Here is a 115343-nt window from a genome sequence, read left to right as displayed (position 1 = left end):
CAATCAATACCTCTTTTTGAATTTCCTCCCCACTTATATCTAACTGCTTTCCAATCTTTGTAGAAGTGTCTTAGTTGTGAGTTGGTATTTATGAGAGTCTTTTCAAGTGAAGCACTAGGAAATGGTAAGTTATCAAGTTCTTTATAACTATTTACAAAATTTAATGATTTAGTTTTATTTGAGCAAGCTGTTGTAAATATTAAAACTGTAAAAACTAGCAGTATGGTTTTAATCATTTTTAAATTGTTTCCCTTTATGTTATATTTGTTTATATTAATAAAAAAATAATAGGATGTCAATTAATTGCCCAAAAGATGGTATAATTCGCCTTTAAAGAAAGGATTTTAAATGAAAATGGTATTACTAATAGTAATAAGTGCATTTATTTTTAATGCTTGTACTTCTACTAAATATGCAAATAATTTGAATAATATAGAAAAATTAAATACCGAAAAAAGACTTTTAACTATAAGTTACTGTACAAACAATGCGTATATTAAATCAATAAATGATGAAAACTATGGAAAGTTATTTGTTGAGTATATATGGCTAGATAACTCATGTACTTGGAATGGCTTATCAAGAGGTTTTTTTGAGTATCAATTAAAAAAAGATTTAAAAGTTTCATCTATGAAAATAGTTGAAAGATTAGAGTATTCTAACTATGAGTTTACTAGTTATTTAATTGATAATAAATATTATGTAGACTTAATTTATAAATACTCAAATAATGAAGATTTGTTTATCTTGGATTATAAGGGATTGTATTTTCAAGAACAAATACAAAAGTTTAAAAAAGATTTTAAAAGTAAATCTTTAGGAAAAAAAAGATTGACAAAAGAGTATTTTAAAAGTCTAGTAAGAATGAATATAGTTGAAAATTATTTCGAAAAGGTTTATATAAGAGATGAAAGATAGATGAAGAAAATAGATTTATTTATTGTGGTTTATTGTATTGTGATTGTTTTATCTGTGATGTATGCAACTCAACCCTTACAACCACTTTTAGCAAAAGAGTTTAATATTTCAGTTATAAAAGCTTCTCAATTTACAGCAATTATAATGCTTTTTTTAGCTATTTCTCCTATTGTATATGGATATATTTTAGAAAAAGTATGTGCTAAAAAAATGCTTATGTATTCATCTTCTATTTTACTTATTACAAATATCTTTTTAGGTTTAAGTAATAGTTATGAAACATTTTTATTTTTTAGATTTTGTGAAGCTTTAGTTGTTCCTGCTATTTTAACAGCACTTATGAGTATATTAGCAAATATAGATAAAGAAAATATCAAATACAATATGGCAATTTACGTAGCTGCAACAGTTTTAGGTGGAATGATAGGTCGGATTTTTTCAGGTGCTATTGCTACAAGTTTTTCTTATGAATATGTTTTTTACTCTTTATCTTTAGCAATTTTTATTTCACTATTTTTTGTTAAAAAATTAAAATATGAAGGTGATGCAACACTATCTAAACCAAGTTTTAGTGATATTACAAATATTTTAAAAGATAGAAGATTTGTTTTAGTATATTTATTAATGTTCTGTGTATTTTTCGTATTTGCAGGAGTATTAAATGTACTTCCATTTAGATTAAAAGATATAAGTAGTTCTATAAATGAGTTTCAAATAAGTCTTTTATATTTAGGTTATGGAATGGGAATTTTAGTTTCGTTATTATCTAAAAAAATAGTAAGATTTTTTAAAACAGAACTAAATACTATTTTAGTAGGTCTATTAATTTTTACAGTAGTTAACTTTTTTTTAGTAAGTGATGATGTTTTATTTTTATTTGTAATGTTATTTGTTTTTTGTATTGGTATGTTTACAGTACATACAATGAGTACAGGTTTAGCAAATTCTATGAAAAGTGAACAAAAGTCATTAACTTCAGGAATGTACCTTACTTTTTATTATCTTGGTGGAGCTATGGGTTCATTTTTACCTTCTATAATATATGAACATTTTGGATGGAATATAATGATTTATTCTTTTATATTTATTCTTTTATGTATGATTATATTAGTTTATAAAAATAGATTATTATTTAAATAAAAGGAAATTTTATGTCAAATTTTAGTAGTAAATCAATTTATGTTTTAGGAATATGTCTTATTTTAGGGCTAAGTTCTTTAGGATATTTTTTAGTAGAAGGTGTTAAAACCTATAAGCAGTTTGATAGAAGTGTAACGGTAAAGGGCTTATCTCAAAAAGAGTTTAATGCAAATATTGTTTTATGGCCAATAAAATTCACAGTTGCTAGCAATGATCTAAATGACTTAAATAAACAGATTGAAACAAATACAAAAATTATAATAGATTTTTTAAAAGATAATGAAATTATGGAAGATGAATGGACAATACCAGCACCTTCAATAAATGATAAGTTAGCAAACAGTTACTCAAATGAAAATGTAAGATTTAGGTATAGTGCAAATCAAACAATCAATGTGTACTCTAAAAATGTCGATTTAGTTAGAAGTGTAATTTTAAATATTTCATCTTTAAATAAAAAAGGTATTTTATTTAGAATGAATGATTATGATTCAAAAGCTCAGTACTTTTTTACAAAACTAAATGAAGTAAAACCTATTATGATAGAAGAAGCTACAAGAAAAGCTAGAGAAGTTGCTTTGAAGTTCGCTAAAGATTCAAATAGTAAATTAGGAAAAATTAAAAAAGCAAGACAAGGACAATTCTCTATTTCAAGTAGAGATCAAAATACACAACATATAAAAAGAGTTAGAGTTGTATCAACAGTTGAGTATTATTTAGACGATTAAGAGGATTAAAATCCTCTTAATGTAACTCCTAAGAATATAGCAATAATTCCTAGAATAATATTTAATGGAATAAAGTATTTAGCTATAGGTTCTAATTGTTTTTTAGCAGCAGGTAAATTCCCACTTTCAAAAGCTTTTGAAGCTTTGTTTCTTTTTATATAAATAGTTATGAAGATTATTGTCATTATTGTTAAAACAATTTCTTTTACCATCACTAAGTTATAAAGTGTTGATTCTTTTAAATTTAAAGCTACTATCATTATTGTTGCTGTTATTAAAATTAAAATAATAGCAGGAATAACCATATTAAAAAATCTTCTTAAAGACTCTAAAGTTCTTCCTAGTTTTATTTTTGGGTCTGTAATATCTTGCATTGAGTAGTGAACGGCAAATCTAATTGCTAACATTCCACCTACCCATAATACAGCAGAAATCACATGTAGAAAAACTATAATTGATGAATAATTATCAAATAGTTCAGTCACTTTTTAATCCTATAAATTTTCTTTTGCATACTCTAAAGCAGCTTTTTTTGCATCTTCAATTTTTGATACATCTTTACCACCAGCTTGGGCGAAGTCAGGTCTTCCACCACCTCCACCACCAACGATTGGAGCAATATTCTTAATCCAGTCACCAGCTTTTATATTTGTATTTTTACTTCCTGCAACTATCATTACTTTATCACCTTTTGCTTGTAACAATAATACTGCAAGTTTTTCATTAGCATTTTTTAAATCATCAACAATTTTTTTAATATCACCATTTTTAACAACATCAACAACAACTTTTGTATCAGCTATTGTTTCTTCACTAATAGGAGCTGAGCTTTGGCTTTGAGCTTCTTCAACTTCTTTCTTAAGTTCTTTAATTTGGTCTTTTAGTTTTTTGATACCAATAAGTGCATCTTGATTTTTAACTTCTGCTTGAACTTCTTGATATTTTTTCATAAATGATTTTGCATAAGAAATTGCTGACATTCCACATACTGCTTCAATTCTTCTAACACCTGCACTTACACCTGCTTCTTTAGTAATATAGAAAGAACCAATATCATGAGTATTTCTTACATGAGTTCCCCCACAAAATTCAACGGATACATCACCAAATTCTACTACTCTTACAACATCACCATATTTTTCACCAAACATAGCAATAGCACCTTTTTTCTTTGCATCTTCAATAGCTAATTCTTCTACACTTCCTGCAATTCCTCTTGAAATCATAGAGTTTACTAAATCTTCAACCTCTTCAATTTGGCTTTGAGTCATAGCTTTTGGATATGTAAAATCAAATCTTAATCTTGAAGAATCATTTAATGATCCAGCCTGAGATACAGTATCTCCTAAAACCATTTTTAAAGCACTTTGTAAAAGGTGTGTTGCACTATGATGTTTCGCAACTTCATATCTATTTACTACAACAGCTTCTACTTGCTCATTTTGGCTAATATCACTATTTTCTACTTTTACTTTTGAAAGGTTTAATCCATGGAATTTTTGAGTATCTTCAATAATCGCAATATGTTCATTATCTTCTAATGCGCCAATATCTCCACTTTGTCCACCAGAAGTTGCATAAAATGGAGTTTTATCTAACATAACCCAACCATTCTCACCTTTTTTTAATGAAGTAACTTCTTTAAAGTTTTCATCTAATAAGGCTACAATTGTACTTTTGTAATTTGTATTTTCATACCCTACAAATTCATTTTCACCATATTTTTCAAGTAAAGCTTTAAAATCACCACTAGTTGCAGCATCTCCACTACCTTTCCAAGCAGCTTTAGCTTTAGCTTTTTGTTCAGACATTAATTCATTAAACTTCTCAATATCTACTTTAAGATTTTTATCTCTTAACATATCTTCTGTTAAATCTAATGGGAATCCATAAGTGTCATAAAGTTTAAATGCTACATCTCCTGAAAATACTTCTTTTGTATTAGCTAGTTCTTCATTAAAGATGTTCATTCCTGTATCAATAGTTTTGATAAATCTCTCTTCTTCTAGTGTTAATTGCTCTTTTATATAATCTTTTTGTTCAATTAAGGCAGTATAGTGATTCCCCATAATTTCACATAAAGTATCATAAAGTTCAGCTAAAAATGGTTTTCTAAATCCAAGTAAATAACCATGTCTTACAGCTCTTCTCATAATTCTTCTATTTACATAAGGTCTTCCCTCATTTCCAAATAAAATACCCTGAGATAACATAAATGAGTTAGCTCTTAAATGATCGGCAATTACTCTATATGAACCAATCGTTTCAGAAGTAGCTTTCTTAGCTGATAATTCTTCAAGTTTTTTGATGATAGGTTGGAAGTTTGATGAATCAAAGTTATTTAAAACACCTTCTTTAATAGCAATAACTCTTTCTAGTCCCATTCCTGTATCAATTGATGGCTTTGGTAAAGATGTTCTTGTGATTTTTCCATTTTCATCTTTAGTTTGTTCATATTGCATAAATACTAAGTTCCAGATCTCTAAGAATCTATCACCTTCTCCACCTAAATAATCTTCATCAGATGAGAAGTGTTCTTCCCCTTGATCATAAAAAATTTCTGAACATGGTCCACATGGTCCTGTGTCACCCATAGACCAAAAGTTGTCTTTATCTCCAAATCTTTTGATTCTTGAAGCATCAATATGTTTTTGCCATAATTCATAAGCTTCATCATCATCATTATGAATAGTTACCCATAATTTATCTATAGGTAGTTCAAGATTAACTGTAATAAATTCCCATGCATAAGCTATTGCATCTTTTTTGAAATAGTCACCAAATGAGAAATTACCTAGCATCTCAAATAAAGTGTGGTGTCTTGCAGTATAACCAACATTTTCTAAGTCATTGTGCTTTCCACCAGCTCTTACACATAACTGACATGATGTAGCAGTAGGATTACTTGGTTTTGGAACTGCACCTGTGAAAATATCTTTAAATTGTACCATTCCAGCATTTGTAAACATTAATGTTGGATCATCTGGTACTAAAGGCATTGATGAAACAACTTCATGCCCTTTATTTTTAAAAAATTCTAAATACTCTTTTCTTATATCCATAAAACTATCCATTTTAATTAAAATAGAGTTATTTTATCCAAAAACAGATTTAAGCTAGATTAGTGTAATTAATGAATTCAATTTATACATAAAAGATAATTTAAGTTTAGCTAGGCTAGAATATAAGAGTTTAATTTATAAATTATTTTGATAAAGAGAACTAAAATATTAATAATAAGGAAATAAAAATGGGTAAATATATTGAATTAACTCCTGCAAATTTTGAAGAAGTTACAAAAAGTGGTGTTTCATTAGTTGATTTCTGGGCTCCATGGTGTGGACCTTGTAGAATGATTGCTCCAGTTATTGAAGAGTTAGCTGAAGAGTTTGAAGGAAAAGCAAATATTTGTAAAGTAAATACAGATGAAGAGCAAGATCTAGCTGTAAAATATGGAATTAGATCTATTCCTACAATTATCTTTATGAAAGATGGTGAAGTTGTTGATCAAATGGTTGGAGCTTCTTCTAAGCAAGCATTTGCTGATAAAATTAACTCATTATTATAATAAATAATAAAAATACAAACAATTATTAAGAAAGGTAAGACAAAATGGTCTTACCTTTTTTTATGCCCAATTTAAGCTAAATATTATTTATTAAATGATAAAATTTTTCCAATAAAACAAAAAGGATAAAAAATGAGTAAATATATAGAATTAAATAATAGTAATTTTGAAGAAACAACAAAAGAAGGTGTAGCTTTAGTTGACTTTTGGGCTCCATGGTGTGGACCTTGTAGAATGTTAAGTCCTGTTATTGATGAATTAGCAGCAGAGTTTGAAGGTAAAGCAAAAGTTTGTAAAGTAAATTCTGATGAAGAACAAGATTTAGCAGTTAAATTTGGAGTTAGATCTATTCCTACAATTATCTTCATGAAAGATGGTGAAGTTGTAGATACAATGATTGGGGCTTCTTCAAAACAAGCTTTCGCTGATAAACTTAACTCATTAATTTAATTAACAAAAAAAACTTATAAATACTAACAATTATTAAAACTAAGGATTTTCTCCTTAGTTACTTTCTTTTTTAATACTTAGTAAATGTCATACTAAGGTCATTTTACTTTTTTAAAATTTCAGTATAAGAAATAAAAAGGAGATGACATGCTTCAAAGTCAAACTTTTAAAATAGCATTACCGTTACTTGTTGCAATACTTATTGCAATAATGCCAACGCCAGAAGGTTTAAGTGTAAATGCGCAATACTTTTTCGCAGTATTTTTAGGGGTAATTGTAGCTTTAATTTTAGAGCCAATCCCAGCAGCACTTATAGGTTTAACAGGAGTTGCATTTAGTGCAGCATTTGGTTTAGTAGGTGAAACAGCAAAAGCCAATAGAGATTGGGCTTTAAGTGGTTTTTCAAATGGAGTGATTTGGTTAATTTTTGCAGCATTTATGTTTGCATTAGGTTATAAAAAATCAGGACTTGGTAAAAGAATAGCTTTACTTTTAGTAAAAGCTTTAGGTAAAACATCACTAGGTTTAGGATATGCAGTTGCTTTTGCTGATGGTATTTTATCGCCATTTATGCCATCAAACACAGCAAGAAGTGCAGGAACAATTTTCCCAATTGCTATTAATATTCCTCAGATGTTTAATTCAACTCCTGAAAATGAACCAAGAAAATTAGGTGCATATATTTCATGGGTAGCAATTGCAGCAACTTGTGTTACAAGTTCAATGTTTTTAACAGCTTTAGCACCAAATTTATTAGCTGTATCATTAGTTGAAAAAAATGCAGGTATTTTAATCTCTTGGGGAGAGTGGTTTAGTACATTAGCTTTAATTATGATACCACTATTTTTACTTGTTCCTTATATTACTTATTTAGTATATCCACCTGAGCAAAAAACTTCACCAGAAGCTCCTGCATGGGCAGCTAGTGAACTTGAAAAAATGGGACCTGTAACTAAAAAAGAGTTAATTATGTTAGGACTTGGCTTATTAGCTTTAGTTATGTGGATTTTTGGAAAAACAATTGGTATAAATGGTACAGTAGCTGCACTAGTTGTTTTATGTTTACTTGTTTTAACAAAAGTTATTGATTGGGAAGATGTTATTACAAATAAAGCAGCAATCAATGTATTTATTTGGTTCGCAACTTTAGTTGCAATGGCAAGTGGTCTTAAAAAAGTTGGTTATTTAAAATGGGCAGCAGGTTTAATCTCAAGCTGGTTAGCTGGTGTTGATCCTGTAAATGTTGTGATAATACTTGTAGTGTTATTCTTCTTATTCCACTATTTATTTGCAAGTGTTACAGCTCATGTAGTTGCACTTTTACCATTATTCCTAGGAATTGGAATGAATTTAATTCCAGCAGAAATGGTGCCATCACTAGCAATACTATTAGTTGGATCACTAGGACTTATGGGAATTATTACTCCTTATGCAACAGGACCTTCACCTATTTGGTATGGGGCAGGGTATATTTCACAAGCAACATGGTGGAAATTAGGAGCAATATTTGGAGCATTATTCTTAGCTTCATTAGTTCTTTTAGGCTTCATTATTCTTTAGCAAAAATAGCACCAATAAAGGTGCTATTTTTATAAATCTTACTATAATAAATTTATGAAAAAAACTTTATTACTACTATTAATTCTTTCAAGCTTTCTTTTTTCAAATGATTCAAATAAAAATATATTGATTATAAACTCTTATCATAAAGGTTATAAATGGAGTGATGATGTAATAAAAGGAATAGAAAAAGTTTTTTATAATCATTCTAATATAAATTTAAATATTTTATATATGGACTCCAAAAGAATAACATCACAAGAGTATAATGAAAATTTAAAAAATCTCTATAAAGTTCAGCTAAATCAGAGAAAATACGACTTAGTAATTACTGTTGATAGGTTTGCCTATGATTTTATCATTAATTCCTATAATGAACTTTTTTCTGATACAAAAATACTTACTGTTGGAATAGAAAATTTTTCAAATAAAAGGTTAGTTGAAAAGAATTTATTAAATAAAGTTTGGGTTTTATTAGAAAAAAGAGATTTACAAGGGAATTTAGATTTAATCAAAAAAATTATTCCAGGTATTAAAAATCTCTATATAATTAATGATAAAAGTTTAAATGCTCAACATACTGAACCACTTATTAAAAACTTGTTTAAAAACTTTGATGGAAGATATAATCTTATATATATTAAAGAAGATAATATCGAAGCTTTGAAAAATCGTTTTAATTTTTATGAAAATAATAGTGCAATTTTATTTATAAGATTTTATAAAAATAGTGATGGAAAATTAAATAAAAATTATGAAATTTCAAAATTTATAGAAGAATCAAAAGTGCCAGTTTTTATTACTGATTCTGTTTTTAAAAGTAAAGGTGCAATTGGTGGTAAAATAATTGATTTGATAAAGTTTGGTGAAAAGTCAGGAGTTTTAGCATTAGATATTATAAATGGAAAAGAAATAAGAAAAGTAAATGTATTTAGGGATTTTACTTATGTTTTTGATGCTAAAAAATTAGATGAATTTACTATTGCTATAGCTCAAGTTACGAATGATTATGAGCTGGTAAATAAAAGAATTACTTTTTTTGATAAACATAGAGGTTTTATAAATTTTGTCTTTACAATTTCACCTATTTTTATTTTTCTTATTTTAGGATTAATTCATAATATTTATATGAGAATAAATACTCAAAATAAATTAAAACAAAGAATTGTTTTTGATGAAGTGTTATTAAATGCAATAGAAAGTCCTATTTTTTGGCAAGATGAGAAGGGAAAAATAATTGATTCAAATATGATGTTTTGTAATATTTTAGATATAAAAAAAGAATCAATTTATAATAAAAAATTAGATGATTTTTTAGATAATAAAAATATTGAAATATTAAAAAAGGCATTATTACGATATCAGAAAAATTCAAAGAAGAATTCTATTTTTAAACTTAAAACAACAACTATTCATGAAAAAATATATTTTATAAAACAAGCAATTTATTGTGATAGTAAAACAAAAAAGACAGGAATTGTTACAATTTTAACTGACATAACAAAAGAAAAGAAAATTGAAAATGAACGGCAAAAAAATCAACAGTTTATTATTCAACAATCAAAATTAGCAGAAATAGGAGAAATATTTTCATCAATTGCACACCAGTGGAAAGCTCCATTAGTTGAAATCACAACTATAGCGCAAGAGAGTTTTTATAATTCTCAAACAAATAAAAGTGAGAATGAATCTTATGTAAAAGATATTATGACACAAGTTGAATATATGAACAAAACTATAAATGATTTTCAAAATTTTATTATTCCTTCAAATAAAAAAACAATCTTTAATGTAAAAGAAGCAATTGAAGAATTACTAAAAGTTGTAAATCATAATATAAAATACAACTATATTGATATAAACTTATATTGTGAAAATAATTTAAATTTAACTGTATGTGGATATAGAAATGAATTTATGCAATCAATATTGAATATTATAAATAATGCAAAAGATGAATTAATAAAAAAAGATTTAAATGATAGAAAGATAGATATTAATATTTTAAATTTAGAAAATTTTGTAAAAATACAAATAATAGATAATGCAGGTGGAATAAAAGAAGCAAATTTAAAAAAGATTTTTAAAGCTTATTTTTCTACAAAAAAAGAAGGACATGGTATAGGTTTATATATGGCAAAAATGATTATAGAAGATAAAATGAATGGTAAATTAAATGTAAAAAATACCAATGAAGGTGCTTTATTTGAAATTGTTTTGGAGTATAAGAAGTGAAAATTTTAGTTTTAGAAGATAATGAAAGATTACTAAATTTAATAAAAGTATCATTAGAGAAAGAAAATTATCAAGTGGATACCTTTACAGATGGGCAAGAAGCTTTAGATAATTTAGAAAATGGTTACTCATGTTTTATTTTAGATATAAATGTACCCAATATTGATGGTATATCACTTTTAGAATTATTAAGAATGAATCATAAAGATAGTCCAGCTGTTATAATTAGCTCAAATCATGATTTTGAAAGAATCCAGAAATCTTATGATTTAGGTTGTGATGATTACATAAAAAAACCATTTTACATATTTGAATTAGTTGAAAAAATAAAAAAGCTTTGTAAAATTGAAAAAAAATATTTACAATTTAATGAGAGTTTTAAGTATGATTTTAAAAATAGAATTATGTATGAAAATGAAAATGAATTAGAATTAACAAAAAAAGAAATTCTTTTTTTAGAATTATTTTCTAAAAATTTGCATCATATAGCAAGTTATGATGAAATTTATGAATATGTTTGGGAAGGTGAAGATACAAACTTAACAAATGTAAGAGCTATGATTAAAAGATTAAGAAGAAAACTTTTTAATGATGCTATATTAAGTGTGAAAGGCTTAGGATATAGTTTAAGTAAAAGTACTAAGTTAGTATAAAAGCTTAAGCTTTTATACTATTTATTTTTAAAATATCTATTTGTTTCTGTTGTAACAACTTTAGAAAGAATTAAAAGACCTATTAGGTTAGGTATTGCCATTAAACCATTTGCTAAGTCAGAAAAATTCCAAACTAATTTTAGTTGAGATACACATCCTACATAAATTATACAGATAAAAAATACTCTGTAAAAATATATTTTTTTATCTCCTAAGATATATTCAAAAGCTCGCTCTCCATAGTATGACCATCCAAGAATTGTAGAATATCCAAAAAGAATTGTTGCAAAAACAATTACTAAAGCTCCCCAATCACCTAAAAAGAATTCAAAACTTTTTAGTGTTAACTCACCTGCATTTCCACCTTGTGTCCAAATAGGTGCCATTAAAATAATTAATGCTGTCATTGTACAAACAATTAAAGTATCTATAAATGTTTGAGTCATTGAAATTAAAGCTTGTTTTACAGGATCACTTGTTTTTGCAGCAGCAGCTGCAATTGGCGCAGAACCTAAACCTGATTCATTTGAGAAAACTCCTCTTGCTATACCATATCTAATTGCAGCAGCTATTGCAGCACCTGCAAACCCACCTGTAGCTGCCATAGGATTAAAAGCATAATAAAAAATCATTCCAAAAGCATCACTAACTTTATCAATATTAGTAAAAATAATAATAAATGCAGTAACTAAATATATAGCAATCATAAATGGAATTAAATAAGTGGTTACCTTTCCAATAGTTTTAATACCACCTAAAACTACAATAGCAGTAATTGTAAGTAAAACAACACCTGTCATCTCATAAGAAATATTAAATTGAGAATTTAAAGCATTAGCAACAGCATTTGCTTGTGCCATATTTCCTATTCCAAAAGAAGCAATAACAGTAAATATAGCAAAAGCCATAGCTAGCATTGGCATATTAGCACCTTTGTAAATATAATACATAGGTCCACCTTTGTAACCATTTAAACCTTTTTCTCTATACTTAACTGCTAGAATTGCTTCTGAATATTTTGTTGCCATTCCAACTAAACCTGTAACCCACATCCAAAAAACAGCACCAGGGCCTCCCATGTTTATAGCAGTAGCAACACCTACAATATTTCCTATTCCAACAGTAGCTGCAAGAGCAGTCATTAGTGCTGCAAAGTTAGATATATCACCTTTTGCATCATCTTCTTTTTTAAAAATTAATTTAAAAGCATGACCTAATGCCCAAAACTGCATACCTTTTAATCTTATTGTTAAATAAAGACCTGTCCCAACTAGCAGTATTAACATTGGTGGTCCCCAAACAAAAGATGCGATTGATGAGATAATTGTGTTTAAATTTTCCATATATTTCCTTTTAGTTATGAAATAATAGCATAAAAATTTTAAACAAAAAATCAATTCTTTAAGTTGATATTTAATATTAAATGATAAAATTTATCCAATAAAGTTTTGTTTTGATTAAACTATAACTTACATAGTTTTTAGTATTATACTGTTTTGATAAATACTATAAATTATAATAAAAATAAATGATATAAATAAAAGGATACTAATATGTTAGATTTAGCAATTATTGGTGGAGGACCTGCTGGGTTAACTGCTGGGCTTTATGCTACAAGAGGTGGTTTAAATAATGTTGTTATGTTTGAGATGGGAATGCCTGGTGGACAAATCACTGGTTCATCTGAAATTGAGAATTATCCAGGTCAAGGTGAAGTAATGACTGGAATGGAATTAATGCAAAATTGGCCTGAACAATGTCAAAAATTTGGATTAAAACATGAAATGAACCAAATTACTAATGTAGTAAAAGAAAATGATATCTTTAAATTGACAGGTGTTGATGGAAAAGAGTATGAAGCTAAAACTGTTTTAATGGCAACAGGTTCTGTTCCAAGAAGAGCTGGATTTGCTGGTGAAGATAAATTCTTTGGTCAAGGTATCTCAACTTGTGCAACTTGTGATGGATTCTTCTACAAAGGTAAAGAAGTTGCAGTTGTTGGTGGTGGTGATACAGCACTAGAAGAAGCAGTTTATTTAGCAAAACTTTGTTCAAAAGTTTATTTAGTTCATAGAAGAGATACTTATAGAGCAGCTCCATCTACAATTGAACATATGAAAAACACTGAAAATATTGAAGAAGTTACAAATGTTACTGTTGAAGAAGTATTCGGAGATAACACTGGTGTTCTTGGATTAAAAGTAAAATCTAAAGAAACAGGTGAAATTAGAGATTTACCAACTCCAGGTGTTTTTGTATTTGTTGGTAGAGATGTTTTAAATGACCCAATTAAACAAGAAGATGGGTCTTTCCTTTGTGATGTAAATGAGCAAGGTGAAGTTATCGTAAACCTTAAGATGGAAACATCAACACCAGGTTTATATGCTGCTGGTGATATTAGAATTGATGCAGCAAAACAAGTTGTATGTGCCTCAGGAGATGGAGCAACTGCAGCAGTTAATATTATTGAATATATAGGATAAGGAAGCTAGAAAAAATGATTAAAGTAGGTATTTTAGGAAGTACAGGTAGAGTTGGATCATTGTTAATTGATGATTTAGAAAATGATGAGCATGCAAGAGTAGGTGCAGTACATGTTTTTGATAAACTAAAGAAACAAGTACCAGAAGATACAGTAGTTACAAATGATTTAGCAGTTTTATTTGAAAACTCAGATGTAGTTATTGATTTTTCAGCTCCTGCTGCAACAGAAGCTTTACTTACAGAAGTAGTAGAAAATGGTGCTAGAAAGCCATTAGTTATTGCTACGACTGGATTTAATAAGCATCAACAAAATTTATTGTTAGAAGCTAGTAAATTAGTACCAGTATTATATGCTACAAATATGAGTTTAGGTGTTGCTGTTTTAAATAAACTTGTACACTTAGCTTCAAAAACATTAGCTAATTTTGATATTGAAATTGTTGAACAACATCATAGACATAAAGTTGATTCTCCCTCAGGTACAGCTCTTACACTTGCAGAGCATGCTGCAGATGCAAGAGGTTTAGATTTAGATGATGTAAGAATCTCTGGAAGAGATGGACAAATAGGTGCTAGAACAAAAGATGAAATCGCTGTTATGGCATTAAGAGGGGGAGATATTGTAGGAAGACATACTGTTGGACTATATAATGATGGAGAATTTTTAGAGTTAAATCATACTGCAACAGCAAGAAACACATTTTCACAAGGTGCTATTAAAGTTGCAAAATGGATTATTGGAAAAGATGCAAAACTTTACTCAATTAATGACGCTTTAGGTCTATAAAACTAATAACAAATTAAATATAAAAATACTAAGAGGAAAAGATATTTTACTCTATAAGTTTTTTACTTATAGGTGCGCATCAAGTTCACTTCTTCCTCTTTTAAAAGGTTAAATAAATGTGTGCAATAGTTGGAATTTACGGAAATGATAATGCAGCAAGGTTAGCTTCTTTAGCTTTATTTTCTATGCAGCATAGAGGTCAAGAAGCAACAGGTATTTCTTCTTCTTGTAGTGGTAAAATTTATACAAAAAAAGATAGAGGTTTAGTATCAGAAGTATTCACAGATGAGGCTTTACAATATTTAAAAGGTAATATGGCAATTGGTCATAATAGATACTCAACAGCAGGTGGGGATTCAATTTTAGATGCACAGCCAGTTTTTGCTAAGTATAAATTAGGTGAGATATCAATAGTTCATAATGGTAACTTAATTAATAAACAAGAAGTAAGACAAGACTTAATTGACAAAGGTGCTATTTTCCAAACTGGAATGGACACAGAAAACCTAATTCATTTAATTGCTAAAAATACAAAAGATAGATTAAGAGATAGAATAAAAGAGGCTTTAACTAAGACTATAGGAGCTTATTGTTTTATTGTTCAGTCAAGATCAAAACAGTTTGTAATTAGAGATAGATATGGTATTAGACCATTATCTTTAGGAAAATTAAAGTCAGGTGGATATATTGTTGCATCAGAAACTTGTGCATTTGATTTAGTAGATGCCGAGTTTATAAGAGATGTTAATCCAGGAGAAATGTTAATCTTTAGTGAAGATAAAGATGAACCAGAATCAATTCAATTATTTGAATCTCAGTATAGACCTTGTGCTTTTGAGTTTGTATATTTTGCTAGACCTGATTCAGTTATAGATGGCAAAAATGTATATAGAACTAGAGAAAATATGGGAAGAGCACTTGCTAGAAACGATGAAGATTCTGAAATAAATGTAGATATGGTTGTACCTGTACCAGATTCAGGAGTTCCAGCTGCACTTGGTTATGCTGCACAAAGTGGAGTACCTTTTGAGTATGGGATTATTAGAAATCACTATGTTGGAAGAACCTTTATTGAACCAACACAAGAGATGAGAAACTTAAAAGTAAGAATGAAACTAAGTCCTATGAAATCACTTATTGCTGGAAAATCACTACTTGTTATTGATGACTCAGTTGTAAGAGGTACTACATCTAAAAGAATAGTAAAAATGCTAAAAGATGCAGGAGCTAAAGAAGTTCATTTTAGAGTTGCTTCTCCTGAAATAAAATTCCCTTGTTACTATGGTATTGATACACCAAATAAAGAAGAGTTAATTTCAAACAATATGTCAGTTGATGAAGTATGTGAATATATTCAAGCTGATTCATTAAAATATCTTTCAGTTGATGATTTAACAGGTGCAATTGGAAATGATAGAAATTATGCTTTAGAGAGTTTCAATGGGGATTACTTCGTAAAAGAGTAAAATGAGTAATTTAAAAGACGTTTTAACAATAGGTAGGTATTTTAAAAATAAATTTGGAGAAAAAGTTTATAAAGTTCCTATTTCAATATCTGGATTTACTTGTCCAAATATTGATGGAACTAAAGCAAAAGGAGGGTGTTCATTTTGTGAAAATGACTCCTTCTCTCCTAATTTAAAAGAGAAAAGAACTAAGTTTAAATTAAATCCTAAAATTAATGAAAACCCATATTTAGATAATCAATTAAAACAACTTGAAATGCAATTTGTTGCCACAAGAGATAGGCTACAAAATAAATTTGGAGTTGGAAAATTTATAGTTTATTTCCAATCTTTTACAAATACTTATGCTCCTTTTTCAACACTTAAAGCTTTATATGAAAAAGCCCTATCTTTTGATAATGTAATAGGACTTAGTATAGGTACAAGAACAGATTGTGTTACTGATGAGATTTTAGACTATTTAGTAAATCTATCAAAAGATAAAGAGATTTGGGTTGAGTATGGTATTCAATCTTTTTATGATGAAACGCTAGATACTATTAACAGAGGTGATAGTGTTGAAAATATGAAGTATTGGATTAAAAGAAGTAAAGAAAAAGGTTTAAATGTTTGTGGACATTTAATCTATGGACTTCCAGGTGAAAATCAAGAAATGATGTTAGAATCATTTAAGCAAACAGTTGATTTAAATGTTGATTCTATAAAATTTCATCCTTTGTATGTAGTAAAAAACACTCTTTTAACAAATGAGTTTAGAAAAGGAAGATTTACACCAATTACTGAGGATTTATATATTGATACAGTTGTGAAATCTATAGTTGATTTACCTGAAAATATTTCAATTCAAAGAATTACTGCTGGAATTGATGATGATACTTTACTTTCACCACAATGGTGTAGAGATAAACATACTCAAATGAAAAAAATAAGATTAGCTTTGGAAAAAGAGGGGCTTAATTATTAAAATAAGTATTAGAGTTCTAATACTTATTTCATTTTTAGAAGATAGTCAACTACATTGTCTATAAAAGCATCATGTTTTCTATCTTTTCTATATGCAATATATAATTTTCTAACCATTTTTTGATTATTAATTCTTGATTCATATAAAGCACCAGATTTTAAAAGTGATTCAATGGCATTTCTTGAAACAATTGAAACAGTTGGTGTTGCATTTTTATCTGAGTGTAAAACAGTTTGTACAATTGTTGTGGCACTTGTAACTTCACTAGTTACATCAAAAGTATCACAGTCAGGATAATTAGCTTTATCAAGATTTTCTTTAAAAATAGCTCTTGTATGAGAATCAGGGTTTCTACATACCCATTTATAAGATAACAGATCTTCTGCTTTTGCTCTTGTTGGAAGCTTCTGATTTGAAAATATTACAATTTCATCTTCCATCCATTCTCTATATACAATATCGTCGTTTGGAACATAGTTTTCAACTAAAGCCATATCAATTTTTTTATCAAGTAAGTCTTGAATCGCTTCATGAGAAACAGAAACATTGATTGATACTTCATTGTTAATATTTTCTTTAAGATTATTTAAAAATCTAGGTAAAATATAGTTTCCAATAATAAATGATGCTCCAAAAACAAAAGTAACATCTTTATTCATAATTTTTAGTAGTTCTTTTTCGCCATTTGCAACACATTTTTCGATCTTTAAAGCGATTGAATAAAGCATTTGACCTTCTTTTGTAAGTCTAATACCATTTTTCTTTCTATCAACTACTTGTACATCTAAGTAATCTTCAATATATCTCATTTGTTGTGTTACAGCAGGTTGAGAAATACCAAGTTTTGCTGAAGCTTTAGAAAAAGACTTTTCTCTAACAACTGTTAAGAATGTCTCTAGTTTAGCAAAATCTGTTAGCATTATAACCTCCGTAAAATAAATTATGATTATAATAACATTTATTTATATATAGAATAATTAAGAGAAATAGTGAATTTAATTTTTATGTGGTATAATTATATATTATTGGGAGAAGAAATGTCAGAAAATCTATTATCATTATTAAACGATTCACAAAAAGATGCCGCACAACATATTGATGGTTCACTGTTAATTTTAGCAGGTGCAGGGTCTGGAAAAACAAAAACTATTACAACTAGACTAGCATATTTGATTTCAATAGGAATTGACCCAAGTTCAATTTTAACACTTACATTTACAAATAAAGCAGCAGCTGAGATGAGAGAAAGAGCTTTCTCTATGATAGACCCAGCTATGATAAATACTCCACCATTATTATGTACATTTCATAAATTTGGTTTACTATTTTTAAAGTTTCACATGACGCAACTTGATAGAAAAAACAATTTCATAATAATAGATACAGATGATAAAAAAAGAATACTAAAATCAATAGAAAAAGATATAACAACTTCACTTTTAGTTAGTGAAATATCAAAGTATAAAAACACTTTAATTACACCTGACGAGGCAAAAGCAGCAGCACAATTAAAGCTTTATCAGCAAATTGCTGATGTATATGAAAAATATGAAGCATATTTAGAAAAAAATAATCTTGTAGATTTTGATGATTTAATTTTACTTCCATACTTAATACTAAAAAATAATGAAAGATTAGCACAAGAAATAAGTCAAAAATATCAATATATAATGGTTGATGAGTATCAAGATACAAATGAACTTCAATATAAACTTTTAAAGATGTTATGTTCTTCACATAATAATCTTTGTGTTGTTGGTGATGATGACCAAAGTATTTATGGTTGGAGAGGTGCTACTATTAAAAATATTCTTAATTTTAGTGAGCATTTTGAAAATACAAAAGTTGTGAAACTTGAAGAAAACTATAGATCGACTGATACTATTTTAGACCATGCAAATCAACTTATTGAACACAATAGAGATAGGCTTGGTAAAAAACTTGTAGGAACAAGAAAAAAAGGTGATTCTATTAGAATATATGAATCACATGATGAAAATGAAGAAACAAGAAAAATCATTGATGATATTAAAAAACTTTTAGATAGTGGTGTTAGTGCAAAAGATGTAGCTATTTTATTTAGAGTTAATGCCTTATCAAGATCACTAGAAGAAGGTTTTAACAGAGCAGGATTAAATTATAAATTAGTTGGTGGTATGAAGTTCTATGAAAGAGCAGAAATTAAAGATTTAATAGCTTATTTTAGAGTTCTTACTAATTCTCATGATAATTTTTCCTTAAAAAGAATTGTAAATAAACCTAAGCGTGGGATTGGGAAAACTACAATTGAAAAACTTGATGCAAAATCGGCGCAGTTACAAAAACCGATTTTTGAACTTATTCAAAGTTTTAATGCTGAAGAATTAACAGCAGTTGTTGGTAAAAAGAACTCAAGAACATTAAAAGTATTTGAAGCTTCAATTATGGATTTAAAAGAACAGTTAAAAGAATCAAAAATGAAGTTTTTAGATTCATTTGAAGAGGCTTTTGATTATAGAGCTTCTTATGATACTGTTCCAGATGGATTTGATAGACAGGCTAATATTGATGAATTTTATGGATATATAAGAGATTTCTTTATTCAAAATCCTCACTTAGATTTAAAAGATTTTTTAAATGAAATTGCACTAGAAAGTGAAAATGATGGACTTTATAATGAAGCTGTTTCGATGATGAGTATTCATGCTTCAAAAGGTTTAGAGTTTAAACATCTTTTTATTATCGGTTTTGAAGAAGGTTTTTTTCCTATAACAGGTGATGGTAGTGATATAGAAGAAGAAAGAAGATTAGGTTATGTTGCTATTACAAGAGCTATGGATAATCTAACTCTATCGTTTGCTCACTCAAGATTTTATAAAGGGAAAAGAGCTGTTTTAAATAAATCAAGGTTTTTGAGTGAATCAGGACTTATAAAAGGTTGTTTAACGATTGAGAAACATTCATCTTTCAAAAAAGGTGATTTGGTTCAACATAAAATATTTGGTATGGGTAGAGTTCAAAAAGCAAATAAAGCTGGTAAAGATTATAAACTAACAATTAATTTTGGTGGACAAAGAAGAGATATTCTATCTTCATTTGTAGAAAAAATATAAGAGGTTTTCTTTGCAAAAGAAATTATATAATAAAGAACCCTTAAATAAATTGCTTGTTGTAAAAAAACCAATATTTAAAAGTTCAAACTCTTATTTAAATGAAATAAAAAGAAAATATAAAAATAAAAAAGCAGGTTTTAGTGGAACTTTAGATCCCTTTGCTTGTGGATGTTTAATTGTAGCTTTTGGACAGTATTCAAAACTATTTAATTATATGAGTAAAACACCTAAAACTTATAGGGCAGTTATTTGGTTGGGAGCTCAATCTGAATCATTAGATATTGAAAATATGATTAGTATTGAAAATGAAGAAAAGCTTGAGTTAGAAGTTATTGAAAAAGAAGTGAAGAATCTTATTGGTGTTCATGAATATTATCCTCCTAAATTTTCTGCAAAGAAAATAAATGGTAAAAGAGCTTATGATTTAGCCAGAGAAGGTAAAGATGTGCAAATGAAAAAGTCATCTATGAGAGTTTATAATACTAAATTAATATCATATAATCATCCTTTTATTACTTTTGAAAGTTCAGTAAGTGAAGGTTCATATATTAGAAGTCTAGCTCAAATATTGCTAAGTAAACTTTTAAGAAAAGGAACTTTATCATATCTTGAAAGAATTAATGAAGGTAAGTTTTTCTATGAAAATGAAAAAGATTTAAATCCACTTGATTATTTAGACTTACCAAAAAATAAATACTTTGGAACAAAAGAATGGCTTGATACGGGAAGAAAAATATCAATAGAGTATTTAGAAAATAAAAATGATGGAAAATATCTAATAGTATTTGATGAGTTTTTTAGTATAATCCAAATTGAAAATAAAGAAGTAAAATATCTATTAAATAAGGTTTCTTTATAATGTACGCAAAATCTTATGCAAAAGTAAATATCTTTTTAAAAATTTCAGGAAAAAGAGATACATACCATGAACTTGTATCTAGGTTTGTTCGAGTTCATAATATGTATGACGAATTCTCTTTTGTTAAAACGAATAGGAAAGCATTTAATATTATAGGGAATTTTGGGTGTAAACTAGAATCAAACACTGTATATAAAGCATACAATTTGATAAAAAACTTGAAGAATGTTGAAGAATTTTTTAAAGAATACAGTGTAAAAATAGAGAAAAATATTCCTGAATTTGCTGGATTGGGAGGTGGTAGTTCTAATGCTGCAACTTTTTTAATAATGGCTAATAAATATTGTAATTTAGATTTAACAAAAGATGAACTATGTGAAATAGCAGTGAAAATTGGTGCAGATGTTCCATTTTTTGTATACGAATATGAAAGTGCAAATGTTACTGGTATTGGAGAAATTGTAGAAAAATTTGAGGAAGAGCCTTTAAATATAAAAACAATAACACCAAATATAAAATGTGACACAGGAAAAATCTTTTCATTTTTTAGAGAATATTTTTATAAAGAAATAAATAAAGAAGAAAGAGCAAAGCTATTAAGTATGAAATCAATTGACATTTTAAATGAGCTTAATATAAAAGAAGCAAATGATTTATATGAACCTGCAATTATGGCTAAGCCAGAATTGGAAGAATACTCAAAAGAAAAATGGTATTTTAGTGGAAGTGGAAGTTCGTTTTTTACTATAAATGAGGAAAAGTAAATGGCAAAAAAAGAAAAAGAAAAGAGCTTAGTTTTTAAAAATAAAAAAGCATGGCATGATTATCATATATTAGATACTTATGAAGCTGGAATTTCTCTTCAAGGTAGTGAGGTAAAAGCTATTAGAGAAGGTAGAGTTAATTTAAAAGATACTCACATTAGAATCATAAAAGATGAAGTATTTTTACTAAATATGCATATTTCTCATTTAAGTACAGCACATACAACTTTTAGACCTAATGAAAGAAGAGATAGAAAACTTTTACTTCATCGAAAAGAAATTGAAAAATTACATACAAAAGTTACTAAAGATGGAATTACAATTGTTGCATTAAAACTTTACTTTAATAAAAAAAATATAGTGAAAGTACAAATCGCAACAGCTCAAGGTAAAAAACTTCATGATAAAAGAGAAGATATGAAGAGAAAAACCATGCAAAGAGAGACTCAGCAAACACTAAAAAATTGGAAGTGATAAAACTTCCAAGTTAATAATAAAATTTACTAAATAACTATTATTAATTGCTAATTATGTAATTTGACTGAAAAATCATTCATATTAAGCTTTTATTCTACTTTAAAATAATCATATTTAAAGAAAAATAAAATATTAGATTTATAAAAATTTAACTTTTTAAAACTAAAAGCAATAACAAAAGCCTATAATAAGGCCTTTTAAAATATATATTTATCCAATAGGTTCAATAAAAACATAAGTTTAGATTATATAAAACTGTAAATAAGAAAAATAACATTAAAATAGCAAAACAGATAATTATTATCATTATAGAGTTGTTATTTAATTGTTAAATATTTGTTAATAAAATACTTAAATACTACTAAAATTAAGTAAAACTTTAGAGGCATTTAGCTAATATTTAGCATAAGTGACGATTTGTGACTTGTATATAAAATTAGTAGGAGGAGATTGATGCAAAACGGTGCAAAAATTGAGTACGATTACTCAGTTGCAAAAGCCTTTACATTTGCAACAATTTTGTTTGGTATCATTGGTATGACAATTGGTGTTATATTAGCGTTTCAACTAGCTTTCCCAGGTTTAAATAACTTAGCAGGGGAATATGGTACTTTCAGTAGATTAAGACCTTTACACACTAATGGTGTTGCTTTTGGTTTTGCTCTAAGTGGTATCTTTGCAGGATGGTATTACCTTTCTCAAAGAGTATTAAAAGTTTCTTTAAAAGAATCGCCATTTTTAATGGCTATTGCAAAATTACATTTTGCTTTATATTTTATCACAATTCTTTTAGCTGTTGTTACTCTATTTATGGGTATTACAACTTCAAAAGAGTATGCTGAATTAGAGTGGCCACTAGACATTTTAGTTGTTGTATGGTGGGTTTTATGGGGAATTTCAATTTTTGGTTTAATTGGAATTAGAAGAGAAAGAACTTTATATATTTCAATTTGGTATATGATTGCTACATTTATTGCTGTTGCAATGTTATACTTATTTAATAATATGGAAGTTCCTACTGCAATGGTATCTGGTTATGGATCGTGGATTCACTCTGTTTCTATGTATGCAGGTACAAATGACGCATTAGTACAATGGTGGTATGGACACAATGCTGTTGCATTCGTTTTTACAACACCAATTATTGCTTTAATTTATTACTTTTTACCTAAAGAATCTGGTCAAAATGTTTATTCATATAAATTATCGATCTTAGCATTCTGGGGATTATTATTTGTTTACTTATGGGCTGGTGGTCACCACCTTATTTATTCAACTGTTCCAGATTGGATGCAAACTATGGGTTCTGTAATGTCTGTTGTATTAATTTTACCATCATGGGGATCAGCTATTAATATGCTTTTAACAATGAAGGGTGAATGGCAACAATTACAAACAAATACACTAATTAAATTTATGGTATTGGCTTCAACTTTCTATATGTTATCAACAATTGAAGGGCCAATTCAAGCTATTAAATCTGTAAATGCAATTGCACACTTTACTGACTGGATTCCTGGTCACGTACATGATGGTGTATTAGGTTGGGTTGTATTTATGATTATGGCTGCTTTATATCACATGGTTCCAAGAATGTACAAAAGAGAATTATACTCTAAATCATTAATGGATACTCAATTCTGGTTACAAACAACAGGTATTGTTTTATACTTTACTTCTATGTGGATTGCAGGAATTACTCAAGGTATGATGTGGAGAGCTTATGATGAATATGGTTCATTAGTTTACTCATTTATTGATACAGTAGTTGTATTAAAACCATACTATACTATTAGAGCAGTTGGTGGATTATTATACTTAATTGGATTCTTTATGTTTGCTTACAACATTTACAAAACTGTTAAATGTGGTAGAATACTTGACAAAGAACCAGCTAATGCTACACCAGTAGCTGCGTAAGAAGGAGGGGAAATTATGTTTCATTGGTTTGAACAAAGACCGTTTTTCTTTGCGGTATTAGTATTTATTTTTGTTGCATTTGCAGGTATTGTTGAAGTAATTCCTGATTTTGCAAAACAGTCTAGACCAACAGTTGGTACTAAACCTTACACATTATTAGAGTTAGCAGGTAGACAAGTATATATTAAAGATTCTTGTAATGCGTGTCACTCACAATTAATTAGACCATTTAAATCAGAAACTGATAGATATGGTATGTATTCATTATCTGGTGAGTATGCTTATGATAGACCATTCTTATGGGGATCAAAGAGAACTGGTCCAGATTTATGGAGAGTAGGTAACTACAGAACTACTGACTGGCATGAAAATCACATGTTAGATCCAGAATCTGTTGTACCAGGTTCAATTATGCCAGCTTATCCTCACCAATTTGAGAATATTGCTGATTTAGAAACTGCTTATGCAGAAGCATATACAGTAAAAACAGTATTTAATACACCTTATGATGTAGATATCGATGGTGATGGTAATATTGATGTTCCATTAGGTGATTTTGAAACTGCTATTGCTAAAGCAAAAGCAGATGCTAAAGAAATTGCTGCTGATATGAAAAATCAAGCTGTAAAAGATGCTGTTGCAAACGGTCAGGTTCCTGAAATAGTTGCATTAATTGCATATTTAAATTCTTTAAAATAGAGGTTCTTAATGGATTATGAAACACTGCTTACTGTGCAAGGTTATGCTAAATTCTTTTTGATTTTAGCTGTATTTATTATTTTTTACTCTTATGCTTACTCTATATATAAAAGAGATAAAAAGGGTGAAAGAGATTTTGAAAAATATTCAAAATTAGTGCATGATGATGCAGATGTTTCGGTTCCTCTAGAAGATAGAAAAAAAGATAAAGATATAGATAATAAGGAGAAATAAGATGAAATCTATGGTAGTAGGTGGAATTGTTCTTATCATCGCTTTATTAGCAGGAACTTACTTTGCCGCAGGTGATGCTTTTAAAGGTGATGATTATATTAACAGCTTAACAATGTTAGGTGCTGTAGCAATTATTACAATTACAGTATTTGTAGCACTTAAATATGTTAATCAAATGAAAAATGATACAGCTAGTGGTGATTTAGCTGAAGAAAACTGGGATGGTATTGGTGAATATAAAAATCCTATTCCTTCTGGATGGGGTTTAGCATTTATCGGTGTTATTCTTTGGATGTTTTGGTACTTTACAGTTGGTTATCCAATTAATGGTTTTTCACAAATTGGTCAATGGAATGAAGAAACTATTGAATACAATAAAAAGTTTGAAGCTAAATGGGAAAATCCTTCACAAGAAACACTTGAAGCTATGGGTAGTTCATTATTCTTAGTACAATGTGCTCCTTGTCATGGTGTAGATGCTGAGGGTATTAATGGTAAAGCTCATAATTTAACAAAAAGATTTGCTAAAAATCAAGTTGTGGATGTGATTAAAAATGGTGCAAACAATTTAAAAACTGCATACCCAGCTGGAATGCCTCCAATGATGTTAACAGAAGAAAAAGATATCAATGAAGTTGCAGAGTACGTAGCTAATGGATTCCAAGGTGAACAACCAGCAGCTTATGGTGTTTGTGCTGGATGTCATGGTATGGATGGTAAAGGTATGGCTTACGTTGCACCAAATATTAGAGAATATGATGATGCAATTGTTATGGCTGTATTAAAAGATGGTAAAAAAGGAAATATTGGTGTAATGCCAAGTTTTGATGGAAGACTTAACGAAACTCAAGAAAAAGCATTAGCTACTTATATTAGAAGTTTAGGAGAGTAATATGGCTGGAAATACACAAATGAATGAAAATGAAAGAGGAATCTTTAAATTACATGGTATTACAGGGATGCTTATAGCAACTGCTTTATTACTTACAATCTTAGCAGTATTAACTGTTAATGGTATTAAGGTTCAACAAGACGAAGCTGACAATTACTATAAAATAAATCAAGATTTAAATGGTTTAAAAATGAATAGTAGTGATAACCACAAGCAATATGAGCTTGTTGGTAATGGTAAGTAAGGAGTAAAATATGGAAAAAATTATAGGTGTATTACTTTTAGTTTCTGCCGTAATGACAGCTTACTATGGGTTCTTTGACTCAACTAAAGTGTTCGTTGGATAAATGAAAAATTTAGTTAATTTTAAAATAGCAGTGGTTTTCTCACTGCTATTTTTTTTATCACAAAACTTATTAGCTCAAGGTTTTATTATCAATGATGATAATTTAATTGATAAAAGAGCAGAAGATAAAATCAATCAAATTGGAAATGAAGTAAAAACTAAACTAAATGTAAATGTTTATATTTATACAAAACAAACATTAGGTTTAGATGAAGAACTTCCTATGAAAAAGAAATTTCTTGCTATTAAAAATTTTGAAAATGAAATTTTGCCAGCACTTCAAAAGCCTTATGTTCTTTTAACAGCTTTTATTGAAGAAACTCATGTAAATCTTATTTATTCTAATGAAGAATTAAAGAAAAATATAGATAAAGATGATATTTTAGATGGATATGTTGTGCCTTTATTAGCTTCTAAAGATAAAAATACACTTTTTGCAAAAGTTAGTGCTTCTATGTTAAATGGATATGCAGCTATAGCTGATACTTTAGCTTCTAAAAAAGAAATTAAACTTGAATCTAGTATAGGAAATCAAGGAAAAGTTTCAAGTACTATTTGGCGTGTGTTTATGTATACAATGATTGTTCTTGGATTATTGGCTTATACTTATGCAGTTTTAAGAAAAAGGAAATCATAAATTTATGAAGAAAAGAAATTATTGGCCACTTTTTTTTATAGGAATATTTTCATTTGTATTTTCAATGATTATATGGACTATATATAGTACTTCTCAAGCTAACATTGATGAAGATCAAAGCTTTATGAAAAAATATCAAGATGTTGATGAAAATTATAATAATATTATAAATTCAAATAAAAAATTTAAAGAATTATATGATTTAAAACTTGTTTTAAATGATAAAACTTTTGATTTAAAAGTTGATGATATAAAATATTCACAAAGAGTATTAGAAAAAATATCTCGACATAAAGATATTATGTTACTAGGTCAAAATACAATAAAAGTATTTGCAATAGATAAAAAATCAAATACTAAAAAAGAAATAGACATTAATATTAAAGTTACTAAAAGTAGTACGGTTGATAAAGATATTATTTTAGATAATAGTCAATTTAAGATTAAAAATAATGAGTATTTAACACAATTTAAAATTGAAGAAGAGAATAATTGGAATATAACAGGTACTTTTACTATAGATGGTAATATTGGTTATATTTATATAAAAACAAATGCTAGAAAAAAATAGACTTTTCGTTTTCCCAACTTCAAGAGCGATTAGAACTTTTTTGAGTGATCAAAAAAATTCTAATACTCTTTTACCTTTTACTTTAACAATTGATGAGTTTTTTAAAAAATCTATAATTCTTAAGAATAAAAAATATTGTGATGAAGAACAAAGATTTTTATTTTTAAAAGAAGCTATTAAAGATTTAGATATTTCAAAACTTGGTATATCTGATAGTTTTACAAAATTTTTAAAACAAAATGAATACATATATAGATTTTTTACAGAGCTTTCAAGTGAAAAAATCTCAATTAATGATATTAAGACAGCTGATACCTATGATTACTATTATGAACATCTTGAAATATTATCAAAAATTTATGATAATTATGTAGATATCTTAGATAAAAATGATTTTGTTGATAGAGTTACTTATTTTAAATATTATGAATTAAATAAAAATTACTTAGATAAATTCAGTGAAATAAATCTTATTTTTGAAGGTTATTTTACAAAGATTGAATTTGATATTATAAAAGCAATATCTAAAAGAGTAAATTTAAATATAAAGTTTTTTTCAAATGAATATAATCAAAAGTCCTTAGAAGTTTTTAAAGATTTTATTTTAGATGATATTATAGATATAGATTTTGAATATATAATAAATATGAATGAAAAAAAAATCACTTATAAAAAAAAGTTAGAATCAAAAAATACAAATATTGAAATAAAAGGTTTTACTTCAAGAATAAACCAAATTGCATTTATAAAGTCATCAATTACAGAATGTATCAAAAAAGGTATAAATCCATCTAATATGGCTTTAGTATTACCTGATGAGAGTTTTGCTTCTACAGTGCAGTTATTTGATAATGAACGATACTTTAACTTTGCTATGGGGAAATCTATAGAAAATAGGAAGCTTTTTGAGGTTTCAAATGCAATATATAACTATCTTAATGAAAAAGAAATAGTGACTATAGAAAGACTAAGATATCTTAAAATAGATAAAAAGTTTGTTGATGATAATATTCAAAAAATTTATACAAAAATTTGTACTATTGAAAACTTTGGTTTTTTATGTGATTATATAAAAACATTTGAAACTAATAATGAAATATTACAAAAATTTGATGACTTAATTTACAAGTTAAAAAGACTACTATTTTCTTCTTCTAATTCATTATTAGTAAAAGATGTATATAAAATATTATTACAAAGAATAAATGAGATTAAATTAGATGATATTAATTCTGGGAAAATAACAGTTCTAGGATTACTTGAAACAAGAGCAAATATATTTGATGCAATTATTGTTTGTGATTTTAATGAACAATTTATTCCAAAAGCTTCTGTAAAAGATAAGTTTTTATCATCAAAGATTAAAGCAATGACAAATCTTCCAACATTAAGTGATAGAGAATTACTTCAAAAATATTATTATAAAAGATTGATTGATTCTTCAAAAGAAGTTTATATTTCTTATGTTAACTCTGATTCAAATCAAATTACAAGATTTGCAAATGAACTTTTTAAAGAAAAAGTTGATTATGGCGTTTATGATAATTCTTATAGACATATTTTATATAATAATCATACTTTAAAGCATTTTGATAAAGATATAATTGATAGAGTTGATTTAACAAAATTTTCTTGGTCAGCTAGTTCTTTGAAAACTTTTTTAGATTGTAAAAGAAAGTTTTATTTACAATATATTTTAAAAATTAAAGAGCATTATACTTCTTTGAAACCAAAGGCATTTGAACTTGGTGATATTGTTCATAAAATACTTGAAAGGTATTATACAGTTGATACTACATCATTCGAATTAGATTTTAGAAAAATTGAAAACCTATTTCATGAATATAGAAGTGAAAATCCACTTTTAGCACTTGATTTGGAAATATGGAAAAAGAAACTTTATGATTTTTATTTATATGATTCAAAAAGATTAGAGAATTCAAGAATATTAGGTTTAGAGAAAAGATTTGATATTAATTTTGAAGGAATAAATTTAAAAGGTATTGTTGATAGAATCGATTTTAATAATCAAACAAACAGATATGAAGTTATTGATTATAAAACATCATCTACTTTAAAGGTAGATACTTTAAAAAACTATGATAAATCTATTGATTTTCAATTAGAGTTTTATTATTTAGCTGTAAACGAATTATATAAAACAGATACAATTGATACTTTTTATTATGATTTAAATTCTACAAAATTAATAGAAGAAATTGCTCTTGATAAAAAATTAGAATTATTAAGTGAAAAGCTTAATGACTTAAAAGAACTTAGTAAGAATGATATAAATTTTGAGAAAACGCAACAAAAGTCCTCTTGTAATTTTTGTATATATAAAACTATTTGTAATAGGGAATAATTTTTGAAAATAAGTGCGAATTGATTCGCACTTTTAAATTGAATTTTAGTTTTATTTACTTGTAGCTATTAATACATCTTCAATAATCTTAGTAATATCTCCATCTAAAATAGCATCAACATTTGAATAACCAATATTACTTCTTGTATCTTTTACTTGTTGATAAGGTTGAAGTACATAAGATCTAATTTGATGACCCCATCCAATTTCACTTTTTTCAACACCATCTTTATCTGCTTTTTGTTTTTCAAGTTCTAATTCGTATAGCCTTGATTTAAGCATTTTCATAGCACTTGCTTTATTTTTATGTTGACTTCTGTCATTTTGACATTGTACTACAATACCTGACTCTATATGAGTGATTCTAATAGCTGATTCAGTTTTATTTACATGTTGACCACCAGCTCCACTTGCTCTATATGTATCTATTCTAATATCTTTATCTTCAATTTCAATATCAATATTATCATCAATTTCTGGACTTACCATAACAGAAGCAAAAGAAGTATGTCTTTTTGCATTTGAATCAAAAGGCGAGATTCTAACAAGTCTGTGAATACCATTTTCAGCTTTTAAATAGCCATAAGCATTTTCACCTTTTACTATAAAAGAAACATCTTTAATTCCAGCTTCTTCTCCTGGTTGATAATCAAGTAGTTCAATTTTGAAGTTTGATCTTTCCGCCCATCTTAAATACATTCTATAAAGCATAGAAGCCCAGTCTTGTGACTCTGTTCCACCTGCACCTGGGTGAATAGAAACTATAGCATTTGAAGCATCATCAGGGTTACTTAGCATTACAGATATCTCAGTTGATTTTATAAGCTCTTTTAGTTCTTGTGCTTCTTCATAAAGCATTTCAATAGTATCTTCATCTTTTTCTTCATTTGCTAATTCATAAAGTTCATTTGTCCCACTTAAGGCTTCATTTGCTTTGTTGAATTTACTAAGTTTTGAAAGTATTCTATTTTTTTCAATACCAATTTTTGTAGCTGTTTCTACATCATTCCAAAAGTCTTGTTGAGCTTCTAACTCTTCTATTTCTTTTAGTCTAGTATTTAATTCATCAGGTTTTAAAATACCTTTAATATTTTCAAGTTTAGTATTTAATGTTTTTAATAGTTCACTATATTCGTATGCATCCATATAATTCAATCCTTTGAATGGATTATACAAAAAAGTAGTATAAGAAGTGGTTAGAAGTAAAATAAATATCAATTAGAACCTAGTTAGGTTCTAATTTGGTTACTTACTTGTTGATAGAATCTAGATATGCTTTTATTTTCTTTATATCTTTTTTAGTTACACCATCAGCAACTGATTTCATAATAATATTATATGTATGACCATAATCTGAATTAAGTGAATATTGATTAATACTATAAATTAGTTCTTTTTCTGATAGATTTTTTATAGGTGTTCCTACATTATATGCAGCTTTTTCACCTTTTACACCATGACATGATTGACATTTATTTATATATAATTTTTTACCGTCTGAAATTAAACTTAGTTTTTTCTTGATTTCTTTTTCTTTTTTTTCTTTTTGTTCTTGAATCTTCATTTTTTTGATGATTCTTTTTTCTAATTCTTTTTCATTTAGTACAGTATTAAAACTAGAACCTGATGTCTCATTTTTCAAAATATATACAAAGCTATAGCTACCATTAGGATTATTAGAGATTTTAATATCATCTATTTTATAACCTTTAGCTTTCATTTCATTTAGTGTGTATTTACTTTTACACTCTCCTCCATCAAGTTTTGTTGATTCGATTGTTGACATAGAGTTGTGATTCTCTTTAAAACACATTGTTGTTTGTGCATAAGTTAAAGTTGTTGATAATAAAGCTAATGTAATTGAACTTAAAAGTTTCATTTGTATCCTTTTAATTTAAAAAAGATAGTTTATCATAATAAGACTTGTTAATATTTTAAGGATGATTTTATTTTAAATAAAAAAAGGCTAGAAGAAAACTTCTAGCCTTTAGTTAAGTTTAGTAATCTACAAATTAGATTAAAGAATTAGAAAGTATATTTAACTTCAATTCTTCCTCTATTAGATTCTAAAGTTCCATTTTCTAGTTCAGAATATCTAATGTAAGTATTTAAGTTTTTAGCTACTTTATAACTAACTTGACCTAAAGTTTCATTGATATCTGTGTTTGCAGAACCATGCTCACCATCAGCATAAGCAGCTCTTACAGAAATTTTGTCAGTTACTTTAACTGTAGCATCAATAGCATAAGCATCTAAGTCAGCAACACCAGCTGATCCCATTTGCCATAATAAGAATTCTGCAGGAGTTTCATCAGCAGCATCAATAGAACCTGAACCATTATCTCCAGTTGCAGCATAAGCTAAAGAAGCAGATACAATACCAATTTCACCAGCTACGTATGCTTTAAATGTAGAGTTGTCATCTTTTTGTGTTCTATTTAATGCAGCAGCTACAGTTGTGTTTTCAAATTCAATTTCTGAATATTCAATACCTGTTTTAATCATTCCAAATGTTGCATCAGCTTTAACATTGTAAGCATCTAATTGATCATCAGCAGTAACGTATTGACCTAATAAAGAAACAGGCCCTACATTACCCATTGCAATCACAGAATAGATACTTTCAGAAGTTAAATCTGCATTATAGAATGCAGCACCACCAACAGTGAATGCACCAGCATTATATAAAGCAACAAGACCAGAAGCTTCTTCAGAGTCAGTTAATCTTCCTGGAATATCTTGTGTACCTAATAATGCAGTTACTGCACCATCTGAGTATTGGAAGTAGTATTGATCTAATGTTCCAGATGAATCAGAAGCAGTTGCTCCTCCTTCTTGAGTGTCATCATCATAGTTTGCATTTGCAACAAATGTTACATTGTCAGTTACAGGAACTTTTACTTTTACATCAATATTTACATCTTGATCTTCTGCAGTATCTTGACCGTTTACTACTTTTTTATCTTCCATTCTGTATCTTACTTGACCAGAAATATCAACACCTTTGATTGCTTCTTCTAAAGATGCTGCTGATGAACTTGTAGATAAACCAGCTACTGCTACTGCAGCTACTAAACTTAATTTTGCGATTTTTTTCATTTGTTCTCCTAAAATTTCGAAATCTTTTATCAGTTTACCGGAGCGCGCGAACTCATTTAAAAACTAGTTTTAAAACTTTTCCGGCTTACCGTTACGGTCATTCTACAGCACTAAATTTTAAAGTTTTCTTAAAAGTTATCTTTTTCATGTTAATTGTGTGTTAATTTAAGGTTACTTTTAATTAACAGCTCATTAACCCTTGATTAATTACTTAGTGATACAATACAATCACTTAAAATATCTGGCTTTATTATTTCTATTTTTAAGTCATTTATTTTATACATTTTGTATAGCTTTGCCTCTATATAGGCGATAGCCTCTTCTAATAACTCAAATTTCTTCTTTTTCATCTGTTTTTTTAAATAATTTGATATCTCACTATAATCTATAAAGTAATCTTTTTTATATGTGTAATTAAATGAAATATTAATAATTACTCTTTGTTTTTCTTTTCTTTCAAAAGGAAGTATTCCTATTATACATTTAAATGTTAGTTGTTTTATGTTTATTGTTAGATTTTGCTTCATTTGTCTTTCCTTGTATTAAGTATTAAATTTTTAAAGTATTGTGAATAAATTTATCTTGTGATTTTGTATTGAGTATATTATATTAAAAATTAAGGATGATAGAGTTGTTATAAAAAAAGAGAAGTTAGTTTTGCTTAACTCTCTTTTTATTTGGAAAAAAACTTATGTTAGATAACTTTTTTTTCCTCTCCTTTTATTACTCTTACTATATTTGGGATATGTTTATAGTATATGATAAAAGCGATTAAGTACATTGGTACATTTGAGCCTATATTTAATCCATCATTCATAAGTGTTGCACTTATTATTACTGCTGTTAATCCTAAAAGTGAAGATACAGATGATATTTTAAGTACTTTTGCAGCTATTATCCAAGTAAGTGCTCCTATTAAAGTAGCAACTGGCACTAGCGCTATATATACACCAAGTCCTGTAGCAACTCCTTTTCCTCCTTCAAGTCCTAAATATATAGAGTAGCAGTGACCTAAAACAGCTAAAACTGCAATAGCCCAAAGTGTTTGTTCACTCATTCCCATACTCATTGCTATTAAAATAACTACTGTACCTTTTAGTGCATCAAGTATAACTGTTGCGATACCTAGTTTTTTTGCTAAGCTTGGATTTGTTTGCTTTACTACTCTTAGTACATTTGTTGCACCAATTGATTTACTTCCTTGGGATTTGATGTCAACTCCTGCGAAAGTTTTTGCAAGTAGTAGTCCAAAAGGAATAGAACCTATTAAATATGCAGCTAGATAAAATAGCATATTAGGGTTTGTTAAAAAATCCATTTATTACCTTTATTTATTGTCTGTAGTGAGTTTTCACCTTTTTAGTTAAAAGGATTATAACTAAAATTTAGTTATATTATCATTTAAATATGTTTTATTGAAGGTTTATTTTGAATTTAAAAGAAGAGATAATAAAGCTTAAAGAGGAGCTAGATGTAACACTTGTAGCTCACTTTTACCAAAGAGATGAAGTTTTTGAATTAGCAGATATTACAGGTGACTCTTTAGAACTAGCCAAAAAAGCAAAACTAACAAAATCAAAATTTATTGTATTTTGTGGTGTTGGTTTTATGGGAGAGAGTGTAAAAGTACTTGATCCACAAAAAAGAGTTTTAATGCCAAAAATTGCCTGTTGTGCAATGGCAAGAATGATTGATGAAGGTTATTACGAGCAAAATTTAAAACAGATAAATGATGCCGGAATTCCAAATGAAAATATTTTGCCTATTACATATATCAACTCAAGTGCAAGAGTAAAAGCAAGAGTTGGTGAAATGGGTGGAATGGTTTGTACTTCATCAAACGCCTATAAAATTATTGAAAAAGGTTTAAAGTCTGGTAAAAAAATATTTTTTGTTCCAGATAGATGTTTAGGACAAAATTTTGCAAAATCTTTAAATCTAAAATCAGCAGTTGTTGGTGATGGGACTGATTTAAAAGAGGCTGATATTATATGTTATAACGGCTTTTGTTCAGTACATCAGCAGTTTACTGTGGAAGATATAGAGTTTTATAGAAACAAATATCCAGATATCTTAATAGCAGTTCACCCAGAATGTGATCCTTCTATTTGTGATGAAGCTGATTTTGTAGGTTCAACTTCTCAATTAATTACTTATATTAAAGAGTTACCAGAAGATCAAAAAATTGCTGTAGGAACTGAGTTTAATATGGTAAATAGATTAAGAGAGAAAAATACTTATATTTTAAGCTCTACAAAACCTGAGTGTCCAACAATGAATGAAACAACACTTGAAGATGTTTACAATACTTTAAAATCTATTAAAGATGATAATATCTCAAAAGAGAATGAGATTTTTGTTGATGAAGAGACTGTAAAATATGCAAGAATAGCATTAGAAAGGATGTTTGAAGTATGATAAACATAAAAAAGTTTGTTAAAAATGCCATTATTGAAGATAATGGAAGAGGAGATTTATTTTTTGATGTGGCTCCAAAAGGTAGATTTACAGCAAGAGCAATTTCTAAATCAGATGGTATTGTTGCAGGAATTCAATATGCAAAGGTATTAGCAAGAACTGAAAAGTTTGATTGTAAATTTTTAAAAAGAGATGGTGATGAAATAAAAGCAGGTGAAGTTATCGCTGAACTTGAAGGTAAGGCTTCAATTTTACTTTCATCTGAGAGAACTTTTTTAAATATGCTTCAACATGCGAGTGGTATTGCTACTATGGCAAATAAATATGCAAAACTCTTAGAAGGTTATGATGTTGTTTTACTTGATACAAGAAAAACAAGACCTCAATTAAGAGATTTTGAAAAGTATGCAAGTAGAGTAGGTGGTTCTATAAACCATAGACTTGGACTTGATGATTGTTTAATGCTTAAAGATACGCACTTAAGAACTATTAAAAATTTAAAAGAATTTATTAAAAAAGCAAGAAAAAGAATTTCATGGGTTACAAAAATTGAGATAGAGTGTGAAACTTTTCCTCAAGTTGAAGAAGCAATGGAAGCGGGTGCTGATATTATTATGTGTGATAATATGACTCCTGAACAAATCAAAGAAGTAGTTAAGTATAGAGATGAAAAATATCCACATATTTTACTAGAAGCTAGTGGAAATATTAATCTTGATACTATTCAAACTTATGCAAAAACAGGTGTAGACGCTATAAGTAGTGGAAGTATTATTCATCAAGCTACATGGTTAGACTTTTCAATGAAATTTGACTAAGAGAAGTAAAATATTGTTAACTTTTTGTTAGTATAAGTTTAATAAAATTGAAATGCAGTTAAAGGAGAAGGGTTGAAAAAAGATTTTATTGTTAGTAATAAAATAGATATGGCTGATTATACAAAAGCCTTAAATCTAATAGAAAAGAGTAAATATATTTTAATTATTACTCATGTTAACCCAGACCCTGATTCTATTGGTTCAGCATTAGCACTTTCAAATTTATTTCATGAAAATAAAATTAAGCATAAGGTATTTAATATAAGTTCTGATTTACCTGAAAACTTAAATTTTATAGAAAGATTTGACAAAATCACAGATCAGTTACCTAAGTTTTTTGACTTAGCTATATCTGTGGATTGCGGAACATATAAAAGATTAGGATTTGAACTAGATTCTAATATTCCTTTGATAAACTTTGATCATCATAAATCAAATGATAGTTTTGGAACTATAAATATAGTAGATCCAATGAAAAGTTCAACAGCTGAGATTGTTTATGATTTTTTTAAACATAATGGATTATATATTACAAAGAATTCAGCAACTGCACTTTATGTAGGTATTTATGATGACTCTTTAGCTTTTTCTTTAGGAAGATGTGATGAATTAACTTTTGATAAAGTTAATTTTTTAGTTCAATGTGGAGCAAATCCTTCTTCAATAGCAAATAAGCTTTTAAGAAGAGACTCACTAGCTAAATATAGAATCATACCTAAGGTATTAAATAGTTTAGAACTTTATAAAGAAGGTGAAGTTGCTTCTATTTATGCAAAAGAAAAATGGTTTAAACAAACAGGTGCTCACAATAGAGATTGTGAAGATGCCTTAGATATGATTATGAGTATGGCAATAGTAAGAGTTGCTTTTTTCGTAAGAATAGTAAATGGAAGCACAAGGGTTTCTTTACGTTCAAAAGGAAAATTCGATGTTGCTAGAATTGCTTCACAATTTGATGGTGGAGGACACCTAAATGCTGCTGGTTGTACTATTGATACAATAGATGAACAAGAAGCAAAAAATTTAGTTATAAAGGAAATTTTTGAGTTTTATAAATAGAAAAAAGAGTAATAAAGTTAAAAATTTATTAATATATATTGTTGTTCTTTTAATAATAGCTGTTACAGCTTTTGTATTTTTTTCACCAACTTTTGAAAAGAATGCCCCTAAAGTTGTCTATACAGGAGATAAGTTTTGGAATTTTAAAAAACCGTTAAAATTAAAATTTACTGATGATAATGGAATTAAATCTTATAAAGTAGCATATTTAGATGGAGATAAATTAGTTAAGTTAGAAACAAAAATTCTAAATAATGATGCTAAAAATATAGTTGTAGAAATTATTCCGCCTAAATTTACTAGACTTAACACTCCTCCTAAACAAATAGTTTTAAAAACTCAAGTAGTTGATAACAGTAAATGGAATTTTTTTAATGGAAATATAACTAGTAAAGATTTTGTTATTGATATTGATAGAAAAAAACCTATAGCAAATGTAGTTAGTAATTCTTATTTAATAAGACAAGGTGGAAGTGCTACAGTTGTTGTTGAAGTAAAAGATGAAAATTTAAAAGATTTTTATATTTCATTTAATGAGGAAGAAAGGTTTGAACTTATTCCTTTTTATAAGAAGAATTTTTATATGGCGATTATTGCTTGGCCTGTTACAATAGAAGAGTTTAAAAGAGTAAATTTGATAGCTATTGATAAAGCGGGAAATAAAACTACTACTAAAGTACCTTATTATATAAAAGAGTTAAAAGTAAAAGTAGATAATATTAAAATTTCTAAAAGTTTTGTAGAAAAAGTAAGTAAAAATGTACTTTCTAAAAGTGGATTTGATATTCCAGAGGGAACTGCTGAGGCATTTGTTGCTACAAATAAAGACTTAAGATCTCAAAATGTGAAACTTTTAAAAGATGTTTCAAGACAGAATTTAGATTTTTCACAAGTTTCAAAATTTGATTTAGATGCTTTCAAACAATTAAGAGGTTCAAAGACTTTTTCTAGATATGCAGAGCGAAGACATTATTATTATAAAGGTGAAAAGATTGATGAAGCTTGGCATTTAGGTATGGATTGGGCAAGTATCAGAAATGCAAAAATTTATGTAACCAACCCTGGAAAAGTAATATTCAAAGATTATTTAGGAATTTATGGACATACTGCTATTATAGACCATGGATTTGGTTTAGCTACTTTATATGCACATACAAGTAAGTTAAATATTGAATTAAATGATTTTGTAAATGCTAAACAATATATAGCAAATACTGGTTCAACTGGGGCTGTATTTGGAGATCATTTACATTTTGGAGTTTTGGTTCAAGGTCTTGAAGTAAATCCATTAGAGTGGATGGATAAAAAATGGATAGATATAAATGTTAAAAAGATATTAAATCAAGCAAAGAAAGTGATAGATACTAAATGAAACAAAGAACAATAGCTAAGAGTGTAGAAATTGTTGGAGTAGGTTTACATAAAGGCGTTCCTGTAAAAATGAAATTAGAACCATTAGACTCTGACATGGGGATAGTTTTTTATAGAGTAGACGCTGGTGTAACTATTCCTTTGGCAATTGAAAATGTGGTTGATACGAAAATGGCTACAGTAATTGGAAAAGATGATGTTGTTGTTTCAACAATTGAGCACTTATTATCAGCTGTTTATGCTTATGGAATTGATAATTTAAGAGTTGTTATTGATAATGATGAAGTTCCTGTATTAGATGGAAGTTCATCAGGTTATTGTATGCTTATTGAAGAAGCAGGAATAAAAGAGTTAAATAAATCAAAAAAAGCAATAAAAGTTAAAAAAGAAGTTGAAGTTACAACTGCTGAGGGTAAAAGAGTTTGTTTAAAACCTTCAAATAGAATCATTTATGATTTTAAGATTGATTTTGATCACCCTTCTATTGGGGAGCAAAACTTTCATTTTGATTACTCTATTGCTGAATATAAAGAGAATATTAGTAGAGCAAGAACATTTGGTTTTTTACATGAAGTACAATATTTAAGAAGTATTGGTCTTGCTAAAGGTGGATCTATGGAAAATGCTATAGTTTTAGATCAATCTAAGGTTTTAAATCCAGAGGGCTTAAGATATAATGATGAGTTTGTAAGACATAAGATTCTTGATGCAATTGGTGATATGGCTTTACTTGGATATACTCTTGTAGGGGAATATGATGCAATTGCAGGAAGTCATCATTTAAATCATCTTTTAACAAAAGAGCTTTATAAAGATAAAGAAAATTATGAAATTATAGATTTAGAAGAAGCTAATGAAGAAGCAGAAGTGTTTGAATTAGCTTATTCAAGAGTTGAAGTTTAGGATAAAAATTTGACTGAAGTTTTAGTTATAAGTATTTCAAATCCTATTTTAATAGGTATTTATGAAAATGAAAATTTGATTAAAGAGTATAAGTTAGAGGGAAAAACTTCTGATTTACTTCCAAAACTTTTTGAAGAAATATTAAAAAAATATGAAATAAATAGATTAAATTATGTAAATACTCCAGGTTCTTACATGGCTATAAAAGTTTCTTATGTATTTTTAAAAACAATTAGTATTACTAAAAATATTCAATTAAGAGCTTGTAGTGGTTTTGAATTTAATAAAAACTCTCCAATAAAAGCTTTAGGTAAAAAATATTTTATTCAAGAAGAAAATGAAATTAAAGTAGACTTTTTAGAAAAAGATTGTATAATTCGCGACTTTGAATTACCTAAGAGTATAAATAAAATAAATTTTAATAAACAGACATTACCAATTTATAATTTACCTGCTGTTTAAGAAGGAAATAGATGAAAGTAAGCGTTCCAGCTACTAGTGCAAATTTAGGGCCTGGTTTTGATTCCCTAGGTCTTGCAATCACAATGAAAAATCAAGTTATAATTAGACCATCAAAATTTCATAGTGTGTCATTAAAAGGTGAGGGTGCAAATAATCCAGTACTAAAAGATAACAATATGTTTATCTCTATATTTAATGATTTTTACCATAATTTGTCTCATAAAAAAAGGCATTTTAGATTTGAATTTTTTAATGAAATTCCTTTATCAAGAGGTTTAGGAAGTTCTTCTGCTGTAATTGTATCAGCAATTGCTAGTGCTTATGCTATTGAGGGAATTAGACTTGATAAAAATAAGTTACTAAATTTAGCTTTAGCTTATGAAAATCATCCAGATAATATTACACCTGCTGTAATGGGTGGATTTAATGTTGCAACAGTACAAGAAAATGAAGTTAGATATATTAATAAATCAATACCAAAAGCTTTAAAAGCTGTAATTGTTGTACCTAATAGACCAATATCTACTCAATTATCAAGAAAAACTTTACCTTTTAAATACTCAAAAGATGATGTTATTTTTAATATTTCTCATTCATCTTTATTAACAGCAGCATTTATGAATGAAGATTGGAAGATGTTGAGAACTGCATCTTTAGATAAAGTTCATCAAAAATATAGAATGAAACAAATGCCAGAGTTATTTGATGTACAAAAAACTGCTCTTAGAAACGGAGCTTTAATGAGTACACTTTCAGGTTCTGGTTCAACACTATTTTCTATATGTTTTGCAGATGATGCAAAGAGAATTGAAAAGGCATTAAGAAATAGATTTTCACATTTTAAAGTATTTACAAGTGATTTTGATAATACTGGTGTAAAGATAGATTTATAAGTTTTTTGATAAATAAGTATATTTTAGGTATAATAATTGGCTAATTCGAAAAAAACCTTAAGAACTTGTATTTTTTGTAGAGGAAAATTTGAACAAAATGAGTTGTTAAGGTTAAAATGTGAAGAAAAAGAAATTGTACTATATAATAACAAAGGTAGAAGTTTTTATCTTTGTAATTCATGTATAAAAAAAGTACAAGAAGATAATAATCAAAAAGATTATAAAAGATTTGAAAACGCACTATGTAGAGAGTGTAAAAATAAAGATAAGTATGTTCTACAACTTAAGGAGATTTTAGCAGATGTCAGATAAAGTAAGAGTTTATGAAATTGCAGATGAGGCAGGAGCAAGTAGTCAAGAAGTAATAACGAAAGCAAAAGATTTAAATATTGAACTTAAATCGCCTCAAAGTGCAGTTTCTTATGAAGATGCAGAAGAAATTGCAAACTATATAATGACCGGTAAAAGTAAAAAGTTAGCAGCAAAAGCTACACCGGCACCAAAGAAAACTACGCCAAAAAAAGTTGAGACAGTAGTTGAAAAAGACTCAAAAAAAGAAGAAAAAAAAGAAGAAGCACCTAAAAAGGTTGAAGAAATTAAAACTGAGAAGAAAGAAGAAGCTATATCTAAACCTATTAAAAGTGTAGAAAAAAAAGAAGAAGCAAAAGTAGTAGAAGAAAAAGTAGAGAATAAACCTAAAAAGATTATTCCAAAAAGAAGAGGTCTTAAAATTATTAAGAAGAAAAAACCAAGACCTGAACCAAAAGAAGAAATAATAACTCATTCTCCTTCAACAGATAAAGCTAAAATGAAATCACTTAGTGAAATTTTAGGTGGTGAAAAAGAAGAGAAAAAAATTACTCCTCAAGCTAATGTAAATGAAGAAGCTGCAAAAAAAGCAAAAGCTAAAAAGAAAAAACAACCAGCAAAAACTCAAACTCATGGTAAAAAACTTGAAGTTCAAAGAGATAACAATGAATTCAATAATACTTCTACTGATTCACTTTTAGGTGAAGAAGTTGTTTTACTTGATATGGATTTATCTGATACTTCTAAACTTTTTGAAGAACAAAAAACAAATACTAATCCAAATAAGCAAGCAAGAGGTTCAAAACCAGCTGCATTTGGTAATAGACCACAAGGTTTAAAAAGAAGAAAAAGAAAGAAAAAAGTAAGAAAAGCAGAAGAGAATATTGAAATAAAAGAAGTTACAATTCCTGAAGATATTAGAGTATATGAATTTGCTGAAGCTTGTGGAAAATCTGCATCTGAAGTAATTAGTGTTCTATTTGGTTTAGGAATGATGGTTACTAAAAATGACTTCTTAAAACAAGATGAATTAGAGATTCTTGGAGAAGAGTTTGAAATTGAAGTAACAGTAAAAGATGCTTTAGAAGATGCTAACTATGTTGAAGAGTATAATGAAGAAGATATTGATGATTCAAACTTTGAGACTAGACCTCCTGTAGTTACAATTATGGGACACGTTGATCATGGTAAAACATCATTATTAGATAAAATTAGAGAATCTAAAATTGCAGCAGGAGAAGCTGGTGGAATTACACAACATATTTCATCTTATACTGTTGAAAAAAATGGTGAAAAAATCACTTTTGTTGATACACCAGGTCACGCCGCATTCTCTGCTATGAGAGCAAGAGGTGCTAGTGTAACTGATATTGTAATTATTGTTGTTGCAGCTGATGATGGTGTAAAACAACAAACTGAAGAAGTTATTTCTCATGCAAGAGCATCTGGCTGTCCTATTATTGTTGCTGTAAATAAAATAGATAAAGAGGCTGCTAATATTGATATGGTTAAATCTCAAATGGCAGAAAGAGATATGACTCCTGTAGATTGGGGTGGAGATATAGAATTTATTGGAGTATCAGCAAAAACTGGTGCTGGAATTGATGATTTATTAGAGAATATTTTACTTCAAGCTGAAATTTTAGAGCTTAAAGCTGATCCAACTGCTAAAGCAAAAGCTACAGTTGTTGAGTCTTTACTTGAAAAAGGTAGAGGACCTGTTGCTACAATTATTGTTGAAAATGGTACTTTAAGAGTTGGAGATAATATTGTTTGTGATACTACTTATGGTAGAGTTAAAGCAATTACTAATGATATGGGAAAACCAGTTAAAGAATTAGGTTTATCAGAAACTGGTTCTGTTTTAGGTTTAAATGAAGTTCCTGCTGCTGGTGCTATTATGGTTGCACAAGATTCTGATAAAGAAGCAAGAGATATAGCAACTAAGAGAGCTGAACATGAAAGAGCAAAAGAGTTATCTAAATCTACAAAAGTTTCATTAGAAGAAATGAGTGGTTTAATTGCAGAAGGTAAAATTAAACAACTTCCAGTAATTATTAAAACTGATGTTGGTGGTTCACTTGAAGCTATTAAAGGGTCATTAGAAAAAATTGCTAATGATGAAGTAAAAGTAAAAGTTATTCATGCTGCTGTAGGTGGTATTACTGAATCAGATTTAGTTCTTGCAAGTGCTTCAGAGGGTTGTATTATTCTTGGATTTAACGTAAGACCTACTGGTTCTGTTAAATCAAAAGCAAAAGCTGATGGTATTACTATTAATACATACTCAATTATTTATGACTTACTTGATGATGTTAAAGATACTTTATCTGGTATGATGAGTGGAGTAATTAGAGAAGAAAATACAGGACAAGCAGAAGTTAGAGATACATTTGTTGTTCCTAAAGTTGGAACAGTTGCAGGTTGTATTGTAACTGATGGTAAAGTAATTAGAGGTGGATTAGCAAGAATCATTAGAGATGGTGTTGTTACTTATACAGGTAAAATTTCATCACTTAAGAGATTTAAAGATGATGTTAAAGAAGTATCTAATGGTTACGAGTGTGGTGTAATGTTTGAAAAATTCAACGACATTCAAGTTGGTGATTTTGTTGAAACATTTATACAAATTGAAGAAAAAGTTTCTATTGACGATAAATAATGAAAAGTATTAATCTACAAAGAACAGAATCTTTATTGATGGAGCTAATTCCAGAAGCTCTATCAAGTATGGCAGATGAAAGAATAAGATCTTTACCTATTACAGGTGTGAATTGTAAAAATGGTAAATATGATGCAATTGTATATTTTGATGGAAGTGATTTTGATAAAAATCAAATTAATCAAATTATCTCACTGCTAAAAAAAGCTAATGGAAGAATGAAATCACATATTTTAGCAAGTACAGGTTGGTATAAATGTCCTAACTTTAAGTTTGTTAATGATACTTCATTAGAGCAGTCAAGAAATATAGAATCACTTTTTGCACAAATAAAAAAAGACAAAAAAGAAGAAGAGTAATGAGTTTAGAAGAATCAATTAAACTAGCTGTTGAGAGTTTAGATGCTCAACTTTATGATATTGTAACAACAAAAGAAAATGATAGAAATATTTATAGAGTTTATGTTACTGCAAAAGGTGGAATAACTTTAGATAAATGTGCTGAAATTTCAAGAATGATTTCTCCTATTTTAGATGTTGAAGAACCAATGAGTGGAGTTTATAATTTAGAAGTAAGCTCACCTGGAATTGAGAGAAAACTAAAAACTGTAGATCATTTTAAAGCTTCTATAGGAGATAAAGTAAAAATCAAAGATATTGCTACAGAAGTTTATAAAGGTGAACTTTTAGAAGCATCTGATGATAAAATACTTGTAAAAACTGAGTTTGGTAAAGAGAGCATTGAATATGATTCAATTCTTTCTGCATCAACATATTTTGAATGGTAATAGGTTTAAACCTATTACTATTTTCCTTATAAAAACTAACTTTTAATTTAGCCTTCTTTTAATATACTACTTTTCATAAATACAAATAATTATTATGGATTAAAAATGAAAATAAACGACAAATTTTTTATGAAATTAGCTATTGATGAAGCTTGGAAATATCAATTTTTAACTTACCCAAATCCAGCAGTAGGGTGTGTCATAGTAAAAGGTGATACAGAAATTTTAGCTATAGAAGCCCACAAAGAAGCTGGAGAAGCCCATGCAGAAGTAAATGCTTTAAAAGAGGCCTTTCTTAAATACTATCCAAATGACTTATTAAAAACGAAAATTAGTTCAAATGATATACATGAATATTTAATAAAAAACCATAAAGGTTTTTTTAATGATTGTAAAGTTTATGTAACATTAGAACCTTGTAATCATATAGGTAAAACACCTGCTTGTGCAAATTTATTAAAAGAATTAAAACCTAAAAAAGTTATAGTAGCACATGAAGATTTAAATAAAAAGGCTAGAGGTGGATGTGAGACATTAAAAACAGTTAATATCGATGTAAGTATTGGATGTATGAAAAAAGAAGCTTATGAGCTTTTATATCCTTTTTTAAAGTGGAATAGTGGTACATTTATATTTTATAAAATGGCTCAAACTTTAAATGGTTCTATTGATGGAGCAATTTCTTCAAATAATGCTAAGGCCTATGTACATACTTTAAGAGATAAAATTGATTTAATGCTTATTGGCGGAAATACTGTAAGAATTGATAAACCTACCTTAGATGCTAGGTATATTGCAGGTAAAGCACCAGATATAATGATATATAGTAAAAATAAAGTTTTTGATACAAATATCCCTTTATTTAAAATTCCAAATAGAAAAGTTCATATAAGTAACGATTTATTTAAATTACTTGATTATAATTTTGTCATGGTTGAAGGAACATATAATTTGTTAGATATTTTAAAAGATAGACTTGATTATATTGTTTTATTAGTAAACCCTAAAATTAGAAAAGGCCATAATGCTTTAAATGATATTGACATAGATTTCCAAATTGTTCATGAGAACTATATTGGGGAAGAAAAAATCATGTTTTTAAAAAGAAAATAAAAAATAGAGATTTGAATCTTTATAATATTTTATAAAGATTCAAATTGTATTAGTGTTTAAATTTTTTTTCATTTACATCTTCTAAAATTTTGGCTGCAATTGAAGATGTGTTATTTGCTACTAAATTACTTTGCATAGCCATTGAAGCATTTTCTTGTGTTTGTTTGTCAAGACTATTTATGGCATTATTGATTTGCTCAATACCTAGTAATTGTTCTTTTGAAGATGTTTCAATATCTTTTATTAAATCTATAGTTTTTCCTATTGATGTATTTAAGTCTCTATATCCTTCAATCATAGTATTTGAAATAGTTTTACCTTCACTAGTTTTTTGTGTTGCATTTTCGACTAAATCTTTAATTTCTTTTGCTGCTTCTGCACTTCTACTTGCTAGGTTTCTTACTTCTTGTGCAACTACTGCAAAACCTTTTCCTGCTTCACCTGCTGTTGCTGCTTCTACTGCTGCATTCAGTGATAAAATATTTGTTTGAAATGCAATTTGATCAATAACTGAAATAGCATCATTTATAGCAATTACTTGATTATTTATCTCTTCCATTGAAGTTGTAGTTTCAAGGGCAAGTTTTTCTCCTGAAGAAGATGAATCTTTTAAATCATTAGTATAAGATGACATTTGAATAATATTATTTGTATTTGATCTAATATTAGATGTAATTTCTTCTACTGCAGCTGATGTTTCTTCTAAAGATGAAGCCGCTTGTGTTGAAGAATGATTTAATTCTTGAACATATTGTGATAGTTGTGTTGATGAATCTTTTAGACTTAAACCATTTTTCTCATTATCTTGTAACATTGAATTAATTAGATTAATAACATTGTTAATAGCAATAGATATCTTACCAGTATTGTCATCAATTAATTGTGTAAAATTGTTCTTTGACAATCTATCTAAAGCTTCTAATATTAAATTTATATCTTTTCCTACATTATTTGATAATGAATTTAGCATTTCATTAAGGTTTAATCTTAATTCTTCTAAGTTTTCATCATCAACTTTTTCAGTAATTTTTTTGTTTAGATAACCTTGTTTAACATCTTTTACTGTATCTTGAACAATTTCAATAAAATGGCTATTTTTTTCTAAATTATTTTTAGCATTAATAATATTTTCATTTACTACTTTTGCCATTTTCCCTAACTCATCTTTACTATCATTTGTAAGTAATGTAACTTCTTTTGTTTCTTTATTTAAAAAACTAAAAAATGAAATAAGTCCATTTTCAAATGAATTAAATTCTCTTTTAATATACCTTGCAACAAAATATGAGATTATTAATAAAATTAAAATAGAAGTTATACTAATTGCAAGAGTTAAATATTCAATCATTCCATCTATACTTTTTACATTTGAATTATAACTTTGGTCAATTTTTTTATTCATATCTGTTAGATATATACCTGATATTATAATCCAATTCCATTGTTTAAATAGTTTTCCAATTGCTAATTTTTCATTAAGTTGTTTAGTTTTAGGATTATAAAAGACATAAGGCACATAAGTAATTCCATTTTTACTTTTTGCTAAAGTATCTATAATTTGCTTTCTATATGCTCTTCCTTTTTTATCTTTATGTGTTAAATCCCATTGTTTACCAAATCTTTTAAATTTTGATCCATCAACAACATACCATGCAGTATTATCATCTTTTAACTCTACACCATAAAAATATCCGTTCCCTAAGAACCTTAAATCTGATAATACTTTTGCAGCTTGTTTTTTATATTTATTTTCTACATCAGAAATATTTGCTTTTATATTTATAGTTATATTTAAAGCTTCTATATAAAATGAGGAAATATAAGATTTATTATTATTGCTTAGGGAGTTGATTATATTTTTTCCATTTTGAAAATAAATATCTTTTTCATTACTAATATATTTTTCTAAAATTGATATAATTTCAGTAGATGTATAATTATTCCTTTCAATATTTAATTCTTTTATAACATTAATTGCTTTATTTTTATCATCTTCAAGTTCATTGATAATTGAATTTTGAGTACTTTTATCTAAATAGTATTTAATAGAACTTTCTGCTAACTGAGAATAAGCATTTAGTTCTTCTTTTGCCGTATCATAGATTATTTTTGTAAAGTCATTTTTTTGGTTCTGTGCTAGATTTTTTGACTCAAGATTAATAATAATTAAAGAAATTAAAAAAGTTGAGATGATAGAAATAGCAACTATTGTAAGTATTTTATTTTTAATAGATAAGTTTTTCATTATAATCCTTTTGCGGATTATACCCAAAAGAAACTAAAACTAAAAAGTAATTAAATAATTTAAGTGTGATTTAATAATTAAGGTAGGTCTTTATTTCAAAACTTGAAATAAAGACCTAAAAGTTTTACTTAACTTTTTCTAAATATTCACCTGTTCTTGTGTCACATTTTATAATGTCACCTTCGATTAAGTGAAATGGAATTTGTACAACAGCACCTGATTCTAATGTTGCAGGTTTTCTACCACCTTGAGAATCACCTTTAAAGTTAGGTGGAGTTTCTACAATTTTTAATTCAACAGTCATTGGAGGTTCAACTGTAATTGCTTTACCATTGAAGAACATCATATCAACATTCATCCCATCAATAATCCATTTTTCAGCATCACCTACTTGCTCATAAGTTAAACCAATTTGTTCATACGTGTTAGTATCCATGAATTGAAGCATTTCACCATCATCATATAAAAACTGCATTTGATTTTGTTGTAAATCAGGAGTTTCACACTTATCACCTGCATGGAAAGTTTTTTCAATTACTTTACCATTTAAAAATGATTTGATTTTACATCTTACAAAAGCTGCACCTTTACCAGGTTTAACATGTTGATACTCAGTAATTTTATAAGGGATACCATCTAATTCAATTTTCATCCCTTTTTTTAATTCACTCATTCCAATTGCCATAACTACTCCTAAATTTCAGCATAAGAAACAGAAATAGCTGCTTCAAGCTCTTCAAGTTTACTTATTGTATTTGAACAAACTTTTTCATCAACTAAGATAACAGCTAAAGCGCCATCTTTACCTCTTGATAATCTAAAGTCTGCAATATTAATATTATTTTGTGCTAAGATTGAACCTACTTGTCCAATTACACCTGGTACATCATTATTTCTCATAATAATCATTTTACCTTTTGGTTCAATGTCTAATGAGAAGTTATTGATATCAATAATTCTTTGTACATCTTCATTAAATACAGTTCCACATATTGTTTGAACTCCATTTGAAGTTGTGATTTTTACTGATACTTTATTTTGGTATCCACTATGTGCAGAGAACTCAGAAGCTGTAAGTTCAATTCCTTTTTCTTCTGCTATAAAGTTTGCATTTACATAATTGATTTCATCACCAGATGATACTGATAACGCGCCAACAGTTGCAAAAGTTTGTAATGAATCTAAGTATTCTGAAATTTGTCCTTCAGCTGATACATTGATAGATCTAATTTCACTTTTATCATTTTGTGCAATTAAAAATGCCATTTTTTGAGTTAATTCAATATACGGTTTTACAAAAGTAGGAATTTTACTTTCATCAATAGGTAAATTTAAAGCATTTGGATATGCAATTCCTCTTGCTGATTCAATTGCATTTTCTGCTGCTTGAGTAGCAATTTTCTTTTGTGATTCTTTTGTATTTGCACCTAAATGTGCTGTTACAGTTACATTTGGTAAATCTAATAATGGATGGTCAGTTGCTGGCTCTTTGATGAATACATCAATTCCTGCCATAGCAATTTTCCCAGATTTTAAATTGTTGTAAAGTGCTTCTTCATTGTATAAACCACCTCTTGCACAGTTTATTAAAATAACACCATCTTTCATTTTAGCAATTTGCTCTTCACCAATCATATCAAGTGTTTCTTGATTTTTAGGTGTATGAATTGTAATTATGTCACAATCTAAAATATTATCAAAATTAGTTGTGTATGAAATACCTAAATCAGTTGCTTTTGTTGAAGGAATGTATGGGTCGTATGTTACTACGTCCATTTCAAATGATTTAGCTCTTAATGCAACTCTATGTCCAATGTTACCAAATCCAATAACACCAAGTTTTTTACCATAAAGTTCATTTCCATACCAATCTTCTCTTTTCCAGATTCTATCTTGTTTTAATTGGTTGTGAGCATAAGGGAATTTTCTCATACAAGATAACATGTGTGCCATTGTTAATTCAACAGCTGCTATTGTATTTGCAGTAGGAACATTCATTGCGATAATTCCTCTTTTACTACATCCTTCAATATCAACATTATCATACCCAACACCAGCTCTAATGATAGCTTTTAAGTTTTGTGCTGCATCTAAAAATTTTTCATCTACATCAGTAGATGATCTAGTGATCACTACTTCTGCGTCTTTTATTACATTTAAAAGTTCTGTTTTATCTACATCTGCTGCATATACATAGTTTACATCTTCTGTATTTTGTAAGATATTTAAACCATCTTCATGTATATGATCACAAACAACGATTGTGTGCTTACTCATTTTAAATAAATCCTAATTTTTGATTTGATCTTTTAGTAAATCACCTAAAGTCATAGTTGAATCATCATTAACTGCTTTTAGAACTTCTCTTTCTTGTTGTTGTTCTAATCTTTTAACAGATAATCTAACTCTATTTCTTTTAGTGTCTATATTTACTACTACTGCTTCGATTTCATCACCATTTTTTACATCTTCTGCATTTAATGGTCCAAAGTCTTCATTTCTAATAAGTCCATCTAAGTTATCATCTAATTTGATAAAAATACCAAAGTCTTTAGCATCTTTAACTGCACCTTTTACGATATCACCGATTTTATGTGCATTTTGGAATTTTTTAGCTGGAGATTCAGCAATTTCTTTAATTGATAATGAAATATTTTCTTTTTCTCTATCAATTTTAATGATTTTAACTTCTACTTCATCACCTTTTTTGAACATTGTTTTACATTTTGCATTTGACTCCCAAGAAGCCTCTTCATTATGTAATAAACCATCTACTTCACCAATTGTTACAAATGCACCAAAATCAGTTAATGTAGCAATGTTTCCAGTAATTACATCTCCAACTTTGTGTTCTTTAGTAAATTTAGTAAAAGGTTTTTCTTGTAAGTTCTTTAAAGATACTCTTAATCTTTTTTTATCAACGTCTAATTCAATAACTTCAACATTAACTTCTTCACCTAAAGTTAATAATTCTTTTGGATTTTTAACGTTTTTGTTCCATGAAATTTCAGAAATATGTAATAAACCTTCGATGTCGTTACCTAAATCAACGAATGCACCATAAGATTCAAAGTTAGAAACTGTTACAGTAATTGTATCACCAACTTCTAATTCGTCTTTAATTTCTTCCCATGGATTTGCTAATGCAGCTTTGATTGATAATGATAAGTGTTGTTTAGCTTTATCATAAGATAGTACAATAACAGTAACTTCGTCACCTTCATTGTAATAATTTGCAGGATTTACAGGACCTTTGTAAGAGATTTCATTGTAGTTTACTAAACCATCAATTCCACCTAAATCTACAAACATACCATAAGAAGTGATTTTTTTAATGATACCATTAATTGGTTCACCACTTTCTAAGATTTCAGCTACTTTTGTGTCTTTTTCAGCTTTTGCTTCTTCAATTAATTTTTTTCTAGAAACAATGATTGAGTTTTGTGCAGTATTAACTTTTAATACTTTTGCTTTAACTTTTTTACCAATTGCTCCATGAGCTTTTAAGTAAGATTGAGCCATTGGCATGAAGTATTCACAACCTTCTTCATCCTCAATGATAAATCCACCTCTGTTTTTAACAGAAATTACTTTACCTTCAATTGTTACATCTTCAACATTTTCACCATGTTTAGCTACAAATGCATCAAATTTTTCTTTTTGTAATACTTTTTTATGAGAGATATTTGGTCTTTCACCTCTATTTCCCATTAACATTACAGGGATTGTATCACCCTCTTTATATTTAACTTCGCCACCAATTGTAATGTCAGAAATATTTAACTGACCTTCAATTTTTTGACCAACATCAACAAGAACTCTCTCTCCAGAGATTTCAACAATTACACCATTTACTACAGAATTATTCTCAGCATTCTCGAAAGACTCGTTAAGCATTTGCTCAAAATCAAAGTCTTCACCTAAATCAATATCTTCGATACCCATTTTATTCCTTCATATTTACCGTTTTAATTAAATGGGACTATTATACAGAATTGATGCTTAAATTTTCTAGTTAAAATCCTCTATTTTATTTACTACTTCTTGTATAATCCAATCAGGAGTGCTAGCTCCTGCTGTTACTCCACATAGTTTTTTATTAATAAACCATTCTACTTTTATTTCTTGATGGTTTTCAATTAAGTAAGAATCTTCACAATTTTCTTTACAAATAGAGTGTAATTGTTTAGTATTTGAAGAGTTTTTTCCTCCAATTACTACCATTACATCAACTTCTTTTGATAAATCTCTTGCTGCATCTTGATTTTCAAAGGTTGCATCACAAATTGTATTAAAAACTCTAACTTCTTTGTTTCTTAAAATAAGGTAATTTACAATTTCTAAGTATTTTTCTTTTTTCTTTGTTGTTTGAGCTACAGTCGCAATTTTATTATTTTTGAACTTTAAATCTTTAATTTCATCTATTTCTAAAATAACATGAACATCGTCTTGATCTTCTCCATAAGATTTTACACCTTTTACTTCTGGATGTGATGAGTCTCCAAATATAAGAATTGAATAACCTTCTTTTGACATTTTTTTTACAATTTGCTGTGGCGTAGTTACAAATGGACATGTAGCATTTATTACTTTTGCTTTTTGTGCTTTTAAATCTTTTAAGTCATTTTTTGGGATACCATGGGTTCTAATAATTACAGTATCTTCATCTTTTACTTCTTTTAGATTTTGATATAAACCTACATTAAAATCATTTTTTAATCTATTGATTTCATCTTGGTTATGAATAAGTGGACCCATTGTTGCAGAATTTTCATAGGATTCTGCTATTTTGATAGCCCTTTTTACACCAAAACAAAAACCATAACTTGATGCTAATTTTACTTTCATTTTTATCCTTAAAAATAGCCTAGAATTAGACTATATTATTTACTATTTATTAAGAACTATGCCTAAAATAATATTCTTAATATAATGAGTCAAGTATCTCTTTAAAATTAGGGAATGAAGTTTCAATACAAGCTGTGTCATTGATTTGCATATCACATAAAGTTCCAGCAATTGCAAAACTCATTGCAATTCTATGGTCTCCATGTGAATCAATATTAGCAGCTTTTATTTCTCCACCAATTATTTCATATCCATCTTCATATTCAGTATAGTTAACACCACATTTTTCTAGGTTTGTTACTACTGATTTAATTCTATCTGATTCTTTTACTCTAAGTTCTTTTGCATTTTTTACTAATGATTTTCCATTTGCTACACTCATTGCTATTGAAAGTGCTGGAAGTTCATCTATTAACCAAGAGATATTTTCAGAAACTTCAACTCCATTTAATTGATTGTGTTTAATTTCAATATCTCCTATAGGTTCATAAATATTCTCTTTTTCAACAAAGTTTACCTCTGCACCCATTCTTTGAAGAACTTTATATGCTTCAACTCTTGTAGGGTTTAATGTAACATTTTTAATTATAACTGAACTATTTGGTGTAATTGCAGCTGCTACTGCAAAAAAGAATCCAGATGATGGATCCGTTGGAACAGTTATATTTAAAGGTTTTAAGTGTCCTTGTAAAGGATGAATATTTATAAACCCATCTTTATCATTTTCTAAAGTAGCTCCCATACCTTTTAACATTCTTTCTGTATGGTCACGTGTAAGTTCATTTTCTTTATATCTTGAAACTCCATTTGCTCTAAGAGCTGCTAATATCATGGCTGATTTAACTTGAGCTGAGTCAACTGGTGAGTGATATGTGAATGGTTTTAACTCTTTTACTCCTCTAATAAATAAAGGAGCTTTATTTCCATTTTCTCTACCATCTATATTTGCACCAATTGATCTTAATGGATCTGCAACTCTTTTCATTGGTCTTGCATGAAGATATTTATCACCTGTTAAAGTAAAAGCCCCATCTACAGATGCAAGTAAACCACAAAATAGTCTCATAGCAGTTCCAGAATTTCCACAGTCTAAAACATTTAATGGTTCACTTAAAGTATCTGTTGGTGTAATTTCTATACTTGAACCATCTCTTTTTATTTTTGCACCTAATTGTTCTACTATACTTAAAGTATTTAGTGTATCCTCAGCTGTTAAATAGTTTTTGATATATGAAGTTTCATTAGAAAAAAGTGAAAACATAGCACATCTGTGCGATATTGATTTATCACTTGCTATTGAGTCAATCTCTACATTAAATGGCTTATTTAATCTTTTTATATTAAATGTATTCACTTTTTTCCTTTTTGTTTTATCTAATTGTTATTGATAACTTCTCTTCAAGTGCTTTTAAAACACTATCCATAGATTTTGTAATATCTTCTTCTTCTAAAGTTTTTTCATCATTTTGTAATACAAATCTAATTGTTAAACTCTCATTTTCACCTAATTTTTCGTCATTATATATATCAATTAAGTTAAATTGTTTAATATTTTTATCATTTATAGAATTAATTACATCTTTAATTTCTCTATATTTTAAAGATTTTGGAGCAATAATGCTTAAATCTTTTTTAGATGTTTGGAATTTAGAATATGTATCAACTTTTATTAATTCATTTGCTATTTCATCAAAGTTAATTTCTGCAATAAATGTATCATTTAAATCATAATCTTCTGCAACACTTGGATGAAGTTTAGAAATGTATCCTACAATTTTACCATCAATAATAATGTTTGCATTTTGGTATGGATGAATAAAAGAATTTGAAATTTCTGTCATTTCTTCTAAATCAAATTTTCCAATAGTATTTAATATTTTTTTAGCAAAACTAAAGAAATCAATATTTGAAGGTTTTCCACTATTTGAAATATCTTCAAGCTCTTTTGCCCCTGTTTGAATAAAAGATATTTTTTTAGTTTCATTTCTTTGTTCATCAAATACTGTTCCAATTTCAAAAAATGCTGTTGATTTAGCTCCTGTTTTAAAGTTATTTGAACAAGCTTCAACTAGGTTAAGTAAAATAGTACTTCTAAAAGTATTTAATTCTTTTGCAATAGGATTTAAAATATCTAGTTTTTCATCAACTACTGGGAAGTTGTATTTTTCTAAATTTTCTCTTGAACTAAATACATAAGTTAATGTTTCAAAGAAACCATTTTCTATTGCTTTAAATCTAAGTTTATTTTTCTTTATTAAATCATTTGAAGTTTTATTTACTCTATTTACTTCATCAATTGCTAAAGGTTTAGATTTAATATTATCAATACCAATGATTCTTACAATTTCTTCTGTAATGTCCGCAATATTTTTAATATCATGTCTAAATAATGGAATTTTAACAGACAATATACCATTTGCACCATCTTTTACTTCAAATCCTAATGAATTTAGGATTCTTTCAATATCAAGTTTAGGAACTTCTTGTCCAATAATTGCATTTACTTTATTTACATCTACATCTAAAGTTATTTTTTCTTTATCTTCAATAAATGTTTCAGCACCTTTATAAATTAAAGCACCAAGTTTTGAAACTAATGTAGTAAAGTAATCTATTCCATATTGTACATCAGGCTCACTACCTCTTGATGATCTATAGTAAATGTCACCAGTTTTTATTTTTGTTTCAAAAACTTGTTTTGCTAAAAGTTCAGGATTTACATACGAAGCTTCAACAATAAAATTTAACTCATTTGGATCTATATCTTCATGGTTTATTGCAATTTTACTCAGTTGTTCTTTTCCATATACATTATCAAAACCTTTTTCATCTTTTTTGATATGTAAAACACTTAAATTATTTGTTGTATCAGCTTTATCTTTTGCATAAGCATTTAATATCACACCATTACAATGTGTTGTGTAAGAAAGTATATTTTGTATATCATTTTCTTCTTTATACTTTCCAATTGCTCCTACTCTTAGTTTTTGAACTAAAGGTAGTTTAAATTCAGCAAAATCTACAGCTTTATATATAAGTGAAGAATCAATACTACTATCACATTCTACTTCAAGTACTTGACCAATTCCTATTTCATTGTAATTTACATTTTTTTCAAATTCATTTAAAGGGATATTATAAAATGCTGATAATTCTCTTGCTACACCATTTATACTTAAACAGTCACCTTTATTTGCTGTTAATTCAATCTCTATAATTTCATCATTAATTAGTTTGTATTCGTTTAATTCTTTACCTAAAACTAATTCACCAATTGAATCATCAAGTACTAAAATACCATCATTAAGTTGTGGTAAACCAATTTCAGTAGAAGAACAAATCATACCATTTGACTCAACTCCTCTTAATTTTGCTTTTTTGATTTTAAAACCACCACCTAAGTTACAACCAACAGTTGCTACTGGTACATATTGTCCTGCATCTACATTTTTAGCACCACATACAATTTGAACTTGTTCATTTCCTAAATCAACTTGACAAATATTTAGTTTATCAGCATCTGGATGTTTCTCTTTTTGAGTTACTTTTCCAACAACAACTTTAGGAGCTATTAAAACTTTTTCTACACTATCAACTTCTAATCCAATTGAATTTAGTGTTTTACAAATATCATCAGTTGATATTTTTGATATATCTATAAATTCTTGTAACCAGTTTCTTGTAATAATCATTTAAATTGTCCTAATAATTTCATATCGCTTTCAAATAGTGATCTTAAATCCCCAATATTGTGAATTAACATTGCAAATCTTTCTACACCTAAACCAAAGGCATAACCTGATTTATTTTCATAACCAACAGCTTTAAATACGTTTTCATCAACAACTCCACAACCTAAAACTTCAAGCCATCCTGTGTGTGAACATACTCTACATCCATCACCTTTACAGAATACACATGAAATATCTACTTCTGCTGATGGTTCCGTAAATGGGAAGAAAGATGGTCTAAATCTAACATCAACATCACCAAACATGTGATGTAAAAATTCAACTAATACGTGTTTTAAGTTAGCAAATGATACTTTGTCTTCATCATCAACTACTAATGCTTCTATTTGATGAAACATTGGAGTATGAGTAATATCAAAGTCTCTTCTAAATACAGTTCCTGGCGCTATCATTCTAATAGGAGTATTTTGACTCAGCATTGTTCTGATTTGAACAGGAGAAGTATGAGTTCTTAATAGAGTGTAGTCTTTATTATAAAAAGTATCTTGCATATCTCTTGCTGGATGGTACTTTGGTAAGTTTAATGCTTCAAAGTTATGAAAATCATCTTCAACAAGTGGTCCCTCTTCAACTGCAAAGTTAAGATTTTGGAAGTATGTAATAATTCTATTCATTGTTTCAACTACTGGATGAGTTGCTCCAGATGATAATTCATTATTGAATTTTGTTACATCAATTTTTTCTGCTTCTAATTTTTTATTTAACGCCTCTTTTTCCAAGATAACTTTTTTAGCTTCAATAGCTTCTGTTACTTGTGCTTTTTGCTTATTTAAATTTTGAGCAAAGGCTTTTTTCTCTTCATTTGGAATAGTTTTCATTTTTGCAAACTCTAAAGTTAAAACACCTTTTTTACCAAGTGTTTCTACCCTTAGGTTTTCTAAGTCATCAAGACAGTTTGCATTTTCAATTTTTTCAATCCACTCTTTCACTTACGCACTCCCTAAGTTATTGTATATTTTAATTTACTTATCATTTCTATAAATTGGAGATTATACTTAAAAATTTATTAGAGTTTGGTTATAATAATTTTAACTATTTTATTAGAAGGAAATATAATGTGCATTTTTTGTAAGATTGTAAAAGGTGAAATACCAAATCAAACTATTTTAGAAGATGAAGATTTTTTAGCATTTAATGATATTAATCCAGCAAGAAAAGTTCATGTTTTAGTTATCCCAAAAGAGCATTATGATTCTTTTGATGTAATTCCTCCAAAAATAATGACTAAAATGACTGAGTTTATTCATAAAGTTGCTTCAAAGTTAAATATAAAAGAGAGTGGATATAGATTAATTACAAATATAGGTGAACATGGGGGACAAGAAGTTTCCCATTTACATTTTCATATTCTAGCAGGTGAATATGTGGGTAGATTAGTAGGTGAACAAGTAAAAAGCTAAGAAGTTTAACTTCTTTGCTTTATAATTATTGTTTAGTTTTCTTGGAAAGAACCAAGTGCCATAAGTTTTTCGTATTTTTTTTGATATCTTTGAGCAGGAGTCATTGTCTTTAGTTCATTAATTGAACTAATAACATACTCTTTTAAAGCTTGAATTGCTTGCTCTTTTTGTCTATGAGCTCCAATTAATGGTTCATTTATTACATCATCAACTAAATTTAGTTCTTTTAAGTTTTCAGCTGTAATTCTAAGTGCATTTGCAGCAGTTTCAACTTTTGCTGGATCATTCCATAAAATAGCACTACATCCTTCTGGAGAAATTACTGCATATACAGAATATCTCATCATGGCAAGTTTATCAGCAACTGATATAGCTAAAGCTCCACCTGAACCACCTTCTCCAATTACAATAGAGATAGTTGGAGTTGTTAAATCTGCAAATTCAAAAAGATTTTTTGCAATTGCTTCTGATTGGTTCCTTTCTTCTGCTCCTATTCCTGGATATGCACCTGGCGTATCAACTAACATAACAATTGGAATTTGAAATTTTTCAGCTAATTTAGCAGCTCTTAGCGCTTTTCTATATCCCTCAGGGCTTGGCATACCAAAATTTCTATGTAATTTATTTTTAGTACCTCTACCTTTTTGTTCTCCAATAACCATTACTTTTTGTTTATCAATATAACCTAAGTAACAAACAATTGCTTTATCATCTACATAGTGTCTATCTCCATGTATTTCATAAGCATCAGTTAATAATTCATTGATATAGTCCATTGCGTATGGTCTATCTGGATGTCTTGCTAATTGAAGTTTTTGATAATCACTTAAGTTTTTAAAAGTTTTTTCTACTTCTTTTTCAAGTTTTTTCTCTAAGATTTCTACTGCATGCTCATCTGCTTTTGTTTTAGCTACAATAATATCTTCTTCAATTTTTTTGATTTTTTCTTCAAATTCTAAATAGGCTGCCAAATTATTACTCCCTTTAAAAAAAAAGAGCTAGGGTTACTAGCTCTTTTTTTGATTAGATTAAATTTTATTTTTATTATGCTTCAAATTTTTTAAAAATAACAGTTCCATTTGTTCCACCAAATCCAAAGTTGTTACTCATTACTGTAGTTAATTCAACTTTTCTTGCTGTATTTGGAACATAATCTAATTTACACTCTTCATCTTGATTATCAAGGTTAATTGTTGGAGGAATTACACCTTCATTTAATGATTTAATTGCAAAAATAGCTTCAATTGCACCTGCTGCACCTAAACAATGTCCTACTTGACCTTTTGTTGAAGTTACAGGTGGACAATTTTCTTCTCCATTAAATAGTTCTAAAATTGCTTTAGATTCATTTACATCTCCAACTGGAGTTGAAGTACCATGAGAATTTATATAATCAATTTTTACATCTTCACCTGTATTAGCTTTAGCCATATCAAGTGCAGCTTTCATTGATCTTAAAGGACCATCCATAACTGGTGCTGTAATATGATTAGCATCACCTGATTCACCAAATCCAATAATTTCACAATAGATTTTAGCTCCTCTTGCTTGTGCTGATTCTAAACTTTCAACAACTAATGCTCCAGAACCTTCACCCATAACAAAACCATCTCTATCTTTATCAAAAGGTCTTGAAGCTCTTTTAGGTTCATCATTTCTTGATGATAATGCTTTCATTGAAGCAAAACCACCCATTCCTGCACCACAAATAGCTGATTCAGCACCAACTACTAAAACTCTATCAGCTCCATTTGTAGCAATAGTTTTAACAGCATCATTTAATGCATGAGTTGATGCTGCACAAGCAGTTACATGAGATAAAGAAGGACCTTTTAATCCATGTTCAATTGAAATAAATCCACTTAACATGTTTACTAATGAAGATGGAATAAAAAATGGAGAGATTCTTTTAGGGCCTCTATTTTCACAAACTACAGAGTTCTTTTGAATTGTTCCTAATCCACCAATACCAGAAGCAGAAATAATACCAAATCTAGCTGAGTCAGCTTCGTTCACTTTTTTATTTTCTTCTGTAGCAAAACCAGAATCAATCATAGCTTCTTTAGCAGCTTTTATTCCTAATTGAATAAATCTATCTGCTTTTTTAACCTCTTTTTTATCCATTACAGTAGTAGGGTCAAAATCTTTAACTTCACCTGCAATTTTTACAGGAAACTCACTTGCGTCAAATAATGTGATTGTATCAATTCCACATTCACCTGCAACTGCTGCGTTAAATGATTCTTCTACATTATGTCCAATAGAATTAATAGTACCTAAACCAGTTACAACAACTCTTTTCATTAAAAATGCTCCGTATTTATTATTTAAACTATTCAATCTTTTATGATATTAAAAAATTCAACAATTGAAATTATTGATTAAAACAGAAGACTAATATAATTAGTCTTCTATGAAACTTAAGCGTATAAATTACGCGTTATTTTCGATGTATTTAATAGCATCAGAAACAGTTAAGATTCCTTCAGCATCTTCATCAGGGATTTCGATATCGAATTTTTCTTCTAAAGCCATAACTAATTCAACTACATCTAGTGAATCTGCACCTAAATCTTCGATAAACTTTGAATCTTCTTTAATTTCAGCTGCATCACAATCTAATTGCTCTACTACTACTTCTTTTACATCATCTAATAATGCCATATTTATTTCCTTTTATAAAATTATCTACGTATTATAACTAAAAAGATTTTAAAAAGTCTTTTAAATTATAAAATTTTAGTTTAGATTAAATTTCTAAACGTATAAACCACCATTAACTTTTAAAATCTCTCCTGTGATATAAGAAGAGTGATCACTTAGTAAAAATGCAACAGCATCAGCTATTTCTTTTGGCTGTCCAAATCTTGATAAAGGAATATTTTTTTCATATTCTGCTTTAACTTCTTCTTTTAATTCATCTGTCATATCTGTTTGGATAAATCCTGGTGTAACAGCATTGTATCTAATACCTCTTGCAGCGGCTTCTTTTGCAAAAGATTTAGTCATTGCATTTAATCCACCTTTTGAAGCAGAGTAGTTTGTTTGTCCAGGGTTTCCCATTTCTCCAACAATTGAAGAAATATTTACAATTGAACCAAATCTTTTTTTACCCATCACTTTTAAAGATGCTTTACATCCAATAAATGCAGATGTTAAGTTAGCTGCAATTACATCATTGAAATCTTCAACTGACATTCTTAAGGCTAATTTATCTCTTGTAATACCTGCATTGTTAACTAAATAAGATAGTTCACCATCTGCATCAATTACAGTTTTTATAGCTGCTGTAAACTCTTCTTCATTTGTTACATCAGCTTTAACTATTGCAGCTTTACCACCAGCAGCTTCAATCTCTTCTTTGATTTTTTCAGCAGCATCAGCTCCACTTCTATAGTTAATCCAAACTTTTAAACCATAACTAGCTAATGTTTTCGCAATTTGAGCACCAATACCTCTGCTAGCTCCTGTAACTAATACATTTGAACCTGTAAAATTCATTTTTTTCCTTTTTCGTTTAATAAATTTCAAAAAATTTGCGTATTATATCGCATTTTTATATATAAAAAGATTATTGAGTTTTAAACGCCTCTTTTATTATTCCAAACTCTTATGTGTAATCTATCACAATATTTATAGCCATTTTGAATTGCCATGTTAATTACAGCTTCATCATTTTCATTTATAGTTATAGCATCATCACCCATTGGCATTAGGTAGACTTCACATTTAGGAATGTTTGAGAGTATAGTCTTAATTTCTTCTTGAGCTTTTTGCATAAAGTTTTTATTTATTACAAATTTTAAATAAGAATCTTTTGTATTAGTTAAAACCTTTGTTAAAGTTTCATAATTGACTCTTTTCTTTAAAGGTTCTAATGAGTTACTTAGTTTCACACTCATTGAAAATAGAATATTTTTTTGATACTCTTCTTCAAAGTTTAAATTTAAAGAAGCATTTGTTTCAATAGTTACTTGATGACCTTCTTCTACATAATATTTAAGTAGATTTTGAAATTCTTTTTTATTCCAATAAAGCAAAGGCTCACCACCTGTAATTACAATATCCATTTTATAGTCATAATTATAAATGTTTGTTAATTTATTTACTTCTTTTACTATTTCATCATAAGATTTGTATTTTGTCCATGACTCTTTAAAAGCTGGATCAACTGCATAATAAGTATCGCAAGCGCATTTTTTTATACCACTTGGTGTTTCATATTCTACATTGAAACCAATACATTTAAAATTACATTTTCCAAATCTAATAAAAACAGAAGGAGACCCTACTAATTTTCCTTCGCCTTGAATTGTAGGACCGAAAATCTCATTTATTTCAAGCATAAAAAGTACTCTTACTTTTAGGAGTTTCTAAAAATTCAACATGTGAGACTTTAACACCAAGTTTATCCATCTTTTTTTGAACTATTTTTAAGAACCATGCTGATAAATTTTCACTTGTTGGTACAAAATCTACTAAAACATAACCTTCATACAGTTCAGTTAAATAAGATTCTTCATCTTTAAATTTAGTTAAATCGACTAAATAGTATCCTTCATCAAATTTTATTAGTTCTTCTTTTTGCACATCTGATAAAAGTTTAGAGTATAAAGGATCATTTATATCTAATATAAATTTATGATCAAGCACATCATCTAAAAAAGCTTTAAACCAGTTTAGGTGTTTGAAGTCAGTTACCATACCATCTTTTAATTCTTCGGCTTCTAAGTAAATTAGAATTTTTCCTTGATGACCATGCAGATGTCTACACTTTAGACAAGCATCTAATGAAAATTCTGTATCTAGTTTTTGAGACCAAACTCTATGCCCATAACAAAAATCAAACTCTTTTGATATTTTCCATTTCATTTTAATCCTTATACGGTATAGGGTCTTTTACCTTAGCTACTTTAAACCCATTTAATCTTAATCTACAAGAATCACAAACTCCACAAGCTTTATCTTCTTCTTTATAACATGACCAAGTATGTTTTAATAGTACATTTAATTCTATAGCTTTTGAAACAATTTGTGCTTTACTTAAGTGAACAAGTGGAGTTTTAATTTCAATATTAGTTGATTCTTTTGTTCCTTGATTAATAGCTTTTGTAATATCTGCAATAAAAGTATCTGTACAATCTGGATATCCTGAACTATCTTCTTGAACTACACCAATATACATAGCTTGGGCTTCTTCTTTTTCAGCAATAGCTGCTGTAATTGATAAAAAAATACCATTTCTAAATGGTACATAAGTAATAGGAACACCAGCTTCAACTCCATCTACTGGAACATCAATATCTTTATCCGTTAGAGCACTTGCACCAATTTGTGTAAAAAAAGGAATATCTATTTCATACTTTTGTTTAATTTGTAAATCTTCACAAATATTCCTAAATGCTTCTAATTCTCTTTTTTCTGTTCTTTGTCCATAGTTAAAATGAACTGCAATAATTTCATAACCATCATTTTTTGCTATATATGAGCTAAGTGTAGAGTCCATACCTCCACTTAAAATACATATTGCTTTTTTATTTGATATGTTATTCATTTGTTAAAAAATCCTTTTTTTTATCTGTAAAAAATTTCCAATTAATAGGTAGAACTTTAACTTTTGTATATTTTTCTAAATAGTTTACTTTTTCACTTAGAGCTATCATTGCATTACATGAGGCTAAAACTGAAACCATTCCAGGACTTCTTTTTTGTGATGGTTTAAATTCTTGCCCATCAAAGAATCCAGGAATTAAAGTAATTCTTCCTGCTTTATTTTTTAGATTTTCTGATATTTTAGTTTCAATAAAATTAGGATAAATTTCACTTGAACCTAAAAGTTTTTGTATTATTAGTTTTCCAAACATTTCAAAAATCATTGCACTGGCTAATGGATTACCTGGTAGGTTTAATATATATGTATTTTTTATTTTTCCAAATACAGTTGGTTTTCCAGGTTTTATTATAATTCCATCAAATAGTGTTTGGAAGTTTAGTTCATTAAACGCAGCTTTTGTGAAATCAGCATCACCTACTGAAACTCCACCTGATGTGATAATTAAATCAGCATGTAAGGAGTTCTGAACAAGCTCTTTTATAGCTTCAATAGAATCTTTTGCCTGACCTATAAATGTTACTTCACATCCAAGCTCTTTTGCTTTAGCAATAAGCGTAGGTGTATTTGAATTATATATTTGATGTTCTTGTATTTTTTCATAGTGAAGTTTTAACTCTTCACCACTAGAAAATACAACAATTTTTGGTCTTTTATAAACTTTTATATGTGTAATACCTTGTGAAGATAATAGGGCAATATGAGAAAAATTTATTTCTATACCTTTTTTAATTAAAAGTTCATCTTTTTTTATATCTTCACCTATATATCTTATATGTTGGAATTCTTTTACATTCTTTATAATTTTAATTTTATTATCATTAATTTTTTGTGTATCTTCTTTTGGAACAATTGCTGTTGCATTTTTAGGAATTCTAGCTCCTGTCATGATCTTTATACAGCTATTTTTTTCTAAAAGTGTTTTATTATCGTCTCCTGCAAAAATAGTATCAATTATTTCTAATTCTTCATCTTTGTTTTCAAAGAATACTGCATATCCATCCATTGCTGAATTATTAAATTTAGGTAAATTATATGTTGCATATATATCTTGGGCACAAAGCCTATTTAAAGCACTTTCTATTGAGATAATTTCAAAATCTTGTTTTATATGAAGTTTTGAAATAATATTTATAGTATCTTCAACACTAATAGCCATTATTATTCCTTTTGATATTTAAAATAAAAAACTTATGACAAGTTAGATATAATAGCGAAATTTTTTAAAAGTGAGATAAACAAATATGGAATTAATGCAAAGTGCAATAGACACGCATGTATATACAATTTACTTTTTTTTAGCAGTAATGTTATTTAACCTTTATTCAGTTATTAGTGTAAAAGACTTTATGAAATTAGCAAAAAGATTAAAGTTTATGACGCCTTTATATCATTTAACAAATGCTATTATAATGTATACAGGAACAATAGTTGCTTTTTATGCACATGCAATGAGTTTTACTATTTTTATAATGATACCTACTTCAATTTTTCTTTTAGTTATTGAAATAAAAAGATATAAAAAAATGAGAGTTATTAAAAGTGTAGACCTTAATTTACAAGAAGAGTTTTATAAATATGCTAAAAAAATATATACAATTGAAATTATGGTGTTAGTTTCAATTTATATAATAAGTAAGGCATTTTAAAATGCAATTTTCTTATCATGAGAATGCAAGTGACTCAACTTTAAATATCAACAATGATACTTATAAATATTTAATAAAAGCTCGAAGACATAAAATTGATGATGAAATTTATTTTAGAAATTTAAAAGATGATTTTATATATTTATATAGGCTTGATACAATTGGAAGAAAAGATGCTTCTTTAACACTTATTGAGAAAGAAGAAAAAATTATTGAAAATGATAAAAAACTTCATCTTGCTTGGTGCATGGTTGATCCTAAAACAGTTGAAAAATATATAGCTTCATTAAATGAATTAGGAGTAGATAAAATTACATTTATTTATTGTGAATATTCACAAAAAAACTTTAAAATTAATATAGAGAAATTAAATAGAATTTTATACAATTCTTCTAGTCAATGTGGAAGGTCTTCTATTATAAAACTTGAAGTTTGTGATAGTTTAGAAGATTTTTTACAAAAAAATCCTGATTCATATTTTTTAGATTTTTCTAAAACTAATATTGAAACAAAAAAAGATGATATAAAGACTTTAATAATTGGTTGTGAAGGTGGCTTTTCTGATGATGAAAGAATTTCTTTTGATAAAGAAAAAGTAGTAGGCTTTACTTCTTCTTTAATTCTTAGAAGTGAAACAGCAATAGTTTCTGCTAGTTCTAAGATTTTACTTTAAGTTATTAACTTCTTTTAAAAATGACTTAACTAATTTAGTTGTTTCTTGATGTATAGTTTCTCTTTTTTTCTTTTTGCCATCTAAACATATAAATTGGGCATTTTCTTCTTCTAGTATAAAAGGTGCTTTATTAGTACATCTTTGTAGGAAGGAGAAATGTCCAGCATCTTTTATTTCATAGTATTTAATTGTTTTAGAGAAATGTTGCATTTTACTTTTTATAGCAGTTTCTACAGGTACACTATAATCTAATTGTGCTCCAATAATAAGTGTTGGTATATCTATTTTTCTCAGTGATTCATTTGTCATATTCTGTACAAAACCAGGAGCTAAAGCAATTGAAGCTTTTACTCTTTTATCTTTTAAGTCTTGACTTGCATTTTTTAAGTACTGGTTATTAATAATTGAGAAAGCTTCTTTAAAATATTTACAAGCTTCATCTTCATATTTTTTACAAAACTCTTCATATTTACTCATATCAAGTTTTGCTCCACTTAATGCCAATGAAGTATATCCTCCTAGTGAAAAACCTAATACATAGATTTTATTTTCATCTATATAATTTTTAAATTCAGATTCTAGTGCATAATCTATTAAATAAGATACATCTTTGGGTTGATTCCAAACTCTAAGTAAACTTTCTGGATTTGAGTTTTTTGATGTATAACCAGGATGATTAGCAGCAATAACTATATTGTTTTTTGCTAAATCATTTGCTAACCAAGATTGATTTTTTACATTGCCAGTTGAACCATGAACAAAAATAATTAAAGGATATTTCCCTTTTTTTATTTGTGCATTGGCTTTTGATTTAAAACCATAGAATAAAATATTTTGTGCAAAAGTTTCATTTTCTTTTTCTAAACTAGGATACCAAATAGCAGTTTCTAATTTTCTATCTTTATTATATGTTATTTCTTTTTTGAAACCTGTTTGTGCAAATAGACTTATTGAAAAAAAACATAAGAATATTGATATTTTATAGTTCATTTATATCCTTGCTAATAATCTAGAAATTGTAGTGAAAATTTATGAAATAAGAGATTAAATATATATGTAGATTTAATTGGTTTACTTAATAAAAGTAGAGCTTTGCTCTACTTTTAATTTACCAACTTCTTACGATTGAATGACATCTTGAACAGGCATTTAACATATCAGAATATGCATCAGCAGCACTTAAGTATGCTTTTTGATCTAAGTTTAATTCTAAAACATTAATATCTAAGCTTATTCTTTCACTACTTGCAGAAGCAACATTAACTAAATGTTTTTTATTTTCAGGTAAATATTTTTCTATTACTTTTTTGTCAGAGAAAAGTGCATTTCCTTCTTTAACTAAAGCAGAACCTTCTTTAATTAATTCAAGGTTATTATTTAAAAATCCTTTTTGGATTTGAGTCATTCCTTTTTCCATGATTGACATAGATTTTTGCATTACATCCTGAGCATTTACTACTGTTAATGCTAATGTACATGCTAAAGCTAATTTTGCTAATTTCATTATGTTGTCCTTTATTATTTGTTATTTTATATTACAATTGAATCATTTAAAATGCACTTAATTTTACTAGTCAATAATGAAATAATGGTATTTATTGCATAAATAAAAAAAGGGGAAAACAACTAAATGTGTTTTTCCCCTTTTTATTTTTTAATGTAAGATTTGTACTAATTAATATTAGTGAACTTCTCTCCACATTTTACTTTTCCATAAGAATGCAAAGATAGCAAAGATTACAAAGTAGATTAAGAACTTAGGTCCTAATTCTTCTCTTATTTCTTTTTTAGAATCTCCAATTTCTTCCATGTAAGAAATTACTTGTTTTTGAGAAGCTTCATTTAAACCAACTCTAGGCATTGCAGTACCTTCAAGGTGTTTTTGAGGGTTATTAATAAATGTTGTTAAATAACTCTCTCCTCTTGATCTAATGTATTGAGATAAATCAGGAGGTAATTTACCCATATATTTTTTGATATCAGCATCTGGTGTAAATGCAGACATAGTACCATTTTTCATATCAGCATATTTAATACCATGACATCTTTGACAAGCATCAGTAAATACTTCTTTATTTGTCATTTTATCTGGTGCAATAGATTGTAAGTATGCTACCATATCAGCAATTTCTTGAGGTTGCATCCAACCATAACCTGGCATTGGGTGAACTCTTCCATCTTCAAATTTATGCTCAACTATAGAAGCTTTTGCTGGATTTTTAATAAATGCTGCTAAATAATCAGCATTATAAAGTTTTCCTGCAGTACTTAAATCTGGTGGAACTACACCATAAGCAGCAGCAGAACTTGCATTATCCATAACTTGTGGGAAACCTTCTGCATTAATTGAGTGACAAGCTGTACAGTTAGCAGTAACTAATGTTTTACCATTAGTTGCATCACCAGTTAAAGCTTTAACGTCTTTAACATCTTCTTTTAAATCATTGAATTTAAAATCAGCTGGTTCAACATGAGGGTGCATTTGAGAGTGAGCAAATGGCTCAACTCCCCAGTAAGTTATTAGCGTTAAAGCTACAACTACTGCTAAAATCTTTAATTCTCTCATACATCACCCCTTTTTTTAGCATCTGATTTTGTAATAAATGGTAAAGCAAGGAATAGTAGAATAAATAATGTAGCAACTACAAATCCAACCCATGCATTGATACCTGTTGGAGGTAATTTACCATATACTGTTAATACAATTAAGTCAGCCATTAATATCCAGAACCAAATAAAGAATTTAGGTCTTTTATGTGCTGGTAAAATTTTTGGATCTCTATCTAACCATGGTAATACAAGGAAAATAACATTTGCGAATGCGAATGCAATTAATCCAATATCAAATGCTTTAACAGGTCCAACATCAAAGAAGAATCCTCTTAATACTTCATACGACCATAAGAAATACCATTCAGGGTAAATATGTGCAGGAGTAACCATATTATCAGCAGGATCGAAGTTAACTGGGTCCATTGCAAAGTTATAATGGAAGAATACTAAATAGAAGTAGAAAATTAAGAAAATACCTAATACAGCTAAATCTTTAGAAATAAATACAGGCCAGAAAGGAATAACTTTTGATTCTTTTTTATTACCAGCTAAGTACTTTTCAGCTTCTTCATCAAAATCAAATTCATCAGAGTTTTGATTATTTACGTGAGGAATTCTTAATGTGTAGAAGTGTAATCCAATAATACCCATAATAGTAATAGGTAATAAGAATACGTGTAACATAAAGAATCTAGTTAATGTAGCATCAGCAACGTTGAAGTCACCTCTAATCCATACAACTAAAGCATCACCAATAACTGGAACACCACCAAATAAGTTAGTAATAACCATTGCAGCCCAGTAAGACATTTGTCCCCATGGTAACATATATCCAGAGAATCCAGCAGCTGAGAATGTCATAAATAATAACATACCAGAAATCCAGATCATTTCTCTACCTTGTTTATAAGAACCATAATAGATTCCAGTAAACATGTGAATATAAATGATTAAGAATACAACAGAAGCGGCAACACCATGCATGTGTCTAAATAACCAACCAAACGCAACTTCTTGCATAATAGTGTAGTTTACTGAGTCAAATGCTAATGCAACATCAGGCTTGTAGTACATCATTAAGAATAAACCAGAAATTACTAAAATACCAAAAGTTGTAGCTAGTAATACACCCATTGCCCATAAGAAGTTAATATCTTTTGGAATCCAATACTCAGTCATTAATACTTTGTTTAATGCAGTAGTATTAAGTCTTTGATCTAACCATTCACCTACAGAGTTAGCTTTTTCAAATTTTGCCATAAACTACTCCTTATGCCGTTGCCATCGCAGCAGCGATTTTTTTGTATTCAGGACCTTCTTCACCTAGAGTGATTGATGTTCCTTGTACACTAAATGGAGGTAAGTCAAGAGGTCTTGGAGGAGGTCCAAAAACTTGCTCAGCAGAAGGGTTAAATTCCCCACCGTGACATGCACATTTCCATTTATCTTTTTTCCACGCTGGAATACAACCTAAGTGAGTACATAATCCAATTGCAACAGTAAATCTGTCTTCACCGATTACTAAGTCTCTTTCATTGTTTTTCATTTCAGCAGTTTTCTTAAGAAGAAAAATTGGTTTTCCTCTCCAAGTAATTGTAACAGGGTTTCCGGCTTTTAATTCACCAAGTTCTACTTTTGTAAAACCACCTGCTAATACGCTTGGAAGTGGATCCCATACTTGTTTCATACCAACAAGTGACGCAGCACCACCTACTGCAGCAACAGCAGCAAATGAATAACCAAGAAAATCTCGTCTATTAGTTTCATTAGACATATTTGGCTTCCTTTTATTTTAGTTTAAAATCCATATATTATATTGTTTTTATACTTAAAATGATTTGACTTTGGTCATAAATTGTTATGTTAATGCTATTTTTTGGGGAATTTTTACTCAGAATTTTATTTAGTGACACTATAGTGTCTAAAAAAGTGTTGATTAAGGTTATTATTAGAGAATCTTATGATTCTCTAATAAATTTTACAATTTCTTTCTCAATGTCATTCTTATCAATTACTATATCATGATTTACTTTTGCTGTAAATAAATCTTTTATACTTTGAGGTAAATTTGCTTTATATTTTTGTGAAATTTCTTCTAACGCTTCTTTATCAGAATATTTTCTATCATCTTGATTTAGGGCATTTAATACAGTTGGTGAGAATTTAGTCCATTCAGCTGTTGAATAAATTACTGTAGGGATACTCTCTTCTCTTAGTTCTTCATAAGCTTTGATACAAGTAGCTGTATGAGGGTCCATTAAATAACCATCATCTAAGAAAGATTTGATGATTTTTGAACCATATTCATCATCAGAATTTATAGCACTAAAGTATTCTTGAAGTTTAGCTGTTTCATCTTTACTCATTTTAAAGATTTTTTTCTCATTTAAATCATCAAAGAATTCTTTTGTTCTCTTTGCTCCATACAATGAATATATAACTCTTTCAATATTTGATGATTTTAGAATATCCATGGCAGGAGATTTTGTAAGTTTTAACTCTTTATCTCTAATATCATAAATACCTGTGTTAATCCATTCTGTTAAAATGTTGTTTTCATTTGAAGCAACAAGTAGTTTTTTGATAGGTACACCCATTTGTTTTGCGTAAAATCCACCCAATACATTTCCAAAGTTACCAGAAGGAACAACTAAATAAATCTCTTCTCCATATTCAACTTCACCTTGTTTTAGAAGTTCAAGGTATGAATGGAAGTGATAAATAATTTGGAAGATGATTCTACCAAAGTTAACTGAGTTTGCGGCTGATAATTTAATTCCATCATTTTCTAATTCTTTTTTAAAAGATTCAGAAGCTAAAAGATTTTTAAGTGCACTTTGTGCATCATCAAAATTTCCTTTGATTCCTAATACTTTTAAATTATCTCCATCTTCACATACCATTTGAAGTCTTTGAACATCAGAAGTCCCACCATCTGGATATAAACACGCAACTTGAATATTTTCTTTATTTTTAAAAGTATTAAGAGCAGCTGGACCTGTATCTCCTGATGTTGCAGCTAAGATAAGATATTTTTCATCTCTTTTTTTAGCAATTGAAGAAAGTATTGAACCAAAAGGTTGTAAAGCCATATCTTTAAAGGCTCTTGTTGGGCCATGGTATTGTTCATGAACAAATAAGTCGTCTTTTACTTTTCGTACAGGACAAGGGTCAGCAGCATCATCAAAATTATCATATAGGTTTAAAGCTTTTTGAATTTCTTCCTCATCAATATCAATTTCAAAGGCTTTTAAAATAGCATAGGCTAATTCTTTATAATCATCATTTATATGATTTAAAAGAAAATTCTCTTCAAGTTTTGGTAATTTTTTTGGAACATAAAGTCCCCCAAAAGATGCACTCGGATTTAAAATGGCATAAGAAAAATCTACTTCTTTTTCTTTTAATCCATCATTTCCTCTTGTTTCTATAAATTTCATTTATCTTCCTTAATTTTCATCATTTAAAAGTTTTTCCATATTAATACCATTGTTAGGGTTATCTTTTCTAACAAATTGTGTACCAATACCATCGCTTGTAAATAGTTCTAATAAAATTGAGTGTTCTACTCTACCATCAATGATGTGTGCTTTATTTACACCATTATAAATTGCATCAATACAAGAGTCAACTTTTGGTATCATCCCTCCTGCAATTGTTCCATCTTCTTTTAGATTTTTAACATCATTTTGATCTAAAGAGTTTAAAAGTTCACCGTCTTTATCTAAAACACCAACTGTATCAGTTAAGAATAATACTTTTTGTGCTCCAATTGCACTTGCTATTTTAGATGCAGCTACATCTGCATTTATATTAAAACCTGGATGATTAGGTTCTGCACTATCTGCTATAGGCGCTATTACAGGAATAAATCCTTCTTTGATAAGATTATTAATCATGGCACCATTTACTTTAGTTACTACACCTGTATATCCAAATTTTCCATCTTCTTTAGGAATAGCATTAATTATTGATGAGTCTTTTCCTGAAATACCTATTGCTTTTGCTCCATGATGGTTAAGCAAAGAAGTGATATTTTTATTTATTTCACCACTTAATACCATTTCAACAATTCTCATAGTTTCTTCTGATGTTACTCTGTGCCCATCAACAAATTCAGATTTAATTGATAGTTTTTCAAGAAGTTCAGATATTCTAGCTCCCCCTCCGTGTACAATCACAGGTTTAATCCCAACTAATGAAAGTAATACAATATCTTCTGCAAACTTTTCTTTTAATTCAGGACTTGTTTGCGCAGAACCACCATATTTTATTACAATAGTTTTTCCATAAAACTTTTTAATATGTGGTATTGCATCAAGTAGGGTTTGAACTTTTTGATGTTTCTTTTGCATAATATTTCCTAAGATGTTTTTTAAAGGCAAATATTATATCAAAAATTATCTTAATGAGAAAAATACTCTATTTATTATCTTCTAGCATCTCTTTTTTAAATAAAACAGTTTTATTTCTACCACTATTTTTTGCTTCATATAAAGCTATATCTGCATTTTTAATACACTCTTTTAGATCTTTGCTATCTTTAGGATAAATTGATGTTCCTATACTTAATGTTTTGTTTATTGTATTTGTTCCACCCACTGGAATATCTTTTTGCATAAATGCTACTCTTATTTTTTCAGCAACTTGCATAACTCCTTCTTCATCACAATTATGAAGTAAAACTATAAACTCTTCTCCTCCATATCTAATAACAATATCCGAGGCTCTTGTATTTTGTGTTAATGTTTGTGCAACTATTTGAATTGCTTTATCTCCAATGTCATGTCCATAAGTATCATTAACTTGTTTAAAAAAGTCAATATCAATCATTAAAACCCCATAAGAGATATTTGCTCTATTGCTTTGTGATTCTATTTTTGGTAATTGATCTTCAAGATGTTTTCTGTTGTAAAGATTTGTTAGGGCATCTGTTCTTGCATTTTTTTCAAGAATACACATTAATTTATTTGTAATAATTACTGATTTTGCAGCATCTACATAATCATTTATAAAAGGAATATTTCTTTTAACTTTTTCTAGTTCTTCTTTTGAATCTGAATAAATAGAAACAATTAAGTCTAAATCATTTGAAATTGAGTAAGGAATACAAAGATAGTTTATTTTACTATCTTTACATGAACTACAGATATTTTCAAAAAGACTTGAATCTACAATTTGATTTGTTTTATCTGCTCGACAAACTTTCTTTAAATCACAATATTCTTTATGTCCTATATAGACATTTCTTGAGTCACCTGTTCTTGTATCAGCTTCTAAAATATTAAAGTTTTCAATTGAAAGGTTATTTTTTATAATATCAGCTAATCTTTTATAAATTAAATCTAAATCATCATCATGTTCTATTGTTTTTCTAAATTTATAAACTGATGATAGTCTTGATACAGTCTCTTGTACATTTACAAGTGGGTCATTGTTTTCTTTTGTTTTACTTGATAAAAAGATAGAAATATTTGAGTCAATATCATTTAAAGTACTTTCTAGTTTTTCTAATAAAGTATTAATCCAAGTTGAAACTTCTTTTGCATCTTTATTATTTATATCTAAAACTCTTTGTGAATAATCTCCTTCATGGGCATTACTCATAACTTTTTTAATTGATACAAAAAGTTTTAAGAATGGAGAAATTAAATAGTTAATTAAAAATGCAATTGTAAAAATAAGTATTAAAGCAATTGCAGTGGTATTTAATACTGTACTTATACCTTTTTGTTTAGAATCATCTATTGGAATAGTAATAGTAATAGCACCTAAAGTATCACCTTCTTTTGCATTTGCATGACAATTTAGACAATTTATTTCTCCATTTGCTGTTGCTTTATATGGAATAGTTATTCTATAAGTACTACTTGAAAAAAGTTTTTCATCTATTACTTTTATTTCTTTTCCTGTTTCTAATACTTTTCTATCAATTTCATCTCTTGGAACTTCATTATTTAAACCTTCTCCATAAGATTGAATTACTTTATGACCTCTACTTAGCCATATTTTTTCAATATGTGGCAAATCTTCTAATTGTTTTAAAAAGATTTCTCTTTCATCAATTACTCCCGATAGCATTTGAGTTGTTAGGGCATGCTCTACGGTTTTAGCAAGTATAGTTGCTTTATTATCAATACTCTTTATTCCATATTCTCTAAAGTTATATGTAAAATTTAGAATCATTAGAATAAACATAAAAAATATAACAGTTGTAACAAGAATGATAATCTTACTATTTGTTTTTATTTCAATTCCCCAGTGTAAAATAATTTTTTATATTCTAATAATATAATAAAAATCTTTAAGTTTTAATGATGATATAGTATTTTCTAACATTTACTTTAGTATGATTTGCTTATGAAAAAATTTTTAGCCTTAAAAGCCAGCGCAGGAAGTGGTAAAACTTTCGCATTAACAGTTAGATATATTAGCCTTTTATTAAAAGGTGCAAAAGCAAATGAAATATTAACTCTTACATTTACAAATAAAGCGGCAAATGAAATGAGTGAAAGAATTTATAAGACTTTATTAACATTGGGAGATGATGAAGCATATCTAAGTGCAATATGTGAACAATCTTCTATGAGTAAAGAACAAATACTAGGAAAAAAACAGTTTTTAGTAAAGTCATTTTCAAATGCTAGTTTATCTATATTTACAATTGATAAATTTGTAAATAAAATATTAAGAGAATTTTGTGGATATATTGGAATATCAGATGATTTTGAAATTAAAGAAGATGATATTGAAGCTTTAAGTATAAAATTTCTTTCTTCTTTAGATAGTAAGCAATTTGATACTTTGATTGATTTTTCAATATATGAAAAGAAGAAGTTTAACTCTATCTTTGAACTTTTTAAAATTTTATTGGAAAAAAATGAAAAAATAGAACCTGTAAATATTGATGCAAGTTTAATAAACTTACAAAAAAGTGAAGTTTTAAAAGAAGCATATAAAATAAAAGAAGCAATATTAAATTGTGATGTAGCTTCAAACTCTGCAAAAAAAGCTGTTGATTTTGAAAATTTTGAGACATTATTTGAAAAAACTTGGTTAAGTAAAGATTCTTTAAGTGAGTATAGTTATTTTAAAAAATGTTCAAATGATATTTTAGAAAGCTATTTTGCATCTTTGAAAGTACAATTGGCAAACTATTATAAATTACGAGCAAATTATAGTTTAAGCAAATTATTTGAACTTTATTTGATGTTCAAAGAGTTTAAACTTAATTATAATAAGAATAAAAACTATTTGGAATTTAATGATATTTCAAATTTAGTTTATGATTTGTTAACAAATAAAATAGATAAAGATTTTTTATATTTTAGATTAGATTCTCAATTTAATCATATTTTGATTGATGAGTTTCAAGATACATCTTTAATTCAATATAATATTTTAAAACCTTTAATTGATGAGATACTTTCAGGTGATGAAACAAGATTTAAAACCTTTTTTTACGTGGGAGATGTAAAACAGTCAATTTATAGATTTAGAGGTGGGAAAAAAGAACTTTTCGATCATGTAGCAAATACAAATAAGCTTTTAGAAGTTGAAGTTTTAAATACAAATTATAGATCAAGTCAAACTGTAGTAAATTTTGTAAATTCTCTTTTTGTAAATATTCCAAATTATGAATATCATGAACAAAACTCTATAAAAAAAGGTGGATATGTTGAAGTAATAGAAGATGAGGCTTTAGAAGAAGAGGAAAAGTTTGAAAATATAGCTTCTAAAATTGCTTCTTTAATAAAAGATGGTGTAAACTCAAATGACATTGCTATTTTAACATATACAAATGACGATGTACTAAGTTTATATTACTATTTAAAAAATAAGTTTCCTAAATTAAAAATTTCTACAGAAATGACATCGAGATTAGTAAATCAAGAAAATGTAAAAGCAGTAATTAATGCAGTTAAATATTTATATTTTAAAGAAGAGATATACAAAGAAAATTTAAATGCTTTAATTGGTAAAGAGCTTACTAGTGAAATAGAAGTAGAGATTAATTTTGATAAAAAGTCAGTAAGTCAAATAATAAAAGATATAGCTTCAAGTTTAATGATAATAGATCAAAATATCATAAAATTAATAGAAGTATGTCAAAGTTTTACTGATATTGTTGAGTTCGTTTATGAGATAGATAAGAATGATGCAACTATACAAAATAGTGAAACAGTTGGACTTCAACTTTTAACTATTTTTAAATCAAAAGGTTTGGAGTTTAATACAGTAATTTTATTAGATAGAATAAAAAGAAAAAATGCAGATAAAAGCTCATTACTATTTGAGTATGATAGTGTAAATTTAAAAAATATTTTTTATAAAATTAAAGGCTATGAAAATTATAATGATAATTATTCAAGAGCTATTTCAAAAGAGAAAGCTTTATCTTTACAAGATGAAATAAATATATTATATGTGGCACTTACAAGAGCTAAAAATAATATGCTTGTATTTAAAAAGAAAAAATCTTCTGTATTTGATATTTTAAGTATGTCACCTCAAAAATTAGGACAGCTTGAATTAAGTTCTAATATTTCAAAAAACTTTGATAGTTTTGAAAAAGTCGAATATTCCCCTATAGATTTAGGAATACAAGAACAGTTAATAAAAAAAGAAAAAGATAGTAATAGTGAAATTTTATATGCAAGATATTTTGGAATAGCTACACACTTTTGTTTAGAGATGATGAATGAATTTACTTATGAAAATTTAGATTATTGTTTGGATATTACTATTTCAAGATATTCAAATTATTTAAAAGAAGAAGATTTTGAAAAAATTAGATTAAGAATCACTAATCTTATTGATAATAAACAATTTCAAGAGTTTTTAGAAAATTCAAAGTTTGTATCTGAACAATCTTTGATTTTTCAAGGAGAAGTAAAAATAATAGATTTACTTTTACAAAAAGATGATAAATACTATATTTTTGATTATAAAACTACAAAGAGTGAAAGTCTACAAGAGCATAAAAATCAAGTAAGACACTATAAAAAAGCAATAAGTGATATTTTTAAAACAGATAAAGTTTATTCTTATCTTATTTATCTAAATGAAGATACTTGTTTACTTGATGAGGTTAAATAAAGTATCTTATTGAAGCAAAGCCATAAGGTTTTGCTTTTTTAACTTTTTCTATATGTTCTTGTGTTGTAATTCCACCTAAAGCAATAATATCAATATCTTCATAAAGATTAATAGCCTGTTTTAAAATATTAGTTCCTTTTGCTTCTCCTTTATTAGGTGTATCAAAAATAGGAGATAGTGTTACTGCATTTGCATAAGCTTCTTGTGCTTTTTCTATATCAACAAAACTATGGCAAGAGATTATTACATACAAATCTAAGTCTTTAGCTTTTTTTATTTCTTTATATTGTTTTGAAGTTAAATGAACACCTGTAGCTCCTAAATCTTTTGCTAACTCATAATTTTGATTTAGCAATATTTTTTTTATATTAAATTCTTTACATATTTTAATAAATAGTTCTGCAAGCTCTTCAAAGTTTTCACTTGATTTGTCTCTAAAACAAGCCATATCAACTTGATTGTTTTTTAGTACTCTTTTTAAATTTTTTTTGAATAGTTCAGGGTTATTCGAATAATATTTCGGATCAGTTATTAAATAGTTTTTCAAGTCACTTTTCATAATATACTTTTTTTTAAATTTTTGATAAGTATAATATTTAAATACTAATAAAACTATTAATAGATTTTATTGGTATAAAAAAAGGGAAAGGTTTGAACCTTTCCCTTTTTTATTATTAGAATCTTTAGCTGTTACTAATGATCTTCGTGTTCCATCATGATAGAACCTGCAATATAAACATAAGTTAAGATTGCAAAGATAAATGCTTGTAAGAATCCAAAAGCAGTTAACATGAAGAAACCTGGAAGAGGTAAAATCCAAGGTACTAACATTAAAAGTACCATTAAGAACATATCGTCCCCTCTAATAGAACCAAAAAGTCTAAATGATAATGAAACAATTCTTGATAAGTGAGAAATGATTTCAATTGGGAACATTAATGGTGCTAATGCAGGCATTGGTCCCATAAAATGTTTAAAGTAGTTAACAAAACCATTTACTTTAATACCTAAGTAATTGTAGTAAACAAATACGATTAAAGCTAATGCTAAAGTAAAGTTGATGTTTGCAGTTGGCGACTCAAATCCAGGGATAACACCCATCATATTACTAATAAAAACTACTAATGCTAAAGAACCAATTAAAGGCATGTATGTTCTTGCATTTTTTTCACCCATTGTATCAGCACCCATTGCAATGATACCACCTATGAAAGCTTCCATTACATTTTGTGAACCAGTTGGAACTAGTTGCATTTTTTTAGTAGCTGCTCTAGCTATAAAAAATATAATACCAATCACTAGAATATAGTGAGATAAAATAATCCATTCTTGACCGTGACCACCGATGCTACCTAAGAATGTAAACAGTCTTCCTTCCATTTTTTTCCTTTTTGTTGTTACTCAATACTAAATTATGTCGTACATTGTATAATTTTTTTTCTAAAATCTTTCTTTAGGTATTAATTTACATATTAAATTAAATTAAATTTCTTTAAATCTGTAACCATTTTGTTTCAATTTCTCTCTAATTTCTTGTTGATGGTCTTGACCTTTTGTTTCGAGTGAAATTGTTATGTGTGCTTCACCAAAGTCTAGTTTTACCGAGTCTCTATCATAATCTATTTGTACAATATTTGCAGAACACTCTCTAAAAATTTCACTTAAATGTGTTAATGAACCTGGTTTATCCATAAGTGTTACCATTAGATTCATTTTTCTATTTGATTTTACTAAACCTTTTTCAATAATTAGTGAAAGCATAGTAACATCAATATTTCCTCCACTAATAAGTGCACAAACTTTTGTATCATCCATATCAATTTTATCATGCATAATTGCAGCTGTTGCAACAGCACCAGCTCCTTCAACTACAAGTTTATGTTTTTCAAGTAAAAATAAAACTGCATTAGCAATTTCATTGTCAGTAACTTCAACAATATGATCTACATAATCAATAATAATATTTAAAAGTTTAGGGTTTACATCTCTTACAGCAATACCATCAGCAATAGTTCTAACTGATTTTGAATCAATAGGCATTTGTGATTTATATGATTCTTTCATCGCAGTTGCACCACTTGCAACAACTCCAATAACTTTAATATCTGGATTTATAGCTTTTGCTGCTATTGCTATTCCTGCAATTAATCCTCCTCCACCAATAGGAACAATTAATTGTTTTAAATCAGGAACTTTTTCTAAAATTTCCAAGGCAACTGTACCTTGTCCTGCTATTACGTCATCATCAGCAAAAGGGTGAATAAATTCACAATTCTTTTCTTCTTTAAACTTCATCGCTGCTTCATAAGCTTCATCAAAGTTTTCACCTGTTAATACAACATTTGCCCCATGAGATTTAACCCCTGAAACTTTTGTAAGAGGTGTTGCTTCTGGCATAAAAATTGTTGCATGACAGTTAAATTGTTTTGCAGCATAAGCTAAACCTTGTGCATGGTTTCCTGCACTTGCTGCAACTACACCTTTATCTCTTTTTTCTTGAGATAAATTAGCAATTCTATTATATGCACCTCTTAATTTAAAGCTTCCTGTTAATTGTAAATTCTCTTTTTTTAAATAAATATCACTATTAAAAGTCTCACTTAAAATTGGTGCTTTTGTCATTGGTGTGTTTTGCGAAACACCTTCTAAATTTTTTTGAGCTTCTTTTATTTTTTCAAATGTAATCATCTTTATACTTTTTATTTTAGTTTTGGAAATAATATCTAAAAATAGTTTTTACTCTATTGAAGTAAAAACTATTTTGTTATAAAACTTAACTTAGATACTATTTTTTTCTTTTCTTATTTGTTTTACAGCTTCAACCATATTAATTAAACTTGGTTTAACTTCTTCCCATTTTCTTGTTTTTAATCCACAATCAGGGTTTATCCATAATTGCTCTTTTGGCAATACTTCCAAAAGAAGTTTTATTTGATTTTTTAATTCTTCTACACTTGGAATTCTAGGACTGTGAATATCATAAACTCCAGGCCCAACTTCTTGTTTATATCCAACTTCTTTAAAAATTTTAAGTAGTTCATTACCACTTCTTGCAGTTTCAATTGAAATTACATCTGCATCCATATTTTCTATTGTTTTAATAATATCATTGAACTCACTATAACACATATGTGTATGAATTTGAGTTTCTTTTTTTGCAGTACTAACGCATATTTTGAAGTCTCTTGTTGCCCAGTTTTCATAAACTTTAATATTCTCAGCTCTTAAAGGGTAACCTTCTTTAAATGCAGCTTCATCAACTTGGATGATTTTAATTCCTTCGTTTTGTAAATCATCAATTTCATCACTAAGTGCAACAGCAATTTGTTTAGATACTTCACTTCTTGGTTTATCATCTCTTACAAAAGACCAGTTTAAAATAGTAACTGGACCTGTTAACATACCTTTCATGATTTTATTAGTTTTACTTTGTGCATAAGTAATCCAATCAACAGTCATAGCTTTTGGTCTGCTAATATCTCCATAAATAAAAGGTGGTTTTACACATCTACTACCGTAAGATTGAACCCATCCATTTTGAGAAAAGCCATAACCTTTTAGTTGTTCACCAAAATATTCAACCATATCATTTCTTTCAGGTTCTCCATGAACTAATACTTCAATTCCACAATCTTCTTGAAAAATAATACAATCATCAATATATTGTTTCATATCTTTCTCATATTGTTCTTTTGAAATTTTACCTTTTTTAAAATCTCTTCTTGACTTTCTAATTTCAGCTGTTTGGGGGAAAGAACCAATTGTAGTTGTTGCTAAATCTTTATATTTTAAGATTTCTTTTTGTAATTTAATTCTTTCTTCGTAAGTTCCATCTCTTTCAAGTTTAGAATACTTATTAACTCTTTCTTGTACAAGTTTGTCATGAATTATTTCAGAATTAGCTCTATGATAATTTGCTTGAATATTTTCATCATAAGCATTTTTTTCATCATCATCATTTAGATAATTAACACCTTCAAAAAATATTTTTGTAATTAAATTTAATTCTTCAAGTTTTTCACAAGCATAAGAAAGCCAACTTTTTATATTATTGTTCATTTTTTCTTCATATTTTAAACTATATGGAGTATGAAGTAGTGAACAAGATGAAGATATAAGTAAGTTTTCTTTTTTTACTTGTTTTGTGATATTACTTAATAGTTCAAGTGTATTTTGAATATTGTTTTTCCAAATATTTCTTCCATCAACAACTCCCGCGATTAGTTTTTTATCACTTTTTGCGATATCTTCTAAAACTTCGAAATTTTTATCTCCATATAAAAAGTCAAGTCCTAAACCATAAATAGGTGTGTTAACTAAAATTTTAGTAGCTTCATTTGAATGTTCAAAATATGTAGTTACAATAATATCAATATTATCAGATGCTTTTGTTAATAAATCATAAGTTGGTTTAATTAAACTTAAAACTTTTACTTCATTATCTTTTGCAAAAATAGGCTCGTCAATTTGAACTGTTATATTATCATCAAGTTTTGATATTTCTTTTAATAGTTCTTCATAAACTGGAAGTATTTTTGAATGAAGTTCATAAACATCTTTATTATCAACTCTTTTTGATAAACCTAAAAATGTTAAAGGACCTATAATATTGATTTTCGTTTTTAAACCAAATTCTTTTGCTTCTTTATATTCACTTATAATTTTTGAAGCATTTAATTTATACTCATCTTCTAGGCTTAACTCTGGAACTATATAGTGATAGTTTGTATTAAACCATTTTGTCATTTCCATTGCTACACTATTTTTGTTTCCTCTTGCCATTGAAAAATATAATTCTTCATCTTTTAAATCTTTAAATCTTTTAGGAACAGCATTTAATAAAACACAAGTATCTAAGACATTATCATATAGTGAAAAATCATTTGATGAAATAAAATCAATTCCTGCTTCTCTTTGATAAGACCAGTGTCTTTGCTTTAATTCTTTAGCTATAACTTCTACTTTTTCAAATGAACATTTATTTGACCAAAACTCTTCTAAAACTTTTTTAAGCTCTCTTTGTTCTCCAATTCTTGGAAATCCTATTACATAGTTTTTTGACATTATTTATCCTTAAATTTATATATTTTTGTTTGTATGGTTATTAATTGATATTTAAAGATAATATTGGAGGGTGTACTCCTGTTCGTCTAAATGCGAAACAAGCAGTATAATATGGACATCTAGGAATAAACTTAAATAAAGTGATAGCTATTTTTGTTTTTTTTCTAAAATGGCAGTCACAATGACAAGGTTTATTATGATTAGTGATAATAGATAAAGTACAAAGTAAATCAGGAGGATCCTCTTCTAATACTTCATCTTCATTTTTAGATGATCTATATCGTAAAGTCTTTTTCGCAATTGTAATTTGGTTTTCAATAGTTTTTTGAACACTATGGGCTAATATACTAGCAAATGTAAAATAGCTTTTTCCAAAACCTCTTGGTGACTTCACAACAATCCTTTCATAAAATTTAGGACAAGAGTATAGCTAATAAAAACTAAACTTAATTTAAAATAAGATAAAATTCCCAAAAAATTAAGGTTTGATTTGAAATTTACATTTGTGACTCTTTTCCCAAATTTAGTAGAACCATATTTTCAAGACTCTATTTTAAAAAGAGCAATTGATTCTAATTTTATTAATTATGAGTTTTATAATCCAAGAGATTATACTAATAATAAACATTTAAAAGTTGATAAGCAAATGGTTGGTGGTGGAGCTGGAATGCTTATGACACCCCAACCACTTTTTGATTGTCTGGATAAAATTAAAGAATCAAATGAAGAAGCCTACATTATTTTTCCTTTAGCTGCTGCTAAACCTTTTAATCAAAATGATGCAAAAAGATTAGCAAAAAAGAAAAATATTGTATTTGTATCTGGAAGATATGAGGGAATAGATGAAAGAGTTATTGAAAAATATGCAAATGAAGTGTTTTCAATTGGTGAGTTTGTTTTAACAGGTGGTGAGTTACCATCTTTAGTAATGGCAGATGCAATTTCACGAAATGTTGAAGGTGTTCTTGGTAATTCAGACTCTTTAGTAATGGAAAGTTATGAAAATAATATTTTAGAAGCACCATCCTTTACTAAACCTGAAAATTTTCGTAATTTAAGTGTCATTAAAGAATTCTTAAAGGGAAATCATAGTAAAATAGCCGACTTAAAAAATAATCTGGCTATTTGCAAGACAAAATTTTTTAGACCAGATTTAGTTAAAAATAAAAAAACAAATTAAAAGTGTGATACCCCGCAACTTGCAAATGCGGGCACTTTCACCAAAGGTAAAGACATGAAAAACAGATATATTGCGGCTTTTGAAGCAGCGCAAATTGCAAACAAAGAAATTCCTCAGTTTAGAGCTGGAGATACAGTTAGATTAGGTGTTGAGATTAAAGAAGGTGAGAAAAAAAGAGTTCAAACTTTCGAAGGTATCGTAATTGCAAGAGCTGGTAACGGTGTTGATTCTACATTTACTGTAAGAAAAATTGGAGCTAACTCTGTTGGTGTTGAAAGAATTTTCCCATTATATTCAGAGTCTTTAAAGTCTTTTGAAGTAGTAAGAAGAGGTAGAGTAAGAAGAGCTAAACTTCACTATTTAAGAGGATTAAAAGGTAAAGCTGCAAGAATTAAAGAGCTTAAAAAGTAATTAACTAAGGTTAACCCCTTAGTTTATACTATGTCAAAAATATTAATTCACACTACCTCAAAGGTAGAAGCTAAACCAATTATAGAATTTTTTAATTTGAAAGAATTAAATAGTTCTTTAAAAAATATATATTCTAATGATGATATTTTACTTATCATTTCTGGTACAAGTAAAGAAGAGATTCAAGAGTCATTAAACTATATATTTAATACTTACAATATTTCTAAAGCTTTTGATTTAAGCATTGCTTCTTGTGGTGATGGCTCAATCGCCTTAGGTACACTTTTTTGTACGAACAGATTTATTCATGGGCTAAATTTTGCTAATATAACTACTGTTGAAGAGAATTTAGAAAGTGATGAGAATTTAGACACACTTCTTGTTGATAAACAAGCATCTTTTTTCAAAGATAGTTGTAAAGAAAAAATAAAAGACTTTTATATTCTTAAAATTGTATCTGATTATTTTGATGATACAAAACCAAGTAATGAAGAAGTTTTTGAACTTATAAATAATTCTATTGAAAGATGGAAAAAATTAATTTAGGACTCAAATGTTAGCTGATATAGTAAATTTTATTGTTGATACTGTAGGAAGTTTAGGCTATATTGGTATATTCATTATGATGTTTTTGGAAAGTTCTTTTTTCCCTTTTCCCTCAGAAGTAGTAATGGTTCCTGCTGGTTATTTAGCTTATAAAGGTGAGATGAACTTATTTCTTGCTATTTTTTTTGGTATTTTAGGTTCTCTTGCAGGAGCACTTCTAAATTATTTCTTAGCTATAAAATTTGGTAGAAGTTTTTTAGTTAAGTATGGTAAATATTTTTTTATAAAAGAAGAGACTATTGTAAAAATGGAAGAGTTTTTCAAAAGTCATGGCCACATATCAACTTTTTCAGGAAGATTAATCCCAGCTGTTAGACAATATATTTCTTTTCCAGCAGGTCTTGCTAGAATGAACTTACTTGTTTTTTCTATTTATACTACACTTGGTGCAGGTATTTGGGTTATTGTTTTAACTCTACTTGGATACTATATTGGAGATAATGAAGCCTTAGTTAAAGAGTATTTACGATATATAATTATATCTATTTTACTTTGCCTTGCATTCTTAGGTTTTTGGTATTATAAAAAGATTAAAAAAGTAAAAGTTTAAGAAATAAACATATAATTTTTATGTTACAATTCTTTTTTTAAAGGATTTAACATTAATACTCAATCAACTGCATACAAGTATGCGCTAATAGCAATATTTTTTTGGTCTACCGTAGCAACAGCTTTTAAAGTTTCACTATCGTATTTAACTCCTTATGAACTCGTATTATATGCTTCTTTTAGTTCAACTATTATATTATCATTTGTTATTATTTATGAAAAAAAATTTACTTTAGTAAAAGAACACATAAAGTCAAACTTTAAAAATGTATTTTTGTTAGGACTTATAAATCCTTTTTTATATTACCTTGTATTATTTAAAGCCTATGATTTGCTACCTGCTCAAGAAGCACAAGCTATTAATTATACTTGGGCTTTAATGTTAGCTTTTTTATCAGTAATATTTTTAAAACAAAAACTAACAATAAATGATATAGTTGCAGGTATTATTTGTTATTTTGGTGTTTTAATTATATCAACAAAGGGTGAACCTTTTTCTTTAAACTTCTCAAATCTTGATGGAGTTTTTCTAGCCTTATTATCTACGGTTCTTTGGTCTATGTATTGGATTTTAAATACAAAATCAAAGGTTGATCCAATTGTAGGGTTATTTAGTAATTTTTTAATTTCTCTTCCAATTATAAGTATATATTTTTTATTAACACAGCCACTTAGTATTCCTTCTTTAAATGGTATATTAGCTGCTAGTTATGTTGGTATGTTTGAAATGGGAATTACCTTTTTATTTTGGTTAAAAGCTATGCAAAGTGCTACTTCAACATCAAAAATAGCTAATTTGATTTTTATTTCTCCTTTTTTGTCTTTAGTATTCATATATTTTATTGTTGGAGAAGAAATATATATATCAACAGTTATTGGATTAAGTACAATTGTATTTGGCTTAGTAATTCAACAGCTAAAATTTAAGAAAAATAGCTAAAATTGTAAGTTAAATAGCAATAGAATAGCATTTTTCACTTTTTTTTAACAATTGTACAAAAAGTATATAATTTCACTATAAAAATTAAGACTCAGTTAAGTTTTGCTATGAAATAATGACTAAAGAAATAAAAGTAGTACTAAAAGTAGTACTAATAAATATTTATAGAGTTAAAGAAATGGCAAAGCAAAAAAATAAAAGAACTGTAATTCAAAAAGTTATTAACAACCATCTTAAGAGTAATAAAAAAGAGATATCTCAATTAACTATTAAAATTGATAAAAGGTTAGATAATGCTTTAATTGTTTTAAGTCAATCCTTAAATATTTCAAAAAATAGACTTATTGAAGATATTCTTTGTGAAAGTGGAATAATTCAAGAAGTTGATGAAAATTATATAGGACAAGATAATGAATAACTTTCCTAAGCAAGAAGAAGTTATAGAAGCAGTTCTTACAGGAATGGAAACTGCAAAGAAAAACTACTCTTTTTGGACAGCTGATGAGTTATATTTATCTTATGCTCCTGCTAAGTTTCTTACTATTCATGTTTCTCAAGAAATTGCGAAACTTCAAAATCCACCAGAGATTTTTATAGATGCAACAATCGCAGATATTTTAAGATGTTCTCTTCCTAAAAGAGATGCTTTTAGAGAATTTATGAAAAAGCATTATTTAACACCAGATGTAATTTGTCTTACTTTAGATGAAAGATTTGAGCATAAAAGTGATAATGATTCTATTTCTAGAGTAATTATGAGTATAAAAAATGGTGTTAGAAATGTTCAAGAAGAGTATAAAAATGATGTTGAAACAATGTGTAAAATGCTTGCACGTGATAAAAAAGAAGATTCAACACTAGATTATGCAGTTTTTGCATTTTATTTAGATATCTCAAATACAGCTAGAAAAAAAAGTGAAAAAAGATTAGAAGAGATAATTGAAGCTTTTGATAAGATTGTTTCAGTGCATAAAAATTTAAAATCAAGTTTTAAAGGAGGCGAGATTAAAAAAATAGACAACATTGGTGAATGGTGTGTAGGTTGTTATATTATAGAGCCTACTTTTTAAAATAGTTAAAATCAAAAAAATTTAAGGAGAGATATATGAATTTTAAAAAATTAACAGGTGCATTAGCACTAAGTGCAGTAGTAGCAAGTTCTTTAGTAGCTGCTGATACAGTTAAAATTGGTGTACAAGCACCTATTACAGGTAAGTATGCAAATGAGGGACAAAGTATTGAGAATTTTGTAAAACTTATTGTAGATGAAAAAAATGCACAAGGTGGATTACTAGGTAAACAAATTGAAGTTGTTACTTGTGATGATGAAGCAAAAGCTCAAAAAGCAGCTGTTTGTGCTAAAAAATTAGTAAATGAAGGTGTTTTTGCTGTAATTGGTTCATATACATCAGGTGCAACGGAAGCTGCACAAACTACTTATTATAGAAGTAAAGTTTTACAAACTTCTGATGGAACAAGTGATTCTTTAATCAAAAGAAAATATTGGACTTTCTTTAGAAACTCATTTCCAAATTCATCTCAAAGTGATTTTACAGCAGATTATATGGTAAACACAAAAAAATACAAAAAAATTGTTGTTTTATCTGATTATTCATCTTATTCATCAGGACTTGGTGATGCAACAGAAGCTTCTGTTAAAGCACTTGGTGGAAATGTAGTATTTAGAGGGAAAATAAAATCAGGAACTCAAAACTTTACAGCAATGCTTACAAAAGTTAAAGCAATGAATCCAGATGTAATTTATTATTCAGGATATTATACTGATGGTGGATTATTAAGAGCTCAACAAAAACAATTACAAATTAATGCTGATTTCATTGGTGGAGATTCAAATGATAACCCTGATTTCTATAAGTTAGCTGGTAAAGCTGCTGAGGGTACAGTTTTAATAAACTTCCCAACACCAGAAATTTTACCTTATGAAGCTGCAAAAAAATATCTTGCTGCATACAAAGCTGAATTTAAAATGGATCCTCCATCAATTTGGCCTGTTACAAATGCAGATGGTTTAAGAGCAATAATTGAAGGTGTTGAAAAAACTAAATCATTTGATACTAAAAAGATTTCAGATTATATTAGAAATGATATGAAAGATTATCCAGGTATTACAGGACCATTTAATATTAGAGAAGATGGTGAGAGAGTTGGTGCTAAATTTGTAGTTTATAAAATGAAAAATGATGGTACTAAAAAAGTAGTTACTGAATAATAAGGCTTTAATAATATGGATATTTTTCTTCAACAGTTAATTAATGGTTTAACTATAGGAAGTTTATATGCATTAGTAGCTTTAGGCTATACAATGGTTTACGGTGTGATGAAGTTAATCAACTTCGCACACGGTGACCTTGTTGCCTTTTCTGCTTATGTTGGACTTACTATTTTTACTCAATTTTATGGCTCAAATGCACTGAACTTAGTAAACATTGTAATAGTGTTTTCTTTAACAGCAGTTATTGTAGCTTTTGTGGGTGTTCTTCTTGAGCGTCTAGCATACAGGCCTTTAAGAACTGCACCAAGGTTAAGTGCAGTAGTTTCTGCACTTGGAGCTTCTTTAGTGATTCAAAATGGAATTATGCTGATTTGGGGACCAAATATGGAGATTTTCCCATCAGATGTTTTCCCTAATACTTCTTGGACATTTGGTACTGTAGTAATTTCATTTACACAAATGGTAATTTTAGCCCTATCAGCAGTGTTAATGATTGCTTTATATATTTTCATTAATAAAACAAAAATGGGTACAGCAATTAGAGCTACTGCAATAGATCAAGATGCTGCAAAACTTATGGGTATTAATGTAAATAGAATTATTATGATTATTTTCATTGTGGGATCAATGCTTGGGGCAATTGGTGGTTTATTTATTGGAATTTACTATAGAGGTTTAACATTTGATATGGGATGGCTTTATGGATTAAATGCCTTTATTGCGGCTATTATTGGTGGAATTGGTTCAATTCCAGGAGCAATGTTAGGTGGTTTATTACTTGGATTATTTAATGCAATGATTGCAGGATATATTTCAACAGAATGGGCTGAAACATTTACATTTATTTTATTAATTGTAATTTTAATACTAAGACCTACAGGTATTCTTGGTGAAAAAACAGCGGAGAAAGTATAATGAATAGAACTACAAGTATAGCTGTACTATTTTTAGTTGTAATGGCTATTTTCCCGTTTTTAGTTGACTCTGCTTGGTTAAGTATTGGTATTACATTTTTAGTATTTGCAGTTGTTGCTTTCTCTCAAGATATTATTTTAGGACGTGCTGGTATTTTTAATATGGGTCATGCTATTTTCTTTGGTATGGGTGCATATACAACAGCTATTTTAAATGTACATTTTGGCTTTGAAATTATTGCAACTATTCCATTTGCAATTATCATACCAGTAATCTTTTCAATTTTATTAGCAGGTCCAATTATTCACTTAAGAGGTGATTATTTACTTGTTGCAACAATTGGATTTAATATTATCTTTGAACAAGTTTTATCAAATGATGTATTTGGTTTAACTGGTGGTCCAAATGGTATTTTTGGTATTGATGTAGTAAGAATATTTGGATATGAGTTATGGTCTGATACTTCTATTTATTATATGGCATTTGGTTTATTACTAATTACTTTATTGATTATTAGAAACCTTGATACTTCAAGATATGGAAGAGCATTATATTATATAAATAAAAATGAAATTGCAGCAAAATCAATGGGAATTAATATCTCATACTACAAGCTATTTGCATTTGCTTTAGGTGCTGCTATTGCGGGTGCTGCAGGTGCTGTTTTTGCTATTCAGTATTCAGCTGTATCTCCTGAATCATTTAATTTTATGCAATCTGTTATGTTCTTTGCTATTGTTCTTGTTGGTGGATCTGCTTCACTTCCAGGAATTATAATAGGAACTTTCGTAATGTTTGTATTACCTGAGTTATTTACTGAATTTAAAGAATCAAGATACTTGATTTTTGGTGCTGCTATGGTTTTAACAATGATTTTAAGACCAAATGGTGTATGGCCAGCTAAGTTTGGAAATATTCCAAGGTTCTTAAAAAAGAAAGCTGCTAAATTAAAGGAGAATAAATAATGAAATATGTATTAGAAATTGAGAATGTTTCAAAATTTTTCCATGGTTTAGTTGCTATTGATGATTTAACTATAAAAGTAAAACCAGGTCAAATTTATGGAATTATTGGTCCAAATGGAGCTGGTAAAACTACATTGTTTAACTGTGTAACTGGTATTTATACTCCTGAGAAGGGAACTATTAAATATAAGGGTGAAAATATTACAGGAATGAGTCCTCATAAAATTGCTCAAAGAGGAGTTTTAAGAACTTTTCAAAATATTAGATTATTTAAAGAGATGAGTGTTGCTGAAAATATTATTGCAGGAACTCATACAAAATCTAATCAAAAATGGTACCACTCAATTATTCATACTCCTGCTTATAAAAAAGACGAGTTAAAACATTGGCAAAAAGTTGAAGAATTAATGGATTTTTTTGGTTTAAGTAAATATGCAGATACTCCAGCAGGTGATTTATCTTATGGTAATCAAAGAAAAATTGAAATGGCAAGAGCACTTGCTGCTAATCCAGAGATTTTAATTTTAGATGAGCCAGCAGCAGGACTTAATGAAAATGAAACAATTGAATTAACAAATATCATCTTAAAAATTAAAGAGATGGGACTTGGTATTATGATGATTGAGCATGATATGGAAATGGTTATGAAATTAACTGACTATATTACTGTTATTAACTTTGGAAAAGAGATTTCTCAAGGTGAGCCTTCATTTGTTCAAGATGATCCAAGAGTTGTTGAAGCATATATTGGAACAGATGATGAGGAGGATGAATAATGGTAAATAATGAGATTTTATTAGATATAAAAGATCTTCATGTATCTTATGGGGCAATTGCAGCTATTAAAGGTATATCTTTACAAGTTAGAAGAGGTGAGGTAGTTACAATTCTTGGTGCTAATGGTGCTGGAAAAACTACAACTCTACAGACTATTTCAGGACTTTTAAAACCAAAATCTGGACATATTGTTTTTGATAAAAATGATATTACAAAATGTGAAGCTCATGATATCGTAAGTCTGGGAATGTCTCACTCTCCAGAAGGAAGAAGAGTTTTTGGAATTTTAACAGTTGAAGAAAACTTAATGATGGGTGCATATACTTTAAAAGACCATGATAAAGAGACTTTAGAGTGGATTTATGACATTCTTCCAAGATTAAAAGAAAGACGAAAGCAACTTGCAGGAACGCTTTCAGGTGGTGAGCAACAAATGCTTGCAATTGGTAGGGCAATTATGTCTAAACCAAAACTATTAATCCTTGATGAACCCTCACTTGGATTAGCTCCAATTTTAATTAAAGCAATTTTTAAAGCAGTAAAAGAAATTGCTCAAAGTGGAGTAACTGTTCTTTTAGTAGAACAAAATGCAAAAGCTGCTTTAAAATTAGCAGATAGAGCTTATGTACTTGAAGTTGGTAAAATTACTCACGAAGGTACAGCACAAGAGTTGTTAAATTCAAAAACAATTCAAGAAGCATATTTAGGGAAAAAACATTAATTTGAAGAAGAAAAATATTTAAGTAGCAAGAGGGACATACTTGGCGGTTGCTTCCCTCTTACGAGCACAAATGAAAGTGTGCGCTCTAAGCTACTTAAAATTCATTTAAAAAACAATAAATTTTAAGGAAAGATAGATGAAAAATGAACAAGAATTAATAGAATCATCAATAAAGTTAGCTCAAAAATGGCAAAACAGAGCAACTGAACTAGTAAGTGATTGGGATAGGGAATTTTATGTAAAGATGAATAAAATGCTTGAACATCCAGAAGATAAAGCATTATTAATTGAGCTAATGGATCAATGTTTTAGATGTGAATCAAATGCTAGAGTTGCAGATCAAATTATATTCTTATTAGAAAAACATGGTATGGCACATTTTTTTACTACAAAAGATAAATCTCTTTTATGGTTATTTAAAAATTTTGGTAAATTTTTGCCTGATTTATCAGTTCCTATGTTTGTTAATCAAATTAGAGAAGATACAAAAACTGTTGTTTTAAAAGGTGAAGATGAACCATTTAATAAACATCTTAAAATGAGAAAATCAGAAGGTACTAGAGTAAATGTAAATCTTATTGGGGAAGTTGTACTTGGAGAAGAAGAAGCACAAGAGAGAATTGAAAAATATCTAAAAGCTTTAGAAAATCCAAATATTGATTATATTTCTATTAAAATTTCAACTATCTATTCACAAATTAATCCATTGAATTTTGAAGGAACAGTTCAAACTTTAGTTCAAAAACTAACTAGAATTTATGAGCAAGCACAAAAATACCCTTATGTAGCTGCTGATGGTACAAAATCAAATAAGTTTATTAATCTTGATATGGAAGAGTATAGAGATTTAGATATTACTGTTGAGGTATTTAAAAGAACTTTAGATTTACCACAGTTTAAAGATTTTTATGCAGGAATAGTACTTCAAGCATATATTCCAGATTCATTTTTAGTTCAAAAAGATTTATGCCAATGGGCTAAAAAAAGAGTTGAAAATGGTGGTTCACCTATTAAGTTTAGACTTGTAAAAGGTGCTAATATGGAGATGGAGGAAACAGAAGCATCTCAAAAGCATTGGGAAATGGTAACTTATACTGATAAAAGTGATACAGATTCTAACTATAAAAGAATGATAAGATATGCTCTTCAAAGTGAAAATGCACCATTTATGCATGTTGGAACAGGTTCTCATAACTTATTTGAACAAGCTTTTGCTGTAGAGTTGGCAAATGCTAATAAGACTTCTGAGTATCATACTATTGAAATGTTAGAAGGTATGAGCGAACCTGCTAGACTTGCTATTAAAGAGATTTCAAAAAATGCAATTTTATATGGTCCAACAGCTTCAAAGGAACAATTTACAAATGCAATTGCTTATTTAGTAAGAAGACTTGATGAGAATACAGGACCAAATAACTTTATTAGATATTCTTTTGGTCTTGAAGTTGGTTCAAGAGATTGGAAAATGCAAGAAGCTTTATTTAGAAAATCTTTTATAAATGAAAAAACATCTTATGTTGGTGCAAAAAGACAACAAAATAGATTAGAAGAGAATTTTGAAAACTTTATGGGTTCTTCTTATGATACAGGTGATTACCATGCAGAAGCTGATACAGACTTTGTACTTCCAGCAAATCAAGAATGGGCAAGAAATATTGTAAAAAAATGGAAATTCTCAAAAGACACTGAACATAAAATTACTCCTGTTGTAGTTGGAGGTGAGGATTTAACACAAGATAGAAAAATTGTTGAAGCTATTGATAAGTCTCAATTAAAAGAGGGTGTTTTAGCAGGTAAGTTTGCGAATGCAACTGCTGATGATTTAAAAAGAGCTGTTGATGTTGCAAAAGCTGATATTGACGGATGGAGAAGTTTATCTCATAGTCAAAGACATGCTATGCTTAAACAAGCAGCTATAAAAGTGCGTGAGAGAAGAGATGATTTAATTGGAGTAGCTGCAGCTGAGGTTGGTAAGGTATTTACAGAAACTGATGTTGAAGTTTCAGAAGCAGTTGATTTTATTGAGTTTTATTCACATAGTGCACAATACTGGGATAAGTATGAAAATTTAGAGTTTTCAGGAAAGGGTGTAGGAGTTGTTGTTCCTCCTTGGAATTTCCCAGTTGCTATTCCTTTAGGTGGTGTGGCTTCTATTTTGGCTGCTGGAAATACTGTAATTATTAAACCTGCTTCAGTTGCTGCTTTAACTGCTTATGAAATGTGCAAATGTTTTTGGGATGCTGGTATTTCTAAAAATGTTTTACAGTTTGTTCCTTGTCCAGGAAGACTTGCAGGGGAACATTTAATAGCAAATAAAGATGTTGATTTTGTGATTTTAACAGGTGGTGAAGATACTGCTTATAGTATGTTAGAAACAAGACCAGATTTATTCTTAACAGCTGAAACTGGTGGAAAAGATGCAACAATTGTAACAAATATGGCAGATAGAGAGCAAGCTGTTAAAAATGTGTGTTTAAGTGCATTTAATAACTCAGGTCAAAAGTGTAGTGCAACATCTTTACTTGTATTAGAAGAGGAAGTTTATAATGATAAGTCATTTAGAAAAGCTTTAATTGATACAGCAAAATCTATGAGTGTTGGTTCTGTTTGGGATTTTAAAAATAGAATAGGAACTTTAGCAAATCCAGTTGGAGGGGCTTTAAAACAAGCAATTAGTGAACTTGAAGGAAATGAAGAATGGGCATTAGCACCAGAGTATGCTAATGACAATGAGTTTATGTTAAAACCTGCTATTAAGTGGGGAGTTGAAGAGGGCAATTTTATTCATAAAAATGAATTATTTGGACCAGTACTTGCTGTTATGAAAGCAAGAGATTTAAAACATGCTGTAAAAATTGTAAATGATACAGGCTATGGTTTAACTTCAGGAATTGAATCTTTAGATGAAAGAGAAGTTGAGTATTGGAAAGCTAATTTAAAAGCTGGTAATCTTTATGTAAATAGAGGAACTACAGGTGCAATTGTATTAAGACAACCTTTTGGTGGTATGGGTAAATCTGCTATTGGTGCAGGTAGAAAAGTAGGAATTTATAACTATATAACTCAATTTGTTGATTATAATGAAACAAAAACACCAAGTGTTAGCAGAAGATATAATTCAGATTTAGCAAGTTTTATTGAAAGTTGTGCAAAAACAAATAATAACAAAGAAGACTTTGAGAAACTTGGTGTTGCTTTACAGTCATATTATGAAAATTATGAAAATGAGTTTAGCCAAGAAAAAGATTATTGTAAAGTAAGAGGTGAAGATAATCATTTCAGATATATTCCTTTAAAAAATGTATTAATTAGAGTATCTAGTGATGATACTTTATTTGAAGCAGTATCAAGAATTCTAGCTGCAAGAGTTTCTGGGGTTCATTTTAAAGTTTCAATCGAAAATAATAATCTAGTAAAAGATTTCCTAGAGGCAAATAAGTCTGAGTTATTCACTTCAAGAGATAGCTTAGTTGAACAAAGTGAAAATGAAATGATGAAGCATATTTCTTCTTATGATAGAATAATATATTCTGATATTTCAAAGGTTAGTTCTGCTGTATTTGAAGAAGCAGCTAAAACAGTGACTTTTATTATTAGAGCAAAACCTATGATGGAAGGAAGATTAGAACTTCTTAACTATTTCATAGAACAATCAGTTTCTCACTCATACCATAGATATGGAAATATAGGTGCAAGAGAAATTAACAATCAATAAGAGAGTTTTCTCTCTTATTGATAAGAAAAATTAATACATACTTCATCGCTTTTTAACTGCTTTACCTATATAATCTCAATATAAATTTAAATTTGGGAAAAATATGTTTAATACTTTATCAAATCTTATCGCACCTAATATCGCTATTGATTTAGGTACTGCAAATATTATTGTTACAACAAAAGACAAGGGCGTTATCATAAATGAACCCTCAGTAGTAGCAATACAAAAAAATAATAAAGGTGAAAATAAAGTAATAGCTGTTGGGCTTGAAGCAAAAAGAATGCTTGGAAAAACACCTTTACATATTAAAGCTGTAAGACCTATGCAAGATGGTGTTATTGCTGATTTTGATACTACAGAAACTATGATAAACTATTTTATTCAAAAAGCTTATAAAAAGAACTTCTTTTTTAAACCTAAAATCATAATCTGTATACCTTATGGGGTAACACCAGTGGAGCGAAATGCTGTTAAAGAATCAGCAATTGCAGCAGGAGCTAGAAAAGTATATTTAATTGAAGAGCCTTTAGCTGCTGCAATTGGTGCAGGAATTCCTGTAAATAGTCCAGATGGTCATGTTGTAGTAGATATTGGGTCTGGAACTACTGAGATTGGACTTACTTCATTAGGTGGTCTTGTTTTATGTAAAGCTACAAGAACAGCTGGTGATAGTTTTGATGCACAAATAGTAAAGTTTATAAAACAAAATTATAGTCTTACTATAGGTAGTGAAGCTGCTGAAAAAGTTAAATTTGCCATTGGTACGGCAATAAAACTTGAAAAACCTTTAACTGTAAAAGTTAAAGGAAAAGATAATTTTGGTTTTTTAAAAACTATTGAGTTAAATAGTGAAGAGTTTAGAAAAGCAATTAGTGAACCTTTAAAAGAAATTTCAAATTCTATTAGAAAACTTTTAGAACAAATGCCTCCTGATTTAGCAGCAGATGTTATTGATAATGGAGTTGTACTAACAGGTGGAGGTGCACTTTTAAGGGGAATTGATAAATACTTATCAAACATAATTAAACTTCCTGTACATATAAGTGAGGAACCTTTAATGGCTGTTTCAAATGGAACAACAGAAGTTCTGAAAAATATGGAACTTTTAAATTTACTGGAAGATTAAAATGAATAAAGATTTTTACAAGAATTTAGAAAGTATAAAATCTATAAAAGATATAACAAAATCTACTAATTATAAAAGTATGCCAGATGATTGGTATGTTGTTATTACAGATGTGAAAAACTCTACAAATGCAATAAGTAATGGGAAATATAAAGAAGTCAATATGGTTGGGGCTTTAAGTATTATTTCTATTCTTAATATTGATAAAACTCTTGATTTACCTTTTGTCTTTGGTGGAGATGGAGCTTTTGTTTTGATCCCAAAGATAATTTATGAAGAAGCTAAACAAATTTTACTAGGAGTGCAAAAAATATCAAAAGAAACTTACTCTTTAGATTTAAGAGTAGGAATAATTTGTATTTCTAAAATATATGAAAATAAAAAACAAATTGATATTACAAAGTTAAAACTAAATGAAGATAGCTTTCAAGCTATTGTAAAAGGTGGAGGTTTAGAGTTTGCCGATGATTTACTTAAAAATAGTGAAGAGTTTTTAATAAAAGATAAGTTACTTGATTCAACTGTAGTTGATTTAGAAGGTTTAGAATGTCGATGGGAAGCTATAAAATCACCTAGAGATGATACTTTAGCTATTATTATTAAATGTAAAGATGATGAGTACTACTTAAATATCTTAGATAATATTGAAAGAATAATAGGAAATAAAATAAAAAGGTCTCCTTTAAATAATGACAAATTAAAACTTAGTTTTAATACTAATGATTTAAAAGTAGAAGCTTCAATATATGAAAAGGACTTATTTAAAAGATATATAAAAATTTTAGGACTAAAATTTATAAATATAATTGGTTTTGTAATTATGAAATTAGGTGTTGGTAAGTGGGGTTCTTATAGAAATAGAACAATTTCTTCAATTGATGCAGAAAAATTTGATGATTTATTAAGAATGGTAGTATCAACAAGTAAAGAACAAACTCTTAAGTTAAAAAGCTATCTAGAGAATGAGTTTAAAAAAGGTGAGATAATTTATGGACTACATAAATCAGATGCAGCTTTAATGACTTGTCTTATTTTTGAAAGACATGGAAAACATGCACATTTTGTTGATAGTTCGAATGGTGGTTATGCAGTAGCAGCAAAAGAGTTTAAAGAAAGAAATTTTATAAATAAAAGTGAGAATTAGCTATAATCTATATAAATATAAGGATAGATTATTGAAAGAACTTACAAAATACTATACAAATAAAGATATATTATTTAAAGAAATTGAAAAAATAGAACCAAAAGCTTTAGGTTCAAGAAAAAAAATAGAGATTTATACAGCAACAAGTGTTGACTCAAAATATTATGCAATTTTCAAATTTGATGCTAAAAGTCGATTTCTAAGAAAAAATGCAGATGAACTTATAATTTTATGTGAAAAACTAGCTTCTTTAAAAGAACATAATTTTAAGAAAAAAGAATTAATTATTACAAGCCCTTTATGTTCTAAAGCAAAGAAATACTTACAAGAAAATGATTGGAGTGTAAGAGTTGATTTTATGTGATATTGGTAATACTACTTTCCATTTTTTAATTAAAAAAAAGCATAAAAGATATTCATTAAAAGAAGATATCCCCACTTTTAATGATCAAATTATTTTTGTATCAGTAAATAAAAAAGCAACAAAAAAACTTTTAAAAGCAAATCCTACTGCTATAAATATAAAAAAATATTTAGAATTCAAAACTGATTATATAGGACATGGGATAGATAGAGCCCTAGCTTGTGTATATGAAAAAAATGCAGTAATTGTTGATGCTGGAAGTGCTATTACTGTTGATATTATGGAAGAGGGAATTCATAAAGGTGGTTTTATTTTACCTGGCTTTAGAGCTTTTATGAAAACATATCCAAAAATATCTAAAAAATTAAAGTTTGATTTTGAAAAAAATATAAATTTAGATAAAATACCGCTTCAAACAAAAGATGCTATACAATATGCTATGTTAAAATCCATTATTTTACCTATAAAAGAAATAAGTAAAAATAAAAAAGTTATATTTACAGGTGGAGATGGAAAGCTTTTAAGCCAATATTTTAAAAATAGTATTTATAAAAAAGATTTAATATTTGAGAACATGAAAAGGATTATTGATGCTAACAATTGCATTGCCTAAGGGAAGAATTGCCAAGGAGACTTTAGCTAAGTTTGAGAAAGCTTTTGGTGAAGAGTTTGTATTTGAAGATAGAAAATTAATACTTGAAAAATCTGGTTTTAGATTTTTAAATGTAAGAAATCAAGATGTACCAACTTATGTAATGCATGGAGCAGCTGATTTAGGTGTAGTTGGACTTGATGTATTAGAAGAAAAAGAGTATGACTTAATCAAATTACTTGATTTAGAACTTGGTAGATGTAAAGTTGCATTTGGATTAAGAAAAGGTGAAGAACTTGACTTAACAAAAAGTAAAATTACTGTTGCTACAAAGCATGAAAAAATTGCTAAAAAATTCTTTGAAGAAAAAGCAATGGCTGTTGAGATTATTAAGCTTTATGGTTCTATTGAACTTGCACCTTTAGTAAATCTTTCAGATTGTATTGTTGATATTGTAGAAACTGGTGAAACTATGAAACAAAATGGACTTGAAGTAGGTCCTACTATTATGGAAAGTTCAGCTCACTTAATAGCTAACAAAAATGCTTTTTATGCTAAAAAAGATTTAATCTTAGACTTAAAAGAAAAGATAGAAGAAGTACTTTAATGGGATTAGACTTATACTCAAAGATTGAGCCTTATTTAGATTTTGAAGATGAGGTTTATACTCTTCACAGACAATTTATGGAGTTTGTGATGGTAAATGAACTTGACAACATTATTGATATTGGATGTGGTCAAGGTTATTTTCTAGAAAATCTTAAAATCAATGGAAAAAAAGCTTTTGGAACTGATTTAAGTGTTGAGCAAATAAAAGTATGTAAAGCAAAAGGTTTAGAAGCAAGCGCAATTGCTTTGGATAAAGTAGAAGAAAAATTTGATTGTGCTACTGCTATTTTTGATGTATTAAATTATATGGATAAAAAATATTTAGAAACATTTATAAAAGATGTATCAAAAGTATTAAATGAAAATGCTTATTTTATGTTTGATGTGAATTCTTATTTTGGTTTTGATGAAATAGCTCAGGGGTGTATAACTATGGATTTAAAAGATAAATTCATTTCAATTGATGCTATTTTTGAAGATGAAAAACTTCAAACAAATCTTACATTATTTACTAAGCAAAAAAGCAATTTATTCTCTAAAGAAGCTGATAGTATAATCCAAGAGTATCACTCAAAAGATTTTTTATCTCAACTTTTAGAAAATAATGGTTTTAAAGTTGAAGAGATAAGAGAGTTTAATCTTCATTGTGAAGATGAAGCAGATAAATTGATATTTATATGCAAGAAAACAAAATAGTCTAACTATTTTGTTCTTGTTCAAAAGAGTTCTCAAAAAACCCTATTTCAACTCTATTTCTACCATTTGTTTTTGCTTTATATAAAGCATCATCTACTCTTTTAAATAATACTTCTTTGCTTTCAACTTTGTGATATTGACTTATTCCAATCGAACAGGTAATATTACCAACTTTTTCAAAAGGATGTTTTTCAATTGTAGCTCGAAGTTTTTGTGCTACAAACATTGCTTGTTCTATATTTGTTTGGGGAAGCATCATTACAAACTCTTCACCTCCCCATCTAGCAACAATATCACTATCTCTTGAGCAAACAGTAAGAATTTTAGCAAGTTCTTTTAGTACATTATCTCCAATTAAATGCCCATAAGTATCATTTACATTTTTAAAATAATCTATGTCAAGTATCATTACTGAAAGATATTGAGTATCATATCTGTTACTTTTTTTTATCTCATATTCTAAATAAGAATCAAACTTTTCTCTATTATAAAGTTTTGTTAAAAAGTCATAAGAAGCTTTTTCTTCAAGTTTTGAAGTTTTTGATAAAAGTTCTTCATTTATTCTTGAAATTTTATTTCCTTCTTCTTTTATAAAATCAATCCATTTATTATAAACAATTCGAAGTAATTCTTTTTGTGTTAATATTCCTATTAATTTATTTTTATCATCTGTTACAACTATTCTTTTAAAATGTTTATCTTGAATAAAATCTAAAGCATTTGATATGGTAGCATTTTCATTTAATGTATATACAGGTTTAGTCATATATTTTTTTATAGGAAGATTCATGTCTGAATTTTCATGTACTAAACTTATAAAATCTTTTGTCGTAAAAATACCTATAGGTTCTTGAATATTATTGATTATAATAACTGAATCTGTATGATTATCTCTCATTAATTCAATAGTGTGTAAGGTAGTAGTATTTTCATAAGCTGTTACAGCTTTATATTGTAAAATTAATTTAGCTATAGTTTGCTTTTTTATAAGTATTTTAGGGTCAATATTATTGATAATATCACTATAAGATAAAATACCTATAATATCTTTATCTTCTAAAATAATCATATATCTATCAGTACTATTTACTTCATTTAGTAAGTTTAAAATATTTAAATCTTTTTTTACAACTTTTGCTTTAGGAAGTTCAAGTTTTGTTAAAGATATATTATCATCAATACTGCCTAGTTTATAATCAATTAAGTGATCAATTGTAAGCATGAAATATTCGTTGATTTGCTCTACAGTATCAACAACAACTATATTTCTTATATTAGCATCTGCCATTTTTTTAATGGCTTGTGCTAATGTTTTATTTCTATCTATTAAGACAACATTTTTTATAGCTATTTCTTCAACTGTAGGCATCATAGTAAATCCTTATATTAAACCAACTGCATCTCTTAAAATTCTCATTTTTTCACTAGCAATCTTTGAAGCTTTCGAAGCTCCAAAAGCTAAAATCTCATGTACTTCTTTAGGGTTAGCAAGTAAATGCTCTCTTTTTTGAACATAAGGTTCAAAATGTTCATTTATTTTGTCAAGTAAAGTTAGTTTAAAGTGACCATAACCTTCACCTGGTGTTGCATATCTTACTTGTAACTCTTTTAGTTCATCTTCATTCATAAATAGTTCACAAAGTTTATAGATATTACAGTTCTCCCACTCTTTTGCTTCATCAAGCTCTTTTGAATCTGTAACTATTCCCATAACTTGTTTTTTGATTTTTTTCTTAGTATTGAACATATCAATAGTATTGCCATAAGATTTTGACATTTTAGCTCCATCTGTTCCTGGAACAGTTGCTACTATTTCATCAACTTTTGATTCTGGCATTACAAATAAATCTTTTTTGTAAGCATGATTAAAAGAGTTAGCAATATCTCTTGTCATTTCTACGTGCTGAATTTGATCTTTTCCAACAGGTACAATATTTGAATCATAAAGTAAAATATCAGCAGCCATTAAAACAGGATATGAAAATAATCCATGGTTTGCTTGAATACCTTTAGCTGTTTTGTCTTTATAAGAATGGGCTCTCTCTAAAAGTCCCATAGATGTATGATTTGAAAGTAGCCAGTAAAGTTCAAGTACTTCTTTTACATGGTGTTGTACCCAAAATGTAGATTTCTCAGGGTCCATTCCTAATGCTAAAAAGTTTACAGCAGCTTCAAAAGTATTTTGTTCTAGAAGCTCTTTGTCCTTCACTGATGTTAATGCATGATAAGATGCAATAAACGCAAATAATTCTCCATCGTCTTGAGATTCAATCATCTTTTTAATCATTCCAAAATAGTTACCTATATGAATAGTTCCAGATGGTTGAATTCCTGATAAAATTCTCAAATCTAATCCTTATAATTTTTTGAGAATTATACCTAAAATAAGCATAATTATTGGTTATTTAGTTTCATATTAGCCTTTGAAATAATAAGTTCTAAATGCATAATTAAATCATAATATTCACTCATATAAGCTAGGGGAACTTTGGTTTCAGCTTTTATTTCTTTTTTTAATTTCTCAAGTTCATCAAGTTTTTTAATTAGGTTTTGTTTATCTGCTTTATCTAAACTCAAATCTAAATCTTGTACTTCATCGTACCATCTATAAATTTTTGATCTTATACTCCATCTATAAAGAGGAAAAACACCTTTAAATAAAGGAATAGATAGGGTTATTAAAGGAATAAGTAGAATTTTCAATCTATCAAGTGTTGAAGCAATCCAATACGGAAAAATTTCTTCAAGCCAAGTATCGCCATTTTCTAAATATCTTTTAGCTTCTTCATTTTGTTTTAATAGTAAGTTTGAACTATTTGGAAATTCATTTTCCTGAGAAAATAGAGTCTTTTCTTTGTGTACTAAAGTGACTTTTTTAAGTAATATTCTAATAAGTTCATCAGAAAAGTCTTTGTGCGAAACCAAAGTAGCAGTTGTGGATAAAAGCTTTTTATTTTGATTTGGAATATTTTGTAGTAAATCAATAGTTCCTTCATATAAATCAAGGGCATTTAAATGATTAAATTTTCTACTATAGGCATTTGCACGATTAAAAGAAAAAAGAGAAATATGTTCATTTGTCAATAACTCTTTTATGATTTTAGAGTTTGCAGATGTTACTAAGAAAAGAGCATCTATATCATTAGAAAGAAGTTTGTTTTTTGAAATATCTGAATTATCATAAAGAAAAGTACTATTTTTTTCATAAATTCCATTGATATTTAAAATGTCTAATGCTAAATCTTTAGTACCACTTCCTTTTTGACCTATTGCTATTTTTTTGCCCGTCAAGTCTTGCATATAAGATATTGTATTTTTATTATTGTAAAATATCCATAGTGGCTCATAATAAATAGAAGCTAGTGCTTCTAAATTTTCAGCTTTTTCAAGTGTACCATTTTGAATAAAAGCAACATCAACTTTTTGGTCATTTAAAAGTTTTATATTTTCAATTGAGCCAGTAGTATTTATGATATTAACTTTTACTTTTTCTTTCTCTAAAAGTTCTTTATATTTTAATGCAGTTTCATAGTACTGACCTGTTTTTGACCCTGTAGCTATTGTAATTTCTTTTTTAGGACTAGGTTTGATAAATTGAGCTGTAAAGTAAAAAGCACCTACAACTAAAAGAATGATTGGAATTATTACTGTAAAAAATCTATTTTGCATACTCTTTTCTTTTATTGATATATGTATACTTTATTAAAAGTAAGATAAGAATAATATAAAAGAGTATGAAATGGTTTATTTAATAAGCCCTATTAAGTCTTGCTTCTATTTTCTTTTGTAAATAAGTAAAAATAACAACAATAACCCAATATACAATAGCCACTGCTAAAAATGACTCAAAATATTTATAACTGCTAGAAGCTTCAATTTGAGCTTTTGCCATAATTTCAGGAACACCTAAAGTAAATGCTAGGGATGTACTTTTTATTATATCGATGAAATTATTCATTAAACTAGGAACAGCAACTCTTATTGCTTGTGGCAAAATAATCTTTGTAAAAGTCTGGGTCTTTGTCATTCCTAAAGATTGTGCTGCTTCGAACTGCCCTTTATCAATTGATGAAATAGCTCCTCTAATTGATTCAGCCATATATGCAGAAAAGTGTAAAGATAAACCAGCAATTGAAGCGGTATAAGCATCTAAATTAGAGAATATAGGTAATACTTGAGGTAAACCAAAATATAATAAAAATAGTTGAACAAGTAAAGGTGTACCTCTAAAAAAAGAGATATATAAATCAGAAAGTTGAGATAATATACGTATATTATAAGTTTTTATTACAGCGATTAATATGGCAATAACTAAAGCTATGGCAGCTGAAATAACTGCCATAGAAATTGTAATATCAATATATTTAAATAGTATAGGAAAAATTCCTAAAGTATAATCTATATCAAATGTACTCATTATAACTCTGTAATGTTAGTATTAAACCATTTCATAGAAATCTCTTTAAGTTTACCTTCTTTTTTTAACTCTTCAATAGCTTTATTTACTTCTTCAACTAAAGCTTTGTTTTTTTCATTTTTTACAAAAGGAAATGAGTTTGTTAAAACTTCAAGAGGCTCACCAACAATTTTTAATGGTAAATTAGCTTTTTTGATAAGTTCAACTGCTGAAATTCTATCTTGAACAAAAGCATCTATTCTTTTTAGTTTTACATCTTGCTCAAAACCATTTCCTTCATAAGTAATAAGTTCAACTTGATTTTCTTTATCTAAGTTTTTAACTATCTGTGCATAGTTTGTACCAAGTGTTACTCCTACTTTTTTCCCTTTTAAATCTTCAAAAGAGTTAATTTCTGTATTATCTTTATGTACAATAATTTGTGCTCCATCATATACATAAGGAGTAGCAAAATAATATTTTTCTAATCTTTTAGGTGTTGTAGTAATTTGATTTGAAATTGTATCAATCTTATTAGTTTCTAACATTCCAAAAAGACCTGAAAATTTTGCAGTTTTAAATTCTATTTTTGCATCAAGTTTTTCGCCAATTGCTCTCCATACATCAATTTCAAAACCTTTTAATACATCATTTTCATAATAAGTAAATGGGAAATATCCACCTGACGTACCAACTTTAATAACTTTTTTATTTGCATCATCTTGCCCTTTATTATCATCTGTACAACCAGTAAATAATAAAGCAAGTATAGTTGTAAAAGCTAAAATTATATTCTTCATAATCATCCTTTATATTCTTTTTCGTATTTTTACTAAATCTTTGTTAATTGTTACTTACTTGACATTTTTACTAGGGTTTTATTAAAAGAAGTTTATACTATCTTATGATAGAATTCGAAAAAAATTATTAGGAGATAAAATGGCAACAGTAAGAGTTGAAAGAGCATGTGGATGCTTTAAAAATTCAGATTATAAACAAGAAACACAATTTGAAACTATTGATGAGGCTTTGCAAAAAGCTAACTTAATGTGTATAGAAATGAATGAAGATTTTTGTCATAAACATAAATTTACAGCAGTTTATGATGAGAGTAACAATGAAGTTATTATTAAAATGCAAATGAATGGATAATTTTTGAAAAGCAAAGAATTAATTCTTTGCTTTTTTATATGTATTATTTAATAATAATTATTAAAACTAGTATTAAATTTTATTTAAAAAAAGAGTTAAAATCTTCTAAAAATGATAAAATAAAAACTCCTTGTCATGAACTCTTTTTTTAGATTTACTATTAAGAAAATCTTAGAAATAATTCCATTATCAATTATAATAATTATTATCATAACAAGGAATTATTTATGAAATTAAAAAGTAGAAAACTAATAGGGCTTTCTTTACTTACAGCAGTGTTACTTCAAGCAAATCTTAATGCGCAAGATAAAGAAAACACTAAATCTTTAGGCAGTGTGGATATTGTATCTACGAATGTAGATGAAGATAGAGGTACTTATAGTATCGATTCTATGAATACATCAACAGGTTTAGATTTATCTATTAAGCAGACACCTCAATCTATTAGTGTTTTAACTGTTGATGAATTGGAAGATAGAAATATTTTTTCATATCAAAGTTTACTAAAAAAGGTAAATGGTGTTTCAATTGAAAGATGGGATGAAAGAGTAAATGCCCTTGCTAGAGGATTTGAAGTTGATTATTATCAATTTGATGGAATTCCAACTTATTCAAGTATCACAAATAGAGATCCTGATTTAGCTCTTTATGATAGAGTTGAAATTGTAAAAGGTGCAAATGGATTGATGACAGGAGCTGGAAATCCAGCTATTAGTATGAACTTTGTTAGAAAAAGAGCCAATAGTAAAGTGACAAATGGAACAATAAATCTAAGTGCTGGTTCATGGAATAATTATTCAGCAACAGCAGATATATCAGCTCCTCTTACAACAGATGGAAAAATTAGATCAAGGTTTATTTTAAAACATGAAGACGGCGATTATTTTTTAGATGATTACAAAAGAAAAAATGATTTATTTTATGGTGTTATTGATGCAGATTTAACTGATTCAACTACTGCATCAATTGGATTTTCTTATCAAAAACTAGATAGAACGGCTATTAGATGGGGTGGTCTACCTGCTTTTTATACTGATGGTACAAGAACAGATTTTAGTTCTTCAAAGAATCCTACAGATGATTGGACATATAGAGATTTAACTACTAAGTCTTATTATTTTAATTTAGAACAAAGATTGAAAAATGAGATAAAAGTTAATTTTTCTTATTCAAGATTAGAAGCTATTGATGATACTTCTTTACTTTATTTTGCAGGGAAAGTAAACAAAAATGATGGTTCAGGTTTAGGATATTATACTTGGACAGCAAAAGAACAATATGAAGAAGATACTTTTGATTTAAATACTTCAATTCCTTTTGCTTTTGCAAACTTAGATCATGAGTTAGTATTAGGATATTCTCACAGTACTTTTGATATTACTGATTATCCATATATTCAAACAGGTGGTACACTTGGTAGTTTAAATAATATTAATGTTCCTAAACCTACAGGTACATATAGTGAATACAAAAAAGGTAAAACTACACAAGATGGGATATATGCAAGTTCAAAGATATCTTTATCTAATGACTTAAAATTAATTTTAGGAGCAAGATTATCTAATTGGGAGTATGATGGTGTTAAAAAAAATGGTAGTTCGGAAACTTATGAGTATAAAAATGAGTTTACTCCTTTTGCTGGAGTTGTTTATGATTTAAATGATACTCATTCTATTTATGCAAGTTATACTTCTATTTTTAATAGTCAAGATAAAAGAGACCCTAATGGTAATTATATAGAGGCAGTTGAGGGAAATAGTTATGAGACAGGTATAAAAGGAGAATATTTTAATGGGGCTTTAAATGCATCTGTTTCTGTATTTAGAATAGAGCAAGAAAATGTTGCAGAAGAAATAGATGGTGTAAAAGTAGGTACTTCAAGTGAACAAGCATATAGAACAGCAGATGGAGTTGTAAGCAAAGGAATAGAATTATCTTTAATTGGAGATGTAAGTGAAAATCTTAGTCTTAGTGCAGGAATCTCAAATTTTGAAGCACAAGATGCTGATAATAAAAATGTAGTTACAAAAGCTTCAAGAACAAATGCTAATTTATTTGCTTTATATAAAATTAATAAATTTAATATTGGAGCAGGATTAAACTATAGAAGTAAGTTCTATAAAGATACAAGTGATGGAAGAATAACTCAAGGTGGATATACAACTGCTGAGTTTATGTCAAGTTATAATGTGAATAAAAATTTAAAACTACAGTTAAATATTGATAACTTATTTGATAAAGAATATTATGATGGAATCGGTTCAAATACAATGCTAAAAGCAGAACCAAGAAAAATAACTGCAAGCTTAAAATATAACTTCTAAAATCAAAAATAGTAAAGCAGTAAATCTGCTTTACTGTATAATACTCTAAATCTTTCAAGGACAATTTTTTTAATGAAACAACTTCTTTTTTTTGTACTCTTTTTTTCAAGCACATTTGCTTCTGATATAAATAAATATGACAATATTAATAGTTTTCAAGTTATGTATGATTCAAAAGGTTATAGAGATATAACTTATCAAGAGTATAAAAATAAGAAATTAAAAGAGTTTACGATAAAACTAGGAATAGATAAGAATACTTTGAAAAACAAGAGTTATTATTTGACTATTATTGATAATAAAAACTCTTTATTTTATACGAATGTTTCTTATTTTCAAAAAGATCATTTAAAAGTGATAAAACTTGATTTATCTACTCCTGATACTTTGTACTTTAAGTACAAATATGAAAAACCAAAAAGAGCAGAGTTTAGATTTAATGTTATATCTTCTTTTGAATATGAATATATACTTCCTTATGAAGGAATTTTATATGGTCTAGCTTATGGAATAATATTCTCTGCTTTTTTGTATTATTTAGTGATATATTTTTCTACAAAAAGAGTTTGCTTTTTATACTATTCTGCTATGCAGTTTTTTGTTTTATTATCTTTAATAGGTTTTGTATATTTTAGTTTTCAAACATATCCTAAACAAACACCTCAAGCTTTTGTGGATATTTTTGAAACAGCTGCTTTTATGTTTACTTTTCTTTTTGCAAAAGAGGTTTTAAATGCAAAAAAAATTATGCCTATAGTAAATTATATATTAAGTTTTTTTGTATTTTTAAATGCTTTGGATATTGTGCTTATTTTAGTATTTAAATACTCTATTATTTATGAATATTTTTATTTTTATATATCTTTTTTAGTTCCTACAATTGCAGGAGTTATAGCTTTATATAAAGGAAGAAAAGAGGCTTTCTTTTATACTTTAGGTTGGTTTGTATTATTTTGTTTTGTGTTATCTTATGAGTATGATTTGATACCTTTAAGTGGTATTTATACTATTCATTTAGCAGCACCTTTGGAGTCATTAATTTTTAGTTTTGCCTTAGCTTTTATGTTAAGAACTTTAGTGAAAAAACAAAATGAACAAGAAAAAATGCTTATTCATAAAAGTAAATTAGCTTTAGTAGGAGAACTTATAAATAGTATAGCTCATCAATGGCGACAACCTTTAATGCATTTAAGTTATATAAATATGAATCTTCAAATGTCAAGTGAAAGTGAAGATTTTAATAAAGATTTTTTTATAAAAAAGATAAAAGAATCCAATACTCAAATAAAATTTATGAGTAAAACTATTGATGATTTTAGAGATTTTTATAAAGTTCAAAAGCAGATGCAAGAGTTTTGTGTGTTAAATGCTATAAATCTAGCTATAAATATTTTAGCTCCTACAATAAAGAAAAAAAAGATAAAAGTAAATATTGATATTAAAGAAGAATATAAAATTTTAGGTTATGAAAATGAGTTTGCCCAAGTTATATTAAATTTTTTAACAAATAGTATTGATATTTTTAATGAAAAAAAACAAGAAAATTGTCAAATAAACATTTCAGTAAGAAAAAATAAAAATAAGCTTGTTGTAAGTGTATGTGATAATGCAGGTGGAATAAAGCTAAAAAATTTAGATGAGGTGTTTAAAGCTTATTTTACTACTAAGAAAAGAGGAACAGGAATAGGACTTTATATGTCTAAACTCATAATAAAAGAGCATTTTAATGCAGATATAAAAGTTGAAAATAAAAAAGACGGAGCTTGTTTTAGTATTGAGATTTAGAATTTTAGAGATTTTATTTACATAAAGTCTCTAAAATCTTTTCATAAAAATCTGTATTTTTATTGTTGTATCTAAATAGACATTCATTTAAGTGCGTATGAAAATTGTTTTTATTTATCCCTCTGAATTTTTTTAATCTATTAATTATAAATTCTTCAAAATCATTTTGTGCTTTAAAGAATCCTGATATTAAGTATGAGCCTTTTTCTTTATTATATAAAACTCTAGCACTGTTTGCTTTTTTATGATTACTAAGTTTATCTTGTAAATCTTCTTTTATAAACTGTATTAATTTATATGGTAAAACATCTTGATTCTCAAAAATAAAAATACCATATATTGTTTGAGTGTAAAAAATATCATGATTATAAATATTAAAATGTTTTATTTCAAGACAGTTTTGTTTTATAAGACTTGATATTTGTCTAAAATCATATAAAAGATTTTGTTTTAATATTTTTTCTCTTAATATTTTATAATAATGATTTATAGTTTGTCTACTACAACCAATAATACTTGCAGTTTCTATGGCTGTATAATCTTCACTAAAGTAGTAGCAAATTTTATTTATATTCTGACTTTTTATTTTTGCATTTTTTATTTGTATATTTATTTTTTCTATTTTTGACATATTAGAAGTATAATAAAAAAAAGTGAGAAAAAAATGAGCAATTATAAAAATGATTCTCATAATTGTATTTATTTGAAAAAAGTTGTATAATTTCAATATGTTAGAGAAAAAATATAGAAATATTAAAATACTTTGTATCGAAGATGAAGATTTGATTCGAGAAAATCAAGTTTTCTATCTAAGAAGATTATTTACAAATGTCTATGAAGCAAGAAGTGCAAAAGAGGCATTACAACTAATTGAGGATGAAAAACCAGATATAGTTATAAGTGATATAGAACTTGAAGATACAAATGGTTTAGAACTAATAAGAACCATCAGAGAAAAAGATAAAAAAACTAAATTTATTGTTTTAAGTGCTTACTCTACAAAAGAGTATTTATTAGATGCAATTGATTTAGGTTTGGTAAAATATCTTATAAAGCCTGTTGATCATGATACTTTTTTCCCTATTTTACTTAAATGTGCAAAAGAAGTATATGATGAAAAAGGAAAATTAATACCTATTACTTCTTCTTGTGAATTTGATTTTTTAAATTCTGTTTTACTTTATGAAAATAAACAAGTTAAACTTACAAAGTATGAAGCAGACTTCTTAAATTTACTATATGAAAATAAAAATAGTGTAGTTAGATATGAGCAAATACAAGATGTAGTATGGAAGGATAATATTATGACAGATAGTTCTTTACGTACATTAGTGAAAAGCTTAAGAAAAAAGCTTCCCTCAAGTGATATAGTAAAGAACTTATCAAAAGTAGGTTATAAATTTAATATCTAAAAACTATTTACTATTTCTTAATTGTGACATTAATTTATTTGTATTTAATATACTTATTATTATAGTCATAAATAAAAGTAAAAAAGCCAAAGTTATAGTAATAATTAAAGCTGTGCTATATTCATCATCCTCATCTCTTGATTTTGATAGTTTTTTTTCTTTTTTGTTTGTTGTTATATTTTTGCTAAAACCTTCATTGGGTGCAATTCCTTCTTTTACCTCTTGAAAGTGTGGTCCTCCATCAAGTACTATCTGATAAGGTTCTTTTGGGATTTTTATTGTAAGTTTACTTGTTTGTGGTAATCTTTTTTTATATAAAACCTCACCTGTATTTAAAGCTTCAAGTCTTACTTGTGCTTCTGGTGTCAATTCTCCTGTATCAAAAAGACCTTCAACTGTGATAGTATTGTCTTGATTATTAGTTACATTAAGTATTAATTCATGTGCATAAATTAATGCAGGAAGTGCTAAAAGTATAAAATATATAATTTTTTTCTTGTTCATATTAAACCTTTGTTGTTTTTTTGTTCCAAAATAGTTTTGCTTCATCTCTACTTTTAGGTAGTTTTAGTGATGATAAAATAAGTAAACATCCCACTAAAAGTAGTGCTATATCTACATTTAAAATAATATGCATACCTTGATTATGTAAATCAAAAGGTGTATATCCTGAGTTTAAAAAATGATTAAATGGAGCTAAAATAAATAACACCCCACCTAAGAAAAGCAATTCTTTTGCTGCTTGGTAAGAGTTTATTCTATAAAATGCCCAAAATAGTGCACCTAACCACATATTAAAAAATAAGCCTTGTTGCCAAATAATTCTATCTTCTAAATTTATTGGTAAAAGCCACTGCAAATTAAAGATAAAGGCAGTTGAAGGAATAACTCCAATCATAATAGCTAAAGCAAGTTTTCCTACACCATGATAAAAAGGGATTTTCCCTTCAAATTTTTTAGCTTTTTTTTCACACCATAACATCACTCCAAAACCAAGGGCAAGTGCCGAAAAGAGCATAATAAAAGCTATAATTATTCTAATAGTAAAATCAACTCCAAAAAGTAAATGTAAAAAGTAAGTAGCATCTGCTACTAAAACACTCCAGTGTCTATCCATAACTTTTACATTTGATACAACACTTCCATCTATTGCATTTAAAGTTAATGTTGGTTTATTAAATACTCCATTTAAAAATGGATAATGAGAGTTATAACCTTCAAGTTTTATCCTTGCACTTGAATCTTTCCAGTTTATAAGTCTTAACTCTTGTAAAGTTACATTTGGATTGATTTCTTGGGCTATTTTTATTAGTTCACTAATAGGAAGCATAGGAACATTATCATTTTTTTTCTCAATAGGTTTTTCTTGTGGTACTAAAACAGGTGTAGTTATTCTTTCAATATTTGCTGTTTCTCCTTTTGAGGCTATATATGTCATAGCTCCTGAACCACTGTATCCTACACACATTAAAGCACCTGTTAACGTTATGATTATAAAAGGAGGAAATACCCAAGTAAATATTTTTCTGTGATATTGTGAAAACTTACTTTGTTGATTTTTTCCATTGCTTTTATATTTAAAGACATTTACAAGGATTAAACCTCCAATGATTAAAAACATAACTGCCACAGCCATAAAGCCAAAAACAGTATAACCAATAACACTAAGAGGTCTTCCATAGTGCATACCATTTAAAAACTTAGCAAGTTGAGATTTATCTCCTTCATGGTCAAGTTTTTCTTGAGTTTTTGGATTAAAAACTGTTTCATCAGTAAATTTATGAGAAATTATTAAAGCAGGATCATTCATATTTCCTGGAAGTTCGATGATAATATTGTTTTTAGGGAAATCTGGGTTTGATATTATGGGGTCTATCATGGCTGAATAGTTTATTTCAGTTATATTAGCCGCTTCAAAATGTCTTGAAGGTTTTTCCCAAACTTGAATATATGGAAGCATTATTGCGAATATCCCAAAAAATACTGATAAATATAAAAGCAAAGATACACATATACCTACTGCTGAATGAACTCTAAAGAGTCTTTGTTTAAAAAGTTTTGATTTTTCTTTTGACATTATAATTCTTTAAAATAAGATAAGTAAAAAAATTGAAAATATTAGCGAAGGCACTACAAAACGTAGAAGGGCACTAAGTTTTGTAGGTGCTAATACAATCCATAAAGCAAAACATGCCCAAACAAAAGTATTAAACATTAAAGGAATGATTATAGATTCTCCAGGACTTCCTGGAATAATAAAAACTAAAAGAGTCATTCCTAAATAAGCGCTTATCAAACCTCCAAAAATAGAACATAAAACTCTAAATAATCCGATTTTTTTTCCAGTATTTTCAGGTGTTGAAAGTTGTTTATATACATTTTGAAAAAACATTTGTTTCCTTTTATGATTTTGATAATTATAATTGATAGTGTGTGAATTTTGACTTAGTAAAATTTAGACATGACAAGAAAGATTTTAAGAAGTAAAAGATTTAGATTTTATAACCTAAATCTTTTGCTAAAACTCTTGCTCTTCTTTTTTCATATTTATTTTTTGAGGCTTTTTTTAGATATTTTGTAAGTTTATTTTTATCATTTAATTCATAATAACTTAAAGCTAAAAGAGTATATCTTTTTCCATCACTTCTCGTATTAGCTTTAAATTTATGTTTTTGTAAGACTCTAATTGCATTCTTGAAATTATTTTGATTATAGTAAATATTTCCAAGTATTAGTTGATATTTATCATTTTTAGCAAAACTAGAATTTTCTAATAAATTGATGGCTTTGTCATAATTTTTTGCATTTAAATATAAAGAAACTAAAATATTAAAGTTTTTTTGATTGTTTTTAACAATACTTTTATTTAAAGCTTTTTGCATATAAATTGCTGCTTTGTTATAAATCCCATAATCACTTAAAATACTCACTAAATAAAGTAGGTTTTTTTCTTTGCTTACAATATTTTTTTTATAAGTAAGTTCAAGTGTTGCTAAAGATTTTCTTTTTTGTTTTGTCTTTTCATAAAGTGAAATTAATTGCATCCAATATGTTTCATTTTCACTATATTTTTTCACCATACTTCTTAAAGTATTGATAGCTAGTTTATAGTTTTTACTTTCAACATAAGCAGAATATAGCATTCTATACCAAGACTCTTTTTTCTTTAAGCCTTTTTTACTTTGAAGAACTTTTTTAATATAAGAAGTACTTTTCTTATATTGTTTATTATAGTAGTATGCTAAAGCCATATTTTCATATATTTCTATATCTTTTACGACTTTTGAGTTAAGCAGTTCTTTTGAGTATTTAAGACTTTTAGAATAGTTTTCTAAACTAAAATATATTTTAGATAATGAATATTTTATTTTTAAAATATCATTTTGTTCTAATGCCTTATATGCGATTATTTTCTCATAAGCTTTAGCCACATTTTTATAGTTGTTTCTTTTTAAATGAATATTTGCTAAAGATTGTAGAGCATAAGATTTTGTTAAATTATTTACATCTTTTTTTAATAAATTTTCAATAGAAGTTTTTGCTTGGTTAAGTTTATTTTTTTCTATTAGTTTATTTGCGTTTTGTAAACTTCTAAAATCACTTGCTTTTATTGTTTCTTTTGCATTTAAAACAGCTATTGAAATTAAAAATATTAAGATTAACTTTTTCATCTTTCCAACCTAAAATTAAATGTAATTGTAGCATTTCTATCAAATTCATTTCTTTTGAATTTCCATTTTTTTATTGCATAAATAGAGTTTTTTTCAAATACACCTTTGGGCTTTGAATCGAGTACTTTTACATCAAGTACATCACCTGATTTATTTATTGTAAATCCAAGTTTTACATAACCACTTTGTTTTCTTATTTTTGCACGTCTAGGAAATCTAGGGTTTACTTTTGTAATGGCAGTTAAACTATTTGCATCAACTAAACCTGCACCCATTTGTATTTGAGCTCCACTTAGAGATGAAATAGCAGAAATATCAACTTTTTTTGTTTGTACTTTAAAAGGTTTAACTTTTATATTTTTGTTGATTTGTGTATTTACTTTTGTTTTTATCTCTATTTTTTTTGGTGGTTTTTTCTTAGGTGGTTCTTTTGGTTTTACTCTTTTTTTTCTTTCAATTT

At 27.7% G+C, this 115343-nt stretch carries 113 protein-coding genes (2 of these 113 cut by a window edge); 63 read left to right on the top strand and 50 right to left on the bottom strand.

Annotated features, from left to right (window positions below; all coding sequences use genetic code 11):
• On the bottom strand, window positions 1-236 hold the 5' portion of the coding sequence (locus ACH5BH_RS05600; protein ID WP_404306132.1) for an NlpC/P60 family protein. It extends 280 nt beyond the left edge of the window; 236 of the gene's 516 nt are visible here — the first part of the coding sequence; it begins with the start codon at window positions 234-236; its stop codon lies beyond the left edge, outside the window.
• 112 nt (window positions 237-348) lie between these two features.
• On the opposite strand from ACH5BH_RS05600, the gene ACH5BH_RS05595 reads away from it, so the two are divergent.
• The 3 genes from ACH5BH_RS05595 to ACH5BH_RS05585 are packed head-to-tail and all read left to right on the top strand — an operon-like array spanning window position 349 to window position 2786.
• Window positions 349-918 (top strand): hypothetical protein, encoded by a 570-nt coding sequence (locus ACH5BH_RS05595; protein WP_423297713.1) that lies wholly within the window; start codon window positions 349-351, stop codon window positions 916-918.
• The gene (locus ACH5BH_RS05590; protein WP_423297712.1) at window positions 919-2058 is read left to right on the top strand and encodes an MFS transporter; all 1140 of its coding nucleotides are present in this window, start codon (window positions 919-921) and stop codon (window positions 2056-2058) included.
• Window positions 2059-2069: 11 nt separating this feature from the next.
• Entirely contained in the window at window positions 2070-2786 is a 717-nt protein-coding gene (locus ACH5BH_RS05585; RefSeq protein WP_423297711.1) for an SIMPL domain-containing protein, read from the top strand.
• 5 nt (window positions 2787-2791) lie between these two features.
• On the opposite strand, the gene ACH5BH_RS05580 is transcribed toward ACH5BH_RS05585, so the two are convergent.
• Together ACH5BH_RS05580 and alaS are read right to left on the bottom strand one after the other, a co-directional pair.
• Window positions 2792-3271 (bottom strand): hypothetical protein, encoded by a 480-nt coding sequence (locus ACH5BH_RS05580; RefSeq protein WP_423297710.1) that lies wholly within the window; start codon window positions 3269-3271, stop codon window positions 2792-2794.
• Between the two features lie 9 nt (window positions 3272-3280).
• Entirely contained in the window at window positions 3281-5848 is a 2568-nt protein-coding gene (gene alaS, locus ACH5BH_RS05575) for an alanine--tRNA ligase (protein WP_423297709.1), read from the bottom strand.
• A 188-nt stretch (window positions 5849-6036) separates the two neighbouring features.
• On the opposite strand from alaS, the gene trxA (ACH5BH_RS05570) reads away from it, so the two are divergent.
• The 5 genes from trxA (ACH5BH_RS05570) (at window position 6037) to ACH5BH_RS05550 (ending at window position 11252) form a co-directional block, all read left to right on the top strand.
• On the top strand, window positions 6037-6354 hold the full coding sequence (gene trxA / locus ACH5BH_RS05570; RefSeq protein ID WP_254577012.1) for a thioredoxin: 318 nt from the start codon (window positions 6037-6039) through the stop codon (window positions 6352-6354).
• A gap of 132 nt (window positions 6355-6486) precedes the next feature.
• Window positions 6487-6804, top strand: coding sequence for a thioredoxin (gene trxA / locus ACH5BH_RS05565; protein WP_404306119.1), 318 nt, complete (start codon window positions 6487-6489; stop codon window positions 6802-6804).
• 147 nt (window positions 6805-6951) lie between these two features.
• The gene (locus ACH5BH_RS05560) at window positions 6952-8364 is read left to right on the top strand and encodes a DASS family sodium-coupled anion symporter (RefSeq protein ID WP_423297708.1); all 1413 of its coding nucleotides are present in this window, start codon (window positions 6952-6954) and stop codon (window positions 8362-8364) included.
• 54 nt (window positions 8365-8418) lie between these two features.
• A complete protein-coding gene (locus ACH5BH_RS05555; protein ID WP_423297707.1) occupies window positions 8419-10599 on the top strand; it encodes a sensor histidine kinase in 2181 nt (726 codons plus the stop codon).
• Window positions 10596-11252 (top strand): response regulator transcription factor, encoded by a 657-nt coding sequence (locus ACH5BH_RS05550; RefSeq protein WP_423297706.1) that lies wholly within the window; start codon window positions 10596-10598, stop codon window positions 11250-11252. Before ACH5BH_RS05555 ends, ACH5BH_RS05550 begins: the two co-directional genes overlap by 4 nt.
• Window positions 11253-11269: 17 nt before the next feature.
• Here the strand turns inward: ACH5BH_RS05550 and ACH5BH_RS05545 are convergent, their stop codons facing one another.
• Window positions 11270-12595 (bottom strand): alanine/glycine:cation symporter family protein, encoded by a 1326-nt coding sequence (locus ACH5BH_RS05545; RefSeq protein WP_404306112.1) that lies wholly within the window; start codon window positions 12593-12595, stop codon window positions 11270-11272.
• A gap of 210 nt (window positions 12596-12805) precedes the next feature.
• Here ACH5BH_RS05545 and trxB point away from each other — a divergent pair, with 210 nt between their 5' ends.
• From trxB to mnmL, 4 genes are all read left to right on the top strand, one after another.
• Window positions 12806-13735, top strand: coding sequence for a thioredoxin-disulfide reductase (trxB, locus tag ACH5BH_RS05540; RefSeq protein WP_423297705.1), 930 nt, complete (start codon window positions 12806-12808; stop codon window positions 13733-13735).
• A gap of 14 nt (window positions 13736-13749) precedes the next feature.
• Window positions 13750-14523, top strand: a complete 774-nt coding sequence (dapB, locus tag ACH5BH_RS05535; RefSeq protein WP_423297704.1) for a 4-hydroxy-tetrahydrodipicolinate reductase — start codon at window positions 13750-13752, stop codon at window positions 14521-14523.
• Window positions 14524-14639: 116 nt separating this feature from the next.
• Entirely contained in the window at window positions 14640-15989 is a 1350-nt protein-coding gene (gene purF / locus ACH5BH_RS05530) for an amidophosphoribosyltransferase (protein WP_404306106.1), read from the top strand.
• A gap of 1 nt (window position 15990) precedes the next feature.
• Window positions 15991-16953, top strand: a complete 963-nt coding sequence (gene mnmL / locus ACH5BH_RS05525; RefSeq protein ID WP_423297703.1) for a tRNA modification radical SAM protein MnmL/YtqA — start codon at window positions 15991-15993, stop codon at window positions 16951-16953.
• Window positions 16954-16976: 23 nt separating this feature from the next.
• Here the strand turns inward: mnmL and ACH5BH_RS05520 are convergent, their stop codons facing one another.
• Complete coding sequence (locus tag ACH5BH_RS05520; RefSeq protein WP_404306102.1) at window positions 16977-17873, bottom strand: LysR substrate-binding domain-containing protein; 897 nt, start codon at window positions 17871-17873, stop codon at window positions 16977-16979.
• A 117-nt stretch (window positions 17874-17990) separates the two neighbouring features.
• Here ACH5BH_RS05520 and ACH5BH_RS05515 point away from each other — a divergent pair, with 117 nt between their 5' ends.
• From ACH5BH_RS05515 to ACH5BH_RS05460, 12 genes are all read left to right on the top strand, one after another.
• On the top strand, window positions 17991-20045 hold the full coding sequence (locus ACH5BH_RS05515) for an ATP-dependent helicase (protein WP_404306100.1): 2055 nt from the start codon (window positions 17991-17993) through the stop codon (window positions 20043-20045).
• 10 nt (window positions 20046-20055) lie between these two features.
• The gene (gene truB / locus ACH5BH_RS05510) at window positions 20056-20904 is read left to right on the top strand and encodes a tRNA pseudouridine(55) synthase TruB (RefSeq protein WP_423297702.1); all 849 of its coding nucleotides are present in this window, start codon (window positions 20056-20058) and stop codon (window positions 20902-20904) included.
• Complete coding sequence (locus ACH5BH_RS05505) at window positions 20904-21668, top strand: 4-(cytidine 5'-diphospho)-2-C-methyl-D-erythritol kinase (RefSeq protein ID WP_423297701.1); 765 nt, start codon at window positions 20904-20906, stop codon at window positions 21666-21668. Before truB ends, ACH5BH_RS05505 begins: the two co-directional genes overlap by 1 nt.
• Window positions 21669-22142 (top strand): SsrA-binding protein SmpB, encoded by a 474-nt coding sequence (gene smpB, locus ACH5BH_RS05500; protein ID WP_404306094.1) that lies wholly within the window; start codon window positions 21669-21671, stop codon window positions 22140-22142.
• Window positions 22143-22598: 456 nt separating this feature from the next.
• The gene (gene ccoN, locus ACH5BH_RS05495; protein ID WP_404306092.1) at window positions 22599-24065 is read left to right on the top strand and encodes a cytochrome-c oxidase, cbb3-type subunit I; all 1467 of its coding nucleotides are present in this window, start codon (window positions 22599-22601) and stop codon (window positions 24063-24065) included.
• A gap of 15 nt (window positions 24066-24080) precedes the next feature.
• Window positions 24081-24764 (top strand): cytochrome-c oxidase, cbb3-type subunit II, encoded by a 684-nt coding sequence (gene ccoO, locus ACH5BH_RS05490; protein WP_404306090.1) that lies wholly within the window; start codon window positions 24081-24083, stop codon window positions 24762-24764.
• Window positions 24765-24773: 9 nt separating this feature from the next.
• Window positions 24774-24998, top strand: a complete 225-nt coding sequence (locus tag ACH5BH_RS05485; protein ID WP_404306088.1) for a CcoQ/FixQ family Cbb3-type cytochrome c oxidase assembly chaperone — start codon at window positions 24774-24776, stop codon at window positions 24996-24998.
• A gap of 1 nt (window position 24999) precedes the next feature.
• A complete protein-coding gene (locus ACH5BH_RS05480) occupies window positions 25000-25890 on the top strand; it encodes a c-type cytochrome (RefSeq protein WP_404306086.1) in 891 nt (296 codons plus the stop codon).
• Window position 25891: 1 nt separating this feature from the next.
• The gene (locus ACH5BH_RS05475) at window positions 25892-26134 is read left to right on the top strand and encodes a DUF4006 family protein (RefSeq protein WP_404306084.1); all 243 of its coding nucleotides are present in this window, start codon (window positions 25892-25894) and stop codon (window positions 26132-26134) included.
• Between the two features lie 103 nt (window positions 26135-26237).
• Window positions 26238-26873, top strand: a complete 636-nt coding sequence (locus ACH5BH_RS05470; protein WP_404306082.1) for a hypothetical protein — start codon at window positions 26238-26240, stop codon at window positions 26871-26873.
• A 4-nt stretch (window positions 26874-26877) separates the two neighbouring features.
• On the top strand, window positions 26878-27444 hold the full coding sequence (locus ACH5BH_RS05465) for a hypothetical protein (protein ID WP_423297700.1): 567 nt from the start codon (window positions 26878-26880) through the stop codon (window positions 27442-27444).
• 40 nt (window positions 27445-27484) lie between these two features.
• On the top strand, window positions 27485-29809 hold the full coding sequence (locus ACH5BH_RS05460; RefSeq protein ID WP_423297699.1) for a PD-(D/E)XK nuclease family protein: 2325 nt from the start codon (window positions 27485-27487) through the stop codon (window positions 29807-29809).
• 51 nt (window positions 29810-29860) lie between these two features.
• On the opposite strand, the gene prfB is transcribed toward ACH5BH_RS05460, so the two are convergent.
• The 5 genes from prfB to plsY all read right to left on the bottom strand — a co-directional run bounded on the left by prfB (window position 29861) and on the right by plsY (window position 34226).
• A complete protein-coding gene (gene prfB / locus ACH5BH_RS05455) occupies window positions 29861-30955 on the bottom strand; it encodes a peptide chain release factor 2 (protein WP_404306077.1) in 1095 nt (364 codons plus the stop codon).
• Window positions 30956-31058: 103 nt separating this feature from the next.
• Window positions 31059-31688 carry a c-type cytochrome gene (locus ACH5BH_RS05450; RefSeq protein ID WP_423297698.1) on the bottom strand — a complete coding sequence of 210 codons (630 nt, stop codon included), beginning with the start codon at window positions 31686-31688 and terminating at the stop codon, window positions 31059-31061.
• Between the two features lie 146 nt (window positions 31689-31834).
• The gene (locus ACH5BH_RS05445) at window positions 31835-32908 is read right to left on the bottom strand and encodes a major outer membrane protein (RefSeq protein ID WP_423297697.1); all 1074 of its coding nucleotides are present in this window, start codon (window positions 32906-32908) and stop codon (window positions 31835-31837) included.
• A 203-nt stretch (window positions 32909-33111) separates the two neighbouring features.
• A complete protein-coding gene (locus ACH5BH_RS05440; RefSeq protein ID WP_423297696.1) occupies window positions 33112-33435 on the bottom strand; it encodes a dihydroneopterin aldolase in 324 nt (107 codons plus the stop codon).
• Window positions 33436-33602: 167 nt separating this feature from the next.
• Window positions 33603-34226 carry a glycerol-3-phosphate 1-O-acyltransferase PlsY gene (plsY, locus tag ACH5BH_RS05435; protein ID WP_423297695.1) on the bottom strand — a complete coding sequence of 208 codons (624 nt, stop codon included), beginning with the start codon at window positions 34224-34226 and terminating at the stop codon, window positions 33603-33605.
• 110 nt (window positions 34227-34336) lie between these two features.
• On the opposite strand from plsY, the gene nadA reads away from it, so the two are divergent.
• The 12 genes from nadA (at window position 34337) to ribD (ending at window position 45703) form a co-directional block, all read left to right on the top strand.
• The gene (nadA, locus tag ACH5BH_RS05430) at window positions 34337-35326 is read left to right on the top strand and encodes a quinolinate synthase NadA (RefSeq protein ID WP_423297693.1); all 990 of its coding nucleotides are present in this window, start codon (window positions 34337-34339) and stop codon (window positions 35324-35326) included.
• Window positions 35323-36144, top strand: a complete 822-nt coding sequence (gene nadC, locus ACH5BH_RS05425; RefSeq protein ID WP_404306065.1) for a carboxylating nicotinate-nucleotide diphosphorylase — start codon at window positions 35323-35325, stop codon at window positions 36142-36144. Before nadA ends, nadC begins: the two co-directional genes overlap by 4 nt.
• A gap of 72 nt (window positions 36145-36216) precedes the next feature.
• Window positions 36217-37203 (top strand): DHH family phosphoesterase, encoded by a 987-nt coding sequence (locus ACH5BH_RS05420; protein WP_404306063.1) that lies wholly within the window; start codon window positions 36217-36219, stop codon window positions 37201-37203.
• Window positions 37187-38575: a M23 family metallopeptidase gene (locus ACH5BH_RS05415; RefSeq protein WP_423297692.1), complete on the top strand. Its 1389-nt coding sequence runs from the start codon at window positions 37187-37189 to the stop codon at window positions 38573-38575. Before ACH5BH_RS05420 ends, ACH5BH_RS05415 begins: the two co-directional genes overlap by 17 nt.
• Entirely contained in the window at window positions 38572-39477 is a 906-nt protein-coding gene (gene lpxC / locus ACH5BH_RS05410; RefSeq protein WP_404306059.1) for a UDP-3-O-acyl-N-acetylglucosamine deacetylase, read from the top strand. The genes ACH5BH_RS05415 and lpxC overlap by 4 nt, the downstream gene beginning before the upstream one ends.
• A 9-nt stretch (window positions 39478-39486) precedes the next feature.
• Window positions 39487-39939, top strand: a complete 453-nt coding sequence (locus tag ACH5BH_RS05405) for a hypothetical protein (RefSeq protein WP_404306057.1) — start codon at window positions 39487-39489, stop codon at window positions 39937-39939.
• Between the two features lie 11 nt (window positions 39940-39950).
• The gene (gene thrB, locus ACH5BH_RS05400) at window positions 39951-40832 is read left to right on the top strand and encodes a homoserine kinase (protein WP_423297691.1); all 882 of its coding nucleotides are present in this window, start codon (window positions 39951-39953) and stop codon (window positions 40830-40832) included.
• 36 nt (window positions 40833-40868) lie between these two features.
• Window positions 40869-41144, top strand: coding sequence for a DUF448 domain-containing protein (locus tag ACH5BH_RS05395; protein WP_404306053.1), 276 nt, complete (start codon window positions 40869-40871; stop codon window positions 41142-41144).
• Window positions 41134-43803, top strand: a complete 2670-nt coding sequence (gene infB, locus ACH5BH_RS05390) for a translation initiation factor IF-2 (RefSeq protein WP_423297690.1) — start codon at window positions 41134-41136, stop codon at window positions 43801-43803. The genes ACH5BH_RS05395 and infB overlap by 11 nt, the downstream gene beginning before the upstream one ends.
• Entirely contained in the window at window positions 43803-44162 is a 360-nt protein-coding gene (gene rbfA, locus ACH5BH_RS05385; protein ID WP_404306049.1) for a 30S ribosome-binding factor RbfA, read from the top strand. The genes infB and rbfA overlap by 1 nt, the downstream gene beginning before the upstream one ends.
• Window positions 44162-44590 (top strand): ribosome maturation factor RimP, encoded by a 429-nt coding sequence (gene rimP, locus ACH5BH_RS05380; protein ID WP_423297689.1) that lies wholly within the window; start codon window positions 44162-44164, stop codon window positions 44588-44590. Before rbfA ends, rimP begins: the two co-directional genes overlap by 1 nt.
• Window positions 44591-44695: 105 nt before the next feature.
• The gene (gene ribD / locus ACH5BH_RS05375) at window positions 44696-45703 is read left to right on the top strand and encodes a bifunctional diaminohydroxyphosphoribosylaminopyrimidine deaminase/5-amino-6-(5-phosphoribosylamino)uracil reductase RibD (RefSeq protein WP_423297688.1); all 1008 of its coding nucleotides are present in this window, start codon (window positions 44696-44698) and stop codon (window positions 45701-45703) included.
• Window positions 45704-45752: 49 nt separating this feature from the next.
• On the opposite strand, the gene ACH5BH_RS05370 is transcribed toward ribD, so the two are convergent.
• The 8 genes from ACH5BH_RS05370 to pheS form a co-directional block, all read right to left on the bottom strand.
• Entirely contained in the window at window positions 45753-47948 is a 2196-nt protein-coding gene (locus ACH5BH_RS05370) for a methyl-accepting chemotaxis protein (RefSeq protein WP_423297687.1), read from the bottom strand.
• Between the two features lie 124 nt (window positions 47949-48072).
• On the bottom strand, window positions 48073-48633 hold the full coding sequence (gene efp / locus ACH5BH_RS05365) for an elongation factor P (RefSeq protein WP_404306041.1): 561 nt from the start codon (window positions 48631-48633) through the stop codon (window positions 48073-48075).
• Between the two features lie 8 nt (window positions 48634-48641).
• Window positions 48642-50225: a phosphoglycerate dehydrogenase gene (serA, locus tag ACH5BH_RS05360; protein ID WP_423297686.1), complete on the bottom strand. Its 1584-nt coding sequence runs from the start codon at window positions 50223-50225 to the stop codon at window positions 48642-48644.
• Window positions 50226-50237: 12 nt separating this feature from the next.
• Window positions 50238-51893 carry a 30S ribosomal protein S1 gene (locus ACH5BH_RS05355; RefSeq protein ID WP_423297685.1) on the bottom strand — a complete coding sequence of 552 codons (1656 nt, stop codon included), beginning with the start codon at window positions 51891-51893 and terminating at the stop codon, window positions 50238-50240.
• Between the two features lie 66 nt (window positions 51894-51959).
• Window positions 51960-52796 carry a 4-hydroxy-3-methylbut-2-enyl diphosphate reductase gene (locus ACH5BH_RS05350; protein WP_423297684.1) on the bottom strand — a complete coding sequence of 279 codons (837 nt, stop codon included), beginning with the start codon at window positions 52794-52796 and terminating at the stop codon, window positions 51960-51962.
• A gap of 76 nt (window positions 52797-52872) precedes the next feature.
• Window positions 52873-54150 carry a 3-phosphoshikimate 1-carboxyvinyltransferase gene (aroA, locus tag ACH5BH_RS05345; RefSeq protein WP_423297683.1) on the bottom strand — a complete coding sequence of 426 codons (1278 nt, stop codon included), beginning with the start codon at window positions 54148-54150 and terminating at the stop codon, window positions 52873-52875.
• Window positions 54151-54166: 16 nt separating this feature from the next.
• Window positions 54167-56488, bottom strand: a complete 2322-nt coding sequence (gene pheT, locus ACH5BH_RS05340) for a phenylalanine--tRNA ligase subunit beta (RefSeq protein ID WP_423297682.1) — start codon at window positions 56486-56488, stop codon at window positions 54167-54169.
• Window positions 56485-57477 carry a phenylalanine--tRNA ligase subunit alpha gene (gene pheS / locus ACH5BH_RS05335; RefSeq protein ID WP_404306029.1) on the bottom strand — a complete coding sequence of 331 codons (993 nt, stop codon included), beginning with the start codon at window positions 57475-57477 and terminating at the stop codon, window positions 56485-56487. The genes pheT and pheS overlap by 4 nt, the downstream gene beginning before the upstream one ends.
• A gap of 126 nt (window positions 57478-57603) precedes the next feature.
• Between pheS and ACH5BH_RS05330 the strand changes: the two genes are divergently transcribed.
• Window positions 57604-57948, top strand: coding sequence for a histidine triad nucleotide-binding protein (locus ACH5BH_RS05330; protein ID WP_404306026.1), 345 nt, complete (start codon window positions 57604-57606; stop codon window positions 57946-57948).
• A gap of 32 nt (window positions 57949-57980) precedes the next feature.
• On the opposite strand, the gene accA is transcribed toward ACH5BH_RS05330, so the two are convergent.
• From accA to ACH5BH_RS05290, 8 genes are all read right to left on the bottom strand, one after another.
• Window positions 57981-58919 (bottom strand): acetyl-CoA carboxylase carboxyl transferase subunit alpha, encoded by a 939-nt coding sequence (gene accA, locus ACH5BH_RS05325; protein WP_423297681.1) that lies wholly within the window; start codon window positions 58917-58919, stop codon window positions 57981-57983.
• A gap of 73 nt (window positions 58920-58992) precedes the next feature.
• The gene (locus tag ACH5BH_RS05320) at window positions 58993-60252 is read right to left on the bottom strand and encodes a beta-ketoacyl-ACP synthase II (RefSeq protein ID WP_404306023.1); all 1260 of its coding nucleotides are present in this window, start codon (window positions 60250-60252) and stop codon (window positions 58993-58995) included.
• Window positions 60253-60381: 129 nt separating this feature from the next.
• Window positions 60382-60612 carry an acyl carrier protein gene (acpP, locus tag ACH5BH_RS05315; RefSeq protein WP_254577061.1) on the bottom strand — a complete coding sequence of 77 codons (231 nt, stop codon included), beginning with the start codon at window positions 60610-60612 and terminating at the stop codon, window positions 60382-60384.
• 93 nt (window positions 60613-60705) lie between these two features.
• Window positions 60706-61449 (bottom strand): 3-oxoacyl-ACP reductase FabG, encoded by a 744-nt coding sequence (gene fabG / locus ACH5BH_RS05310; protein ID WP_404306020.1) that lies wholly within the window; start codon window positions 61447-61449, stop codon window positions 60706-60708.
• An 80-nt stretch (window positions 61450-61529) separates the two neighbouring features.
• Window positions 61530-62294, bottom strand: coding sequence for a 7-carboxy-7-deazaguanine synthase QueE (locus ACH5BH_RS05305; RefSeq protein WP_423297680.1), 765 nt, complete (start codon window positions 62292-62294; stop codon window positions 61530-61532).
• Window positions 62287-62820 carry a 6-carboxytetrahydropterin synthase gene (locus tag ACH5BH_RS05300; RefSeq protein ID WP_404306017.1) on the bottom strand — a complete coding sequence of 178 codons (534 nt, stop codon included), beginning with the start codon at window positions 62818-62820 and terminating at the stop codon, window positions 62287-62289. Before ACH5BH_RS05300 ends, ACH5BH_RS05305 begins: the two co-directional genes overlap by 8 nt.
• A 1-nt stretch (window position 62821) precedes the next feature.
• Entirely contained in the window at window positions 62822-63502 is a 681-nt protein-coding gene (gene queC / locus ACH5BH_RS05295; RefSeq protein ID WP_423297679.1) for a 7-cyano-7-deazaguanine synthase QueC, read from the bottom strand.
• On the bottom strand, window positions 63495-64718 hold the full coding sequence (locus tag ACH5BH_RS05290) for a molybdopterin molybdotransferase MoeA (RefSeq protein ID WP_423297678.1): 1224 nt from the start codon (window positions 64716-64718) through the stop codon (window positions 63495-63497). The genes queC and ACH5BH_RS05290 overlap by 8 nt, the downstream gene beginning before the upstream one ends.
• Window positions 64719-64803: 85 nt before the next feature.
• On the opposite strand from ACH5BH_RS05290, the gene ACH5BH_RS05285 reads away from it, so the two are divergent.
• Both ACH5BH_RS05285 and ACH5BH_RS05280 read left to right on the top strand, forming a co-directional pair.
• Entirely contained in the window at window positions 64804-65208 is a 405-nt protein-coding gene (locus tag ACH5BH_RS05285; protein WP_423297677.1) for a hypothetical protein, read from the top strand.
• Between the two features lies 1 nt (window position 65209).
• Window positions 65210-65881, top strand: coding sequence for a 16S rRNA (uracil(1498)-N(3))-methyltransferase (locus ACH5BH_RS05280; RefSeq protein ID WP_423297676.1), 672 nt, complete (start codon window positions 65210-65212; stop codon window positions 65879-65881).
• On the opposite strand, the gene ACH5BH_RS05275 is transcribed toward ACH5BH_RS05280, so the two are convergent.
• The 8 genes from ACH5BH_RS05275 to ACH5BH_RS05240 form a co-directional block, all read right to left on the bottom strand.
• Window positions 65873-66871 carry an alpha/beta hydrolase family protein gene (locus ACH5BH_RS05275; protein WP_423297675.1) on the bottom strand — a complete coding sequence of 333 codons (999 nt, stop codon included), beginning with the start codon at window positions 66869-66871 and terminating at the stop codon, window positions 65873-65875. The genes ACH5BH_RS05280 and ACH5BH_RS05275 overlap by 9 nt on opposite strands.
• Before the next feature lie 118 nt (window positions 66872-66989).
• Entirely contained in the window at window positions 66990-67385 is a 396-nt protein-coding gene (locus tag ACH5BH_RS05270) for a hypothetical protein (RefSeq protein WP_404306005.1), read from the bottom strand.
• A 177-nt stretch (window positions 67386-67562) separates the two neighbouring features.
• Window positions 67563-68447 (bottom strand): c-type cytochrome, encoded by an 885-nt coding sequence (locus ACH5BH_RS05265; RefSeq protein ID WP_423297674.1) that lies wholly within the window; start codon window positions 68445-68447, stop codon window positions 67563-67565.
• Window positions 68444-69694, bottom strand: coding sequence for a cytochrome b (locus tag ACH5BH_RS05260; RefSeq protein WP_404306002.1), 1251 nt, complete (start codon window positions 69692-69694; stop codon window positions 68444-68446). The genes ACH5BH_RS05265 and ACH5BH_RS05260 overlap by 4 nt, the downstream gene beginning before the upstream one ends.
• A gap of 10 nt (window positions 69695-69704) precedes the next feature.
• Complete coding sequence (gene petA / locus ACH5BH_RS05255; RefSeq protein WP_404306000.1) at window positions 69705-70208, bottom strand: ubiquinol-cytochrome c reductase iron-sulfur subunit; 504 nt, start codon at window positions 70206-70208, stop codon at window positions 69705-69707.
• Window positions 70209-70392: 184 nt separating this feature from the next.
• Window positions 70393-71874, bottom strand: a complete 1482-nt coding sequence (gene thrC, locus ACH5BH_RS05250; RefSeq protein ID WP_423297673.1) for a threonine synthase — start codon at window positions 71872-71874, stop codon at window positions 70393-70395.
• A gap of 9 nt (window positions 71875-71883) precedes the next feature.
• On the bottom strand, window positions 71884-72789 hold the full coding sequence (gene argB / locus ACH5BH_RS05245) for an acetylglutamate kinase (protein ID WP_404305996.1): 906 nt from the start codon (window positions 72787-72789) through the stop codon (window positions 71884-71886).
• A gap of 67 nt (window positions 72790-72856) precedes the next feature.
• Window positions 72857-74620, bottom strand: coding sequence for a GGDEF domain-containing protein (locus ACH5BH_RS05240; protein ID WP_423297672.1), 1764 nt, complete (start codon window positions 74618-74620; stop codon window positions 72857-72859).
• 174 nt (window positions 74621-74794) lie between these two features.
• On the opposite strand from ACH5BH_RS05240, the gene ACH5BH_RS05235 reads away from it, so the two are divergent.
• A complete protein-coding gene (locus tag ACH5BH_RS05235; protein WP_423297671.1) occupies window positions 74795-77533 on the top strand; it encodes a RecB-like helicase in 2739 nt (912 codons plus the stop codon).
• Here ACH5BH_RS05235 and ACH5BH_RS05230 read toward each other — a convergent pair.
• From ACH5BH_RS05230 to ACH5BH_RS05210, 5 genes are all read right to left on the bottom strand, one after another.
• Window positions 77526-78092: a thiamine phosphate synthase gene (locus ACH5BH_RS05230; RefSeq protein WP_423297670.1), complete on the bottom strand. Its 567-nt coding sequence runs from the start codon at window positions 78090-78092 to the stop codon at window positions 77526-77528. The two genes, ACH5BH_RS05235 and ACH5BH_RS05230, sit on opposite strands and share 8 nt — an antisense overlap.
• 134 nt (window positions 78093-78226) lie before the next feature.
• Complete coding sequence (locus tag ACH5BH_RS05225) at window positions 78227-78913, bottom strand: F0F1 ATP synthase subunit A (protein ID WP_404305989.1); 687 nt, start codon at window positions 78911-78913, stop codon at window positions 78227-78229.
• Between the two features lie 102 nt (window positions 78914-79015).
• Window positions 79016-80221 carry a threonine ammonia-lyase gene (gene ilvA / locus ACH5BH_RS05220; RefSeq protein ID WP_404305987.1) on the bottom strand — a complete coding sequence of 402 codons (1206 nt, stop codon included), beginning with the start codon at window positions 80219-80221 and terminating at the stop codon, window positions 79016-79018.
• A gap of 90 nt (window positions 80222-80311) precedes the next feature.
• Window positions 80312-82597, bottom strand: coding sequence for a 5-methyltetrahydropteroyltriglutamate--homocysteine S-methyltransferase (gene metE, locus ACH5BH_RS05215; RefSeq protein ID WP_423297669.1), 2286 nt, complete (start codon window positions 82595-82597; stop codon window positions 80312-80314).
• Window positions 82598-82637: 40 nt separating this feature from the next.
• Window positions 82638-82991 (bottom strand): hypothetical protein, encoded by a 354-nt coding sequence (locus tag ACH5BH_RS05210; RefSeq protein ID WP_404305983.1) that lies wholly within the window; start codon window positions 82989-82991, stop codon window positions 82638-82640.
• Window positions 82992-83087: 96 nt separating this feature from the next.
• Between ACH5BH_RS05210 and trmD the strand changes: the two genes are divergently transcribed.
• The 19 genes from trmD to ACH5BH_RS05115 all read left to right on the top strand — a co-directional run bounded on the left by trmD (window position 83088) and on the right by ACH5BH_RS05115 (window position 100143).
• Window positions 83088-83777: a tRNA (guanosine(37)-N1)-methyltransferase TrmD gene (gene trmD, locus ACH5BH_RS05205; RefSeq protein WP_404305981.1), complete on the top strand. Its 690-nt coding sequence runs from the start codon at window positions 83088-83090 to the stop codon at window positions 83775-83777.
• 54 nt (window positions 83778-83831) lie between these two features.
• Window positions 83832-84188, top strand: coding sequence for a 50S ribosomal protein L19 (gene rplS, locus ACH5BH_RS05200; RefSeq protein ID WP_404305979.1), 357 nt, complete (start codon window positions 83832-83834; stop codon window positions 84186-84188).
• Window positions 84189-84218: 30 nt separating this feature from the next.
• Window positions 84219-84734: a hypothetical protein gene (locus tag ACH5BH_RS05195; RefSeq protein WP_404305977.1), complete on the top strand. Its 516-nt coding sequence runs from the start codon at window positions 84219-84221 to the stop codon at window positions 84732-84734.
• A 7-nt stretch (window positions 84735-84741) separates the two neighbouring features.
• Window positions 84742-85344, top strand: a complete 603-nt coding sequence (locus ACH5BH_RS05190) for a DedA family protein (protein ID WP_404305975.1) — start codon at window positions 84742-84744, stop codon at window positions 85342-85344.
• Window positions 85345-85395: 51 nt separating this feature from the next.
• Window positions 85396-86283, top strand: coding sequence for a DMT family transporter (locus tag ACH5BH_RS05185; protein ID WP_404306248.1), 888 nt, complete (start codon window positions 85396-85398; stop codon window positions 86281-86283).
• 115 nt (window positions 86284-86398) lie between these two features.
• Window positions 86399-86701 carry a hypothetical protein gene (locus ACH5BH_RS05180; RefSeq protein WP_404305973.1) on the top strand — a complete coding sequence of 101 codons (303 nt, stop codon included), beginning with the start codon at window positions 86399-86401 and terminating at the stop codon, window positions 86699-86701.
• Window positions 86694-87353 (top strand): hypothetical protein, encoded by a 660-nt coding sequence (locus ACH5BH_RS05175; RefSeq protein ID WP_404305971.1) that lies wholly within the window; start codon window positions 86694-86696, stop codon window positions 87351-87353. The genes ACH5BH_RS05180 and ACH5BH_RS05175 overlap by 8 nt, the downstream gene beginning before the upstream one ends.
• 35 nt (window positions 87354-87388) lie before the next feature.
• Window positions 87389-88513 (top strand): branched-chain amino acid ABC transporter substrate-binding protein, encoded by a 1125-nt coding sequence (locus ACH5BH_RS05170; protein ID WP_404305969.1) that lies wholly within the window; start codon window positions 87389-87391, stop codon window positions 88511-88513.
• Window positions 88514-88528: 15 nt separating this feature from the next.
• Complete coding sequence (locus ACH5BH_RS05165) at window positions 88529-89431, top strand: branched-chain amino acid ABC transporter permease (protein WP_404305967.1); 903 nt, start codon at window positions 88529-88531, stop codon at window positions 89429-89431.
• On the top strand, window positions 89431-90396 hold the full coding sequence (locus ACH5BH_RS05160; RefSeq protein WP_404305965.1) for a branched-chain amino acid ABC transporter permease: 966 nt from the start codon (window positions 89431-89433) through the stop codon (window positions 90394-90396). Before ACH5BH_RS05165 ends, ACH5BH_RS05160 begins: the two co-directional genes overlap by 1 nt.
• On the top strand, window positions 90396-91172 hold the full coding sequence (locus tag ACH5BH_RS05155) for an ABC transporter ATP-binding protein (RefSeq protein ID WP_404305963.1): 777 nt from the start codon (window positions 90396-90398) through the stop codon (window positions 91170-91172). The genes ACH5BH_RS05160 and ACH5BH_RS05155 overlap by 1 nt, the downstream gene beginning before the upstream one ends.
• Window positions 91172-91894, top strand: coding sequence for an ABC transporter ATP-binding protein (locus ACH5BH_RS05150; protein WP_404305961.1), 723 nt, complete (start codon window positions 91172-91174; stop codon window positions 91892-91894). Before ACH5BH_RS05155 ends, ACH5BH_RS05150 begins: the two co-directional genes overlap by 1 nt.
• Window positions 91895-92030: 136 nt before the next feature.
• On the top strand, window positions 92031-95609 hold the full coding sequence (locus ACH5BH_RS05145) for a proline dehydrogenase family protein (RefSeq protein ID WP_423297668.1): 3579 nt from the start codon (window positions 92031-92033) through the stop codon (window positions 95607-95609).
• 103 nt (window positions 95610-95712) lie between these two features.
• On the top strand, window positions 95713-96738 hold the full coding sequence (locus tag ACH5BH_RS05140; RefSeq protein WP_404305957.1) for a rod shape-determining protein: 1026 nt from the start codon (window positions 95713-95715) through the stop codon (window positions 96736-96738).
• A gap of 1 nt (window position 96739) precedes the next feature.
• Complete coding sequence (locus ACH5BH_RS05135) at window positions 96740-97882, top strand: DUF3095 domain-containing protein (RefSeq protein WP_423297666.1); 1143 nt, start codon at window positions 96740-96742, stop codon at window positions 97880-97882.
• A gap of 31 nt (window positions 97883-97913) precedes the next feature.
• Window positions 97914-98246: a hypothetical protein gene (locus ACH5BH_RS05130; protein ID WP_404305953.1), complete on the top strand. Its 333-nt coding sequence runs from the start codon at window positions 97914-97916 to the stop codon at window positions 98244-98246.
• Window positions 98233-98859: a type III pantothenate kinase gene (locus ACH5BH_RS05125; RefSeq protein ID WP_404305951.1), complete on the top strand. Its 627-nt coding sequence runs from the start codon at window positions 98233-98235 to the stop codon at window positions 98857-98859. The genes ACH5BH_RS05130 and ACH5BH_RS05125 overlap by 14 nt, the downstream gene beginning before the upstream one ends.
• The gene (gene hisG, locus ACH5BH_RS05120; RefSeq protein ID WP_404305949.1) at window positions 98837-99445 is read left to right on the top strand and encodes an ATP phosphoribosyltransferase; all 609 of its coding nucleotides are present in this window, start codon (window positions 98837-98839) and stop codon (window positions 99443-99445) included. Before ACH5BH_RS05125 ends, hisG begins: the two co-directional genes overlap by 23 nt.
• Window positions 99445-100143: a class I SAM-dependent DNA methyltransferase gene (locus ACH5BH_RS05115; RefSeq protein WP_423297665.1), complete on the top strand. Its 699-nt coding sequence runs from the start codon at window positions 99445-99447 to the stop codon at window positions 100141-100143. Before hisG ends, ACH5BH_RS05115 begins: the two co-directional genes overlap by 1 nt.
• A 1-nt stretch (window position 100144) precedes the next feature.
• Here ACH5BH_RS05115 and ACH5BH_RS05110 read toward each other — a convergent pair whose 3' ends face one another.
• The 5 genes from ACH5BH_RS05110 to ACH5BH_RS05090 all read right to left on the bottom strand — a co-directional run bounded on the left by ACH5BH_RS05110 (window position 100145) and on the right by ACH5BH_RS05090 (window position 105339).
• Complete coding sequence (locus ACH5BH_RS05110; protein WP_423297664.1) at window positions 100145-101515, bottom strand: diguanylate cyclase; 1371 nt, start codon at window positions 101513-101515, stop codon at window positions 100145-100147.
• Between the two features lie 9 nt (window positions 101516-101524).
• Window positions 101525-102490 (bottom strand): tryptophan--tRNA ligase, encoded by a 966-nt coding sequence (gene trpS, locus ACH5BH_RS05105; RefSeq protein ID WP_423297663.1) that lies wholly within the window; start codon window positions 102488-102490, stop codon window positions 101525-101527.
• 47 nt (window positions 102491-102537) lie between these two features.
• Window positions 102538-103812 (bottom strand): TAXI family TRAP transporter solute-binding subunit, encoded by a 1275-nt coding sequence (locus tag ACH5BH_RS05100; protein WP_423297662.1) that lies wholly within the window; start codon window positions 103810-103812, stop codon window positions 102538-102540.
• A gap of 79 nt (window positions 103813-103891) precedes the next feature.
• Window positions 103892-104560 (bottom strand): amino acid ABC transporter permease, encoded by a 669-nt coding sequence (locus ACH5BH_RS05095; protein WP_404305939.1) that lies wholly within the window; start codon window positions 104558-104560, stop codon window positions 103892-103894.
• On the bottom strand, window positions 104560-105339 hold the full coding sequence (locus tag ACH5BH_RS05090) for an amino acid ABC transporter substrate-binding protein (RefSeq protein WP_423297661.1): 780 nt from the start codon (window positions 105337-105339) through the stop codon (window positions 104560-104562). Before ACH5BH_RS05090 ends, ACH5BH_RS05095 begins: the two co-directional genes overlap by 1 nt.
• Window positions 105340-105478: 139 nt before the next feature.
• Here ACH5BH_RS05090 and ACH5BH_RS05085 point away from each other — a divergent pair, with 139 nt between their 5' ends.
• The 3 genes from ACH5BH_RS05085 to ACH5BH_RS05075 all read left to right on the top strand — a co-directional run bounded on the left by ACH5BH_RS05085 (window position 105479) and on the right by ACH5BH_RS05075 (window position 109800).
• Window positions 105479-105691 (top strand): hypothetical protein, encoded by a 213-nt coding sequence (locus ACH5BH_RS05085; protein ID WP_423297660.1) that lies wholly within the window; start codon window positions 105479-105481, stop codon window positions 105689-105691.
• A 227-nt stretch (window positions 105692-105918) separates the two neighbouring features.
• Window positions 105919-108015: a TonB-dependent siderophore receptor gene (locus tag ACH5BH_RS05080; protein ID WP_423297659.1), complete on the top strand. Its 2097-nt coding sequence runs from the start codon at window positions 105919-105921 to the stop codon at window positions 108013-108015.
• A 72-nt stretch (window positions 108016-108087) separates the two neighbouring features.
• Window positions 108088-109800: a 7TM diverse intracellular signaling domain-containing protein gene (locus tag ACH5BH_RS05075; RefSeq protein ID WP_423297658.1), complete on the top strand. Its 1713-nt coding sequence runs from the start codon at window positions 108088-108090 to the stop codon at window positions 109798-109800.
• Between the two features lie 13 nt (window positions 109801-109813).
• Here ACH5BH_RS05075 and ACH5BH_RS05070 read toward each other — a convergent pair whose 3' ends face one another.
• Complete coding sequence (locus tag ACH5BH_RS05070) at window positions 109814-110431, bottom strand: hypothetical protein (protein ID WP_423297657.1); 618 nt, start codon at window positions 110429-110431, stop codon at window positions 109814-109816.
• Between the two features lie 97 nt (window positions 110432-110528).
• Between ACH5BH_RS05070 and ACH5BH_RS05065 the strand changes: the two genes are divergently transcribed.
• On the top strand, window positions 110529-111212 hold the full coding sequence (locus tag ACH5BH_RS05065) for a response regulator transcription factor (protein ID WP_423297656.1): 684 nt from the start codon (window positions 110529-110531) through the stop codon (window positions 111210-111212).
• A 3-nt stretch (window positions 111213-111215) separates the two neighbouring features.
• On the opposite strand, the gene ACH5BH_RS05060 is transcribed toward ACH5BH_RS05065, so the two are convergent.
• The 5 genes from ACH5BH_RS05060 to ACH5BH_RS05040 all read right to left on the bottom strand — a co-directional run.
• Window positions 111216-111716, bottom strand: a complete 501-nt coding sequence (locus ACH5BH_RS05060; RefSeq protein ID WP_423297655.1) for a hypothetical protein — start codon at window positions 111714-111716, stop codon at window positions 111216-111218.
• Window position 111717: 1 nt separating this feature from the next.
• The gene (locus ACH5BH_RS05055) at window positions 111718-113289 is read right to left on the bottom strand and encodes a PepSY-associated TM helix domain-containing protein (RefSeq protein WP_423297654.1); all 1572 of its coding nucleotides are present in this window, start codon (window positions 113287-113289) and stop codon (window positions 111718-111720) included.
• A 9-nt stretch (window positions 113290-113298) separates the two neighbouring features.
• Window positions 113299-113604 (bottom strand): hypothetical protein, encoded by a 306-nt coding sequence (locus ACH5BH_RS05050; protein ID WP_404305921.1) that lies wholly within the window; start codon window positions 113602-113604, stop codon window positions 113299-113301.
• A 100-nt stretch (window positions 113605-113704) separates the two neighbouring features.
• Window positions 113705-114883: a tetratricopeptide repeat protein gene (locus ACH5BH_RS05045; protein ID WP_423297653.1), complete on the bottom strand. Its 1179-nt coding sequence runs from the start codon at window positions 114881-114883 to the stop codon at window positions 113705-113707.
• On the bottom strand, window positions 114880-115343 hold the 3' portion of the coding sequence (locus ACH5BH_RS05040) for an energy transducer TonB (protein ID WP_404305917.1). It continues 151 nt past the right edge of the window; the window shows 464 of its 615 coding nt (coding positions 152-615); the start codon falls outside the window, past its right edge; it ends in the stop codon at window positions 114880-114882. The genes ACH5BH_RS05045 and ACH5BH_RS05040 overlap by 4 nt, the downstream gene beginning before the upstream one ends.

The organism is Arcobacter rhizosphaerae (assembly GCF_049472155.1).
In the GTDB taxonomy this organism is placed as follows: Bacteria; Campylobacterota; Campylobacteria; order Campylobacterales; family Arcobacteraceae; genus Arcobacter_B.
This window is presented reverse-complemented; position numbering and strand designations above follow the sequence as displayed.

Excerpts from the sequence above, each read along its gene's own strand:
- ACH5BH_RS05595 (WP_423297713.1), top strand. The coding sequence starts at position 349 with ATGAAAATGGTATTACTAATAGTAATAAGTGCATTTATTTTTAATGCT.
- ACH5BH_RS05590 (WP_423297712.1), top strand. The coding sequence starts at position 919 with ATGAAGAAAATAGATTTATTTATTGTGGTTTATTGTATTGTGATTGTT.
- ACH5BH_RS05585 (WP_423297711.1), top strand. The coding sequence starts at position 2,070 with ATGTCAAATTTTAGTAGTAAATCAATTTATGTTTTAGGAATATGTCTT.
- alaS (WP_423297709.1), bottom strand. The coding sequence starts at position 5,848 with ATGGATATAAGAAAAGAGTATTTAGAATTTTTTAAAAATAAAGGGCAT.
- trxA (WP_254577012.1), top strand. The coding sequence starts at position 6,037 with ATGGGTAAATATATTGAATTAACTCCTGCAAATTTTGAAGAAGTTACA.
- trxA (WP_404306119.1), top strand. The coding sequence starts at position 6,487 with ATGAGTAAATATATAGAATTAAATAATAGTAATTTTGAAGAAACAACA.
- ACH5BH_RS05560 (WP_423297708.1), top strand. The coding sequence starts at position 6,952 with ATGCTTCAAAGTCAAACTTTTAAAATAGCATTACCGTTACTTGTTGCA.
- ACH5BH_RS05555 (WP_423297707.1), top strand. The coding sequence starts at position 8,419 with ATGAAAAAAACTTTATTACTACTATTAATTCTTTCAAGCTTTCTTTTT.
- ACH5BH_RS05545 (WP_404306112.1), bottom strand. The coding sequence starts at position 12,595 with ATGGAAAATTTAAACACAATTATCTCATCAATCGCATCTTTTGTTTGG.
- trxB (WP_423297705.1), top strand. The coding sequence starts at position 12,806 with ATGTTAGATTTAGCAATTATTGGTGGAGGACCTGCTGGGTTAACTGCT.
- dapB (WP_423297704.1), top strand. The coding sequence starts at position 13,750 with ATGATTAAAGTAGGTATTTTAGGAAGTACAGGTAGAGTTGGATCATTG.
- purF (WP_404306106.1), top strand. The coding sequence starts at position 14,640 with ATGTGTGCAATAGTTGGAATTTACGGAAATGATAATGCAGCAAGGTTA.
- mnmL (WP_423297703.1), top strand. The coding sequence starts at position 15,991 with ATGAGTAATTTAAAAGACGTTTTAACAATAGGTAGGTATTTTAAAAAT.
- ACH5BH_RS05520 (WP_404306102.1), bottom strand. The coding sequence starts at position 17,873 with ATGCTAACAGATTTTGCTAAACTAGAGACATTCTTAACAGTTGTTAGA.
- ACH5BH_RS05515 (WP_404306100.1), top strand. The coding sequence starts at position 17,991 with ATGTCAGAAAATCTATTATCATTATTAAACGATTCACAAAAAGATGCC.
- ACH5BH_RS05505 (WP_423297701.1), top strand. The coding sequence starts at position 20,904 with ATGTACGCAAAATCTTATGCAAAAGTAAATATCTTTTTAAAAATTTCA.
- smpB (WP_404306094.1), top strand. The coding sequence starts at position 21,669 with ATGGCAAAAAAAGAAAAAGAAAAGAGCTTAGTTTTTAAAAATAAAAAA.
- ccoN (WP_404306092.1), top strand. The coding sequence starts at position 22,599 with ATGCAAAACGGTGCAAAAATTGAGTACGATTACTCAGTTGCAAAAGCC.
- ccoO (WP_404306090.1), top strand. The coding sequence starts at position 24,081 with ATGTTTCATTGGTTTGAACAAAGACCGTTTTTCTTTGCGGTATTAGTA.
- ACH5BH_RS05485 (WP_404306088.1), top strand. The coding sequence starts at position 24,774 with ATGGATTATGAAACACTGCTTACTGTGCAAGGTTATGCTAAATTCTTT.
- ACH5BH_RS05480 (WP_404306086.1), top strand. The coding sequence starts at position 25,000 with ATGAAATCTATGGTAGTAGGTGGAATTGTTCTTATCATCGCTTTATTA.
- ACH5BH_RS05475 (WP_404306084.1), top strand. The coding sequence starts at position 25,892 with ATGGCTGGAAATACACAAATGAATGAAAATGAAAGAGGAATCTTTAAA.
- ACH5BH_RS05470 (WP_404306082.1), top strand. The coding sequence starts at position 26,238 with ATGAAAAATTTAGTTAATTTTAAAATAGCAGTGGTTTTCTCACTGCTA.
- ACH5BH_RS05465 (WP_423297700.1), top strand. The coding sequence starts at position 26,878 with ATGAAGAAAAGAAATTATTGGCCACTTTTTTTTATAGGAATATTTTCA.
- prfB (WP_404306077.1), bottom strand. The coding sequence starts at position 30,955 with ATGGATGCATACGAATATAGTGAACTATTAAAAACATTAAATACTAAA.
- ACH5BH_RS05450 (WP_423297698.1), bottom strand. The coding sequence starts at position 31,688 with ATGAAACTTTTAAGTTCAATTACATTAGCTTTATTATCAACAACTTTA.
- ACH5BH_RS05445 (WP_423297697.1), bottom strand. The coding sequence starts at position 32,908 with ATGAAAAAAATCGCAAAATTAAGTTTAGTAGCTGCAGTAGCAGTAGCT.
- ACH5BH_RS05440 (WP_423297696.1), bottom strand. The coding sequence starts at position 33,435 with ATGAAGCAAAATCTAACAATAAACATAAAACAACTAACATTTAAATGT.
- plsY (WP_423297695.1), bottom strand. The coding sequence starts at position 34,226 with ATGGATTTTTTAACAAACCCTAATATGCTATTTTATCTAGCTGCATAT.
- nadC (WP_404306065.1), top strand. The coding sequence starts at position 35,323 with ATGATAAACATAAAAAAGTTTGTTAAAAATGCCATTATTGAAGATAAT.
- lpxC (WP_404306059.1), top strand. The coding sequence starts at position 38,572 with ATGAAACAAAGAACAATAGCTAAGAGTGTAGAAATTGTTGGAGTAGGT.
- thrB (WP_423297691.1), top strand. The coding sequence starts at position 39,951 with ATGAAAGTAAGCGTTCCAGCTACTAGTGCAAATTTAGGGCCTGGTTTT.
- infB (WP_423297690.1), top strand. The coding sequence starts at position 41,134 with ATGTCAGATAAAGTAAGAGTTTATGAAATTGCAGATGAGGCAGGAGCA.
- rbfA (WP_404306049.1), top strand. The coding sequence starts at position 43,803 with ATGAAAAGTATTAATCTACAAAGAACAGAATCTTTATTGATGGAGCTA.
- rimP (WP_423297689.1), top strand. The coding sequence starts at position 44,162 with ATGAGTTTAGAAGAATCAATTAAACTAGCTGTTGAGAGTTTAGATGCT.
- ribD (WP_423297688.1), top strand. The coding sequence starts at position 44,696 with ATGAAAATAAACGACAAATTTTTTATGAAATTAGCTATTGATGAAGCT.
- ACH5BH_RS05370 (WP_423297687.1), bottom strand. The coding sequence starts at position 47,948 with ATGAAAAACTTATCTATTAAAAATAAAATACTTACAATAGTTGCTATT.
- efp (WP_404306041.1), bottom strand. The coding sequence starts at position 48,633 with ATGGCAATTGGAATGAGTGAATTAAAAAAAGGGATGAAAATTGAATTA.
- serA (WP_423297686.1), bottom strand. The coding sequence starts at position 50,225 with ATGAGTAAGCACACAATCGTTGTTTGTGATCATATACATGAAGATGGT.
- ACH5BH_RS05355 (WP_423297685.1), bottom strand. The coding sequence starts at position 51,893 with ATGGGTATCGAAGATATTGATTTAGGTGAAGACTTTGATTTTGAGCAA.
- ACH5BH_RS05350 (WP_423297684.1), bottom strand. The coding sequence starts at position 52,796 with ATGAAAGTAAAATTAGCATCAAGTTATGGTTTTTGTTTTGGTGTAAAA.
- pheT (WP_423297682.1), bottom strand. The coding sequence starts at position 56,488 with ATGATTATTACAAGAAACTGGTTACAAGAATTTATAGATATATCAAAA.
- ACH5BH_RS05330 (WP_404306026.1), top strand. The coding sequence starts at position 57,604 with ATGTGCATTTTTTGTAAGATTGTAAAAGGTGAAATACCAAATCAAACT.
- ACH5BH_RS05320 (WP_404306023.1), bottom strand. The coding sequence starts at position 60,252 with ATGAAAAGAGTTGTTGTAACTGGTTTAGGTACTATTAATTCTATTGGA.
- acpP (WP_254577061.1), bottom strand. The coding sequence starts at position 60,612 with ATGGCATTATTAGATGATGTAAAAGAAGTAGTAGTAGAGCAATTAGAT.
- fabG (WP_404306020.1), bottom strand. The coding sequence starts at position 61,449 with ATGAATTTTACAGGTTCAAATGTATTAGTTACAGGAGCTAGCAGAGGT.
- ACH5BH_RS05305 (WP_423297680.1), bottom strand. The coding sequence starts at position 62,294 with ATGCTTGAAATAAATGAGATTTTCGGTCCTACAATTCAAGGCGAAGGA.
- ACH5BH_RS05300 (WP_404306017.1), bottom strand. The coding sequence starts at position 62,820 with ATGAAATGGAAAATATCAAAAGAGTTTGATTTTTGTTATGGGCATAGA.
- queC (WP_423297679.1), bottom strand. The coding sequence starts at position 63,502 with ATGAATAACATATCAAATAAAAAAGCAATATGTATTTTAAGTGGAGGT.
- ACH5BH_RS05290 (WP_423297678.1), bottom strand. The coding sequence starts at position 64,718 with ATGGCTATTAGTGTTGAAGATACTATAAATATTATTTCAAAACTTCAT.
- ACH5BH_RS05285 (WP_423297677.1), top strand. The coding sequence starts at position 64,804 with ATGGAATTAATGCAAAGTGCAATAGACACGCATGTATATACAATTTAC.
- ACH5BH_RS05280 (WP_423297676.1), top strand. The coding sequence starts at position 65,210 with ATGCAATTTTCTTATCATGAGAATGCAAGTGACTCAACTTTAAATATC.
- ACH5BH_RS05275 (WP_423297675.1), bottom strand. The coding sequence starts at position 66,871 with ATGAACTATAAAATATCAATATTCTTATGTTTTTTTTCAATAAGTCTA.
- ACH5BH_RS05270 (WP_404306005.1), bottom strand. The coding sequence starts at position 67,385 with ATGAAATTAGCAAAATTAGCTTTAGCATGTACATTAGCATTAACAGTA.
- ACH5BH_RS05265 (WP_423297674.1), bottom strand. The coding sequence starts at position 68,447 with ATGAGAGAATTAAAGATTTTAGCAGTAGTTGTAGCTTTAACGCTAATA.
- ACH5BH_RS05260 (WP_404306002.1), bottom strand. The coding sequence starts at position 69,694 with ATGGCAAAATTTGAAAAAGCTAACTCTGTAGGTGAATGGTTAGATCAA.
- petA (WP_404306000.1), bottom strand. The coding sequence starts at position 70,208 with ATGTCTAATGAAACTAATAGACGAGATTTTCTTGGTTATTCATTTGCT.
- thrC (WP_423297673.1), bottom strand. The coding sequence starts at position 71,874 with ATGAAATTTATAGAAACAAGAGGAAATGATGGATTAAAAGAAAAAGAA.
- argB (WP_404305996.1), bottom strand. The coding sequence starts at position 72,789 with ATGCAAAAGAAACATCAAAAAGTTCAAACCCTACTTGATGCAATACCA.
- ACH5BH_RS05240 (WP_423297672.1), bottom strand. The coding sequence starts at position 74,620 with ATGATTCTAAATTTTACATATAACTTTAGAGAATATGGAATAAAGAGT.
- ACH5BH_RS05235 (WP_423297671.1), top strand. The coding sequence starts at position 74,795 with ATGAAAAAATTTTTAGCCTTAAAAGCCAGCGCAGGAAGTGGTAAAACT.
- ACH5BH_RS05230 (WP_423297670.1), bottom strand. The coding sequence starts at position 78,092 with ATGAAAAGTGACTTGAAAAACTATTTAATAACTGATCCGAAATATTAT.
- ACH5BH_RS05225 (WP_404305989.1), bottom strand. The coding sequence starts at position 78,913 with ATGGAAGGAAGACTGTTTACATTCTTAGGTAGCATCGGTGGTCACGGT.
- ilvA (WP_404305987.1), bottom strand. The coding sequence starts at position 80,221 with ATGATTACATTTGAAAAAATAAAAGAAGCTCAAAAAAATTTAGAAGGT.
- metE (WP_423297669.1), bottom strand. The coding sequence starts at position 82,597 with ATGTCAAAAAACTATGTAATAGGATTTCCAAGAATTGGAGAACAAAGA.
- rplS (WP_404305979.1), top strand. The coding sequence starts at position 83,832 with ATGAAAAACAGATATATTGCGGCTTTTGAAGCAGCGCAAATTGCAAAC.
- ACH5BH_RS05195 (WP_404305977.1), top strand. The coding sequence starts at position 84,219 with ATGTCAAAAATATTAATTCACACTACCTCAAAGGTAGAAGCTAAACCA.
- ACH5BH_RS05190 (WP_404305975.1), top strand. The coding sequence starts at position 84,742 with ATGTTAGCTGATATAGTAAATTTTATTGTTGATACTGTAGGAAGTTTA.
- ACH5BH_RS05180 (WP_404305973.1), top strand. The coding sequence starts at position 86,399 with ATGACTAAAGAAATAAAAGTAGTACTAAAAGTAGTACTAATAAATATT.
- ACH5BH_RS05175 (WP_404305971.1), top strand. The coding sequence starts at position 86,694 with ATGAATAACTTTCCTAAGCAAGAAGAAGTTATAGAAGCAGTTCTTACA.
- ACH5BH_RS05170 (WP_404305969.1), top strand. The coding sequence starts at position 87,389 with ATGAATTTTAAAAAATTAACAGGTGCATTAGCACTAAGTGCAGTAGTA.
- ACH5BH_RS05165 (WP_404305967.1), top strand. The coding sequence starts at position 88,529 with ATGGATATTTTTCTTCAACAGTTAATTAATGGTTTAACTATAGGAAGT.
- ACH5BH_RS05160 (WP_404305965.1), top strand. The coding sequence starts at position 89,431 with ATGAATAGAACTACAAGTATAGCTGTACTATTTTTAGTTGTAATGGCT.
- ACH5BH_RS05155 (WP_404305963.1), top strand. The coding sequence starts at position 90,396 with ATGAAATATGTATTAGAAATTGAGAATGTTTCAAAATTTTTCCATGGT.
- ACH5BH_RS05150 (WP_404305961.1), top strand. The coding sequence starts at position 91,172 with ATGGTAAATAATGAGATTTTATTAGATATAAAAGATCTTCATGTATCT.
- ACH5BH_RS05145 (WP_423297668.1), top strand. The coding sequence starts at position 92,031 with ATGAAAAATGAACAAGAATTAATAGAATCATCAATAAAGTTAGCTCAA.
- ACH5BH_RS05140 (WP_404305957.1), top strand. The coding sequence starts at position 95,713 with ATGTTTAATACTTTATCAAATCTTATCGCACCTAATATCGCTATTGAT.
- ACH5BH_RS05135 (WP_423297666.1), top strand. The coding sequence starts at position 96,740 with ATGAATAAAGATTTTTACAAGAATTTAGAAAGTATAAAATCTATAAAA.
- hisG (WP_404305949.1), top strand. The coding sequence starts at position 98,837 with ATGCTAACAATTGCATTGCCTAAGGGAAGAATTGCCAAGGAGACTTTA.
- ACH5BH_RS05115 (WP_423297665.1), top strand. The coding sequence starts at position 99,445 with ATGGGATTAGACTTATACTCAAAGATTGAGCCTTATTTAGATTTTGAA.
- ACH5BH_RS05110 (WP_423297664.1), bottom strand. The coding sequence starts at position 101,515 with ATGATGCCTACAGTTGAAGAAATAGCTATAAAAAATGTTGTCTTAATA.
- ACH5BH_RS05100 (WP_423297662.1), bottom strand. The coding sequence starts at position 103,812 with ATGCAAAATAGATTTTTTACAGTAATAATTCCAATCATTCTTTTAGTT.
- ACH5BH_RS05095 (WP_404305939.1), bottom strand. The coding sequence starts at position 104,560 with ATGAGTACATTTGATATAGATTATACTTTAGGAATTTTTCCTATACTA.
- ACH5BH_RS05090 (WP_423297661.1), bottom strand. The coding sequence starts at position 105,339 with ATGAAGAATATAATTTTAGCTTTTACAACTATACTTGCTTTATTATTT.
- ACH5BH_RS05085 (WP_423297660.1), top strand. The coding sequence starts at position 105,479 with ATGGCAACAGTAAGAGTTGAAAGAGCATGTGGATGCTTTAAAAATTCA.
- ACH5BH_RS05080 (WP_423297659.1), top strand. The coding sequence starts at position 105,919 with ATGAAATTAAAAAGTAGAAAACTAATAGGGCTTTCTTTACTTACAGCA.
- ACH5BH_RS05075 (WP_423297658.1), top strand. The coding sequence starts at position 108,088 with ATGAAACAACTTCTTTTTTTTGTACTCTTTTTTTCAAGCACATTTGCT.
- ACH5BH_RS05070 (WP_423297657.1), bottom strand. The coding sequence starts at position 110,431 with ATGTCAAAAATAGAAAAAATAAATATACAAATAAAAAATGCAAAAATA.
- ACH5BH_RS05065 (WP_423297656.1), top strand. The coding sequence starts at position 110,529 with ATGTTAGAGAAAAAATATAGAAATATTAAAATACTTTGTATCGAAGAT.
- ACH5BH_RS05060 (WP_423297655.1), bottom strand. The coding sequence starts at position 111,716 with ATGAACAAGAAAAAAATTATATATTTTATACTTTTAGCACTTCCTGCA.
- ACH5BH_RS05055 (WP_423297654.1), bottom strand. The coding sequence starts at position 113,289 with ATGTCAAAAGAAAAATCAAAACTTTTTAAACAAAGACTCTTTAGAGTT.
- ACH5BH_RS05050 (WP_404305921.1), bottom strand. The coding sequence starts at position 113,604 with ATGTTTTTTCAAAATGTATATAAACAACTTTCAACACCTGAAAATACT.
- ACH5BH_RS05045 (WP_423297653.1), bottom strand. The coding sequence starts at position 114,883 with ATGAAAAAGTTAATCTTAATATTTTTAATTTCAATAGCTGTTTTAAAT.